This window comes from Arthrobacter sp. TJ-178 (assembly GCF_058269275.1).
In genome coordinates this window covers 169,244-284,586 of sequence record NZ_JBZCNK010000003.1, presented here as the reverse complement: position 1 = coordinate 284,586, position 115,343 = coordinate 169,244, and the positions used below count along the sequence as shown (strand labels likewise).

Annotated in this window: 102 protein-coding genes, 1 tRNA gene and 1 pseudogene (1 of these 104 cut by a window edge); 65 read left to right on the top strand and 39 right to left on the bottom strand. The window is 64.6% G+C overall.

The annotated features are described in order from the left end of the window. Together AC4D2Q_RS10820 and AC4D2Q_RS10815 are read right to left on the bottom strand one after the other, a co-directional pair. On the bottom strand, positions 1-185 hold the beginning of the coding sequence (locus tag AC4D2Q_RS10820) for a hemolysin family protein (protein ID WP_490946471.1). The gene continues 1,147 nt to the left of window position 1, outside the view; the window shows 185 of its 1,332 coding nt (coding positions 1-185); it begins with the start codon at positions 183-185; the stop codon falls past the left edge of the window. A 166-nt stretch (positions 186-351) separates the two neighbouring features. Then, positions 352-434: transfer RNA gene (locus AC4D2Q_RS10815), tRNA-Leu, on the bottom strand. A gap of 146 nt (positions 435-580) precedes the next feature. On the opposite strand from AC4D2Q_RS10815, the gene AC4D2Q_RS10810 reads away from it, so the two are divergent. Beyond that, entirely contained in the window at positions 581-1,900 is a 1,320-nt protein-coding gene (locus AC4D2Q_RS10810) for a M20/M25/M40 family metallo-hydrolase (protein ID WP_490946470.1), read from the top strand. A 35-nt stretch (positions 1,901-1,935) separates the two neighbouring features. Beyond that, positions 1,936-3,096 (top strand): acyl-CoA dehydrogenase family protein, encoded by a 1,161-nt coding sequence (locus AC4D2Q_RS10805; RefSeq protein ID WP_490946469.1) that lies wholly within the window; start codon positions 1,936-1,938, stop codon positions 3,094-3,096. 54 nt (positions 3,097-3,150) lie between these two features. On the opposite strand, the gene AC4D2Q_RS10800 is transcribed toward AC4D2Q_RS10805, so the two are convergent. After that, positions 3,151-3,384: a DUF5703 family protein gene (locus AC4D2Q_RS10800; protein WP_490925471.1), complete on the bottom strand. Its 234-nt coding sequence runs from the start codon at positions 3,382-3,384 to the stop codon at positions 3,151-3,153. Positions 3,385-3,425: 41 nt separating this feature from the next. Here AC4D2Q_RS10800 and AC4D2Q_RS10795 point away from each other — a divergent pair, with 41 nt between their 5' ends. The 3 genes from AC4D2Q_RS10795 (at position 3,426) to mshC (ending at position 5,914) form a co-directional block, all read left to right on the top strand. Continuing rightward, positions 3,426-3,710 (top strand): hypothetical protein, encoded by a 285-nt coding sequence (locus AC4D2Q_RS10795; protein WP_490946468.1) that lies wholly within the window; start codon positions 3,426-3,428, stop codon positions 3,708-3,710. Positions 3,711-3,788: 78 nt separating this feature from the next. Next, positions 3,789-4,613 (top strand): undecaprenyl-diphosphate phosphatase, encoded by an 825-nt coding sequence (locus tag AC4D2Q_RS10790; RefSeq protein ID WP_490946467.1) that lies wholly within the window; start codon positions 3,789-3,791, stop codon positions 4,611-4,613. Between the two features lie 23 nt (positions 4,614-4,636). Beyond that, positions 4,637-5,914: a cysteine--1-D-myo-inosityl 2-amino-2-deoxy-alpha-D-glucopyranoside ligase gene (mshC, locus tag AC4D2Q_RS10785; protein WP_490946466.1), complete on the top strand. Its 1,278-nt coding sequence runs from the start codon at positions 4,637-4,639 to the stop codon at positions 5,912-5,914. Here mshC and AC4D2Q_RS10780 read toward each other — a convergent pair. Further along, positions 5,911-6,789, bottom strand: a complete 879-nt coding sequence (locus AC4D2Q_RS10780) for a PAC2 family protein (RefSeq protein WP_490946465.1) — start codon at positions 6,787-6,789, stop codon at positions 5,911-5,913. The two genes, mshC and AC4D2Q_RS10780, sit on opposite strands and share 4 nt — an antisense overlap. Positions 6,790-6,891: 102 nt before the next feature. On the opposite strand from AC4D2Q_RS10780, the gene AC4D2Q_RS10775 reads away from it, so the two are divergent. The 18 genes and pseudogenes from AC4D2Q_RS10775 (at position 6,892) to AC4D2Q_RS10690 (ending at position 27,852) form a co-directional block, all read left to right on the top strand. Continuing rightward, positions 6,892-7,620, top strand: a complete 729-nt coding sequence (locus AC4D2Q_RS10775; protein WP_490946464.1) for an HAD family hydrolase — start codon at positions 6,892-6,894, stop codon at positions 7,618-7,620. After that, positions 7,617-8,786: a site-2 protease family protein gene (locus AC4D2Q_RS10770; RefSeq protein ID WP_490946463.1), complete on the top strand. Its 1,170-nt coding sequence runs from the start codon at positions 7,617-7,619 to the stop codon at positions 8,784-8,786. The genes AC4D2Q_RS10775 and AC4D2Q_RS10770 overlap by 4 nt, the downstream gene beginning before the upstream one ends. 106 nt (positions 8,787-8,892) lie before the next feature. Continuing rightward, positions 8,893-9,960 carry a tRNA (adenine-N1)-methyltransferase gene (locus tag AC4D2Q_RS10765; RefSeq protein WP_490946462.1) on the top strand — a complete coding sequence of 356 codons (1,068 nt, stop codon included), beginning with the start codon at positions 8,893-8,895 and terminating at the stop codon, positions 9,958-9,960. A 126-nt stretch (positions 9,961-10,086) separates the two neighbouring features. Next, positions 10,087-11,850 (top strand): proteasome ATPase, encoded by a 1,764-nt coding sequence (gene arc / locus AC4D2Q_RS10760; protein ID WP_490946461.1) that lies wholly within the window; start codon positions 10,087-10,089, stop codon positions 11,848-11,850. A 14-nt stretch (positions 11,851-11,864) separates the two neighbouring features. Beyond that, positions 11,865-13,457 carry a depupylase/deamidase Dop gene (dop, locus tag AC4D2Q_RS10755; protein ID WP_490946588.1) on the top strand — a complete coding sequence of 531 codons (1,593 nt, stop codon included), beginning with the start codon at positions 11,865-11,867 and terminating at the stop codon, positions 13,455-13,457. A gap of 73 nt (positions 13,458-13,530) precedes the next feature. After that, positions 13,531-13,734 (top strand): ubiquitin-like protein Pup, encoded by a 204-nt coding sequence (locus AC4D2Q_RS10750; protein ID WP_490946460.1) that lies wholly within the window; start codon positions 13,531-13,533, stop codon positions 13,732-13,734. Between the two features lie 3 nt (positions 13,735-13,737). Continuing rightward, positions 13,738-14,562, top strand: coding sequence for a proteasome subunit beta (prcB, locus tag AC4D2Q_RS10745; RefSeq protein WP_490946459.1), 825 nt, complete (start codon positions 13,738-13,740; stop codon positions 14,560-14,562). A gap of 2 nt (positions 14,563-14,564) precedes the next feature. After that, positions 14,565-15,341, top strand: coding sequence for a proteasome subunit alpha (prcA, locus tag AC4D2Q_RS10740; protein ID WP_490946458.1), 777 nt, complete (start codon positions 14,565-14,567; stop codon positions 15,339-15,341). Continuing rightward, positions 15,341-16,702: a Pup--protein ligase gene (pafA, locus tag AC4D2Q_RS10735; RefSeq protein ID WP_490946457.1), complete on the top strand. Its 1,362-nt coding sequence runs from the start codon at positions 15,341-15,343 to the stop codon at positions 16,700-16,702. Before prcA ends, pafA begins: the two co-directional genes overlap by 1 nt. Positions 16,703-16,864: 162 nt before the next feature. Then, positions 16,865-17,755 (top strand): FKBP-type peptidyl-prolyl cis-trans isomerase, encoded by an 891-nt coding sequence (locus AC4D2Q_RS10730; RefSeq protein WP_490946456.1) that lies wholly within the window; start codon positions 16,865-16,867, stop codon positions 17,753-17,755. A 32-nt stretch (positions 17,756-17,787) separates the two neighbouring features. Continuing rightward, positions 17,788-18,183 (top strand): FKBP-type peptidyl-prolyl cis-trans isomerase, encoded by a 396-nt coding sequence (locus AC4D2Q_RS10725; RefSeq protein WP_400929249.1) that lies wholly within the window; start codon positions 17,788-17,790, stop codon positions 18,181-18,183. A 156-nt stretch (positions 18,184-18,339) separates the two neighbouring features. Next, the gene (locus AC4D2Q_RS10720; RefSeq protein ID WP_490946455.1) at positions 18,340-20,376 is read left to right on the top strand and encodes a helix-turn-helix transcriptional regulator; all 2,037 of its coding nucleotides are present in this window, start codon (positions 18,340-18,342) and stop codon (positions 20,374-20,376) included. A gap of 79 nt (positions 20,377-20,455) precedes the next feature. Next, positions 20,456-20,794 (top strand): hypothetical protein, encoded by a 339-nt coding sequence (locus AC4D2Q_RS10715; protein ID WP_490946454.1) that lies wholly within the window; start codon positions 20,456-20,458, stop codon positions 20,792-20,794. 32 nt (positions 20,795-20,826) lie between these two features. Beyond that, positions 20,827-21,021 (top strand): annotated as a pseudogene (gene tatA / locus AC4D2Q_RS10710) (Sec-independent protein translocase subunit TatA); the annotation flags it as partial. 155 nt (positions 21,022-21,176) lie between these two features. Further along, positions 21,177-22,004, top strand: coding sequence for a twin-arginine translocase subunit TatC (gene tatC / locus AC4D2Q_RS10705; RefSeq protein ID WP_490925456.1), 828 nt, complete (start codon positions 21,177-21,179; stop codon positions 22,002-22,004). Between the two features lie 84 nt (positions 22,005-22,088). Beyond that, positions 22,089-24,941 (top strand): DEAD/DEAH box helicase, encoded by a 2,853-nt coding sequence (locus AC4D2Q_RS10700; protein WP_490946452.1) that lies wholly within the window; start codon positions 22,089-22,091, stop codon positions 24,939-24,941. 132 nt (positions 24,942-25,073) lie between these two features. After that, entirely contained in the window at positions 25,074-26,717 is a 1,644-nt protein-coding gene (locus tag AC4D2Q_RS10695) for an amidohydrolase (protein WP_490946451.1), read from the top strand. A 406-nt stretch (positions 26,718-27,123) separates the two neighbouring features. Beyond that, entirely contained in the window at positions 27,124-27,852 is a 729-nt protein-coding gene (locus tag AC4D2Q_RS10690; RefSeq protein WP_490946450.1) for a polyprenol monophosphomannose synthase, read from the top strand. A 123-nt stretch (positions 27,853-27,975) separates the two neighbouring features. Here the strand turns inward: AC4D2Q_RS10690 and AC4D2Q_RS10685 are convergent, their stop codons facing one another. The 4 genes from AC4D2Q_RS10685 to AC4D2Q_RS10670 form a co-directional block, all read right to left on the bottom strand. After that, on the bottom strand, positions 27,976-28,329 hold the full coding sequence (locus AC4D2Q_RS10685; RefSeq protein WP_104054264.1) for an RNA polymerase-binding protein RbpA: 354 nt from the start codon (positions 28,327-28,329) through the stop codon (positions 27,976-27,978). Between the two features lie 311 nt (positions 28,330-28,640). Continuing rightward, a complete protein-coding gene (locus AC4D2Q_RS10680; protein ID WP_490946449.1) occupies positions 28,641-29,672 on the bottom strand; it encodes an SPFH domain-containing protein in 1,032 nt (343 codons plus the stop codon). Between the two features lie 121 nt (positions 29,673-29,793). Then, positions 29,794-30,318, bottom strand: coding sequence for an NfeD family protein (locus tag AC4D2Q_RS10675; protein WP_490946448.1), 525 nt, complete (start codon positions 30,316-30,318; stop codon positions 29,794-29,796). 168 nt (positions 30,319-30,486) lie between these two features. Further along, the gene (locus AC4D2Q_RS10670; protein WP_490946447.1) at positions 30,487-31,362 is read right to left on the bottom strand and encodes a methyltransferase domain-containing protein; all 876 of its coding nucleotides are present in this window, start codon (positions 31,360-31,362) and stop codon (positions 30,487-30,489) included. A gap of 77 nt (positions 31,363-31,439) precedes the next feature. Here AC4D2Q_RS10670 and AC4D2Q_RS10665 point away from each other — a divergent pair, with 77 nt between their 5' ends. Next, a complete protein-coding gene (locus AC4D2Q_RS10665; RefSeq protein WP_490946446.1) occupies positions 31,440-33,548 on the top strand; it encodes a S9 family peptidase in 2,109 nt (702 codons plus the stop codon). Here the strand turns inward: AC4D2Q_RS10665 and AC4D2Q_RS10660 are convergent. Next, positions 33,545-34,111, bottom strand: a complete 567-nt coding sequence (locus tag AC4D2Q_RS10660) for a peptide deformylase (protein ID WP_490946587.1) — start codon at positions 34,109-34,111, stop codon at positions 33,545-33,547. The two genes, AC4D2Q_RS10665 and AC4D2Q_RS10660, sit on opposite strands and share 4 nt — an antisense overlap. 117 nt (positions 34,112-34,228) lie before the next feature. On the opposite strand from AC4D2Q_RS10660, the gene AC4D2Q_RS10655 reads away from it, so the two are divergent. Beyond that, positions 34,229-34,792: an SOUL family heme-binding protein gene (locus tag AC4D2Q_RS10655; RefSeq protein WP_490946445.1), complete on the top strand. Its 564-nt coding sequence runs from the start codon at positions 34,229-34,231 to the stop codon at positions 34,790-34,792. Positions 34,793-34,871: 79 nt separating this feature from the next. Here the strand turns inward: AC4D2Q_RS10655 and AC4D2Q_RS10650 are convergent, their stop codons facing one another. From AC4D2Q_RS10650 to AC4D2Q_RS10630, 5 genes are all read right to left on the bottom strand, one after another. After that, positions 34,872-35,177 (bottom strand): DUF4193 domain-containing protein, encoded by a 306-nt coding sequence (locus AC4D2Q_RS10650; protein WP_400929285.1) that lies wholly within the window; start codon positions 35,175-35,177, stop codon positions 34,872-34,874. Positions 35,178-36,548: 1,371 nt separating this feature from the next. Next, positions 36,549-37,475 (bottom strand): carbohydrate ABC transporter permease, encoded by a 927-nt coding sequence (locus AC4D2Q_RS10645; RefSeq protein ID WP_490946444.1) that lies wholly within the window; start codon positions 37,473-37,475, stop codon positions 36,549-36,551. Beyond that, positions 37,472-38,548, bottom strand: coding sequence for a carbohydrate ABC transporter permease (locus tag AC4D2Q_RS10640; RefSeq protein ID WP_490946443.1), 1,077 nt, complete (start codon positions 38,546-38,548; stop codon positions 37,472-37,474). Before AC4D2Q_RS10640 ends, AC4D2Q_RS10645 begins: the two co-directional genes overlap by 4 nt. A gap of 90 nt (positions 38,549-38,638) precedes the next feature. Then, the gene (locus AC4D2Q_RS10635; protein ID WP_490946442.1) at positions 38,639-39,802 is read right to left on the bottom strand and encodes an ABC transporter substrate-binding protein; all 1,164 of its coding nucleotides are present in this window, start codon (positions 39,800-39,802) and stop codon (positions 38,639-38,641) included. 201 nt (positions 39,803-40,003) lie between these two features. Further along, positions 40,004-41,635, bottom strand: a complete 1,632-nt coding sequence (locus tag AC4D2Q_RS10630; protein WP_490946441.1) for a GH39 family glycosyl hydrolase — start codon at positions 41,633-41,635, stop codon at positions 40,004-40,006. A 179-nt stretch (positions 41,636-41,814) separates the two neighbouring features. Between AC4D2Q_RS10630 and AC4D2Q_RS10625 the strand changes: the two genes are divergently transcribed. From AC4D2Q_RS10625 to AC4D2Q_RS10615, 3 genes are all read left to right on the top strand, one after another. Next, positions 41,815-42,861, top strand: coding sequence for a LacI family DNA-binding transcriptional regulator (locus AC4D2Q_RS10625; protein WP_490946440.1), 1,047 nt, complete (start codon positions 41,815-41,817; stop codon positions 42,859-42,861). 229 nt (positions 42,862-43,090) lie between these two features. Next, on the top strand, positions 43,091-44,188 hold the full coding sequence (locus tag AC4D2Q_RS10620; RefSeq protein WP_490946438.1) for a DUF8462 domain-containing protein: 1,098 nt from the start codon (positions 43,091-43,093) through the stop codon (positions 44,186-44,188). Between the two features lie 91 nt (positions 44,189-44,279). After that, complete coding sequence (locus AC4D2Q_RS10615) at positions 44,280-45,395, top strand: DNA glycosylase AlkZ-like family protein (RefSeq protein WP_490946437.1); 1,116 nt, start codon at positions 44,280-44,282, stop codon at positions 45,393-45,395. Between the two features lie 67 nt (positions 45,396-45,462). Here AC4D2Q_RS10615 and AC4D2Q_RS10610 read toward each other — a convergent pair whose 3' ends face one another. After that, complete coding sequence (locus AC4D2Q_RS10610; protein ID WP_490946586.1) at positions 45,463-46,518, bottom strand: LacI family DNA-binding transcriptional regulator; 1,056 nt, start codon at positions 46,516-46,518, stop codon at positions 45,463-45,465. 145 nt (positions 46,519-46,663) lie between these two features. On the opposite strand from AC4D2Q_RS10610, the gene AC4D2Q_RS10605 reads away from it, so the two are divergent. The 5 genes from AC4D2Q_RS10605 to AC4D2Q_RS10585 all read left to right on the top strand — a co-directional run bounded on the left by AC4D2Q_RS10605 (position 46,664) and on the right by AC4D2Q_RS10585 (position 53,037). Next, positions 46,664-47,590, top strand: a complete 927-nt coding sequence (locus AC4D2Q_RS10605) for a carbohydrate ABC transporter permease (protein WP_490946436.1) — start codon at positions 46,664-46,666, stop codon at positions 47,588-47,590. A 2-nt stretch (positions 47,591-47,592) separates the two neighbouring features. Next, a complete protein-coding gene (locus tag AC4D2Q_RS10600; RefSeq protein ID WP_490925444.1) occupies positions 47,593-48,525 on the top strand; it encodes a carbohydrate ABC transporter permease in 933 nt (310 codons plus the stop codon). A gap of 36 nt (positions 48,526-48,561) precedes the next feature. Then, positions 48,562-49,911, top strand: a complete 1,350-nt coding sequence (locus tag AC4D2Q_RS10595; RefSeq protein WP_490946435.1) for an ABC transporter substrate-binding protein — start codon at positions 48,562-48,564, stop codon at positions 49,909-49,911. A gap of 140 nt (positions 49,912-50,051) precedes the next feature. Then, positions 50,052-52,091, top strand: a complete 2,040-nt coding sequence (locus tag AC4D2Q_RS10590; protein WP_490946434.1) for a beta-galactosidase — start codon at positions 50,052-50,054, stop codon at positions 52,089-52,091. Positions 52,092-52,176: 85 nt separating this feature from the next. Further along, positions 52,177-53,037, top strand: coding sequence for a DUF3626 domain-containing protein (locus AC4D2Q_RS10585; RefSeq protein WP_490946433.1), 861 nt, complete (start codon positions 52,177-52,179; stop codon positions 53,035-53,037). Between the two features lie 144 nt (positions 53,038-53,181). Here AC4D2Q_RS10585 and AC4D2Q_RS10580 read toward each other — a convergent pair whose 3' ends face one another. The 7 genes from AC4D2Q_RS10580 to AC4D2Q_RS10550 are packed head-to-tail and all read right to left on the bottom strand — an operon-like array spanning position 53,182 to position 60,459. Beyond that, complete coding sequence (locus tag AC4D2Q_RS10580) at positions 53,182-54,270, bottom strand: Gfo/Idh/MocA family protein (protein ID WP_490946585.1); 1,089 nt, start codon at positions 54,268-54,270, stop codon at positions 53,182-53,184. 38 nt (positions 54,271-54,308) lie between these two features. Continuing rightward, entirely contained in the window at positions 54,309-55,007 is a 699-nt protein-coding gene (locus AC4D2Q_RS10575) for a ThuA domain-containing protein (protein ID WP_490946431.1), read from the bottom strand. Between the two features lie 12 nt (positions 55,008-55,019). After that, the gene (locus AC4D2Q_RS10570; RefSeq protein ID WP_490946430.1) at positions 55,020-56,024 is read right to left on the bottom strand and encodes a sugar phosphate isomerase/epimerase family protein; all 1,005 of its coding nucleotides are present in this window, start codon (positions 56,022-56,024) and stop codon (positions 55,020-55,022) included. Then, positions 56,021-57,265: a Gfo/Idh/MocA family protein gene (locus AC4D2Q_RS10565; RefSeq protein WP_490946429.1), complete on the bottom strand. Its 1,245-nt coding sequence runs from the start codon at positions 57,263-57,265 to the stop codon at positions 56,021-56,023. The genes AC4D2Q_RS10570 and AC4D2Q_RS10565 overlap by 4 nt, the downstream gene beginning before the upstream one ends. 29 nt (positions 57,266-57,294) lie before the next feature. After that, on the bottom strand, positions 57,295-58,188 hold the full coding sequence (locus AC4D2Q_RS10560; protein WP_490946428.1) for a carbohydrate ABC transporter permease: 894 nt from the start codon (positions 58,186-58,188) through the stop codon (positions 57,295-57,297). A gap of 1 nt (position 58,189) precedes the next feature. Further along, entirely contained in the window at positions 58,190-59,137 is a 948-nt protein-coding gene (locus AC4D2Q_RS10555) for a carbohydrate ABC transporter permease (protein WP_490946427.1), read from the bottom strand. Beyond that, complete coding sequence (locus AC4D2Q_RS10550; RefSeq protein ID WP_490946426.1) at positions 59,134-60,459, bottom strand: ABC transporter substrate-binding protein; 1,326 nt, start codon at positions 60,457-60,459, stop codon at positions 59,134-59,136. The genes AC4D2Q_RS10555 and AC4D2Q_RS10550 overlap by 4 nt, the downstream gene beginning before the upstream one ends. 230 nt (positions 60,460-60,689) lie before the next feature. Between AC4D2Q_RS10550 and AC4D2Q_RS10545 the strand changes: the two genes are divergently transcribed. The 5 genes from AC4D2Q_RS10545 to arfA all read left to right on the top strand — a co-directional run bounded on the left by AC4D2Q_RS10545 (position 60,690) and on the right by arfA (position 66,727). After that, entirely contained in the window at positions 60,690-61,769 is a 1,080-nt protein-coding gene (locus tag AC4D2Q_RS10545; RefSeq protein WP_490946425.1) for a LacI family DNA-binding transcriptional regulator, read from the top strand. 129 nt (positions 61,770-61,898) lie between these two features. Next, positions 61,899-63,233: an extracellular solute-binding protein gene (locus AC4D2Q_RS10540; protein WP_490946424.1), complete on the top strand. Its 1,335-nt coding sequence runs from the start codon at positions 61,899-61,901 to the stop codon at positions 63,231-63,233. 48 nt (positions 63,234-63,281) lie between these two features. Beyond that, a complete protein-coding gene (locus AC4D2Q_RS10535; RefSeq protein ID WP_490946423.1) occupies positions 63,282-64,226 on the top strand; it encodes a carbohydrate ABC transporter permease in 945 nt (314 codons plus the stop codon). A gap of 1 nt (position 64,227) precedes the next feature. Continuing rightward, positions 64,228-65,121, top strand: coding sequence for a carbohydrate ABC transporter permease (locus AC4D2Q_RS10530; RefSeq protein ID WP_490946422.1), 894 nt, complete (start codon positions 64,228-64,230; stop codon positions 65,119-65,121). A 67-nt stretch (positions 65,122-65,188) separates the two neighbouring features. Next, positions 65,189-66,727, top strand: a complete 1,539-nt coding sequence (gene arfA / locus AC4D2Q_RS10525; RefSeq protein ID WP_490946421.1) for an arabinosylfuranosidase ArfA — start codon at positions 65,189-65,191, stop codon at positions 66,725-66,727. 43 nt (positions 66,728-66,770) lie between these two features. Here arfA and AC4D2Q_RS10520 read toward each other — a convergent pair whose 3' ends face one another. The 3 genes from AC4D2Q_RS10520 to AC4D2Q_RS10510 all read right to left on the bottom strand — a co-directional run bounded on the left by AC4D2Q_RS10520 (position 66,771) and on the right by AC4D2Q_RS10510 (position 69,384). Then, complete coding sequence (locus tag AC4D2Q_RS10520; protein WP_490946420.1) at positions 66,771-68,030, bottom strand: MFS transporter; 1,260 nt, start codon at positions 68,028-68,030, stop codon at positions 66,771-66,773. Further along, positions 68,027-68,710, bottom strand: coding sequence for an ArsR/SmtB family transcription factor (locus tag AC4D2Q_RS10515; RefSeq protein WP_490946419.1), 684 nt, complete (start codon positions 68,708-68,710; stop codon positions 68,027-68,029). Before AC4D2Q_RS10515 ends, AC4D2Q_RS10520 begins: the two co-directional genes overlap by 4 nt. Positions 68,711-68,829: 119 nt before the next feature. Next, on the bottom strand, positions 68,830-69,384 hold the full coding sequence (locus tag AC4D2Q_RS10510; protein ID WP_490946418.1) for a cysteine hydrolase family protein: 555 nt from the start codon (positions 69,382-69,384) through the stop codon (positions 68,830-68,832). 188 nt (positions 69,385-69,572) lie between these two features. Between AC4D2Q_RS10510 and AC4D2Q_RS10505 the strand changes: the two genes are divergently transcribed. From AC4D2Q_RS10505 to AC4D2Q_RS10495, 3 genes are all read left to right on the top strand, one after another. Continuing rightward, the gene (locus AC4D2Q_RS10505) at positions 69,573-70,721 is read left to right on the top strand and encodes a zinc-dependent alcohol dehydrogenase (RefSeq protein WP_490946417.1); all 1,149 of its coding nucleotides are present in this window, start codon (positions 69,573-69,575) and stop codon (positions 70,719-70,721) included. A 13-nt stretch (positions 70,722-70,734) separates the two neighbouring features. After that, a complete protein-coding gene (locus tag AC4D2Q_RS10500) occupies positions 70,735-71,322 on the top strand; it encodes a hypothetical protein (RefSeq protein WP_490946416.1) in 588 nt (195 codons plus the stop codon). A gap of 69 nt (positions 71,323-71,391) precedes the next feature. Continuing rightward, positions 71,392-72,123, top strand: coding sequence for an AAA family ATPase (locus AC4D2Q_RS10495; protein ID WP_490946415.1), 732 nt, complete (start codon positions 71,392-71,394; stop codon positions 72,121-72,123). Here AC4D2Q_RS10495 and AC4D2Q_RS10490 read toward each other — a convergent pair. Further along, complete coding sequence (locus AC4D2Q_RS10490; protein WP_490946414.1) at positions 72,065-72,928, bottom strand: helix-turn-helix transcriptional regulator; 864 nt, start codon at positions 72,926-72,928, stop codon at positions 72,065-72,067. The genes AC4D2Q_RS10495 and AC4D2Q_RS10490 overlap by 59 nt on opposite strands. A 102-nt stretch (positions 72,929-73,030) precedes the next feature. On the opposite strand from AC4D2Q_RS10490, the gene AC4D2Q_RS10485 reads away from it, so the two are divergent. Next, entirely contained in the window at positions 73,031-73,825 is a 795-nt protein-coding gene (locus tag AC4D2Q_RS10485; RefSeq protein ID WP_490946413.1) for an SDR family oxidoreductase, read from the top strand. Positions 73,826-73,919: 94 nt separating this feature from the next. Continuing rightward, complete coding sequence (locus tag AC4D2Q_RS10480; protein ID WP_490946412.1) at positions 73,920-74,984, top strand: tartrate dehydrogenase; 1,065 nt, start codon at positions 73,920-73,922, stop codon at positions 74,982-74,984. Between the two features lie 28 nt (positions 74,985-75,012). Here the strand turns inward: AC4D2Q_RS10480 and AC4D2Q_RS10475 are convergent, their stop codons facing one another. Both AC4D2Q_RS10475 and AC4D2Q_RS10470 read right to left on the bottom strand, forming a co-directional pair. Further along, complete coding sequence (locus tag AC4D2Q_RS10475) at positions 75,013-76,122, bottom strand: tartrate dehydrogenase (protein WP_490946411.1); 1,110 nt, start codon at positions 76,120-76,122, stop codon at positions 75,013-75,015. A gap of 98 nt (positions 76,123-76,220) precedes the next feature. After that, complete coding sequence (locus AC4D2Q_RS10470) at positions 76,221-77,189, bottom strand: LysR family transcriptional regulator (RefSeq protein WP_490946410.1); 969 nt, start codon at positions 77,187-77,189, stop codon at positions 76,221-76,223. A gap of 179 nt (positions 77,190-77,368) precedes the next feature. Here AC4D2Q_RS10470 and AC4D2Q_RS10465 point away from each other — a divergent pair, with 179 nt between their 5' ends. Further along, on the top strand, positions 77,369-78,997 hold the full coding sequence (locus AC4D2Q_RS10465) for an SLC13 family permease (RefSeq protein ID WP_490946409.1): 1,629 nt from the start codon (positions 77,369-77,371) through the stop codon (positions 78,995-78,997). On the opposite strand, the gene AC4D2Q_RS10460 is transcribed toward AC4D2Q_RS10465, so the two are convergent. Further along, positions 78,994-79,626: an ATPase gene (locus AC4D2Q_RS10460; RefSeq protein ID WP_490946408.1), complete on the bottom strand. Its 633-nt coding sequence runs from the start codon at positions 79,624-79,626 to the stop codon at positions 78,994-78,996. The genes AC4D2Q_RS10465 and AC4D2Q_RS10460 overlap by 4 nt on opposite strands. A gap of 111 nt (positions 79,627-79,737) precedes the next feature. Between AC4D2Q_RS10460 and AC4D2Q_RS10455 the strand changes: the two genes are divergently transcribed. Beyond that, complete coding sequence (locus AC4D2Q_RS10455; protein ID WP_490946407.1) at positions 79,738-80,580, top strand: alpha/beta fold hydrolase; 843 nt, start codon at positions 79,738-79,740, stop codon at positions 80,578-80,580. A gap of 6 nt (positions 80,581-80,586) precedes the next feature. Here AC4D2Q_RS10455 and AC4D2Q_RS10450 read toward each other — a convergent pair whose 3' ends face one another. Then, entirely contained in the window at positions 80,587-81,402 is an 816-nt protein-coding gene (locus tag AC4D2Q_RS10450; RefSeq protein ID WP_490946406.1) for a lysophospholipid acyltransferase family protein, read from the bottom strand. Between the two features lie 139 nt (positions 81,403-81,541). Between AC4D2Q_RS10450 and AC4D2Q_RS10445 the strand changes: the two genes are divergently transcribed. Continuing rightward, positions 81,542-82,486, top strand: a complete 945-nt coding sequence (locus AC4D2Q_RS10445) for an alpha/beta fold hydrolase (protein ID WP_490946404.1) — start codon at positions 81,542-81,544, stop codon at positions 82,484-82,486. On the opposite strand, the gene AC4D2Q_RS10440 is transcribed toward AC4D2Q_RS10445, so the two are convergent. The 3 genes from AC4D2Q_RS10440 to aztA all read right to left on the bottom strand — a co-directional run bounded on the left by AC4D2Q_RS10440 (position 82,446) and on the right by aztA (position 85,391). Then, on the bottom strand, positions 82,446-83,204 hold the full coding sequence (locus AC4D2Q_RS10440; protein ID WP_490946403.1) for a glycosyltransferase family 2 protein: 759 nt from the start codon (positions 83,202-83,204) through the stop codon (positions 82,446-82,448). The genes AC4D2Q_RS10445 and AC4D2Q_RS10440 overlap by 41 nt on opposite strands. Before the next feature lie 68 nt (positions 83,205-83,272). Continuing rightward, the gene (nhaA, locus tag AC4D2Q_RS10435; protein WP_490946402.1) at positions 83,273-84,628 is read right to left on the bottom strand and encodes a Na+/H+ antiporter NhaA; all 1,356 of its coding nucleotides are present in this window, start codon (positions 84,626-84,628) and stop codon (positions 83,273-83,275) included. A gap of 70 nt (positions 84,629-84,698) precedes the next feature. Further along, positions 84,699-85,391: a zinc ABC transporter ATP-binding protein AztA gene (gene aztA, locus AC4D2Q_RS10430; RefSeq protein ID WP_490946400.1), complete on the bottom strand. Its 693-nt coding sequence runs from the start codon at positions 85,389-85,391 to the stop codon at positions 84,699-84,701. Between the two features lie 74 nt (positions 85,392-85,465). On the opposite strand from aztA, the gene aztB reads away from it, so the two are divergent. From aztB to aztD, 4 genes are all read left to right on the top strand, one after another. Beyond that, positions 85,466-86,407, top strand: a complete 942-nt coding sequence (gene aztB, locus AC4D2Q_RS10425; protein WP_490946399.1) for a zinc ABC transporter permease AztB — start codon at positions 85,466-85,468, stop codon at positions 86,405-86,407. 98 nt (positions 86,408-86,505) lie between these two features. Then, the gene (locus AC4D2Q_RS10420; protein ID WP_490946398.1) at positions 86,506-87,744 is read left to right on the top strand and encodes a hypothetical protein; all 1,239 of its coding nucleotides are present in this window, start codon (positions 86,506-86,508) and stop codon (positions 87,742-87,744) included. Continuing rightward, positions 87,741-88,676: a zinc ABC transporter substrate-binding protein AztC gene (aztC, locus tag AC4D2Q_RS10415; RefSeq protein WP_490946397.1), complete on the top strand. Its 936-nt coding sequence runs from the start codon at positions 87,741-87,743 to the stop codon at positions 88,674-88,676. The genes AC4D2Q_RS10420 and aztC overlap by 4 nt, the downstream gene beginning before the upstream one ends. A gap of 48 nt (positions 88,677-88,724) precedes the next feature. Further along, positions 88,725-89,945, top strand: a complete 1,221-nt coding sequence (aztD, locus tag AC4D2Q_RS10410) for a zinc metallochaperone AztD (RefSeq protein ID WP_490946396.1) — start codon at positions 88,725-88,727, stop codon at positions 89,943-89,945. An 80-nt stretch (positions 89,946-90,025) separates the two neighbouring features. Here the strand turns inward: aztD and ligD are convergent, their stop codons facing one another. Continuing rightward, on the bottom strand, positions 90,026-91,048 hold the full coding sequence (ligD, locus tag AC4D2Q_RS10405) for a non-homologous end-joining DNA ligase (RefSeq protein WP_490946395.1): 1,023 nt from the start codon (positions 91,046-91,048) through the stop codon (positions 90,026-90,028). 46 nt (positions 91,049-91,094) lie between these two features. Further along, positions 91,095-92,318 carry an MFS transporter gene (locus AC4D2Q_RS10400; RefSeq protein WP_490946394.1) on the bottom strand — a complete coding sequence of 408 codons (1,224 nt, stop codon included), beginning with the start codon at positions 92,316-92,318 and terminating at the stop codon, positions 91,095-91,097. Positions 92,319-92,618: 300 nt separating this feature from the next. On the opposite strand from AC4D2Q_RS10400, the gene AC4D2Q_RS10395 reads away from it, so the two are divergent. Next, positions 92,619-94,334 (top strand): glycoside hydrolase family 13 protein, encoded by a 1,716-nt coding sequence (locus AC4D2Q_RS10395; RefSeq protein WP_490946393.1) that lies wholly within the window; start codon positions 92,619-92,621, stop codon positions 94,332-94,334. An 11-nt stretch (positions 94,335-94,345) separates the two neighbouring features. On the opposite strand, the gene AC4D2Q_RS10390 is transcribed toward AC4D2Q_RS10395, so the two are convergent. Further along, the gene (locus tag AC4D2Q_RS10390) at positions 94,346-94,987 is read right to left on the bottom strand and encodes a response regulator (RefSeq protein ID WP_400929419.1); all 642 of its coding nucleotides are present in this window, start codon (positions 94,985-94,987) and stop codon (positions 94,346-94,348) included. Continuing rightward, the gene (locus AC4D2Q_RS10385) at positions 94,984-96,285 is read right to left on the bottom strand and encodes a sensor histidine kinase (RefSeq protein ID WP_490946391.1); all 1,302 of its coding nucleotides are present in this window, start codon (positions 96,283-96,285) and stop codon (positions 94,984-94,986) included. The genes AC4D2Q_RS10390 and AC4D2Q_RS10385 overlap by 4 nt, the downstream gene beginning before the upstream one ends. 180 nt (positions 96,286-96,465) lie before the next feature. Here AC4D2Q_RS10385 and AC4D2Q_RS10380 point away from each other — a divergent pair, with 180 nt between their 5' ends. The 8 genes from AC4D2Q_RS10380 to AC4D2Q_RS10345 all read left to right on the top strand — a co-directional run bounded on the left by AC4D2Q_RS10380 (position 96,466) and on the right by AC4D2Q_RS10345 (position 105,943). Beyond that, a complete protein-coding gene (locus AC4D2Q_RS10380; RefSeq protein ID WP_490946390.1) occupies positions 96,466-97,554 on the top strand; it encodes an ABC transporter permease in 1,089 nt (362 codons plus the stop codon). A 41-nt stretch (positions 97,555-97,595) separates the two neighbouring features. Further along, positions 97,596-98,312 (top strand): ABC transporter ATP-binding protein, encoded by a 717-nt coding sequence (locus AC4D2Q_RS10375; RefSeq protein WP_490946389.1) that lies wholly within the window; start codon positions 97,596-97,598, stop codon positions 98,310-98,312. 110 nt (positions 98,313-98,422) lie between these two features. Beyond that, complete coding sequence (locus AC4D2Q_RS10370; protein ID WP_490946388.1) at positions 98,423-99,337, top strand: aldose-1-epimerase; 915 nt, start codon at positions 98,423-98,425, stop codon at positions 99,335-99,337. Between the two features lie 62 nt (positions 99,338-99,399). Continuing rightward, positions 99,400-100,476, top strand: a complete 1,077-nt coding sequence (locus AC4D2Q_RS10365; RefSeq protein WP_490946386.1) for a LacI family DNA-binding transcriptional regulator — start codon at positions 99,400-99,402, stop codon at positions 100,474-100,476. 180 nt (positions 100,477-100,656) lie between these two features. Continuing rightward, entirely contained in the window at positions 100,657-102,378 is a 1,722-nt protein-coding gene (gene araB / locus AC4D2Q_RS10360; protein WP_490946385.1) for a ribulokinase, read from the top strand. Then, entirely contained in the window at positions 102,375-103,052 is a 678-nt protein-coding gene (locus tag AC4D2Q_RS10355) for an L-ribulose-5-phosphate 4-epimerase (RefSeq protein ID WP_490925398.1), read from the top strand. Before araB ends, AC4D2Q_RS10355 begins: the two co-directional genes overlap by 4 nt. A 54-nt stretch (positions 103,053-103,106) precedes the next feature. Further along, positions 103,107-104,618: an L-arabinose isomerase gene (gene araA / locus AC4D2Q_RS10350; RefSeq protein WP_490946384.1), complete on the top strand. Its 1,512-nt coding sequence runs from the start codon at positions 103,107-103,109 to the stop codon at positions 104,616-104,618. A 68-nt stretch (positions 104,619-104,686) separates the two neighbouring features. Further along, positions 104,687-105,943 (top strand): FAD-binding protein, encoded by a 1,257-nt coding sequence (locus AC4D2Q_RS10345; protein ID WP_490946383.1) that lies wholly within the window; start codon positions 104,687-104,689, stop codon positions 105,941-105,943. 13 nt (positions 105,944-105,956) lie between these two features. On the opposite strand, the gene AC4D2Q_RS10340 is transcribed toward AC4D2Q_RS10345, so the two are convergent. Together AC4D2Q_RS10340 and AC4D2Q_RS10335 are read right to left on the bottom strand one after the other, a co-directional pair. Then, on the bottom strand, positions 105,957-106,223 hold the full coding sequence (locus AC4D2Q_RS10340; RefSeq protein WP_490925395.1) for a GlsB/YeaQ/YmgE family stress response membrane protein: 267 nt from the start codon (positions 106,221-106,223) through the stop codon (positions 105,957-105,959). Positions 106,224-106,476: 253 nt separating this feature from the next. Beyond that, the gene (locus AC4D2Q_RS10335) at positions 106,477-108,885 is read right to left on the bottom strand and encodes a transglycosylase domain-containing protein (protein ID WP_490946382.1); all 2,409 of its coding nucleotides are present in this window, start codon (positions 108,883-108,885) and stop codon (positions 106,477-106,479) included. Positions 108,886-109,133: 248 nt separating this feature from the next. On the opposite strand from AC4D2Q_RS10335, the gene AC4D2Q_RS10330 reads away from it, so the two are divergent. From AC4D2Q_RS10330 to AC4D2Q_RS10305, 6 genes are all read left to right on the top strand, one after another. After that, a complete protein-coding gene (locus tag AC4D2Q_RS10330; protein WP_490946380.1) occupies positions 109,134-109,859 on the top strand; it encodes a TetR/AcrR family transcriptional regulator in 726 nt (241 codons plus the stop codon). Then, the gene (locus AC4D2Q_RS10325) at positions 109,856-110,605 is read left to right on the top strand and encodes an SDR family NAD(P)-dependent oxidoreductase (protein ID WP_490925392.1); all 750 of its coding nucleotides are present in this window, start codon (positions 109,856-109,858) and stop codon (positions 110,603-110,605) included. The genes AC4D2Q_RS10330 and AC4D2Q_RS10325 overlap by 4 nt, the downstream gene beginning before the upstream one ends. A 322-nt stretch (positions 110,606-110,927) precedes the next feature. Next, positions 110,928-112,661 (top strand): HNH endonuclease signature motif containing protein, encoded by a 1,734-nt coding sequence (locus AC4D2Q_RS10320; RefSeq protein ID WP_490946379.1) that lies wholly within the window; start codon positions 110,928-110,930, stop codon positions 112,659-112,661. A gap of 167 nt (positions 112,662-112,828) precedes the next feature. Continuing rightward, entirely contained in the window at positions 112,829-113,449 is a 621-nt protein-coding gene (locus AC4D2Q_RS10315; RefSeq protein ID WP_490925390.1) for an L-threonylcarbamoyladenylate synthase, read from the top strand. A gap of 87 nt (positions 113,450-113,536) precedes the next feature. Further along, the gene (locus tag AC4D2Q_RS10310) at positions 113,537-114,271 is read left to right on the top strand and encodes a DUF72 domain-containing protein (RefSeq protein WP_490946377.1); all 735 of its coding nucleotides are present in this window, start codon (positions 113,537-113,539) and stop codon (positions 114,269-114,271) included. Positions 114,272-114,595: 324 nt separating this feature from the next. Continuing rightward, on the top strand, positions 114,596-114,934 hold the full coding sequence (locus tag AC4D2Q_RS10305; RefSeq protein ID WP_490946376.1) for a hypothetical protein: 339 nt from the start codon (positions 114,596-114,598) through the stop codon (positions 114,932-114,934). The last annotated feature ends 409 nt before the right edge of the window (positions 114,935-115,343 follow it).

Genomic DNA, 115,343 nt, shown 5'->3' with positions numbered 1-115,343 from the left:
GAAAGGAAAAGGTTGGGGTTTCGGGCCAGGGCCGCAATCTTCGCTCCGCCGGTGCCGGACGCCTCAATGGAACTGATCTGACTCTCCCGCAGTGAAACCAGGGCCATTTCCGTTCCGGCGAACACTCCGCCCAGCAAAACAAAGAACACTACGAGCAACACATTGAAGAGCGTTCCGCCGTCCATAGGCCGAGGGTACCGGCGCAGCGTCTGCTCTGACAGAGACGGGGAGGCAGGGAGAAGGAGGCGGCAGGATTTGCTGTAATGAAAGTCACATATTGCGATTGCCTTCCGCGCCGGCGGCCGGGACAACAAAAAACCCCGGAATCCAATGGATTCCGGGGTTTCATTGTGCGCGGAGGGGGACTTGAACCCCCACCCTCGTTAGAGGACTAGCACCTCAAGCTAGCGCGTCTGCCATTCCGCCACCCGCGCTTGGGTGTTTGCCGCAAGCTCTTCAGTCGTTCAAAAGCTGCGGAAGCAACGGGAAAAACTCTAACACGGTTTTGGCCACAACCGTAAATCGGCGCTGGTCAGGCCTCCGGTGGCTAGGCTGTCAGCAATAACTTCGAAGGAGAAACATGTCGGATTCCACTGCCCGCGCGGTAACTGCCGAAGATGAAGTCACCCGGATCTGCCAGGAGCTCATCCGCTTTGACACCTCCAACTTCGGGGACGGCTCCGGCCCGGGGGAGCGGGCGGCTGCGGAGTACACGGCAGGACTGATCGAGGAAGCCGGCCTGCAAGCGGACCTCTTCGAGTCCGCCCCGGGCCGTGCGTCGGTTGTGACCCGGATGGAAGGCAGCGATTCCTCCCTGCCCGCCCTCGTGGTCCACGGCCATCTGGACGTGGTCCCTGCCCAGAAGCAGGACTGGTCTGTTGATCCGTTCAGCGGCGAAGAACGCGACGGCCTGATTTGGGGGCGCGGTGCCGTGGACATGAAGGACATGGATGCCATGATCCTGTCGGTCATGCGGGACATGGCCCGCTCGGGCACCAAACCCCGCCGGGACCTCATCTTTGCTTTCTTTGCCGATGAGGAGGCCGGCGGCGATTATGGTGCAAGCTGGGCGGTGGAGAACCGCCGTGACCTGTTCGACGGCGCCGCGGAGGCCATCTCGGAGGTGGGTGGATTCTCCGCCACCATCGGCGGAAAACGCACATACCTGCTGCAGACCGCTGAAAAGGGCATCTCCTGGCTGCGCCTCGCGGCCCACGGCCGCGCCGGCCACGGCTCACAGATCAACACCGACAACGCCGTCACCCGGCTGGCCCGCGCCGTCGCCACCATCGGCGAATACCCGTGGCCCATTGAACTCACCGACACCACCCGCGCGTTCCTGGACGGCGTCACGGAGCTTACCGGCGTGGAGTTTGATCCGCAGAACCCCGAGCGGCTGCTGGCGGAACTGGGCACGGTGGCCCGTTTTGTGGGCGCCACCCTGCAGAACACCTCCAATCCTTCGGTGCTCAAGGCCGGCTACAAGCACAACGTCATCCCCGGCACCGCCGAGGCGCTGATTGACGTCCGGACTCTTCCGGGGCAGGAAGAGCAGGTCCTGGCCATCATCAAGAACCTGGCCGGGCCGGGCATCGACGTCAGCTACGAGCACAAGGACGTGTCCCTGGAGGTTCCCTTCAAGGGCAACCTCGTGGATTCCATGATCGGTGCACTGCAGGCCGAGGACCCCGGTGCCCCGGTCCTGCCGTACACGCTCTCCGGCGGCACCGACAACAAGTCCCTGAGCCGCCTGGGCATCACCGGATACGGCTTTGCACCGCTGCGGCTTCCCGAGGACCTGGACTTCACCGGCATGTTCCACGGCGTGGATGAGCGGGTGCCGGTGGATTCCCTGAAGTTCGGAACCCGGGTCCTCTCCCGGCTGCTGACCGATTACTGAGCCACCAACATCCCCAGTCCGGAAAGGCACTGCGCATGAATGTTTCCGATGTCCTCACCCCCGACCTGCTGGAGCGCCTGCGCAGCCGGGCGGCCGGCTACGACCGGGACAACAGGTTCTTTGCCGAAGATCTTGAGGACCTGCGCAGCGCCGGCTACCTGGCGCTGTTCACTCCGGCGGACGCCGGCGGTGCCGGCTTCACCATCCCGCAGGTGGTCCAAAGCCAGCGCCTGCTGGCAACGGCCGCCCCCGCCACCGCTCTGGCCATCAACATGCACCAGGTGTGGTGCGGGGTGGCCCACCTGCTGGCACTGCGCGGGGATCACAGCCTGGACTTCATCCTCGACGATGCAGCCGGCGGCGAGCTGTATGCCTTCGGAATTTCAGAGCCGGGCAATCCCGCCGTCCTCTTTGATTCCCACACCACGGCGCAGCCGCAGGGGAACGGCTCCTACGCCTTCACGGGAACCAAGATCTTCACCAGCCTCTCGCCGGCGTGGACCCGGCTGGGGATCTTCGGCCGCGACGACTCCGTGCCGGACGAGCCGCGCCTGGTCTTCGGCTTCGCCCCGCGCGGAACCGCAGGCATCACCGTCAGGGATGACTGGAACACCATGGGCATGCGGGCCAGCCAGTCCTGCACCACTGTCCTGGACCATGCGGTCCTTGAGGCCGGCCAGCTGGTCCGCAACACGCCGGTGGGGCCGCACAGCGACGCCTTTGTCTTCGGCATCTACGCACTCTTCGAAACCCTGCTCTCGGCCGTGTACACCGGAATAGGGGACCGCGCCGTCGAACTCGCGGTGGAGGCGGCGCAGCAGCGCACGACGGCGGCCGGCAGCGGCGGTGCCCAGGATCCCAACATCCGGTGGAAGGTGGCGGACGCGGCTATCCGGATGGACGGGATCCATCCCCAGCTCGAAGCGATGGCCCGTGATCTGGAAGAGGGCGCTGACCACGGAAACCTGTGGTTCCCCCGGCTGTCCTCGCTGAAGTACCGGGCTACCGAAACCGCGCGTTCAGTGGTGGAAACCGCGGTCCGCGTGGCAGGGGGCAGAAGCTACTCAAAGGGAGCGGAGCTGGAGCGCCTGTACCGCGATGTCCTCGCCGGAATGTTCCATCCGTCCAGCGAAGACTCGGTGCACGCTTCGGTGGCCAATTCGTGGCTGGGGCCGCTGACAGGGCAGGACGGCTGACAGAGCAGGACGGCTAGGCCAGCCGGCCCGGGCCGGCCGGGTCCGCCCGGCTGGCTAGACGGTGCGGTGAACCCGCATGATCCGCCTGCGCAGCCAGAAGCGTCGGGCGCCGCCGCGGTAGAGACGGCTGCGGTGCAGCTCCCATTTTCCGTATTCAGCATGTTCCCTGATGATCCTGCGGGCCTCGGAGACCGGATCTCCGGGGTTCACGGACACCACCAGGTACTCGTAGTCCCGGGTGTTTTCGTCTGGCCGGCGTATCCCCGGCCGAAGAATTTGTTCGCGCATGTCCCTCCAATTTTGCTCACTTTACCGCTAACGTCTAGGGCATGAGCATAGATCCGCACGTGGCGCTCCAATCCCTGATGGCCGCACTCGAAGAGCACCTGACGGCGGCGGCGCAACGCCGCGGGGACAATGATCCGGTGGTGGAAGCGGCCTATCTGGCCGTCGCGGATGCCTTTGAGGTCTATGAAGAGGTCCTGTACGACGCCTACGGCGAGGTCACGCCGCTGGAGATCTACGAAGACGACGACGACGAGTTCGGCGACGGGTTCGAGGAACCGGCACAGGGCGCAGGGGAGCGCTCCTCCGAAGTGCAGCCCGGGCAGTAGCTGCAGACGCTGATTCCCTGCCTCCGCCCCTGCGGCGGTGCACGGTGAGTCCGGGCCCGTGGCCTAGAGTATTTCCTTGTGAATTGGTTTGAAGCACTTTTCCTCGGCCTTATTCAGGGCCTGACCGAATTTCTCCCTATCTCCTCCAGCGCCCATCTGCGTATTGTCGGTGAGCTGCTGCCCGGTGCCCAGGACCCGGGAGCGGCCTTTACCGCCATAACGCAGCTCGGCACCGAAACGGCCGTGGCCGTCTATTTCTGGAAGGACATAGTCCGAATCGTCAAGGCGTGGTTTGCGTCCCTGGCCGGACGGATTCCGCGCAATGACCCGGATGCCCGCATGGGCTGGCTGATCATTATCGGCACTCTGCCGATCGTCATTCTCGGCCTGCTCTTCCAGGACCAGATTGAAAGCACGCTGCGCAGCCTCTGGATCGTGGCGACCATGCTGATCGTCTTCGGCATCATCCTCGCTGTCGCGGACAGGGTCGGCAAGCAGCAGCGCAGCCTGGGCCAGCTCACCTACAAGCACGGCATCCTGTACGGCTTCGCCCAGGCCCTGGCGCTGATCCCCGGTGTCAGCCGCTCCGGCGGAACGATCACCGCCGGCCTGTTCATGGGGTACACCCGTGAGGCCGCGGCCCGCTACGCCTTCCTGCTGGCCATCCCCGCCGTCTTCGGCAGCGGCTTGTTCCAGCTGGTGAAGTCGCTGGATGAGCCGATGGTTTACGGCGGCCTGGAAACTGCCGGTGCCACCCTGGTTGCCTTCATTGTGGGATTCATCATCATCGGATGGTTCCTGCGGTACGTCTCCAGCCGCAGCTACAGCCTGTTTGTCTGGTACCGCATTCTTCTCGGCGTCGTGATTTACGTGCTGCTTGGCATGGGCGTGCTGGAAGCCTAGGAACGGAAAGTAGAGTTGAACCTGTGATTGCGTGGAAAAACTCCCCCCTGCCCGTCCTGCCCGGAGAATCTCCGGAATTGGTCCTCTTCGACACGGCGCTGCAGAGCACCGTTCCGGTTCGTCCCGGCGGTGAGGCGAGCCTCTATGTCTGCGGCATCACCCCGTACGACGCCACCCACATGGGCCATGCGTCCACCTACGTGGCCTTTGACCTGCTGAACCGTCAGTGGCGGGATTCCGGCAACACCGTCCGCTACGTACAGAACGTGACGGACATCGATGATCCGCTGCTCGAACGCGCCAATGCCCGGGGACTGGACTGGCGGGAACTGGCTCTGGAGCAGACCCAGCTTTTCCGCGATGACATGGAAGCCCTTAACGTTCTCGCTCCGGACAACTACATTGGCGCCGTGGAAGCCATCGAGTGGATCGTCCCCGTGGTGGAGGATCTGCTGCGCCGCGGGCTCGCGTACCGCGTCCCCGGCCAGGGCACAGAACCCGACGGCGACGTCTACTTCTCGGTGGATGCCGCCTCCCGGCTGGACCCGGAGGACCCCCACGCATGGCGGCTGGGCAGCGTCTCCGGCCTGACCGCCGACCAGATGCTTCCCGTCTTCGCCGAACGCGGCGGCGACCCCCGGCGCCCGGGCAAGCGCAACGCCCTGGACCCGCTGCTGTGGCGCGTGCAGCGCACCGGCGAGCCTTTCTGGGACGGCGCTTCCCTGGGGGCAGGCCGGCCGGGATGGCATATCGAATGTTCGGTGATTGCCCAGCGCTTCCTGCCCGCACCCTTCACCGTGCAGGCCGGTGGTTCCGACCTCGTCTTCCCGCACCACGAAATGAGCGCCGGGCACGCCTACGCCTGCTCCGGAAGCCCGCTGGCCCGGCACTATGCCCACGCCGGCATGGTGGGCCTGGACGGGGAGAAGATGAGCAAGTCCCTGGGCAACCTTGTCCTTGTGTCGGAACTGCGCAGCCGCGGCACCGATCCCGCAGCAATCCGAGCCGTCCTGCTCAGCCACCACTACCGCACCGACTGGTTCTGGACCGCCGAGCAGCTCACCGCCGCCGAGGAACGCCTCGCGCGCTGGCGCCGGGCACTTCCCCTGACGAGCCGGGCACAGGCCGAGCAGCTGCTCGCTGCCATTCGGACCGCGCTGGCCGATGACCTCGACGCACCGGCTGCCCTGGCCGCCGCTGATGCCTGGGCACTCTCGGCGACCGAACAGCCGGGCAAGGATGCCGACGGCGGCGACCTGGCTTCGGCTGCAGTGGACGCCCTGCTGGGCATCAGGCTTTAGTCGCGCCGGCGGCGTTTCAAATAACGCTCAAACTCACGGGCAATTGATTCGCCGCTGGCCTCGGGCAGTTCCGCTGTGTCCTTGGCCTCTTCAAGCTGGCGCACATAAGCGGCGATCTCCGGATCTTCGGTGGCCAGCTCATCCACGCCGCGCTCCCATGCATCGGCTTCATCGGTGAGCAGCGCGGTGTCCAGCGGAGCCTGCAGCAGCTCCTCAATCCGGTGGAGCAGGGAAAGCTGTGCCTTGGGTGAAGGGGAGTGCCCCACATAGTGCGGCACGGCTGCCCACAGGGAGACCGAAGGAATATCGGCCAGGCTGGCCATTTCGGCGAGCACACCCACAATCCCGATCGGCCCCTCATAGGTTGAGGACTCCACCCTGAGTTCCTCGCGCAGGTCACTGTCCTCGCAGGTAACCGTCACGGGAATGGGACGGGTGTGCGGAACATCCGCCAGCAGGGCGCCGGCCAGGACTATGCAATCCACGTCCAGCTCCTTGGCCAGCGCAATTAGCTCCGCGGTGTAGGCACGCCATTTATAGGACGGTTCCACTCCGGACACGAAGATCACGTCCAGGTTGCTGTTGGGGACCTCCGCCCGGGAGATCCGGGTGGTGGGCCACTTGATCCTTTTTTCACCGGTGGCCAGCCGCTCAATGACGGGTCGGGTGAACTGGAAATCGTAATACTCGTCGGCGTTGAGGCTGGCGATTTTTTCGCTTTCCCAAAACAGATCCAGGAATTTAACGGCATCGCTGGCAGCCTCACCGGCGTCGTTCCAGCCTTCAAAGGCCGCCAGCATGACAGTTGTGCGCTCTGTTGAGCCGCCAAAATAATCCTGGAGGCCCACGGGCGGGGTTTCGTCGGTATTGCTCACATCCTCACCCTATGTCCAGCACGCGGCGTTGTCAGGACTGCGCCGAGACCTACGCCAAGAGCAAAACAAACCCGGCCGCCGCCGCCCAGTAGACTGAGAGGCATGTCTTCTTCTGTCCCCAATGCCCTGCAGCTCCCTTCCGCATCCGGCCCGCTCCAAGCCGTCCTGTGGGATATGGACGGAACCATCGTTGACACCGAACCCTATTGGATCCAGGCGGAGAAGGACCTGGTCCACAGCTACGGGGGTTCCTGGACCGATTCGGATGCAGAGGCCATGGTGGGCCAGGCGCTGACCTTTGGCGCCGGCCTGCTGCAGAATGCAGGCGTACCCCTGACTGTCCGGGAAATTATTGACCGCCTCATCGGGGAAGTAACAGTGAAGGTCAGGAAACAGGTTCCCTGGCGCCCCGGTGCCCGCGAACTGCTGTCCGAACTCAAGGCACAGGGCATTCCCTGCGTCATGGTCACCATGTCCGAACCGATCCTCGCCAACGAAGTCTGCAGCCAGCTTCCCGCCGGAACGTTCTCCTTTGTTGTGACCGGGGACATGGTCAGCCGGGGCAAGCCCCACCCCGAACCCTACGAGTTGGCCTTCGACCGGCTCTCCGGGCTGGTTCCGGATCTGTCGAAGGACCGTGTGGTTGCCATTGAGGACTCCCTGCCCGGAGTCACGTCGGCCCGGGCCGCCGGGCTGGTTACCCTCGGCGTTCCGCACTTCCTCCCGCTGCCTCCGGATGACGGCCGGCATGAGTGGGACACTCTGGGCGGACGGACGGCGGCAGATCTGGCGTCCCTGGTTTCCGGCGCGACGGCCGGAGCCTCCCGTTGAGCGGTGGCCCGGGCGCCGGGGCACCGGCACCGGCCCGCGACGGGATTCCCCTGGGACGGATCGCCGGAGTACCCATCTACCTGGCGTACTCATGGTTCATCATTGCGGCCTTCATTATTGTGGTTTTCGGGCCGCTGGTACGCCGCAGCTTTCCATACCTCGGTGCAGGTGCCTATGGCGTCGCCCTGGGCTACGCTCTCCTGCTCCTGGTCTCCGTTCTGGTCCACGAACTGGCCCACGCCCTGCTGGCCAGGGCATACCGCTGGCCCACGGCAAAAATCGTGCTGACGCTCTGGGGCGGCCACACGCAATTCGGCAACGTCCAATCCACTCCGGGCCGTTCCCTGCTGGTGGCCCTGGCCGGACCGGCGGCAAACTTCGTGCTCGCCGGAGCGGGCTGGCTTTTCCTGACCGCGCTGCCGCTGAGCCCGGTGGCAACGCTGCTGGCGGAAATTTTCGTCTGGGCCAACCTGCTGGTGGCCATCTTCAACATCCTGCCCGGGCTGCCGCTTGACGGCGGCAGGATCGTGGAATCCGCCGTCTGGAAAGCCACCGGCTCCCAGGACCGGGGCACCGTAGCCGCCGGATACGCCGGACGCATCATCGCCGTCGGCCTCGCAGCGGCCGTCCTGGTGCCCCCGTACCTCAGGGGAGGTTCCCCTGAGGTGCAGACGGTGCTGCTCACCGCTGTGATCTCCGGATTCCTGTGGATGGGGGCCGGTGCGAGCATCCAAAACGCCCGCGTCCGCCTCCGGCTCCCGGAGGTCAAGGCCGGTACGCTCATGCGGCCGGCAGTCTCCGTCCCCTCCGGCTCACCGGTGTCCCGTGCCCGGGAGCAGGTGGGGACGCACGCGGACGCAGCCCTCGTCATCACCGCACCCACGGGCCAGCCGTGGGCAATAGCGGACTCGGGCGCCCTGGCTCTGGTTCCGGACCACCTTGCGGATACCACCGCAGTGGACGCCGCCGCCCGTGCGCTGGCGCCCGGAGCCTACGTCCCGGCCGAAGCTGCGGGTTCAGAATTGGTGGAGTATCTCGCTAAACTTCAGGGCAGTGAGTACGCCGTGATTGACCGCAACGGCGCCGTGGTGGGGATCCTGACCCGGGATGCTGTCCTGAACGCCATCTCTGCCAAGCCGGCCCGGCGCCGGCCGGCCGCTCCCTGACCCGCCCCTGACCCTTCCCTGACTTTCCCCACGCGCCGCGGACACCGCAGTCCGGGCGCAGGCTTCATCCACTCAGACCAGCACCACACGATCCAAAGGAATACCCATGAACTCGGAGACTCCGGGCCAGACTGCAGCTCCCACCCCCCACGGAGCCGAACACCGCCGCGGGCCGCTGCGTCCGGGAGAGCGCGTTCAGCTCACCGACGAAAAGGGCCGGCACAGCACCATCACCCTGACCGAGGGGGGCGCCTTCCACACCCACCGCGGATTCCTGCCCCATGACACGATTATCGGCATGCCCGAGGGCACGATCGTCACCAACACCACGGGCCAGCAGTATCAGGTGCTCCGTCCGCTGCTGTCCGATTTTGTGCTGTCCATGCCCCGCGGTGCGGCCGTCGTCTACCCGAAGGACGCCGGCCAGATTGTCACTATGGCGGACATCTACCCCGGCGCCCGCGTGGTCGAAGCCGGCGTCGGCTCGGGTGCGCTGAGCATCTCACTGCTGCGTGCCGTCGGAGATCAGGGCTCCCTGCATTCCTTTGAGCGCCGCGAAGAATTCGCTGACATTGCCCGCGGCAACGTAGAGACTTTCTTTGGCGGTCCGCACCCCGCTTGGAACATCAGCATCGGAGACTTCCAGGAAGAAGTGGTCCGCACCGAAGAGCCCGGCAGCGTGGACCGGGTGGTCCTGGACATGCTCGCCCCCTGGGAGTGCACCGACGCCGTCGCCACCGTCCTGGCACCGGGGGGCGTGTGGATTTCCTACGTAGCCACCGTCACCCAGCTCTCCCGCACTGCTGAAGCCATCCGTGCCGACGGCCGCTTTACGGAGCCGGACGGCTGGGAATCCATGGTCCGCGGCTGGCACCTCGAGGGCCTGGCCGTGCGCCCGGACCACCGCATGGTGGCGCACACCGGATTCCTGCTGACCGCTCGGCGTCTGGCCGAAGGCGCCACCGGACTGGTTCCCAAGCGCCGTGCATCCAAGACAAACTTCAGCGAAGAGGACCTCAACGCCTGGACGCCGGCAGCTGTGGGGGAGCGCGAAGTGTCCGCCCACAAGCTCCGCCGGGCCGCCCGCGACGCCAGTTCCAAGGTTCAGCGCGGGGCATTGGAAAACGCTGAAAAGTACAACGCGGACCGGGACGGTACGCTGGAAAACCCCTAGCCGCAATCGGGTTGGTGAATCTTTGCCGGCCCGGTAAAGACAAGAGGTTGCAACCGGTGTGTTGCCTGCGTCACTGGGTTATCGTCAAACCTAGAGACCCTGCGCAACGTGAAGGTGGCCGCAACCATGTCTGAAGCAGAGAACACCTCCAATTCCGGGGCCGAGGAGACGCGCGGATACTTCCGTGACTCCACTGCCCCGGGGGCGGATTCCCCCCAGGTAAGCGTGCTGCGTGACAAGCTGCGGAACGTGGACCGGCAGCTGGCGGCACTGACCCACAACAACGCCCGGCTGGTGGCGATGCTGGAGACGGCGAAGGCGGAGATCATCCGCCTGAAAGACGCCCTAGACAAAGAGGGCGCCACGCCTTTCAGCTTCGCCACCGTGATCTCCGTGAACCACCGGGTTCCGGCCAGCCGGGGCAGGACAACAACGGCAGCGGTCCAGGACAGCCTGGACATTATCCAGTCCGGCCGGAAGCTGCGGGTTTCCGTCAGCCCGCTGCTGGACATGCATGAGATTGTCGCGGGCCAGGAAGTGCTCCTGAACGAGTCGCTGGTGGCCGTTGCCTCACTCGGTTTCGAGCGCAGCGGCGAACTGTTCACTGTCAAGGAGCTCCTGGGCAGCGACCGCTGCCTGGTCGTCGGACGGGCCGACGACGAGCGCGTGGTCCGGCTCAACGGTCCGCTGGAATCGGAGAAGGTCCGGGTGGGCGACGCGCTCACCGTGGACACGCGCATTGGCTACGCGCTGGAAAAGATTCCGCGCAGCGAAGTGGAAAACCTCGTCCTCGAGGAAGTCCCGGACATTGCATACTCGGACATCGGCGGCCTCGGCCCCCAGATCGAGCAGATCCGGGACGCTGTGGAACTGCCCTTCCTGCACCCGGACCTGTACCGGGAACACGGGCTCAAGGCGCCCAAGGGAATCCTGTTGTACGGCCCTCCCGGCTGCGGCAAGACGCTCATCGCCAAGGCGGTGGCTCACTCGCTGGCGGCCCGCGTCATGGAGCAGACCGGTTCCCTCGGCACGCGCAGCTACTTCCTGAACATTAAGGGCCCCGAGCTGCTGGACAAGTATGTGGGGGAGACGGAGCGGCATATCCGGCTGATCTTCGCCCGCGCCCGGGAGAAGGCATCGGGCGGCAGCCCCGTGGTGGTGTTCTTCGACGAGATGGATTCCCTCTTCCGCACCCGCGGCACGGGCATCTCCTCCGACGTGGAAACCACGATTGTTCCGCAGCTGCTTTCCGAGATCGACGGCGTCGAAAAGCTGGAAAACGTCATTGTCATCGGTGCTTCCAACCGTGAGGACATGATTGACCCGGCAATCCTGCGCCCGGGCCGGCTGGACGTGAAAATCAAGATCCTGCGCCCGGATGCCGAGGGCGCGGCGGAGATCTTCGCCAAGTACCTCACCCCCGACCTGCCCCTGCACCGGGACGACCTCGCCGAAAACGGCTACGACCCGCACACGACGGTGCGGGAAATGATCCGCCGGACGGTCGAGAAGATGTACGCCGAGGACAAGTCCAACGAGTATCTGGAGGTCACCTACGCCAACGGTGACACGGAGATGCTCTATTTCAAGGATTTCAACTCCGGCGCCGTCATCCAGAACGTGGTGGACCGGGCCAAAAAGTACGCCATCAAGGATTTGCTCACCCTGCAGCAGCGGGGCCTGCGCATTGACCACCTGATGCGTGCGGTGGTGGATGAATTCCGCGAGCATGAGGACATGCCCAACACCACCAACCCGGATGATTGGGCACGCATCTCCGGCAAGAAAGGCGAGCGCATCACCTACATCCGCACCATCGTCCAGGGTAAAGCCGGACAGGAACCCGGACGCACCATCGAAACAGCCGCCAACCCCGGGCAGTATCTGTGAGCGTGCGCCGTGTCATGGGCACGGAGACCGAATACGGAGTCCTCGCGCCCGGCCTGCCCGCAGCCAACGCAACCGTCCTGTCCAGCCAAATCGTCAATGCCTATGCCGCCTCGAGGAGAAGCGGCCTGGGCAACTTCGGCGGCACCCGGTGGGATTACACGGACGAAGCCCCGCTGAATGACGCCCGGGGCTTCGCCGTGCCGCGCACGGCAGCCGATCCGACCCAGCTGACGGACGCGCCGCCGGTGCTGGATGCGGAACAGATCGCCATGGAGGGGGGAGGACCTGCCGCCCTCTACGGCGAAGAGACCACGGACAATCCGGTGCTGATGAACATGGTGCTTGCCAACGGCGCCCGGCTCTACGTGGACCACGCCCATCCCGAGTACTCCTCACCGGAAGTCACTACGCCGCGCGATGCCGTGCTGTGGGACAAAGCCGGGGACGCCGTCGTACTGGCAGCCATCCGGCACATTGCTGCGGCACCGGGCTTTTCCCCGGTAAACCTCTACAAGAACAACACCGACAGCAAGGGCTCCTCCTACGGATCCCACGAGAATTACCTGGTGCCCCGCAGCGTCCCGTTCACTGACCTGGTCCGGGGCCTCGTTCCGTTTTTCGTCAGCCGGCAGGTCATTGTGGGCTCCGGGCGGGTGGGGATCGGAACCAACAATCAGCGCCAGGGCTACCAGCTGAGCCAGCGTGCCGACTTCTTTGAAGCTGAGGTGGGGCTGGAGACAACCATCCGCCGTCCCATCATCAACACGCGCGACGAGCCCCACGCAGTGGCCGAAAAATACCGCAGGCTGCACGTCATCATCGGGGACGCGAACCTCAGCGAGGTGTCGGCCCTGCTGAAGATGGGCACCACCTCCATTGTGCTGTCCATGATCGAGGAGGGGACGGCCCCCGAGGTGGAACTGCGGGATCCCGTGGGTTCGCTGCAGGCCATCAGCCACGACCCGAGCCTGCAGCAGCTGGTGGAACTGAAGGACGGCCGCAGGGTCTCCGGGCTGGACCTGCAGGAAATCTATCTGGAAGCCGCCGCGAAACACTGCCGGAGCCGGGGATCGGATGCGGAAACGGAGGACATCCTCACCCGCTGGACCTCCCTGGTGGGGACACTCAAGCGCGACCCGCTGGAAGCAGCCGCCTCCGTGGACTGGGTTGCCAAGCTGAAGCTGATGCAGGCGTACCGGGAGCGCGATTCCCTGTCCTGGTCCGACGCCCGGCTTCACCTGGTGGACCTGCAGTATTCGGATATGCGCCCCGAGAAGGGGCTTTATTACCGGCTGGCGGCGCGGGGCCAAATGGAACGGATTTTGACTGACGCCCAGATAGCACGGGCTGTCACCGAACCTCCGGACGACACCCGCGCCTACTTCCGCGGCAAGTGCGTCAGCCGCTTCCCCCACCAGGTGGTGGGGGCGAGCTGGGATTCGATCATCTTCGAACTGCCCTCACGCCGCCGCCTGCAGCGGATTCCCACCCGTGAGCCGCTGAAGGGAACCCGGGCACTGACCGAAGAGTTATTCGCTGTATCCGAAGATGCAGAAGACTTTGTCACTCGACTCCTGTCCGGTCCCGAACATAGCGTGGCACCATAGGCACTACCAGTTCGGATCACAACCTGTCAGGACCCGTCACAGGGCCGAACGCCGGCCAAGGAAGGCAGACATCATGGCAACCCAGGACCGCAGCAATACCGGAGCCCGCAAGGAAGAAGAGGAGCCGGAGCAGACGCCTCCGCCCGAAACCGATGCCGGTGCCGGCGCCTCTGCCCAGACGGAGGGCGTGGACGACCTCCTGGATGAAATTGACGGCGTCCTGGAAAACAACGCCGAAGAATTCGTCCGGGGCTTCATCCAAAAGGGCGGACAGTAACGGATGGCCCATTCGGACCCCGCAGCAGCGGTTAACGGGGCGGCTCCGCCGTCCTTCAGCGATCATCTTGCCCGTTACCACCCCGGCCTTCTCCCTTCAGCCCGGCACCTGGGGACCGCTCCGGCGGGATCCGCCTCCGCCGCGGCCCCGCAGGCCACCACCATTGTTGCCCTCACCTACGCCGGCGGCGTCCTCATGGCCGGAGACAGGCGGGCAACCATGGGCAACATGATTGCCAGCCGCCATATCAAGAAGGTGTTCCCGGCGGACAGGTATTCCGTGGTGGGCATCGCCGGCACCGCCGGTCTGGCCCTGGACATGATCCGGCTGTTCCAGGTGGAGCTGGAGCATTACGACAAGATCGAGGGAACGCCCATGAGCTTGGACGGCAAGTCCAACCGGCTTGCCGCAATGGTGCGTTCCAACCTGCCGCTCGCCCTGCAGGGACTGGCCGTGGTGCCGCTCTTTGCCGGGTATGACACCGAACGCCACATCGGCCGTCTTTTCTCCTATGACGTGACCGGAGGCCGCTACGAGGAATACGAACACCACAGCGTCGGGTCCGGATCCGTATTTGCCCGCGGAGCGCTCAAGAAGCTCTGGACGCCGGGCCTGGACGAGGAACAGGCAGTGGCCGTTGCCGTGGAGGCGCTCTATGACGCAGCCGACGACGACTCCGCCACCGGGGGACCGGACATGGTGCGGCAGCTGTGGCCGGTGGTCTACGTGGTCAACAGTGCCGGCAACCGCGAAATCCCGGAACGAGAACTGCAGACCTTCGCCCAGGAACTGGTTAGCCGCCGTTCCGCTGCCGGACTGGAGGGCTGATTATGACGCAGCAGTTCTACGTATCTCCCGAACAGCTCATGAAGGACCGGGCGGACTTCGCCCGGAAAGGCATAGCGCGCGGACGTTCCGTGGTGGTGCTCACCTGCCGGGAGGGAATCGCGCTGGTAGCGGAAAACCCCTCGCCGTCGCTGCACAAGCTCGGCGAGATCTATGACCGGATTGGCTTCGCGGCGGTGGGGAAGTACAACGAATTCGAGAGCCTGCGCCAGGCCGGAGTCCGGTACGCCGATGTCCGCGGATATTCATACTCGCGCGAAGACGTCTCGGCCCGGGGACTGGCCAGCGTCTATGCGCAGAGCCTCGGTTCGGTATTTACCACTGAAGGAAAACCCTTTGAGGTGGAACTGGCAGTAGCCGAAGTGGGTGCAGAACCCTACGGCGACCACCTGTACCGGCTCACTTTTGACGGTTCAATCGCCGATGAAAGCAACTACGTTGTGATGGGCGGCCAGGCCGACGTGGTCAACGAAGCCCTGGCCCGGACCTGGAACCAGGACACCGGATTCCCCGACGCCATCCGCACGGCGGTTGCCGCACTCTCCGCCACCCGCACCGCGCCTGCAGGTGCCAACGGCTCCAACGGTTACGGCAATGCCGGCGATACCGTCCGGGAGGAACCGGAGCGGCTGGGAGCCGGACTGCTTGAAGTGGCAGTCCTGGACCGCAGTCCGCTGTCTTCCCGGGGCACGGTGCGCGCGTTCCGACGAATCAACACGGTGGAGCTGGACCGCTTGCTGTCCAGCCCGGAGGGAGACTGATGGACCGCAGGATCTTCGGTATCGAGACAGAATTTGGAATTGCCTACTCCGGCCCCGATTCACGGCCGCTTTCGCCCGAGGAAGTGGCCCGCTACCTGTTCCGCAAGGTTGTCAGCTGGGGGCGCTCTTCCAACGTCTTCCTGACCAACGGTTCACGTCTCTACCTCGACGTCGGTTCCCATCCGGAGTACGCCACGGCGGAATGCGACGACCTGGCCCAGCTGGTGGCCCATGACCGGGCCGGCGAACTGATCCTGGACGACCTCATCGACGAGGCCGAGGACCGGCTGCGGGCAGAGGGCTTCAACGGCAGCGTCTACCTGTTCAAGAACAACACCGACTCGGCGGGCAACTCCTACGGGAGCCATGAAAACTATCTCATTCCGCGTCGACTGGAATTCTCCCGCCTGGCGGACATCCTCATTCCGTTCCTCGTGACCCGGCAACTGCTGGTTGGTGCGGGCAAGGTGCTGAAGACCCAGTCCGGATCCCTGTACGCCTTCTCCCAGCGCGCGGACCACATCTGGGAAGGCGTCTCCTCCGCCACCACGCGTTCGCGTCCCATCATCAACACCCGCGACGAGCCGCATGCCGACGCCGAACACTACCGCCGGCTGCACGTCATCGCCGGTGACTCCAACATGTCCGAGACCACCACCATGCTCAAGGTCGGCTCCGTGGACCTGATGCTCCGCGTCATTGAAGCGGGAGTCATCCTCAGGGATCTGCGGCTGGAGAATCCCATCCGGAGCATCCGTGAGATCTCCCACGACCTCACCGGATCCATGCCGCTGAAGCTGGCCAACGGCTCCACCATGACCGCACTTGAGCTGCAGGGCGTGTACCTGGACCGGGTCAAGGCCTTTGTGTCCGCGAACGGGGCCCACAACCGCCACGTTCCGCGGGTGCTGGACCTTTGGGAACGCACACTCACCGCGATTGAGTCCCAAGACACCTCGGGCATCGACACTGAAATTGACTGGGCCATCAAGAAGAAACTGGTGGACCGCTACGCGGAGAGGAACTCACTGGACATGGCGTCTCCGCGCCTGGCGCAGCTGGATTTGACCTACCACGACATTTCCCGCCGCCGGGGACTGTTCTATCTGCTCCAGTCCCGCGGGGAAACGGCCCGGCTGGTGGAGGACAGTGATATCAAAGAGGCCGTGGATGTTCCGCCGCAGAGCACACGGGCCAAGCTCAGGGGAGACTTTGTCCGCCGGGCCAAGGCCGCCAACCGCGACTTCACTGTGGACTGGGTGCACCTGAAACTCAATGACCGTGCGCAGCAGACGGTCCTGTGCAAGGATCCCTTTGCTGCAGTGGACGAGCGGGTCGAAGCCCTTCTGGCCACCCTTTAGCGGCAGGGCCGGCGGTCCGCCGGTTCCCGGACTTTCTGCGCCCTGAACTGCGCTAAGGCGGCACACAGGCAGAAACGCTACGCTGGTATGGAACGTCCGCGCCCTAGACGGCTCCGCCGGTGGATAGCGCGGACCCGACTGTCCACCACTGAAAGAAGTAGTGTGCGAAAAGTACTAGCCATAAGTTTGTCCGCCCTGGTCTTCCTGTCGGCCTGCTCCAGCGACGCCGACAACGACAATAACGGACCTTTGTCCTCGGTCAAGATCGAACGCGGTGAGGAAGGAACTGCCCCCACCATTGAGTTCGACAAGCCGCTGACAGCGGATGAGCCCACCTTGGAGCGAATCAACGACGGCGACGGCGAAGAAGTGGCCGAGGGCCAGACCGCCTCGATCCGCCTCGCTGCAGTGGACCCGGAAAAGGGCGACACCGTCCAGGAGACGTACACCGCCGAGCAGGGCGAAGACCTCGTTGTTGATGACACCCTCAAGCAGAGCAACGAACAGATGTACAGCGCCCTGCTGGGTGCACCCGTAGGATCCGACTTCGCCTTCTACGTTCCCGCCAATGAAGAAGCCGGCACCGCCGGACAGTTCATTGTCTTCACCGTCACGGATGTGCGGGACGTTCCCACCCGCGCCTGGGGCTCCGACGTTGCCCCCGTTGAAGGTTCCCCCTCGGTGACGCTGGATGACGACGGCAAGCCGACCATCACCGTTCCGAAGACGGAGGCCCCCACTGAACTGGTGGTTCAGGACCTCAAGAAGGGTGACGGAAAGGTCGTCGAGGCCGATGACACCGTCACCGTGCAGTATGAGGGCGTCAAGTGGTCTGACGGAACCACCTTCGACTCCAGCTGGAGCCGCGGCACCGCCGCTTCCTTCGGACTGGACCAGGTCATCCCCGCGTGGACTGACGGACTGGCGGGCAAGACCGTCGGTTCCCAGGTGCTGATTGTTGCCCCGCCGGCAACCGCTTACGGCACCACTGAAGGACATGAGCTGCAGAACGAGACACTCGTATTTGTCGTCGACATTCTTGACGCAAAGTAAGATTGCACAAAGTCCACTGATTTAGGAGAACCATGTCATTTGGTAAGCGCGAATATGACCGCCAGAAGCCGGAGATCGACTTTCCGGACCACGAGGCCCCCACTGATCTCCTGATTGAAGACATCGTGGTGGGTGACGGACGCGAGGCCAAGGCCGGGGACACCGTTTCCACGCATTACGTCGGAGTTGCTTTCTCCACGGGTGAAGAGTTTGACGCATCCTGGAACCGCGGCACCCCGCTGGACTTCAAAGTCGGAGTGGGCCAGGTCATCCAGGGCTGGGACCAGGGCCTGCTGGGCATGAAGGTCGGCGGCCGCCGCCGGCTGGAGATCCCCGCTCACATGGCATACGGCGACCGCGGTGCAGGTTCCGCTGTTGCCCCCGGAGAGTCCCTCATCTTCGTGGTTGATCTGCTGGGCGTCCGCTAACCCGGATCCGCGGCAAAAGGCGGGCCGTTCAGCTGCACAGCAGCTGAACGGCCCGCCTTTTTATGCTTCTTCCGGTGCCCCGTTTTAGTGTTCCGGGAAAGAAAGAGCTTCCGCCCCGGCCGTTTTGCACCGCCGAGGCGCGGTAGATTGGCTTCCGTGCCCGCCAACAGAACCGAACGCCTCCTGAATCTCGTGATCGCGCTGCTGTCCACCCGCAGGGGTTTCACGAAGCACGAACTCTTTGAAGAAATTGAGCTCTACGGCGAGGCACCGTCAACCGCTGCCCGGGAAAAGCTCTTTGACCGGGACAAGGCCTTCCTGCGGGAACAGGGCATTCCCGTGGAGTCCTACAGCGAGGAAACCCTCTACGACCAGGACAATACGGTCCGCCGTTACCGGATCCGGGCGGATCAGTACCGGCTGCCGGGTGTCCGGTTTACGCCGGAGGAGTCCGCCGTCCTGGCGCTGGCCGCCAGCATGTGGGAGCAGGCCTCCCTCGGATCCGCAGCTGCGCGGGCTCTGCGCAAACTGCAGGCACGCGGCGTGGCAGCCGAAGACGCCGCCTCCAGTGTGCTGCAGCCGCGGATCCGGACCAATGACCCCAACTTTGAGACGGTCTGGAAAGCCACCACCACCCGCACGCCCATCTCTTTTGGCTACCGTCCGGCAGGCCGTTCAACGGGCAAAGAAACAGGCCCGGGAAAAGCGGCCCGACGGCGGCGCAGTACGGTGCGCCATCTGCAGCCGTGGGGGATGGGCAGCAGGTTTGGCCACTGGTATGTCGTCGGATGGGATGCGGACCGCGGCGCGGAGAGGTTCTTCCGGCTCTCCCGCATGACCACACCCGTCAGCCTGGACGAGGGCAGCTACGAGGTGCCCGCCGGCTTCACCATTGATGCCTCCCTCGCCTCCCTGGACCGGGTCTTCGCCCCGGTGACGGCCGTGGTCCGCGTGCGGGAAGGCGCAGCAGCGGAACTGCGGCTGCGGGCCGACGCAGCGCCGGTACCGTCCGGACAGCCTGGCTGGGAGGAATTAACGCTCACGGTTCCGGATCTGGACGCACTTGCTGCGGACACAGCCGCAATGGGCTCCCGTGCCGAGGCCGTTCACCCGCCCGAATTCCGCGCCGCCGTCGCCGACCTGCTCCGGCTGGCCCTTGCGGCACAGGACAAACCGGTGCCCGCATTCACCCTCGTTCCGCGCGGCCCCGCCCCTGCCGCCAGCTCCACCGCAGCCCAGAGCCACCTGACCCGCCTGCTGGACCTGGTGCCGTACGTGCTGGGGAACCAGGGAGCAGATCTTGAACAAACGGCCCGGCGCTTCGGGGTGACTCCCGCCCAGCTGGCCGACGACCTGAACCTGCTCTTCGTGAGCGGCCCGCGGCACTACCCCAACGGCCTGATGGACGTGAATTTTGAAAACGGCCAAATCTTCATCGACAACGCCGAGGACCTCTCCGAACCGGTGCGGCTGGGCATGGATGAGGCAGCGGCCCTAATTGTGGGGCTGGAAACCCTGTCATCCCTCCCCGGTGTGGGCACTGCACCGGGACTGGCCAGCGCCCTGGAGAAGCTCAGCGAAGCGGCAGGGGAAGCCGGACGGGTGGGCACCGCCGTCGCCGCCAGACTGGCGGAACCCACGGCCGCCGCCGGCGTCCTGGACACGCTGCAGCGTGCCATCGCCGGCCGCCGCCAGCTGAGCCTTCGGTACCTCGTGCCGAGCCGCGACGAAATAACGGACCGCACGGTGGATCCGCGCCGGATCTTTTCAGTGAACGACCTCTGGTACCTGGAAGCCTGGTGCCATCGTTCCGAGGGGGTGCGCAACTTCCGGGTGGACCGGATCCACGGCGTCGCAGATTCCGGACCCGCTTCGTGGCAGGGCCCCGATCCCGATGCCGCCTTCCCTTCCGGCCTGTTCCGCCCCGGTGATGAGGATCTTCTGGTCACGCTCATCCTTGAGCCCTCCGCCAGCTGGGTGGAAGGAGCATACGACGCCGTCCGCCGCGCTGATCTGCCGCGCGGACGCAGCGCCGTGGAACTGCGCGTGGGAAATACGCGCTGGATTCCCGGCTTCATTGCGCGGCAGGGCGGCGGCGCGGCCGTCGCCGAGCCGCAGGAGCTGCGGCGCGAAACGCAGACGTGGCTGCGGGAGGCACTGGCAAACTATCCGGCCGGGCAGACCAACCGCTGATTTCCGGCGAGGGGGTGCCTGCTCCGCGCGCGGGCGGTGCGATGCCGGTCCAAGGCGTCCCCGGCACTATGCTTGAACTATGCCTTGGTGGTCCTGGATTTTGATATGGGCGGCGCTTGTTGTCGCCGCCGCGGCGTTCTACGCCCTGATTGGCTGGCGGATTTTCCGCAAGTTCATGAGTACACTGCGTGAAGCTGAGAGCGCTGTGTCGGCGCTGGCTGTTTCCGTGCCGGCCGCGGCGGCACCCCCCGCGGCCACGCCGGACCGGGAGCTGGGGATTTTCGAGGACCCCATCCTCGTGAGGGCCCGCTACGAAGAAGGCAAAGAAGCCCGAAAGCTCCGGCGCAGAGAGCGCCGGGTGAACCGGCGCATGTCGAATAACCAGCCCCGCGCCCTGCGGGACTTCCCAGATCTCTGACATACAATGTCTGCAAACGAAAGGACACCGGCATGAATATTCAAGGCTGGCAAATCGCAATTCTGGTCATTCTGGCCCTCCTGCTCTTCGGCGCACCCAAGCTTCCCGGGCTGGCCCGCAGCGTGGGACAGTCGCTGCGCATCTTCAAGTCCGAGGTCCGCCAGATGCAGGACGAGAACAAGCCGGCAGCTTCTGCCGAAGAGCCGGTGGAAGGACGAATCGTCAACACTCCGCCCGCAGCCGGTACTCCGTCCGCCCCGGTTCCCCCCACCGCCTCCGTTCCGCCCACCGTTCCGGTTCCGCCGGCAGCACCCGGCCATGCAGCCGCTCCCGGCACGGATCAGCGCCCCGCGGGTAACCCGCCCACCAGCCTGTAACGGCCGTGGCGCTGACCCAAGGGCGCAAATCCAACCCTGAAGGGCGGATGGCCCTTAAGGAACACCTGAAAGAAGCGCGCAACCGCCTGTTCAAGGCCGGCATCGCCATGCTGCTGGGCACTGTGGCGGGCTTCTTTCTGTACACGCCTGTTTTTGCCGCGCTGACCCGCCCGGTTACCGATGTCGGCAACGAGGACGGCCGGCTGGCCACCATCAACTTCGAAGGTGTGGCAACACCCTTCGACCAAATGATCCAAGTCTCCATCTTCATTGGGCTCCTGGTGTCCTGCCCGGTATGGCTCTACCAGCTGTGGGCCTTCATTACCCCCGGATTGAAGACGAAGGAACGCCGCATCGCCCTGGGTTTCCTGGCGGCCTCCGTACCGCTGTTCCTGGGCGGCGTCGCGCTGGCCTGGATCCTGCTGCCCAGTGCCATTAAGGTCCTCACGGGCTTCACGCCCGAGGGCAGCGCCAACGTCATCACCGCCAGCGTTTACCTGGCCTTTGTGCTTCGTCTCATGCTCGCCTTTGGCATTGCCTTCCTGATCCCGGTGGTTCTGGTGGGCCTGAACATGACAGGGATCCTTCCGGGCAAGCTCATCGTCAAGTACTGGCGGATCACGCTCTTCCTGATCTGCGTTTTCGCTGCCATGGCCGCCCCCGGCGGTGACGCCCTGAGCATGTTCTACATGGCCGCCCCGCTGCTGCTGCTGTTCGGCGTAGCCGTGGGGATCTGCCTCCTCAATGACAAGCGCCGCGCACGCCGGCGGGCTGAGCGCGAAGCCGAAATCGACGAGAGCGCCAATACGGCCACACCGCTGGAAAACCTGTAAGACTTCCGGGGCCCCGGTTCAGCCCAAGGCGGAGCAGCACCTTCAAAGGCGCGTCCGGGGCCCCGCAGAGTCTAGGCTGGGAATATGACTTCCCCGTCGGAGCGGTACCTGGCCGCGAAAGAACGTGCCGAGCACTCCAAGACCCATCTGGCCGTCTTTGAGCAGCAACTGGGCTTTGACCTTGATCCCTTCCAATCCGAGGCCTGCCGTTCGGTTGAGGCCGGCAGAGGCGTCCTCGTGGCTGCCCCCACCGGTGCCGGCAAGACGGTGGTGGGGGAGTTCGCCGTCTACATGGCCCTGGAACGCGGTCTCAAGGCGTTCTACACCACCCCCATCAAAGCGCTGAGCAACCAGAAGTATCTTGAGCTTTCGGCCTCCTACGGCTCGGACCGGGTGGGGTTGCTCACCGGTGACACGAGCATCAACCCGGACGCGGACGTCGTCGTCATGACCACCGAAGTCCTGCGCAACATGCTGTACTCCAATTCCTCCACCCTGGATGACCTGGGGTACGTGGTGATGGACGAGGTGCACTATCTGGCCGACCGGTTCCGCGGAGCCGTCTGGGAAGAAGTCATCATCCACCTGCGCTCCGACGTGCAGCTGGTCTCCCTCAGCGCCACCGTTTCCAACGCGGAGGAGTTCGGCGCCTGGCTGGATACGGTGCGCGGCGACACCGACGTCGTAGTGTCCGAACACCGGCCCGTGCCGCTCTGGCAGCACGTCATGGTGGGCCGCGACATCATGGACCTTTTCGAGTCCGACGTGTCCTTCGACGAAGCGGCGGAACCTGCGCAGCCGGCCGGTGTCCAGGAACGCTACCGGGTGAACCCCGAACTGCTCGAGCTCGCCCGGGCCGAGTCCCGGATCAACCAGCGCGGCCACGGCGGTCATTGGGGCGGCTCCCGCGGATCCTCGCACAGCAGCCGGCGCGACACCTCCCGCCGCGGGCCCTCGGGACCGCCCATCAGCCGGATCCCCAAGGCATCGCGTCCGGCCGTCATTGCCCAGCTGGACAAGCGCGGCCTGCTGCCGGCCATCACCTTCATCTTCTCCCGCAACGGCTGTGAGGGGGCCGTGCGCCAATGCGTGGACTCGGGACTGTGGCTCACCAGCGAGTCCGAACGCACGGCCATTGCCCGCATTGTCGACGAAGCCAGCCAGGACATTCCCGAAGATGACCTGGAAGTGCTTGGTTTCTGGACCTGGCGCGAGGGGCTGATCCGCGGGTTTGCCGCCCACCATGCCGGCATGCTGCCCACCTTCAAGGAAGTGGTGGAACGGCTGTTCACCGCCGGCCTGGTCCGGGCCGTCTTCGCCACCGAAACCCTGGCCCTTGGCATCAACATGCCGGCCCGCACCGTGGTGCTGGAAAAGCTGGACAAGTTCAACGGAGAAGCCCACGTGGACATCACCGCGGGGGAGTACACCCAGCTCACCGGCCGTGCCGGGCGCCGCGGCATCGACGTCGAAGGCCATGCCGTGGTCCTCTGGCAGCCCGGCACGGACCCCGCCGCCGTTGCCGGCCTGGCCTCCCGCCGGACCTATCCGCTGAACTCCAGCTTCCGTCCCACGTACAACATGAGCATCAACCTGATGGCCCAGTTTGGCCGTGAGCGGTCGCGCGAAATCCTGGAGTCATCCTTTGCCCAGTTCCAGGCGGACCGCTCGGTGGTGGGACTGGCCAAGCAGGTCCGGTCCAGGGAGGAGTCCCTGGCCGGGTATGAAAAGGCCATGACCTGCCATCTGGGCGACTTCACCGAGTATGCCGCGCTGCGGCGCCAGCTGTCTGACTTGGAAGCACAGGCCTCCAAGACCCACGCACGGGACCGCCGCTCCGCCGTCGCCTCCTCTCTGGACGGACTGGTGCAGGGAGACGTGATCCTTATCCCCGGGGGCCGGAATTCCGGCTACGCCGTGGTGCTGCCGCAGGAAGCCCCGCCGGGCCGGGAGGCCCGCACCACGGTGCTGACCGAAGACAAGCAGATTCGCCGCATCACCGCCGCTGAACTGGACGGCCCGGTGGAGATGGTCTCGCATATCCGCGTTCCCAAGTCCTTCAACTCCCGGGCGGCGAAGGACCGGCGTGATCTGGCCTCCTCCGTCCGGAACGCACTGCATGACCACCGGCCTCCGCGTAAGTCCGCGGCCCGCGGCGGGGACCTGCACGTGGGCGGCAGCAACCGCCAGGAACAGGCAATCGCGGAGCTGCGCCGGAAGATGCGGGCCCATCCCTGCCACGGCTGCAGCGACCGCGAAAACCATGCACGCTGGGCAGAGCGCTGGTGGAAACTGCGCCGGGAGACGGATAATCTGGCCGCGCAGATCCGCGGCCGCACCAACACCATTGCCAAGACCTTCGACCGGGTGTGCGACGTTCTGGGCCGCTACGGTTATGTGGCGCCGGACGAAGACGGCCGGGTGGTGGTAACCCCAGCGGGTCAGAAGCTGCGCCGCATTTACGGTGAAAAGGACCTCCTGACCGCCCTGTCGCTGCAAAAGGGAGCCTTCAACGACGTCGACGCCGCCGAACTGGCAGCGCTGGCCACCGCCCTGGTGTACCAGGCCAAACGTGAAGAGCGCGGGGTGCGGCCAAAGCTGCCCAGCGTGTCCCTTGAAGTGGCCATGGACATCATCATCCGGCAGTGGTCCGAGCTCACCGACCTTGAAGAGTCCGAACGGCTTCCGCAGACCGGCGAGCCCGAGCTGGGCCTGGTCTGGCCCATGTACAAGTGGGCGAAGGGCAAGCACCTTCAACTGGCGCTGAACGGCACCGAATTGGCGGCCGGGGACTTTGTCCGCTGGACCAAGCAGGTCATCGACCTCCTGGACCAGTTGGCCAAGGTTCCCGACCTGCCCGGGGGACTGCGCCGGCGGTGCATCGAGGCCATCGGCCTGATCCGCCGCGGCGTCGTTGCCTATTCCGCCGTCGGCTAGTAACCGCGGCACCCCGAAACACCTTTGACCCGCCGGCCTGCGCGGCCGGCAAACCCCGCATGCCCGCGCTTCCCGCCGGCCTGCACCATTGAACAGCACGACCCAACAGCACTACAGAAAACAGGTGAGTCCTTGAACGCCAACCCCGCCCCGAGCAGCTCCAAGCTGACGCTTTACCGCAACGGATCCGTGTACAGCGCGGCTGATCCGTTTGCCACGGCAATGCTGGTGGACGGGGACACCATCGCGTGGGTTGGCTCCGAACATGCAGCCACGTCGCTGCAGGATAACCGGATGACTGTCGTTGACCTGCAGGGCGCGCTCATCACGCCCGGGTTTGTGGACTCGCATGCCCACATTACGGAAACCGGCGCTGCACTGTCCTCCCTGGATCTGACCGGTGCATCCTCCCTCACCGAACTTCTGGACCTGGTGGCCAAGGCCGCAGCGGGCACAGAAGGCCTGATTGCCGGTTACGGATGGGACGAGTCCTCCTGGCCGGAGCGCAGGGTGCCGACGGCTGCTGAGCTGGATGCGGCGTCGGGATCCCGTCCGGTCTACCTGGCACGGACCGACGTGCACTGCGCCGTCGTCTCCGGAACCCTCGCCGCCGGGCTGAAGCTGGCAGAATACGACGGCTGGGACAACGGCTTTGTGGTCCGGGCCGCGCACACCGTTGCGCGGACGGCATCCCGGTCCCTGGACCTGGCCCAGCGCTCCCGCTACCAGCAGGCCGCCCTGAAGCACGCAGCCGGACAGGGCATCATCGCGGTAACCGAAATGGCCGCGCCGCACATCTCCCCGGTCGAGGATCTTCGCCAGCTGATGGGCCTGGAAGGCTCCCTGGGCTCGGACCCGCTGCCGGAGGTGCTTCCCTACTGGGGGCAGCTCGCCCAGACGGAGGCCGAACTGGAAGAAATCACGGCGCCGTTTGAGGGCCGCCTGCGCGGGCTGGCCGGAGACCTGAACATGGACGGGTCCATCGGTGCCCGGACGGCCGCCCTCAGGGCACCCTACGCGGATGCCCCGGAAACGTCCGGAACCCTGTACCTGACCGCCGAGCAGGCCGGACGGCATCTGGAGCTGGCCACCCGTGCCGGACTCCAGGGCGGTTTCCACGTGATCGGCGACGCCGGCCTGGATACCGTCCTGGCGGGCCTCCGGCTCGCCGCCGAAGCCGTGGGCGAGGACCGAATCCGTGCCTCCCACCACCGGCTGGAACATGTCGAGATGGCCGACGACGCCGCCATCGCCGAGCTGGTGCGTTACGGCGCGATCGCCAGCATGCAGCCGGGATTTGACGCCGCCTGGGGCGGAACCGGTGAACTCTACGAGCAGCGACTGGGTGAACGCAGCCGCTCGATGAACCGTCTGGCATCCTTGCTTTCCGCCGGAGTCATGGTGGCCATGGGGTCCGATTCTCCCGTTCTGCCGCTGGATCCCTGGTCCGCCGTGCGGGCCGCGGTCTCGCTCTCCAACCCCGAGGAGCGCATTTCCGCCCGTGCGGCCTTCATTGGCCACACCCGGGCGGGATGGCGGGCCGCCGGCTCGGGGAACTTCATGCTGGGCCAGCTGGCACCCGGGGCGCCGGCGTCGTATGCGGTGTGGGAAGTCGAGGAACTCATGGTGCAGACGCCGGATGCCAAGGGTGCGGCCTGGAGCACCGATCCGCGAGCCGGTACTCCGCTGCTCCCCGCGCTGGACACCGCCCATCAGCCGCGCTGTCTGCTGACGGTCCACAACGGAACCGAACTCTACCGATCAGTAGGTATTTAATGGCGCTATGCCGGTCTTCAGCCCCGCCTGACCTGCACTGACGTGCAAACGTCCTAGTCAGACGCTTGTTGACACAGCAGAGACAGCACGTAGGCTAGGGGAATCGCGGAGCAGCCCGTCAAAATCCGGGCTTTCCGCGGCCGGATAAATCCCGCACTGCTTGACATGTGCACACTAGGGGCGGGTCCCATCGTCAGTAGAAAACAGTTCCGGCGGAAGCCGGTTCTGGCCCGAAGGCGAAGGGACCCGCCCCGATGTGTGCCCGGAGGCGCCCGGGGTGTGACCGGCATGGCACCTGGCGCTGCACGGGGCGGCAGCCGGCTCCCATATACTGGGAAGTCGTGTTGGGGTAACACCCCCACTGGCTGCGTTCCACGCAGCCTGTCCCCAATGAAAGGCAACCTGCGTGCGCGTCCTGACCATCATCCCGACTTACAACGAAATCGAATCCCTCCCCAAAACGCTCCAGCGGCTGCGGCTGGCGGTACCGGATTCGGACGTGCTGATCGCGGACGATAACAGCCCGGACGGCACCGGCGCCTATGCAGACGAGATCGCCGCCAAGGACCCCCAGGTCCATGTGCTGCACCGCAAGGGAAAAGAAGGACTCGGAGCGGCCTACATTGCCGGTTTCCGCTGGGGCCTGGAACGCGGCTACGACATCCTCGTGGAAATGGACGCAGACGGATCCCACAAGCCCGAGCAGCTGCCGCTGCTGCTGGAAGCTGCGGAGAACGGTGCCGATCTGGTCATCGGCTCCCGCTGGGTCCCGGGCGGCTCCGTGGTCAACTGGCCCCTGCACCGCAAGATCCTCTCCCGCGGAGGAAGCACCTACTCGCGCCTCATGCTGGGCATCGGAGTCCGTGACATCACCGCAGGGTTCCGGGCTTTCCGGCGCAGCACCCTGGAAGCGCTGGACCTCAGCGCCGTTGAATCGGTGGGCTACGGATTCCAGGTGGACATGACGTTCCGCGTTGCCCGTATGGGCCTGCGCATCCAGGAGGTGCCGATCACTTTTGTTGAGCGGGAATTTGGTGCTTCCAAGATGAGCGGGAACATTGTCTTCGAAGCCATCGCCAACGTGACGAAGTGGGGCCTGGGCGCCCGCTGGAACAAGCTGACCCACCGGAGCTAAAGACCCGGCCCGGACACCTTGGGCCCGGATACACCAAAGGGAGGGCGGCTGCCGTACGGCAGCCGCCCTCCCTTTAATGTGCTGTTCGGGCGCGAAGGCCCGGACTGCTGTTTTCCGATACTGCTACTTCGAGGCTGAAGTGCGCTCTCCGCGGCGCTCACGCAGGATGGTCAGGCGATCCTGGAGGATCGTCTCCAGTTCCTCGATGCTGCGTCGCTCCAGCAGCATGTCCCAGTGGGTACGGACCGGCTTGTCGTTGCTGGTGTCCGGCTTCTCGCCGTCGACCAGGAGCGCTTCCTTGCCGGTCTTGGATACCCATACCGGAGGAACATCGGCCTCGGCAGCGAACGTCACGAATACCCGTTCGCCGTCCTCGCAGCGGTATTCCACCCGCTGGCGGGGAGCCGGCTCAACGCCGGACTCAGTCTCCATGCTCTGCGCGCCAAGGCGCATACCCCGCAGGCTGCGATCGCTCATCTTTTCTCCCTCTTCAGTCCGAAGGATCCCGGAGGACCCGTCTGTAGTGCTGGTTGGTACCGTTCGGCCCCGGTACCCTAAAGTTTGTGCCACCCGACCGGACACGCAGTCCGCATCCGATTAACGGTTCCGTCCGGCAAGCGCCCCACAGTCTTCAACGCGGCGTCGGCGCCGAATGTTCCGGCACGGAGCTGCGTTCAGCAGGCGGGCGCCTGGGGACAGACCCCGGCAAACAACCAATTATACCGGGCGGCAGCCGGTCATGGTAACCGCGGCCCGGAGCCGCGGTTACCATGACCCGAAGCGGGCCCCTAGAGGGCTGCGTCGGGGGAGTCTGCGAGGGTCGGGGCGGCAGGTACCGAAGCCGCTGCCGCAGCACCGTCCGCAGCGGGCACCGATGCCTTGCCCGACGGGGCAGGGGAGGTACCGTTGGCAGTGCCGTTGGGGGAGAGGGCATCGGGAACAAAGTTCCCCAGTGCACTGCCCACACCCTTGAGCGCTTCGCCAAGCTCGCTCGGAATGATCCAGAGCTTGTTCGAGGTGCCCTCAGCCAGCTTGGGCAGGGTCTGCAGGTACTGGTAGGCCAGCAGTTTCTGGTCGGGGTTGCCCTTGTGGATGGCCTCGAACACCTTGGCAATGGCCTGGGATTCGCCGTCGGCCCGGAGGATGTCAGCTTTGGCATCACCCTCGGCTGCCAGGATGGCTGCCTGCCGGCGGCCTTCGGCGTTCAGGATCTGCGCCTGCTTGGTACCTTCAGCCGTCAGGATGGTGGCGCGGCGCTCACGCTCAGCACGCATCTGCTTTTCCATGGAATCCTGGATGGACAGGGGCGGCTCGATGGCCTTGAGCTCAACGCGGGAAACACGGATGCCCCAGCGGCCGGTCGCATCATCGAGCACACCGCGCAGCTGGCCGTTAATACGGTCACGCGAGGTGAGTGCTTCTTCGAGGTTCAGTCCGCCGACGACGTTGCGCAGCGTTGTGGTGGTCAACTGCTCCACCGCGTGGATGTAGTTGGCAATTTCATAGGTGGCGGCGCGCGGATCGGTGACCTGGAAGTACACGACCGTATCGATCGAGACCACCAGGCTGTCCTCGGTAATAACCTGCTGCGGCGGGAAGGAAACTACCTGCTCGCGGAGATCCAGCAGCGGCAGCAGCCGGTCCACAAACGGAATCAGGATGGTCAGGCCCGGGTTCAGGGTCCGCTGGTACTTGCCCAGGCGTTCGACGACGCCCGCTCGTGCCTGCGGAATGATCTTGACCGATTTCACCAGGATGACCAGGACAAAAATTATCAGGACAGCCAGAATGATGACGAGGCCCGTTGTTCCGGAACTCATATTCCCCCTTCAAGGTTTGGCCGGCCCGTTCCGGGCCCGCCTTTCTGTGTCCGGCGGCATCTGCCGCCGGACGGCGCTGCGGGAATCCGCGGCGCCGGTAAAGTTCAGTGCCCGCCGCACCTTACCGCTGGGAGCCCGGCTCTTCGGAAGATTCCCCTTCTGCGCCGGCCTCCGCGGAGTGGGCGCCGGCGGGAGCGGGCAGGACGACGGCGGTGGCCCCGTCAATCCGCGTCACCAGCGCGGGTGCGCCGGCCGTAAGGCTGGAGCCGTCCGCTGTCCGCGCTGTCCAAATGTCGCCGCCGATCTTGACGGTTCCGGCGGAACCGGAAACGGCTTCCATGGCCACGGCGGATGCGCCGATCAGCCGGTCAATGTTGGAGCGCTGGTCCCGCGGTCCGCGTTCCAGGTGCTTCATGGCAACCGGACGGACCAGGAAGATCATCAGCAGCGAAACGATGCAGAAAACCACCACCTGGAGGAATACCGGTGCCCCCAGGATTGCCGCCAGCATGGCGCCCAGGGCACCGACGGACAGCATGGCAAAGAAAAGGTCCAGCGTGAGTGTTTCGATGGCGGCCAGCGCCAGGAAAAGCACCAGCCAAACGGCCCAGCCGTAGTCAAGCAGCCATTGGTTTACTTCCTGCATGTCGCTCCCTTCAGCTCCGCCGCGGCTGGTCCGCGGCGGTTGGTGTACGGGCGGTGCTGCCCATTCTGCCTCAAACGGGTCCGGTTTAGTCCGGTGACACCGGTGATAGCTATAACGTTTGGGTGCCGCTTTCCGTGTCCGGTGTCATAGTGTCCGCGCCTGCGGCGCTCAGGCGGCGCGAAAAAGCTGAAGAGTGAAGGACGCGGTCACCGGGATGGTATCCGGCAGCCCGGCCAGGTTCTCCTGAAGCAAGTTGCGGTCCAGGTGCCGCGCGGACGGACCCATCAGCGCCACGTTGCGGATGTCGGCGGAGCGCAGATCCATGACGTATTCGCAGTGCCGGGTTTCTGCCGGCCGGAAATGCGCCTGGACCGCGGCGGCTACGCGGTTTTCCTTTTCAGCGCCGATGTCCAGCATGCCGGCCAGCCCCCGGATTTCCTGCAGGTGTCCGGGCTGGGGCGTTACTACGGCCAGGACTCCGCCGGGGCGCAGTACGCGGCGGAATTCCGGGACGTTGCGCGGGGCGAAGACGTTGAGCACCGCGTCGACGGCGCCGTCGGCCACCGGGAGCGGACGCCAAACGTCCCACACCAGGCAGTGTGCTGCAGGCAGCGCCCGGGCGGCACGCCGCAGGGCAAACTTGGAGATATCCAGGGCCACCGCATCCGCGGCGGGCAGCGCGTTGCTGACCACGCCAAGGTAGTAGCCGGTCCCGGCTCCGGCGTCGAGCACCATCCGCGCGTGGGGAACCGCTGACGCCACCAGGCCGGCCAGGTCATCGGCGATGCGGCGGTAATGTCCGGCGGCGAGGAAGTCCACGCGGGCCTGCACCATTTCAGCGGTGTCGGCAGCAAATTTGGTTCCGCTGCCCGTGAGCAGGTTGAAGTAGCCCTGGCGCGCGGCGTCGAACCGGTGCCCCCGCGGGCAAACGAGGCTGGCCGTCGGGGCAGCTTCGCCGGTGGGGGTTCCCGGCGGGATTCCGGGAGCCGAGAAGGGCTCGCGGCAGACAGGGCACAGCAGCAGGGACAGGGGAACGGAGGGCATCATTCCATCTTAGGCGCGCCGCTGAGGCGGGCGGGAACCACAGCAGTAGTAGGCTCGGGCGGGTGAAACCATGTGACTTGGATCTCCTGAATTCCGTTTCTGAACCTACTATCCATCCGGACGGCACCCGTGCGGTGGTGTCCGTGACGCGGCCCGATTTCGCGGCCGATGCCTACGTTGGCCAGCTCTGGTCCGTCCCGCTGTCCGGAAGCAGCGACTCCTCCGGCGACGGTTCCGTTGGCAACGCAGGCCCGCGGCGCATCACGCGGGGATTCTCCGACACCCGGCCGCGATTCTCGCCCGACGGCGAAGTCCTCGCCTTTGTGCGGTCCCTGCCCGGCGAAAAACCGCAGCTCTTCGCGGTTCCCGCCGCGGGCGGTGAACCGGTCCAGCTCACCGACTCCGCAATGGGGGTTGGCTGGTTCCGTTTCTCCCCGAACTCCGCCCAGATAGTGTTCACTTCCCGCGTTCCCGCGCCGGGACGGTACGGAATCATCGACGGCGTTGGTGCCGGCGCCGAGGACCCCCGCCTGATCAGCAGCTACAAATACCGCGCCAACGGTGCCGGCTACACCGCGGACAAGCGGGTGCAGGCCTTCCTGCTGGATCTGCCGGCCCTTGATGCTGAACCGTGGATTGAGCCGGTGGGCCGGGCCAAGGAAGCCCTGAGCAGTGCCGCGGATCAGGATGCCGGCGAAACCGCAGGCAGCGGAGCCGAAACAGGGGCCGGCGCCTTTCCCCCGGTCCGGCAGCTCACTTCCGCCGACGCCGATGCCTCCGCCCCCGTGTTTTCAGCCGACGGCAAGCGCATCCTGTTCACCGCTTCCCTTCATGAGCGGGCCGATGAGGACCTCGTCTCCGATCTCTACTCCCTGGACCTTTCCGGAGGAGAACCCGAGCGCCTGACGAACACGGAACCCGCGACCGGCTCGCTGCTGGGCGCCGATCTGCCGACTCCCAGTGACGACGGCGAATGGCTGTTTTTCCTGGCATCTGAACTTTCCGGGTCAGGTACCGATTTCGTGGCCCGCAGCACCTCGCTGTACGTTCTGCCCTCGGATGCTTCGGCGCCGCCCCGGCGACTGACCGATCCGGACACCATTGATTTGGCGGAGGGCGGCATTGTTCCGGCCGGGAACTCCACGGTTCTGGTGTTCAACCGTACCCGCGGCACAGTCGAACTGCTGAAGATCGATGCGGCGGGCGACAGTGAGGTCCTGGTCTCCGGGCCGCGCGTGGTGCAGGCTGCAGCGGCGGCCGCGGGCGCCGTCGTCGTCAGCTATGCGGACGCCGGAACCATGGGTGACGCGGCCCTGGTAGAGGCCGGCGGAATGCGTGTGCTGACGGACTTTTCAGCGGCACTTCGGCGTCAGGCGACGCCGACACCGGGCACCGAGCAGATCCATCCGTCGCGTGACGGCTACCCCGTGCACGGATGGGTGTTCCTGCCTGAGGGGCCCGGTCCGCATCCGGTGCTGCTCAATATCCACGGCGGACCTTTTGCGCAGTTCGACTGTGCCTACTTCGATGAGGCGCAGGCCTACGCCGCAGCCGGCTATGCCGTGGTGCAGTGCAATCCCCGGGGTTCGGCGGGATACGGCCAGGAGCACGGCCGCGCCATCAAGGAGGCCATGGGAACCAAGGACCTTGACGACGTCCTGTCCTTCCTCGAAGGCGTGCTGAGCACTCATCCGGAACTCGACGGCGAACGCCTGGGCGTGATGGGCGGTTCCTACGGCGGCTACCTGAGCGCGTGGACCATCGCCAACGATCACAGGTTTACAGCCGCCATCGTGGAGCGCGGCTTCCTTGATCCCCTGTCCTTCATTGGATCAGCGGACATCGGCTGGTTCTTCAGCGCCGCGTACACCGGTCAGGACCCGGACAAGGTGCTGGCCCAGAGCCCCATGGCACGGGTGGGCGACGTGCGAACCCCCACCCTGGTGGTGCATTCCGAAGAGGACCTGCGCTGCCCGGTGGAACAGGCGCAGCGCTACTACACGGCGTTGAAGCAGCGCGGGGTTTCCACTGAAATGCTGCTGTTCCCGGGCGAAAACCACGAGCTGTCCCGGGCCGGAACGCCCTGGCACCGGCGCCAGCGCTTCGAGCACATCCTGCAGTGGTGGGCCACATGGCTGCCCACGCCGGCCAACCCGGGAAAGGGTACGACCGCGGCAGGTGCCTAGAAGCCCAGGCCCCGCCGGGCCTCGTCGATGGACGGCGAGGCCCAGCGGCGCAGGTATTCGCTGTTGCTGCACAGGGACCGGGTGAGGACCTTATCCACATAGACGGTGCCGTTGAGGTGGTCCGTTTCGTGCTGCACAATCCTCGCCTGCCAGCCTTCGAAGTCGCGCTGCTGTGAGGCTCCATCGGCGTCGGTGAACTGCAGCGTCACGGAACGGAACCGCGGGACCACGCCCTGATATCCGTTGAAGGAAAGGCAGCCCTCGAAGAACTCCACCATCTCGGGGCCGGCGGGCCGGTACTCGGGGTTGATGGCGGCGAAGAACTGCAGTGGATAGCGTTCCCGAATGTCCGTCAGGTCGGGATCTTCGAAATGGTCCTCCAGTACGGCGAGCCGCAGCGGAACGCCCAGCTGCGGAGCTGCCAGGCCAACACCCGGGGCAGCATGCATGACCCGGCGCATCAGTGCAATGAAGGCAGCCAGTTCGCCGTCGTCCAGCTGCCCGTTGTAGGGGAGCGCGGGCTGTCGAAGGGCGGGGTGGCCCAATTGAACGATCGGCGGCATGTCCGCTTCCAGCAGTGGAAGGACCAGATCACGGATGTAAGCAGTTTCTGAAGGCACGGCCCCATCATAGTTGCCACTGCTTCTCCTGCCCGCGTCGGGGCGTTAGGCTCTGCCGTCATGACAGAGCAACAGCCGTACGAGGTGCTGGCAGTTCTTCCCGGATTTGAGCTGCGGAACTATCCTGCCCACGTGGTGGCCCAGGTGACTGTCCATTCGGATTTCGAGTCGGCGGGAAATACTGCCTTCCGCTACCTGTTCGGCTACATCAGCGGCAACAACAGGCGTGGCGGGCCGGCTCTCCAGGACGTGTCAGCCGATCAGGCGGAGGTCCGGTTTTCACAGCAGATTCCCATGACGGCGCCGGTGCTGCTGCAGCCTGAGGGTTCCGCAGACGTCTTCACCGTGGCCTTTGTGCTCCCCGAAGCCTTTTCCGCCGAGACGGCACCGGATCCTCAGGATCCCGCCGTCTCCATCGTGGCGGTGCCGGAAAGCAGGGCGGCTGCGGCTTCTTTTTCGGGGCGCTGGACGGCGAAGAATTATCTGGATCACGCCGGGGCGCTGGGAGAGGCGGCGAAGGCCGCCGGTTTCACGGTACTGGGCCTGCCCCGGTTTGCCCGGTTCGATCCGCCCTACACGCCGTGGTTCCTGCGCCGCAATGAGGTCATCCAGACGGTGGAATAGCTGAAAAGGGCAAAAAAATAACCGGTTTGGGTGCCACGGACATGCCGTGGACACCCAAAACCGGGGGAGAGCGGGGGAACTAGCCCTCGCAGTCCATGCAGTACTTGTCGCCGTTCTTTTCCTTGGCGATCTGCGAACGGTGGCGCACCAGGAAGCAGGACATGCAGGTGAACTCGTCAGCCTGAGCCGGCACAACCTTGATGAGCAGCTCTTCGCCGGACAGATCGGCACCGGGAAGTTCGAAACCGTCAATGGCGTCCGTTTCGTCAGCGACGTCCCGAACAGCCGTCATTGCGCCGCCGCGCTGCTGGGCCTTCAGGCCCTCGAGGGAGTCGCTGGGGCGGTCTTCTTCCTTGACGCGGGGAGCATCATAATCAGTAGCCATGTGAAGTGCTTATCTCCTGAAATTTTGGGGGGTTGAGCGTAGATCATATAGCCGGAGACCCCTTTTTTCCCAACTGGAGGCACAAGTGCAAATCTTAGACCCTGATCAGCTCTGGGGGAAGTGATCGACGTCCTATTTTTTTAGTCGTTTTCCGCTTCTTGGCCAGGGGACCAGGGCGAGGAACGGCAGGGGACCGGTACGCGCCAGTTATGTCAGGCGGCTGCGGCTGCGGTTCACTGCCGGTGAGCGTTATGACAAGCTGGCCGAGCCCGGCCGGCGGTGCCCGGGTGTTATGACAAGCTGGCCGAGCCCGGCCGGCGGTGCCCGGGTGTTATGACAAGCTGCCGTGGTCGAGTTCTTCGGGGCCGGGCGTTATGACAAGCTGGCTGGATTCGTCGGGGGCCTGGAATACGGGGCAGCACGTTATGTCAACACAGGGCGGTTGTCGAGATACGCCCGCGCACGCGCTGGGGGACGTTATGTCAACTCATCTTGACACGGGACAGAGAAGGGGGCCTTCCCGGAATTCGGTGACCTAGGTGAGCATTTCGAGCGGGGCATCAGCTGCCGGGCCCGGGTTGCCCGAAGATCACCGGACGGGACTTTGCCGGAAGCTTGGGTGCAGGAGCTTGGTGACGGCTGAAAAACAGGGGATTGACGCACATCGGCACCTGGTGGGATTTAGCCTGTGAACCCCTCTCGGGCGCCTCTATGTAAACGCCGATAATCTACATTATGTCAACTAGGCTTGAGGAGGGGGTCCCCCGTCCTGGTTTCGCCCGCCCTGCATCACCGCGCCGGGTGGTGCAGGGAGCGGTGAATCGGGATGCATGTTCCAGCTGCGGCCGAGTCCCAATCTCGTCATCGACCAGAGCGACCCGACAGTTCAGCTTGCCGGCGTTCTCGGCAGGAACCGTATTTGACGGCTGCCGAACCGTACCGTACCAGCAACGGGCGTCAAGGCCGGGGTTATTGTCCGAGGTTCATGCGAATATGGACCTGCGGCCGCTGCCCCAATCCTGAGGTGCAATTGGCTCCCCGTCCGCTGCGTGGCGAAAGTCTTCATGTGCTGCAGACAGGTTCCGCGCCGATAGGCCGGATGACCCTGCTCCCCCATCCGCCCTGATCCTTGCGCCGCCTGTACATCCCGGCCAATATTCCAGTACGCCCATGTACTTTGTGTCGACGGTGAGACGGCGAACGAGGAAGGTGGTTTGACGCCAAGTGGGTGTCTCCTCTTCAAAGGAGATGATCATGGTCTTGTGGTCCTGATGCACCGCCTTCGCATGATCTGTGGTGACGATCAGGGCGTCGCTGGAGTGGCCGCTGCCGACGAGTTCGAGCGCCTCAGCAACCTGACGCACGTGCTGGTCAGCCCTTGACGGCACCCTCCATGACACCGGCGACGAGTTGTTTGCCTGCGAGGACCAGGACCAGAAGCAGGGGTACGGCAACGAGGAACACGCCCGCCATTACCAGACCGGTGTCGGAAGTAAAGGCACCACGGAGCTGAGGCACCACGAGTGGCATCGTCAACTGTGATCGCATGACCACCGACGGCCAAAAGAAGCTGTTCCACGAACCAATGAAGGTAAACAGGGCCAGCGTTGCCGCGCCGGGGCGCGCCGCGGGCAACGCGATCGACCAAAAGATCCGGAACATGGATGCCCCATCGACACGCGCTGCTTCGATCAGCTCAAACGGCAGAGCTTCCTGAAGATACTGCGTCATCCAGAACACGCCGAAGGCACCGATGAGCCCGGGAACGGTCAACGCCAGGAGCGAGTCGATCCAACCGAACTCGTTCATCATGACGAACATGGGGATGGTCCCGATTTGAGCTGGAATCACCATGGTGCCGATGACCGCAAGATAGAGCGCCCGCCGACCGCGAAACCTGAGTTTGGAAAAGGTGAAGCCGGCCAGCGTCGCGAAGAACACCGTGGAGGCGCTCACTGAGACAGAGACGAGCAGTGAGTTTACGAAGGCTATCCAGATGTTGAATTGTTCGGTCGAGAAAACCTGCCCGAAGTTTTCGAAGAGGGTCAATGTCGGCAGCCATGTCGGCAGGGAACCGATCGACCTGGCAATCTCGGTAGTCGTAGATGAGCCATACATCGCGGCGGCATAGAGCGGGAAGGCCGAAAGGACGAACGCGACGACCAGGAAGGAGTATGTCATCCAGCCCGGCCGGCGGGCGGAGGGCTGGGTCGCGACTGACCTGGCCCTGGCCTTGCGCTTCTTTGCGTAGTTGGCGGCCCCTCGACCAGCCGTATTCTCGATGTATGCCGTATTCATCGTTGATCTCCTTCGACTGACTGATCGACATCCGCCGGCTGTGCTGCACGCGCCTTGAACGCCGCGCCAATGGGTTTTGGCATCCGCTTGACCCTGGCATTCGACGATGCGACCCTGCCTGTCAAGGCGATGTTTAGCAGCGAAAGCGTCAGGATGATGAGGGCGAAGATCCAGCCGACCGCTGCGGCTTGACCGAGCCGGTCCTGCCATTCGCCGAATCCGAGGTTGTAGAGGTACAGCACCACGGTGGTCCACTGGCTGTCGGCACCGCCGACGCCGCCGCCGGTTCCGCCGCCGTCGAACATCCGGGCCTCGTCGAAGATTTCCAGGCCTCCGATGGTCATGGTCAGGACAACAAAGACCAGTGTTGGACGGATGCTTGGAATAGTTACCGAGAAGAACTGCCGCATACGCCCCGCCCCGTCCACTGTGGCCGCCTCATAGAGGTCGCGTGGCACCGCCTGCATCGCAGCAAGGAAAATCAGCGCGTTGTATCCCGTCCAGCGGAAGACAACCATTGAGCCGATGGCCATGTGGGACAGCGTGCGGTCCTGGAAGAACGGCGAGCTGTACTCGGTCCAAAGGCCGAGCTCCTGAAGATTGGGCACGAGAAGACCGAATTGACCGAAGACCTGACCGAAGATCATCGAGGTGGCAACCGGCATCACCACGAAGGGGATGAGCACGCTCATTCGCCAGAACGTGCGGGCGCGCAGGTTCTGGTCGAGGATCGACGCAATCAACAGCGCCAGGATGAGCTGTGGAATGCCGCCCCACAGGAAGATAGAGAACGTGTTCTCGAGCGACCGCCAGAACAGCGGTTGCTGCAGCACCCACGTGAAGTTGTCAAAACCCACGAAGTCGCCCATGCCTGTGCGGCGGTGCCAGTCATGGAGCGCTACGACGACGTTAAAAACGAGCGGGAATGCACCGAAGATCGCAAAGATGATGAAGAATGGCGAGATGTAGAGATAGGGCGACACCTTGATGTCCCAGCGGGACAACCGCTGCCCCCAGCCGACACGGCGCGCAGGGTGCGGTGGTGCAGATCTAGCCAATGTATCTGTAGCCATGACTCGAGCCTTTCCTTGCTTCGAAGAGGTGGCGCTCCGCGCCGCGGTCCGGTCCCCGGAAGTCGGGGACCAGACCGCGGGAGGGACGGATTAGTCTGCAGTGTCGAAGCCGAGTGCCTCGAACTCTCCGACGACCGATTCCCAGGCCTCCTCCGGCGTAGCGCTGCCGGACTCCACCCGGGATATGCCGTTCGTGACCAGTGTCTGAATGCCGGCGAAGTTCTCGCCGCGGAAGCCGCCTGCTGCCGTGCTGCCCGCCGATGCGGCAAGGTCGCCGTAGATCTGCCCCAGCTGCTGGTTGCCGTAGAACTCGTTTTTGGTCTCTGCGATGTCGGGATTTGCAATGGCGCCGAGCTGCGAGGGGAACTGCCCGGTGGTGTGGAACCACTGCACGGCCGCCTCGGGTGACGTGAGGTAGTCGGCAAGCTTGACAGCCCACCCGGTGTTCTCGCCCGTCGCGGGGACGGAGAAGAACGAGCCACCCCAGTTGCCACCGCCGTCGGGGAAGGTGTTGGAAACACGCCATCCCTCGATGCCGTCGGCGTTTTCGGCAATGATGCCGGTCATCCAGGCGGGGGTGACCACGGTGGCCCATTCACGGTTCTGGAAGCCTGCGCCCCAGTCCGCGTGGCCGATCGGGATTCCGGCTGACACGCCATCGGCGGCCGCGTCAGCGAACGTCATGAACAGTTCCTTCACCTCGGCGTTGTCTGCGAGGTTGTACGGGTCGCCTGACTCCGGGTCCTCGAAGGCGCTGGGAAGCAGGTTGATGGCAGCTTGAAAGGCGCTGGACAGTGAATCAATGAAGTAGTCGTCGGACGTTGCGACGTACTCGCGGCCGGCGTCAAGGAAGGACTCCCAGGTGGCGGCTTCGGCACCGATGTATTTCCCGAACGCTTCAGGATCCTGAGCGACACCCGCTGCCGAGGTCATGTCCTGGTTGAAAGCGATTGCCAGCGGGCCGATATCAGTCCCGTAGCCGGTCATGACGCCATCGACGGACCCCTGCTCAACCTTCCAGTCCACCCACCGGTCGGGGACCTCGGGAAGCTCGACCCAGTCCTCCGGAGCCGCCATCATCTCGGTCCACCAGTCGAGTTCGATCAGATGGACGTCCGATAACCCGGCACCCCCGGAGGAAAGGCCATTGCGAAGTACCGTCTGGGCCGAGGCGCCGTCGGGAAATGACTCGACGGCTACCTTGATTCCGTATTCCTCTTCGAACGACGCAAGCAGCTCGGGCGGGAAGTCCATCCAAGCGGCGACTGTTAGCTGCTCCGGCTTGTTTTCCTCGGTCGCCTGCTCACCTCCTCCCCTTCCTGCATCTCCTCCGCCAGCACAGGCCGTCAGAGCAAGGGCCGTCAGCGCCGCAACTGCCGCGGCTCGTACGGATCTCTTCATTGATCTCATGATGCGGGTCCTTTCGATACTTCGTCATATGTGGATCCATCGGGGTCAAAGTGTGGCGGAGAAGATCGACATCACGGCCCAGGGTGGGAGCAGCACATCAATCGTGAGCACGCCGTGGGCGTCGACAGTGAGAGTTCTTCGGTCCAGATCGTCGGCGATCGTCATTAAGCCGGCTACGTCCCGGCGGGACAGGTTGAGCGGCTCCCCCATCCCGTGCCATGCGGATGCAACATCCCCGTGATCCTGATCAAGGATCTCGACCTGGTAGTCATTACCAGGGGGAAGTCCAGCGACGGTGTGAACAATGCGCCGGGCGGGACCTTCCCCGGCGAGGCGACGTGTCTGTACGTAGGAGTTCGCAGTGCCCACGGACCTCGCGGCCATGGAATCCGGATAGTTGAAGAACACCGCAGCGACGGCATCATCTGCCGTACGGGTGATGATGCCGTGTTCGGTTTGCAGCGCTATCCGGCCGCCGAGGCGGTTGAGCATCGCCATTGCGTGGAATGTAGGTTTATGGATGCCCTGTTCGTTGATGAAACCGAAACCGCCGTGGAAGGGCCCTATGCCGCCGCCGCCTTCCTCGAACACATCGGTGAACGTCCAGTAGGAAATCGAGTCGGCGAGGTCGTGACACTGGAGGAAAGCCCGCGCGATGTAGGTCGCGGCGAACACCGTGTCGTGCATTCGATCCCGGCTCGACGGCGACGTGGACCACTCGGTGATGTGAAGCTCGGCGTCCGGATACGGTGACTCGGCAATGATCTGCCGCATGACCGCCAGGTCATTACGTGTGGCGTCGCGCTGTCTGCTGATGGCGCGGCCTACACCCTGGGTGTCGAAGGCGAAATCCGTGGGATACAGGTGGGCGGAGAGGAAATCGACGGCAACGCTGCGTTCGGCGCAGTAAGCGATGAATTCGTTGATCCACACCGGTTTCCATGGAAGGAGTTCGGGATCGGGAGCTTCTGCCGTGGCTGCCTCAACCGACCTGTCGTGGTATTCGCCGTCGTAGCGGGCGTCCGGTACGAAGACCGACGAAGAGGGGCCACCGACTCGGAGACCGGAATCGATCGCTTTGATGGCCTTCGCGGTCTCCTCGTAAAGCTGGAAGTACTCCGTCCTGGTTCCTGTCCAGAAGTGGGGCACGAGATTTGGTTCGTTCCATACCTCGAACGGCCAGGTGCGCACTTCGTCGATTCCATAACGCTCGATCCAGTGCACGACCGTCGCGGTGACGAGGGCAACCCAGGCATCCATGTGCTTGGGAGGGCTGCAGTGTGCCTTCCACCAAAACAGCGTCTCGGTCTCCGTCGCGAGCTCACGCGGCATGAAGCCAAGTTCGACGAAGGGGCGAGCACCCGTGTCAAGGATCGCGTCGAACACCTTGTCCACGTAGGCGAAGGTGTAGACAGGTTCGGCGAGTGGTGTCGGCGGACCGAAACCACCACCGTTAGATGCGCGGTACACGAACATGTCGTCGTGGAAGAGGCCATGGAACCGCACGTAGCGCGCACCAAGCACGTCGACTGCTTCGCTGAAGTGCCGCTGCCAATCAGCACGCAGTGCCTCATTGGCCCGGCCCGCTCCGATGCATTCGCTCCAGACGTGCCGGAGCACGGCATCACTGGGAGGGTGTCCGTCGACCGATACGCTTGCCGATGGCTCGACGGACATAAAGACCTCCTTTGGTCACGAAACGGCATGAGCCGATTCATTCTGCGAAACAGTTTCGAAACGTGTATCGTTGGTTGATAGTAGATTTTGCTATTACGTCTGTCAATAGGCGCCTTGGTCGCTTTCTGGATGAGACATGACGCAGTGGCTTACCGAAATTTTTTCGAAGAGAAGGATCTATGACTCCTGATGCCCCCGGGCGACGAGCAACCCTGACGGATGTCGCCACGGCCGTGGGCGTCTCCAAGGCGACAGTCTCCAAGGCCCTCAACGGACGTAATGACATCTCGCCCAACACCCGTGAACGAGTCCTGGCCGCAGCCGCCGCGTTGGACTATCGGCCAACGACGCTTCCGGCGACCTTGGCAGCGCGTCGCGTGGTTGCCGTCGTCTTCGACCTTCCCGCCTCGCCCTATATCCTGGGCGTCCTGCAGGGTGCATTGGCGGAGGCCACCAATGCCCAGGTTGATCTTCTGACCCGCCTCGCCCCTGAGCGCACCTCGCGCACGCATCGGGCGGTGGCGCGAGATTGGATCGCCGATCAACGGAGGTCCGGGGTTGTCGGCATCATCGGCCTCACGCTTTCCGAACCCGACGGACTCATCGACGCGGCGAGGGACACAAGCCTGCCCTTCCTCATTGTCGACCCGGTCGACACACGGCACGGCCGGATGGTGAGCGTCGGATCGAGCAACTGGGCCGGCGCGCGTACCGCAGCCGAGCACCTCATCCGCCTGGGTCACCGACGCATTGCTTGGATCGGCGGCCCCGAGGCATCGGACGCGGCCCGCGACCGACGGCTCGGATATCAGGCCGCGCTCGACTCCGTCGACCAGATGATTGACCCTGCCCTCATTAAATCCGGCCCCTTCGCGGTCGCCACCGGAATCGAGCGCGCGCGCGAGCTGCTCACGTCTACACACCCGCCGACGGCGATCATGGCGGCCAACGACGAGATTGCAGTGGGGGTGCTCACCGCGGCGCACGAGCTGGGCATCTCGGTACCTGAAGGGCTCAGCGTCACGGGTTTCGACGATACCCCTCAGGCCGCATGGACGACGCCGCCGCTCACGACTGTCCACCAAAACCTCGAGGGCATGGGCGCAATGGCGGTCCAGACAATCCTCGTCATGGATGAGGGCCGGCGGCCCTCATCGCCGCATGTAGAGCTGGCGACTTCACTGACGCTGCGTTCAAGCACGGCTCCTACCCGCGCCGGCCGCTGACCACCGCAGACTCCCGGCTCACTGCTCGAAGAGGAAAATTGCTCATGCTTAACCCGTGAGAGGGGTGTCTCCCGCTGCCCCTTCTCCTTGAGGCAAATGCGGTTTGTTTTGCTGTGCGTGCATGGGCACCGGAATCCTTTAGACGCTGCCCGCCGAACTCACCTAACTCATGTAAACTCACAAGGAATCTGAAACTCACAAGACTCACAAGCACTCACAGGAGCCCTTGATGGAGAACCCCTTCCGCCCGTCAGCCGGTGCAACTCCCCCGCAAATCCTGGGCCGGGCAGGCGTGCTCGATGAGTTCGAGTACGGGCTTCGCCTCGGATCCGGAGCTCCCGGATTGCTGACCATCTTCACCGGGGCACGCGGAATCGGCAAAACGGTCATGCTCGGCGCCGCCCACGACATAGCCCGGGAAAAGGGCTGGGCGGTCATTTCCGAGACCGCCACGGCCGGCTTCATGGGCCGTATCGGAGAATCCATGCGAGGCATCGCCGAGGAGCTGGGATCAGGTCCGGTCAACCGCCGCATCACGGCCATCGCTGCCGCCGGCTTCAGCATCACCACGCAGCTGCCGCCGGAACGCCAAGTGGCATGGCGGACACTGGGCGAGGAACTTCTCAGGCTCCTGGATGAACGAGGCAACGGACTCATCATTACAGTGGATGAGATCCATGCCGCGGACCGCAGTGAACTCGCCCAGCTGGCCGCCAGTGTTCAACACTTCATCCAGGACCGCCTTCCCATCGGGTTGGTCTTCGCTGGATTGCCCGCGGCGGTTTCCGACCTGCTGAACGAGGGAGTAGCCACCTTCCTCCGACGGGCGGACAAAATTGATCTCCACGCGGCCGCCATCCGGGAAGTGGATGAGTCCTTTGCGGCCACCTTTTCCGCTGCAGGCTTCCGGGTCTCCCCCGGCCTCGTGCACCGGGCAGCCGAAGCCACCGGCGGATATCCCTTCCTCATTCAGCTGGTGGGCTACTTCCTCTGGCGTGAGGCCGAAAACAGCCAGGGCGAACTCGGCCCGGAATCCGTTGACCGCGCCATCGAGGCGGCACACCGCCGCAATGCGCGTACGGTCATCGAAGCGGCGCTTGCCGCCGCCTCCCCCAAAGATCTGGATTTCCTTTCTGCCATGGCCGAAGACGACGGCCCCTCCGTGGCCGGCGAAATAGGCCGGCGCATCGGGGCCCGGACAAATCTCGTAGCAAATTACCGTTCCAGGCTCCTGGCGGCTGGGCTCATACAGTCCGCCGGCCACGGCAGAGTCGACTTCGCGATCCCGGGCCTGCGGCAATACCTTCGCACCCGCCCCGGACGCTGAACCCGGTAAGGCTGCAAAAGATCGGTGGTTCCACCCGGTAAACGTGCCGGGTGGAATTGGCTCGACGGGACGTGCTGTCATGATGGGTCGCGTGAACATCACTGCTCAGCAGGCGCGGAGGTGGCGGCTGGGCCGGCACTGGCTTGATGCACGTGTGACTGCCCCGATTGAGGATGTGGTTGGCCGGGCAGGTGCCGTATCGGCGTGGCCGGTGGCCACACCGGAGCTGGCAGTCGCGGCGCGACGTGGTCCGGTCGATAAGGGGGCGCTGGAAGGCGCAGTCAAAGACGGCCGGTTGATAAAGGCCTATGCGTTTCGCGGAGCCGTGCACCTCATGACACCGGACAGTGCATCCCTGTACCTGACGCTGCGCGCGTCGGGCAGGCAATGGGAGCGGCGAAGCTGGCAGGCGGCATATGGGCTCGCTCCAGGGGATTGGCCCGCGTTCCGGCAGCTCATGCGCGACGCCGTGGCTGACCAGCCTCTGACCAGGCATGAGCTTAGCGAGGTGGCCGGCCGTGAACCTCGATACCGTCAGGCCGCAGCAGCTCTGGTGGACAAGACGGACACGCTGCTGAAACCGCTGATGTGGCAAGGTGACATGTGCTTCGGGGCGGCGAAGGACGGACACCCGACCCTGCAGTCCTTCGACCGGGTGCCTGGCTGGAACGGACTCACCGACGTCGATACGGCCGGCCGCCGGGGGGTGGAGATGTTCATTGGCAGCTACGGACCAACCACGGCGGACCGCGTTCACTACCACGTGGCGGCCGGACTGAGCGCCGGCCGGCGTGCCGTCGATCGCTGGCTTGAGGATCTCGGAGGCAAGATGCGCGCTGTCTCGGTCGACGGCCGGGACATGTGGATGCTTGCCGGTGACCTCGACGGTCTTCATGCACTCACAAAAGTTGAAACGACGCCGGGCATCCGGCTCATCTCGGCGGCCGACCCGTGGATCCTCGGTTCCGGAACAGCCGATCCGCTGATTGTTCCGCCGGGCCGGCGGGCGCTGCTGTCTCGAGGCGTGAATCCGGTCCTGGCCCGCGGTGAGGTAGCCGGCACCTGGGCCGTGAAGAGCAGGAAGCTTACGGTGACCTTGTTCCCGGACAGACCCGTCATGGACGACGCCGAATTGTTCGAGGAGTGCGCCCGTGCCGCGGCAGTTACGGGGGCGGCGGACTACTCTTGCTCCTTGCTGGAATTATGAAAATCTCGCCCACATGAATTCTTCTCTTTCCGCAGGGGACAAAAACGCCCTGCCCGGATTCATCCGCCTATTCCGATGGGCAGCGGTACTCGCCTTGTCCTGCCTGATGACGGTGGCCGGCAGGTGCTTTTAACGCACGCTGCTTTGGGGCTTCGGCGGTGCTGCTGCGCACCACCAGCCGTGTGGGCACCAGGTCGCAGCCGGGCTGCGTAGAGTTTTCCCTCATCTGCTTCAGCACCTTGTCGACGCACCGCCGCCCCAGTTCCGCAAAGTCCTGATGCACGGTGGTGAGGGGCGGGCTGAAGGAACTGCTGTCCGGAATATCGTCGAACCCCACAATGCTCACGTCCTGCGGCACCCGGATTCCCTTTTCGTGAAATGCCCGCAGCACACCCAGCGCCATCTGGTCGTTGGCGACAAACACCGCGGTGCAGCCGGACGAAGCAAGGGACAGCCCGGCCTCATAGCCTGAGTCCGCGGACCAATCCCCCCGCAGCAGCGGAGGTTCCTCGCAGCCCCGCGCGGCCAATGTTGTGCGCCAGGCGCTCACGCGCCGCTCGGAAGCGAAGGCAACAGAGGGTCCGGCGACGTGCCACACCGTGGAGTGCCCCAGATCCAGCAGATGCTCCACGGCCTTCCGGGTGCCGTCGGCCTGATCCGTGTCGATCACGCTGTAACCCTCGCTGGCCTCGGAATCGACCACGACGGCGTGTGTTCCCGTCGGCAGGGCAACGGTTGAGTAATCGAGCAGATGGACTTCCATGATGACGATGACCGCATCCACCGCCAGCTCATTCAACCGTGAAAAAGCACCCTGCACTCCGGCCTGGGTTGGTGCAGCTACGGGGATCAGCGTAATGGCATAGTCCTCTTCCGCAGCCCGGGCCGCGATGGCTTCGAGGGTGCGGACGTTGCCGGTGGTGGCCAGCGTAAAAAGGATGACTCCGATGGTCCGGAAACTCCCCCGCTTCAGCGCGCGCGCGGCGCTGTTGGGCCGGTAACCCAGCTCGCGCATGGCGGCGATCACCTGCTCCCGGGTAGCTTCCACCACTCCGGGACTGCCGTTCGACACGCGGGACACCGTCTGAGCCGATACCCCAGCCAGTCGGGCGACGTCCCGCATGGATACGGGTCGACGGTCCCGGGCGGAGTGTTGACGAGACGGAGGAGGCATGTGATTATCCTAACAATAAAAATGTTTACGTAAACATTTGCGTGCGTACTTACCCGTGCGGCTTAGGCCGGTATCAGTTCACAGAGGAACCACCATGACGACGGCGTCACCTCCACCCGCCCTGCTCGGCACGCAGCCGATGCCCGCCAGACGCACCCGGAAACGGTCCTGGTCCGGCTGGCTTTTCATCGGGCCCTTCATGGCTGTCTTCGCGATTGTCTTCATGGCGCCGATCGCCTACTCGATCTGGCTCAGTTTCTTCCGCAACCAGCTCGTGGGCGGCAACAGGTTTGTCGGCCTGGCCAACTACAGCCAGGCACTGCAGGATTCACAGTTCTGGTCCGCGCTGCTGCGGGTGACGCTGTTCCTGGCCGTGCAGGTGCCGGTCATGCTGCTCATCGCACTCCTGGTGGCTTTGGCGCTGGACAGCGGCAGGCTCTACGGCAAGTCCTTCTTCCGAATCTCCATTTTCCTGCCGTACGCAGTTCCCGCCGTGGTCGCCAGCCTGATGTGGGGCTTCATATACGGCACCCGGTTCGGGCTGGTCGGCAATATTAACAGTGCCCTGGGCATCAACCTGCCGAACCCGCTCTCCCCCGACCTCATCCTTGCCTCCATCGGGAACATCGTCACGTGGGAATTCATCGGTTACAACATGCTGATCTTTTACTCCGCTCTCAGCGTGATTCCGAAATCGATCTACGAGGCCGCGGAAATCGACGGCGCCAGCCAGTTCCGGCTCATCACCGCCATCAAAGTTCCCGCCATCCGCGGAGCGCTGGTGGTGGCCACCATCTTCTCGGTGATCGGAAGCTTCCAGCTTTTCAACGAGCCAAGCATCCTGCAGAGCCTGGCACCCAACTCAATCTCCACCTATTTCACTCCGAACCTCTACGCCTACTCGCTGAGCTTCTCCGGCCAGCAGTACAACTACTCCGCCACCGTGGCCATCATCATGGGCGTCATCACCATGGTCATCGCCTACGCAGTACAGCTGCGCGGAATGCGGAAGGAAAGCTGACCATGAGCGTCGCCGTCGACCCCGCCCGAGCCCGGAACCAGAAATCCCGGAGCGCCAATATCCGCATGAAGAGCAAGCGCCGCGGCGTGGACAATCCCAAGCGGAATGTGCTGCTGACCGTCCTCACCGGCATTGTCCTTATTTACAGCCTTGTCCCGCTGCTCTGGCTGGTCATCAACTCCTCCAAGACCCAGGCCGATCTCTTCAGTTCATTCGGCCTGTGGTTCAGCGGTGATTTTGCCCTGTTCAGCAACGTTGCCGACACCCTCACCTACGACGACGGCATCTTCGTCCGCTGGCTGCTCAACACCGTGCTTTACGTGGTGCTGGGCGCGGGCGGGGCCACCTTCCTCGCCGTCCTTGGCGGATATGCCCTCGCGAAGTTCAACTTCCCCGGAAAGAAGGCCGTCTTCGCCGTCATTATCGGCGCCGTCGCCGTACCCGGCACCGCCCTGGCCGTCCCGACCTTCCTGATGTTCAGCGAGATCGGCCTCACCAACACCCCGTGGGCAGTCATCATCCCGTCGCTCATCTCGCCCTTCGGCCTGTACCTGATGTGGACATTCGCCACCGAGGCCATCCCCACCGAACTGCTGGAATCGGCGCGCATGGACGGGGCGGGAGAGTTCCGCACCTTCTTCCAGATCTGCCTGCCGCTGCTGGGGCCGGGCATCGTCACGGTGCTGCTGTTCACCATGGTGGCCACCTGGAACAACTACTTCCTGCCGCTGATCATGCTCAAGAACCCCGACTGGTATCCGCTGACCCTGGGCTTGAACGCCTGGAACGGCCAGGCCTCCACAGCCGGCGGCGAGGCAATCTTCAACCTCGTCATCACCGGTTCGCTCCTCACCATCCTTCCGCTGATAGCAGCGTTCCTGCTGCTGCAGCGCTACTGGCAGTCCGGCCTCAGCGCCGGCGCCGTCAAAGAATGAAACCCTTCCGGAAACAATGACGTGAAAAGGAAAACCATGAAGAGCAAAATCTCCCTGGCAGTGCTGCGCGGCTCCGCAGTTGCCCTTACCGCTGCCCTCGCCCTCACAGCCTGCGGCGGCGGAGACAGCGGCAACACCGGCACTGCAGCTGAAGAGGTCAGCGCCGACGACGTCCAGGCTGCCCTCGAGGAGGGCGGAGACATCACCATTTGGTCCTGGGAACCCACCCTCGACGAGGTTGTCGAAGGCTTCGAAGCGGAACACCCGAACGTCAACGTGAATCTCGTGAACGCCGGCACCGGCAATGACCATTATGTGGCACTGCAGAACGCCATCGCGGCCGGTTCGGGAGTTCCTGACATCGCGCAGCTGGAGTACTTCTCCCTCCCCCAGTTTGCACTGGCAGATTCCGTCAAGGACCTCAGCGGCTACGGTGCCGCAGACCTGCAGGACACCTACAACCCGGGCCCCTGGAACTCGGTCCAGGCCAACGGAGGCATCTACGGCCTTCCCATGGACTCCGGGCCCATGGCCCTGTACTACAACAAGGAAATCTTCGACAAGTACGGTGTGGAGGTTCCCACCACCTGGGATGAGTACGTCGACGCCGCCCGAGCCCTGCACAAGGCAGATCCCAGCGTCTACATCGCCAATGACACCGGAGATGCGGGTCTTGCCACCAGCCTCATCTGGCAGGCGGGCGGCCAGCCCTACAAGGTCGACGGGACAGACGTCACCGTCAATTTCTCCGACGAGGGCTCCACCAAGTTCACCGAAACCTGGCAGCAGCTCCTGGACGAAGATCTCCTGGCACCCATCACCTCCTGGGGCGACGAGTGGTACCAGGGACTCGGAAACGGCACCATCGCCACCCTTGCGACCGGCGCCTGGATGCCGGCCACCTTCTCCTCCGGCGTTGCGGCCACGGCCGGCAAATGGCGGGTTGCTCCCCTGCCCCAGTGGGAAGAGGGAGAAACAGCAAGCGCCGAAAACGGCGGCAGCGCCCTGAGCATCACTTCAGCCAGTGAGAAGGGCGCCCTGGCGTACGCCTTCCTCGAGTACGCCAACGTAGGCGACGGCGTCCAGACCCGCGTGGACAACGGTGCGTTCCCGGCCACTGCAGCCACCCTGGAATCAGAGGAGTTCCTGTCCGACGAGTTCGAGTACTTCGGCGGCCAGAAGGCCAATGAAGTCTTTGCGGAATCTGCCAAGAACGTCCCGGAAGGCTGGTCCTACCTGCCCTTCCAGGCCTACGCCAACGGCATTTACAACGACACCGCCGGACAGGCCTACGTCTCCGACACCACGCTCAAGGACGGACTGAAGGACTGGCAGGACGCCAGCATCAAGTACGGCAACGAGCAGGGCTTCACCGTCTCGGAGTAAGCCACGAACCAACGCATCACCGGATCCGGGCCGGCCGGGGCTTCGTGTCCCCGGCCGGCCCGGACCTGCATCCCGGCGTCTGCCATTGGACGCAGGCACACCCCCACACCCGCATCCCCAACATTCCAAGGAGCTCTACCGTGCCAACACCCACCACCCACCGCTGGCTGCGCTGGCCCACCGATCCCAACCGCCGGCGCATGGCGTACGGCGCCGACTACAACCCGGAACAGTGGCCGCGGGAGACCTGGGACGAGGACGTGCGGCTCATGCGCGAGGCCGGCGTCAACGTGGTGTCACTGGCGATCTTCTCCTGGGCCCGGCTGCAGCCCGCCAGAGATACCTGGGACTTTGCCTGGCTGGACGAAGTCATCAACCTCCTTCACGAAAACGGCATTGCCGTGGACCTGGCCACCGCCACCGCCTCCCCGCCGCCGTGGCTGGCCACCGAGCACCCGGAAATCCTGCCCGTCACCGCCGACGGCGGGATCCTGTCACCCGGCGCCCGGCAGCACTGGCGTCCCACCAGCCCGGTCTTCCGGGAGCACGCGCTGAAACTCGTGACCGCCATGGCCGAGCGCTACAAGGACCACCCGGCAGTCTGTGCCTGGCACATATCCAATGAGCTTGGCTGCCACAACATTTACGACTATTCCGACGACGCCGCCCGCGCGTTCCGCGTCTGGCTCACGGACCGCTACGGCAGCATCGATGTCCTCAACGACGCCTGGGGCACGGACTTCTGGTCCCAGCGGTACACGGACTTTGAACAGATCCTGCCTCCCCGCCGGGCCGCTTCACATCCGAACCCCACCCAGCAGCTGGATTTCAAGCGGTTCTCCTCGGATGCGCTCAAGCAGTACCTGCGGGAAGAGCGCGACATCCTCAACGCCATCACTCCCGACATTCCCGTCACCACGAACTTCATGGTGATGGGTGAAACCAAGGGAATGGACTACGCGGACTGGGCTCCGGAAGTGGACTTCATCGCCAATGACCACTACTTCGTTCCCGGTCCGCAGGCGGTGGACGAGCTGTCCTTCTCGGCGAATCTCACCGGCAACATCGCCGGCGGAAAACCCTGGTTCCTGATGGAGCACTCCACCAGCGCCGTGAACTGGCAGCCGATCAACACCCCCAAAAAGCCCGGAGCGCTGCGCCGCGACTCACTCACCCATGTTGCCCACGGGGCGGACGCCGTCTGCTTCTTCCAGTGGCGGCAGTCCAAGGCCGGCGCCGAGAAATTCCATTCGGCCATGGTTCCGCACGCCGGCGAGGACAGCCCGATCTTCCGCAGCGTGGTCAGCCTGGGCCGGGAGCTGGAGTCCCTGTCCGGTGTTGTGGGTTCGCGCCGCGGCCAGGCACCGGCAGCCATCCTCTTCGACTGGAACTCGTGGTGGGCTTCGGAGCAGGACTCCCATCCCTCGGACCGCCTGCGCTACAAGCAGGAGGCCCTTGACTGGTACTCGGCGTTCCTGGCCCTGGGCCTCCGGGTTGACGTGGTTCCCTCCGCCGCTGAACTGGACGGGTACGGGCTCGTGGTTGCACCCGTCCTGCATGCTGTTCCGGCGGGCCTGAAAGCCCGCCTCGAGGAATACGTCCACGGCGGGGGGCACCTCGTCACCGGGTACTTCAGCGGCATCACGGACGAGAATGACCACATCTGGCTCGGCGGCTATCCCGGAGCCCTTGCAGATCTGCTGGGCGTGCGGATCGATGAGTTTGGCCCGCTGCTGGACGGCGAGACGGTTCAGCTGGACAACGGGACCACAGCCGCGCTCTGGGCCGACCGCGTGCATCCGTCCGCCGGCGACGTCGAAATCCTCGCCCGATACACCAGCGGGGAGCACTCCGGCGATGCCGCAGTCACGCGCCGCACCGTCGGCACCGGAAGCGCAGCCTATGTGGGCGCACGCCTCGGTGCGGCCGGGCTCGAACCGATCCTCGCTGTTCTCGCGGCGAGCGCCGGGGTGGTCAGTGAGCTGCCTGCGGAGCTGCGCGGCGCCGTCGAACTGGTTGTGCGAACCAACGGGGACGCCGACTACGTTTTCCTCATCAACCGCACCGACGCGGCGGTGGACATTACCGGCGTCGACGGCGATCCCCTCCCGGGCTGGGAATCCAAGCTGGCTCCGCGGTCGGTATCAGTGCTCACGAGAAAGGCACGCAGCGCCGCCTAGGAACTCCCTCCCATCCGCGAGCGCCGTGCCGGTGCCGGGGAGTAAGCCTCCCCGGCATCGGCACGGAGTAAGTAGGGTGTGCGCTATGGATGACAGCGCTCCCCTGTGGGCTCAGGCGGTCGACTACGTCAGCACCGGGACAACGGGTCCGCCCCTGGATCCGTCCCTTGACGTCACGGTGCACTTCCATCCCGACTCCCCCGTCTCCGGCACAACACTGCTGGCACATCTGGTCACGGATTCCGTCTACCGCTCGCAGTTTGAAACCGGAACCGGCAACGGGGGCCTCACGGCCTGGCCGGGCGGCGAGCGCTGGCGCTGGGAACAGCGGATGTTCGGCGGGGTGTACGACGGCGCCCCGGCAGCTGAGCGCCCCAAGTACGGTTCGCTGAACTACCGCCGTCTCCCCGTCGGCGGTTCCGTGCGGTTTGGCTCCTCCCACTTCCGGCTTCGCCGCGAGGAGCTTCCCCGCGTGACGTTCTGCTATCCGGACAGCAGCACGGAGCCGGAGCACTTCGGCACGGCCGAGCACATGCCCCTGGTAGACCTGGCGCTGAAACACGCACCCGCGGCCGGTCTGGACATACTGGATGACCATGTGGAAGCCCACATTCACGGCCCCTTGAGGGTCGAAAGCGACATTGCCGCGCTGGTCCTTGACCCTTCCTACCGCGGCACCGACGTTGAAGCGGCTGCCCGTGCCCTCCCGTGCCCCCTGGAATGGCACCCCGGGTTCCGCCTCACTGCGGCGGACCTGGCCCGGTACCCCGACTATCGGAGCCCCCGCGTTGTGGCGGCCGGGCAGGATATCGCCGAAGATGGGTGGCTGGACCCCCGGGTTATCGGCATCGCCGTGCGGGAACAGCGGTATGACCGGCAAACGCTCAAGCAGCTCTGGCACGGTTTGGCACGGTTTGGCTACGACTGGAGCGGCACAGGAGTCTGACGCTGACCCCTGCGGTTCGGGCTCCTGTGAACAGGCGCTCCCCAACATGAAGATCCCCTGACATAAAGATCCCCCGGGTAGCAGCACCCGGGGGATCTTCAAGGGAAATATCTGTTCGAACATACGTTCGATTTAGACCTCGATCTAGGTCAGGCTGCCTGCCTCTGCGCCCTGAGTCCGGGACAAGGCAACCGCGGCCGGACGTTCACACATACTGCGAATCGGCACTGCGGCACCGGACTCTGCAGAGGCCAGCACCGCCTGCATGACTTCCAGCACGTGGAACCCCAGTTCGCCGCTGGCCCGCGGCAGTTCCCCTGCCGGAGTGAGGGCCAAATCCTGCAGGCCTATCCCGCGTGAGGCGCCCTGGTACCCCGCGGATACCGGCAGAAGCTCCCAGTCATCGGCGTCGAGGCGCCGCACATGGACCTCCCCGTCAAAGCGGTTGGGGTCGGGAACTGCCAGCGAACCCGTTTCCCCGTGGATTTCAATGTTGGAAGACCGTGTGGCCACGGCGTCAAAGCTCATCACCAGGGTGGAGAGGGCACCGGAAGCGTGGACCAGGACCCCGGTGACGTGAGTGGGAGTGCTGACCGGAATCTCTTCCCCCGCGCGCAGGCCCGACCCGATGATCCGGGTATCCCGGGTGCTGCTGGCCGCACCGATAACACAGGCAACGGGCCCCAGCAGCGTTACCAGGGCGGAAACATAGTAGGGGCCCATATCCAGCAGGGGGCCGCCTCCCGGGACGTAGTAGAAATCGGGGTTCGGATGCCACCGTTCATGGCCCGGCGTGACCATGGTGGCCGTGGCGGAGATGGGCTTTCCGATCAGCCCGTCATCAATTGCCTTTCGTGCCGTCTGCGTGCCGGTGCCGAGCACGGTATCCGGCGCCGAGCCCAGGATGACGCCGGCAGCCGCGGCGGCTTCCAGCATCGACTGTCCTTCAGCAGTGCTGGCGGCCAGCGGCTTCTCGCCGTACACGTGCTTGCCGGCAGCAATCGCCTTCAGGGCAACCTCTGCATGGGCAGCGGGGATGGTGAGGTTCAGGACCAGGTCCACGGCGTCGTCGGACAGCAGTTCATCCACGGTCAGGGCACGGACCCCGGGGTACTCGGCAGCAACGGCACGGGCCCGGTCCATATCCAAGTCCGACACCGCGGTGAGGGTCACGGCGTCGAGCCGCGGAAATGTTTCGAGATAGGCCGCGCTAATGTTGCCGCAGCCCACCATGCCGATCCGCAGGGGGGCAGCACCGCCCGATTCGGAATTCAGCGGCTCGCCCACAGCATGCCCCTTTCAATGAGAGTCTTTACGTTCTGGTCCTGCAGGATCTGAACCGAGTGGCCGGGCGTGGCCACGAAGATCTTGCCCGCACCCCACTGCCGCGTCCAGACAGCCGGGCAGGTGACGGGGCGGTGCCAGGAATCCCATTCCCGCGCCGGAAGCGTGGTGGTGGCCAGTACGTCAATGTAGTCGTCGGTAAGGACCCAGTACTGTTCGGTGCGCAAATCAAAGTCCGCCAGCCCGGCAGTAATGGGATGGTCTGCCGCTGCCGGCAGCATCTGAACCGTGTAGTCGATGAAGTTGTCGGAGGCGTCCCCCACCCTCTCATCCGGGTGCTTGCCCGGATGACAGGCGAACTGGCCGCCGATCAGGTGCAGGTAGTCGGAGCTGTTCCGGTAGGAGTCGGCGATTCCACCGTGCCAGCCGGCCATTCCGGTACCGGCGTCAATGGCCGCCCGCAGCCCCTCGAACTCCTCTTTTTCAATGGTGTTCATGGTGTTGCACTGGACGATCAGGTCAACGGTGGCCATGTACTCGGCGTCGGCATAGATCTTCGGCGATTCCTCCACCCGGATCTCGAACCCGTTGTCCCTCAGGTGGGGCAGGAAGAGGTCTGTGGCTTCGACCGGCTGATGCCCGTCCCAGCCGCCCCGGACAACAAGGGCCTGGCGTGTGGTGCTCATAGGGTAGTTCCTTTACTTGGTAGCAAAAGCTGAGTCGAAGGCGGCTGCGGGCGGGGTGATCTGGGCCAGGGATTTCACCAGGGCCAGGGCGCCCGGCCCGCCGACCATGCGGTCCATCCCGGCGTCTTCCCATTCCACGCTGGTGGGTCCGTCATAGCCGATGGCGTTCAGCATCCGGAAGATGCGCTCCCACGGCACATCTCCGTGGCCGGCGGTGACAAAGTCCCAGCCGCGGCGCGGATCGCCCCACTGCAGGTGTGAACCGAGCCGGCCATTGCGGCCGTCCAGCTGCTTGACCGATTCCTTGACGTGCACGTGGTAGATGCGCTCGCGGAAATCGTAGAGGAAGGCCGCGGGATCAAGGTCCTGCCAGATGAAGTGGGAAGGGTCGAAATTCAGGCCGAAGCCCTCGCGGTGGCCGATCGCTTCCAGAGTCCGGTGTGCGGTCCAGTAGTCGTAGGCAATTTCGGACGGATGGACCTCCAGCGCGAACCGGACGCCCACTTCATCGAAGACGTCGATGATGGGATTCCACCGGTCGGCGAAGTCCTGGTAGCCCCGCTCAATCATGGAATCGGGAACGGGCGGAAACATGGCCACGGTCTTCCAAATGGAAGAGCCGGTGAACCCGGTCACCGTCTTCACCCCCAGCCGGGCAGCAGCCCGGGCGGTCATCTTCAGTTCTTCGGCCGCACGGGTGCGGACGCCCTCCGGATCGCCGTCGCCCCAGACGCGCGCGGAAACAATGCCCTGGTGGCGCTCGTCGATGGGGTCGTCACAGACAGCCTGTCCGTTGAGGTGGTTGGAAATGGCATAAACCGACAGATTGTTCCGCTTGAGGATGTCCAGCCGGTCCTGGAGGTACTCGTCATCCTCCACAGCCCGCCAAACGTCCAGGTGATCGCCCCAGCAGGCGATTTCAAGGCCGTCAAAGCCCCACTCTCCTGCGAGCCGGGCCACCTCCTCGAACGGAAGATCGGCCCACTGGCCGGTGAACAGTGTGATGGGGCGGGTCATCGGATTTCCTCTGCTGTAGTTTTCGGGGCGGCAGCGGCGGGCTGCGGCTGGGCATCCACCGCCGTCCAGCGGCTTTCGTCAGCCGCGCTGTCCTCGACGGCCGCGAGCACGCGCTGTACCTGCAGGGCGTCGGCGAACGACGGCGTGGGCTGGGTTCCGGCGGCGAGGGACGTCACCAGGTCCACCACCTGATGCGTGAAACCGTGCTCGTAGCCCAATCCGTGGCCGGTGGGCCACCAGTTCCCCACGTAGGGGTGCTCCGGTTCGGTGACCATGATGCGGTGGAAGCCCTGCTCACCGCTGCGGTCGGTGGAGTCGTAGAACTGCAGGAAATTCATGTCCTCAAAGTCGAAGGACAGCGAGCCCAGGGACCCGTTCACTTCGAGGCGCATGGCATTCTTGCGGCCGAGGGCGGCCCGGGTGGCTTCAAAGACGCCGATCGGTCCGCCGTCGAACCGCGCGGTAAAGATTGCGGCATCATCCACCGTGACGTCACCCATGGGCTGGTCTTCCCCGGCGGCGCCGTGGCCGCCGAGTCCCACGAAATCCCCGCCCACAGGGCGTCGGCTGGTAAAGGTCTCCAGCAGCGCCGAAACACCGGTGATCTGCTGGCCGGTGACAAACTGGGCGGCATCAATAATGTGGGCGCCGATGTCGCCCAGGGCGCCGGAGCCTGACAGTGTCCGGTCCAGCCGCCAGGTCAGGGGTGCATTTTCGTCCGACAGCCAGTCCTGCAGGTACTGGGCCCGGACCTGACGGATCTTCCCCAGCCTGCCGTCGTCGACCATTCGCTTGGCCAGCGCTAAAGCGGGCGTGCGGCGGTACGAATAACCGCACATGGCAAAGACTCCGCGGCGTGCGGCTTCGGAGGCCGCGGCCGCCATTTCCTCTGCTTCCTCCACCGAGTTGGCAAGGGGCTTTTCACACAGGACATGTTTGCCGGCGCGCAGTGCTGCAATGGCAATCTCGGCGTGGGTATTTCCGGGTGAGCAAATGTCGATCAGATCGATGTCTTCCCGTTCCACCAGCGCTTTCCAGTCCGTTTCCGTCGAGGACCAGCCCATTTGCCCGGCTGCCGCCTCAACGGCCGAAGCATTCCGGCCGGCAACGGCGGTGAGCTCGGGCCTGAGGGGAAGGTCAAAAAAACGGGGGGCGCTGCGCCACGCATGCGAATGCGCAGCGCCCATAAAGGCGTACCCGACCATTCCGATTCGAAGCGGAGCAATTTCTGCCTGCGGCATGTAGTTCCCTTTCATTTCAAGTGCAAACGCTATTTGCTGAAGCCCGCGGTCAAGCCGCTCAGCAGCTGGCGACGGCCCACGATGTACAGCACCAGGATTGGCAGCGTGGTCAGCACCACGGAGGCCAGGACCGCCGGAATATTCACGCTGTATTCCCCCTGGAAGCTCCAGAGGGCCAGCGGAAGGACACGCAGGTCAGGACTCTGCGTCAGGATGAGCGGCAGCAGGAATCCGTTCCAGACTCCCAGTGCGTTGTAGATACCCACCGTCACAATGGCCGGTTTGGTCAGCGGCAGGGCCAGCCGCCACATGGTCTGCCACTCACTGCAGCCGTCAAGGCGCATTGACTCAAACAGTTCATTTGGCACGTCCCGAATGAAGTTCGAAAGGATCAGCACCGTCAACGGAATGGAAAAAGCGATGGAGGGCAGAATCAGGGCCAAAAGGGTGTCATACAGCTGGAGCCGGATAATCATCAGATAGACCGGAATGATGGTTGCCTGCAGTGGAATGGCCAGGCCCAGCAGGAACAACCCGTTCGAGAATCTGAGGAACCTGCTGTTGCCGCGCACAATGGCGAAGGACGCCATGAAGGAGATGGCCACTGCCGGAATAACGGTGCCCAGCGTGATAATTGTGCTGTTCAGGAAGTACTTGGCGAAGTCCGCCTCCAGCACCATCCGGTAGTTCTCCAGGGTTGGAGAGGAGGGTACGGCAAGCGGGTTCTGCGAATAGTAGCCGGCTGATGTCTTCAGGCTGGTAATCACCACGTAGTACACGGGAATGATGATGATCGCCAGCCAAATCCAGCCGGAGAGACCGCCGGCGTAGTTCAGCTTGCTCCAGCGCAGCCCGCGGCGTGCAGACGAGGACGCAGCCGGAGGCGCGGAGGGTTTCGGTCGTTTGGTGGCTGTTGCCGTCATGTCAGAGACCTTCCAGTTGGCTGCCGCTGGAACCCTTGCCGCCCAGCCGCTGCAGGGCAAGCGCCAGACCCAGCCCGATCACCACCAGGATCACGGCAAGCACGCTGGCCGGTCCCATGAGGTTGGCACGGAAACCGGTGAGATACATATCCAGTGCCAGGATTCGGGTTGAATTGCCGGGACCGCCTGCCGTCAGCACGAAAATGAGGTCAAAGTAGGTCAGGGATCCCACCACCATGAGCGTGGAGGACGTGATGATGGTGTATTTCAGCTGCGGCAGGGTGATGTGGAAGAACTGCTTCACTTTGCCCGCACCGTCAATCTCCGCGGCCTCGTAGAGCGACTTGGGGATCTGGCGCACGCCGCCTTGGTAGATCAGGGTGTGGAACGGAACAAACTGCCACGCAATCACGAAGATGACCACCAGGAGGACCAGCTGCGGATGGCCGAGCCAGTCCTGCGCGAGGGCCGGCAGGTTCAGGCCTACGGCCAGGCCAAAGTTCGGATCCAGCAGCGCCTTGAAGGCAATGGCTATGGCAGCTGAGGAGAGCAGCAGCGGCAGGAAGTACAGGACTGCGAGAACTGCCCGGTACCGCTGGCTTCCGGCGGTGAAAACTCCCAGCAGGAGGCTGATCGGTGTCTGCACCAGCCAGGAGACGATCATGATGAGGAAGGTCAGCCGGAGGGCATTGTGCATCACGGGATCCCCCAGGACGGACAGCCAGTTCCCGACCCCGGCCAGGGTGATGCCGCCAATCCCGTCCCAGTTTGCAAAGCTGAGCACAAAAACACCGATCAGCGGAATGACGGCGAAGACCAGAAAGAATAACAATGCCGGAAGGACCAGCCACCACAGGCTGCCGGTCTTTCCGCGGCTGGGCCCTTCCCCCCGTCCCTTTTCCGTGCGGCCCGCGGCGGGCAGCGCCGCGGGCGGTACAGCGGCGATCATTTGCCCAGCGTCGCATTCATGTTGTTGGCGAACTCCTCGGGAGTGATGGACAGCAGGAACAGCTGGTCAATATTGCTCAGGAGCGCTTCGGCGGCGGTGGGGCTCAGGGCCTGGTCCCAGGACTGCTGGAAGTTCGGGGCATTCTTCGTCAGCTCGTAGACGAAGCTTAGGAATTCCCTGTCCTCGGACTCCTGCAGCTTGTCTTCGATGCCCTTGACGACCGGCACCGATCCGGACTTGATGTAGGCATCGACCTCTTCGTCGGTCAGCAGTCCATCCTTGAAGTACTTCTTGGCCGTTTCCTTTTCGGCGTCGCTGGCCTTGGAGGAGATGTACTCGTAGCCGCCGGGGTTACCCACGGTATTGGCCGGATCACCGGCACCTCCCGCGACAGAGGGGAAGTTGACCCAGCCGAGCTTGCCGCCCTCAACGAAGCCCGCGCCGTCGTTCTTCATGCCTCCGTAGGTCCAGCCGCCGTGCAGCATCATGGCAGCCTTGTTGGTGTACAGCAGTGCCTGGTCTGCGTTGCTGTCAGCGGTGATGGAGGTGAAGCCCTTGATGAATCCGTTGGCCTTGACCAGGTCCTGGATCATGGTGTTGGCCTTGATAGCTGCGGGGGCCGACCAAGCGTCCTCCTCACCGTTGTAGATAGCGGTGAAGACTTCCGGACCTCCCACGCGGTCGTAGAGGTACTCGAGCCACATCATGGAGGTCCAGCGCGACTGTCCGCCCAGGGACAGCGGAGCAACGCCCATGTCGTTGAACGTTTTGGTCAGGGCCATGAGATCGTCCCAGGTCTGGGGCGGTTCTGCTCCGGCCTGCTCGAACAGTTCCTTGTTGTAGTAGAAGATAATCGGCGTAACGGTCTGGGTGGGAAGGGCATAGATCTTGCCGTCAACCGTGGCCGCGCCGAACGTGGAGTCCAGCAGGCGGTCCTTGACGTCCGGATTCTCCTCGAACCAGGGGGTGAGGTCCTCGATCTGCCCGGCGTCGGCGTACGCGCGCATCGTTCCACCGCCCCAGCCCGCGATGATGGTGGGGGCCTGGCCGGCGCCGATGGCTGTCTTGATCTTGGTCTTGTAGGCGTCGTTCTGGAAGAACGTGACGTTGATTTTCTCGTCCGGATTGGCGCTGTTGAACACGTCAATTGTCTTTTGCCGGATGCCCTCATTGGGCTGCCCGCTGAGGGCCCAGATGCTGGCTCCCCCGGCGGAGGTGCCGCCGGGCCCCGAAGAGCCGCAGGCCGTCAGGCCGTAGGCGGCGATGGGTACCAGGGCGGCCAGCGACAGGAAAGACCTGCGTGACGTGAGCTTCTGTTCCATTCTTATCTCCATTGAAAAGAGCCGCGTCGCTGCGGCGGCGGATTGTTGTCCCAGCCCGGGGCCGGGAAGTATCGAAACTTTTCGCAACACCTGCTGTACTGCCATGAAAGCTACTGTGATATGCATCACTCGTCAAGGACATTTTTCGCCGCCCTTGTGGCGCGTGTTGACGCAGATGCGGGAATCCGCCAGACTTCAACGACCGAAAACTTTCGCAAAGGAGCGTTGCCTTGAACCGGGCTCACACTGCTAAGACGACGCTTGCCAGCGTCGCAGAGCTGGCCGGGGTGTCCGTTCCTACTGTTTCCAAGGTCATCAACGGGCGCGACGACGTTGCTGAGCCGACCCGGAAACGCGTACGGGCGGCATTGACCCGGCTGGACTACGAATCACCCGTCCAGCGGCGGATCCGCAGCAGCGCCCCGGCCATGGTGGACCTGGTCTTCGACGGGCTCAATACGTCCTATTCCCTTGCCATCCTGATGGGGATCACCACCCTTGCGGCCGCCGAAAATGTTGAAGTGGTACTCAGTACGGTCACTCCGGGAAAGCTCAAGAGCACCAACCATCTGGAATGGTCTTCCCGGCTGGCCGATTCGGGGCGCACGGGACTCATACTGGTAACCTCCGAGATCACGAGCGAGCAGCTGGAGGCCTTTGCCCGGCGTCATATTCCGGTGGTGGTGATCGATCCGCTGAATCCCCCGCCGTCCGGTTTCATCAGTATCGGGGCCACCAATTGGGCCGGGGGCAAGGCCGCCGTCGAGCACCTGGTTGAACTGGGACACCGGCGGATCGCCTTTGTGGGCGGGCCCGACGCCGCAGAGTGCAGCATGGCTCGGCTTCACGGGTATCTCGCAGCGCTGCGGGCGCATGGGATTGATGTCCCGGACGGCTACATTGTCAGCGGCAATTTCAACCGCGAATCCGGAGTACGCGGTGCGGCCGCGCTGCTGTCGCTCGACAACCCGCCCACCGCCATCTTTGCCGCGAGTGACCTCACCGCGCTGGGAGTTCTGGATGAAGCCCGCCGCCGCGGCATACGTGTTCCGGAAGACCTGAGCGTCGTGGGCTTTGACGGAACTGAACTTACGGAGCAATCCGTGCCGCGGTTGACCTCGGTCAGCCAGCCGCTGCAGGAAATGGGCCGTACGGCCCTGCGCAGTGTCCTCCGCCTGGCCAACGGAGAGGAACTGGAGTCTCTGCACGTGGAGCTTGCCACCACGCTGGTGGTCCGGAAATCGACCGCTCCCCCGCTGCCTGATACCGATTCGGCGCCGACGTCAACAGAGAAGGCTGGAAAGAAATAAACGTTAGCGCTAACAGTTTTCCTTGCCCTGAGGCCGTCCGGGTTCTAGGCTCGGGGCAGATCGCGCCGGCTGCGTCTGCAGCGGGCCCGATGATTGCAGCAGCAACCACCGTTCACAAGGGAGTGGCGAGTGAAAACAACACAGCAATCGGGCGGTCCGGTTTTTGACCGGCGCCAGGTCCTTCTGGGTGCCGGGGCAGTAATGGGAGGCCTGCTGACCGCCGGCTCCCTGGCCGGCTGTGAAGGACCGGCCGCCTCGGCGGCGCAAAGTCTGCGCTTCTGGCACCTGCTGTCCGGCGGCGACGGCATCAAGATGCAGGGCATGATCGACGCCGCAAATGCCAAGAACACGAATTTCCATGCCACCCCCACCGTGCTGGCATGGGGAGCGCCCTACTACACCAAGCTCGCCATGGCCTCGGCCGGCGGCAGGCCGCCGGAACTGGCCATCATGCACGCCAGCCGGGTTGTGGGCTACGCTCCCGGCGGTCTTCTGGATGAATGGGATCTGGACCTGCTGGCAGAAAACGGCGTCACCGAAGCCGACTTCGCCCCCCGCATCTGGGAGAACAGCCGGATAGACGGGAAGCTCTACAGCATCGCCCTCGATTCACACCCCTTCATCATGATGTACAACACCGACGTCGCCTCCAAAGCGGGGGTTCTGGGGGCGGATGAGCTCCTGATCCCGATTAACTCGCCGGACCAGTTCCGCGACGTTGCCCTGGAAATGCAGAAGGTTACGGGCAAGCACGGCTTGTCCTACGGCTTCCTTGGCGACGGGGCCCAGATGTGGCGCCTGTTTTACACCTTCTACCGCCAGCACGGGGCGGAGATGATCCTAAACCAGGGCGAGACCGCCGTGGTGGACCGGGATGTGGCCATCTCCAGCCTCGAGTTCATCCGGTCCCTGCTGGATGACACCATCACCACCAGCAGCGGGGATATTGGAACGGCCATTGCCGAATTTGCCAGCGGCGAATCCGGCATGCTCTTCAGCGGAGTCTGGGAGCTGCCCACCATGAAGACGGCGAAAGTACCGCTGGGGGCGGCACCCATTCCCACTCTGTTCGGCACTCCGGCGGCATATGCGGACTCGCACGCCTTCGTCCTGCCGCACCAGGCGAACCTTGACGACGCACTCCGCCGGGACTCCTACAAATTTGTGGCCGACATCCTCAAGGGGTCCCTGGCCTGGGCGGAGGCGGGGCACATTCCGTCCTACCAGCCCGTGGTCGCCTCCCCGGAATACGGCGCCCTGGCTCCCCAGGCCAACTACGCTGCTGCAGCCGACATCATCAACTACGACCCCCGGGCCTATTTCTCCGGTTCGGGGTCGGACTTCCAGACGTTCTTCGCGAACAGCGTCCAGAACGTTTTCCTTGGCCGTGACCAGCCGGCAGCGGGCTGGGACTCCTTTGTGGAACGGCTGAACATCCTCCTGGCCAAGCCCAACCCCGTCTGAGCCTGACCGGCAATCCGCACTGCAGTGAAAGCGACAAAGGAGTCCTTCATGAGTATCGCAACCGCTCCCGAGGGTGCCGACAGACGCGCGCCGGCACCCTCGCCCCCACCTGCCAATCCGCTGCGCCGGACACGGGGCAACAACCTTGCCGGCTGGGCATTCAGCGCACCCTTCCTGGTGTTCTTCCTGGCATTCCTGATCGGACCCCTCGTTTACGGGTTCTATATGAGCTTCACCGGAAAATCCCTGACCGGCGCGAATGACGAACTGCTGGGCCTGGCCAACTACACTGAAGCATTTGCTGATCCCGACATGTGGCATTCGCTCGGAAACACCCTGTACTTCACCGTCATCAGCACCGTGCCGCTGGTGATTATCGCCCTGGCACTGGCAGCACTGGTCAACATGGGCCTGCCTGCACAGTGGCTGTGGCGGCTTTCCTTCTTCTCCCCCTATCTGCTGGCCTCCACCGTTGTTTCCCTCTTCTTCTCGTGGATGTACAACCCGCAGCTGGGCCTGATCAATGACATTCTTTCCAAGGTGGGAATTCCGCCGGTTGCCTGGCTGAATGACCCCAACATCGCCATGTGGGCAATCGTTATTGCCACCGTGTGGTGGACAGTTGGATTCAACTTCCTGCTCTATCTGGCCGCCATGCAGAATATTCCGCAGCAGCACTATGAGGCGGCAGCCTTGGACGGCGCCGGCGGATGGCGTCAGTTCTTTTCCATTACCCTGCCCCAGCTTGGTCCCACCACGGTGCTCATTGTCATCCTGCAGATACTGGCCTCACTGAAGATTTTCGACCAGGTTTACCAGATGACCGCCGGCGGCCCGGCCGGTACCACCAGGACGATCGTGCAGTACATTTTCGAATCCGGATTCACGGGTTACCGGCTCGGCTACTCCGCAGCAATCTCCTACGTGTTCTTTGCCCTCATTGTCCTGGTGTCATTTGGACAGTTCTTCATCACCCGCCGAAGGAGCGTCTGACATGGCAGCACCGGCACTCACCCGAGCTCCGTCCGCACCAAAAAAGCCCGCTCCCCTGCAAAACCGCAAGCGGACTACGCCGGCACGGATTATCGCCACCGTCATCGTTTCGGTCCTGGCAGTCATCTGGCTGATCCCCTACGCGTGGGCTGCGGTCACCGCATTCAAGTCCGAGACGGAGGCCGCCGCCACACCGCTGACCTGGTTTCCCCACACGGGTTTTACCCTCGATGCATTCTCCAAAGTGCTCAGCGCCGGCAATATTCCGCTCTGGACGTGGAATTCGCTCTTCACCTCCACCGTCATCACCGTCATTACCCTGGTGATCTCCGCACTGTGCGCCTACGCCCTCTCCCGGATTGATTTCAAGGGCAAGCAAATTCTCATGGCGGTCATCATCGCCTCCATTGTGGTTCCACCGCCGGTGCTGATCATTCCGCTGTTTTACCAGATGCTCTCCATGCATTTGATTGACACCTACTGGGCCGTCATTCTTCCCCAGGTCATAGCTCCGGCCATGGTTTTTGTCCTCAAGAAGTTCTTTGACCAGATTCCGCGGGAGCTGGAGGAAGCAGCCATCATGGACGGCGCCGGACGCATGCGGGTGTTCCTGCAGATAGTGCTTCCCCTGTCGCGGCCTATTCTGGCCGCCGTCGCCATTTTCGTGTTCATCGGAGCCTGGAACAACTTCCTGTGGCCTTTCATCGCCACGAACGAATCCTCGCTGCTGACCCTTCCCGTGGGGCTGCAGACCATCAAGAGTGCCTACGGCATCCAATATGCGCAAAACATGGCCTCGGCCCTGCTCGCTGCCCTGCCGCTGATCATCGTGTTCCTCTTCTTCCAGCGGCAGATCATCAAAGGCATTTCCACCACCGGCCTTGCCGGCACCTGACCGTTCCACCCCGATTTACCCAGCACCCGGATCTCCACAGCACCAACAATCAAGGAGCAGAAAACATATGTCCCGCGCCAGGATCAGCATTGACCGCAACTTCACCATAGGCGAGGTACCCCGCCGCCTGTTCGGCTCCTTCGTGGAGCACATGGGCCGATGCGTCTACACCGGCATTTACGAACCGGGCCATCCGGAAGCCGACGAGCAGGGATACCGCCGTGATGTCCTGAAACTGGTCCAGGAACTCGGTGCCACCGTGGTCCGCTACCCCGGGGGCAACTTTGTTTCCGGCTACAACTGGGAAGACGGCGTGGGTCCGGTGGACCAGCGCCCTGTCCGCCTGGACGGAGCCTGGCACACGGTGGAGACCAACGCCTTTGGCCTGCATGAATTTGTTGACTGGTCCCGTAAGGCCGGCGTCGAAATCATGGAAGCCATCAACCTGGGCACCCGCGGAGTCGACGCCGCCCGTGAACTGGTGGAGTACGCCAACCACCCCGGCGGCACCTACCTTTCCGACCTGCGGGCCAAAAACGGACACAAGGATCCGTTCAACATCAAACTCTGGTGCCTGGGCAACGAGCTGGACGGGCCGTGGCAAACCGGCCACAAGACGGCGGATGAATACGGCAGGCTGGCCCAGGAAGCCGGCCGGGCCATGCGCTACGTGGATCCGGACCTGGAACTGGTGGCCTGCGGCAGCTCCGGTTCCGGCATGCCCACCTTCGGAGCCTGGGAGCAGACCGTTCTGGGCCACGCCTATGACGAGGTGGACTATGTCTCCCTGCACGCCTACTACCAGGAAGAAGAAGGCGACGCCGAGAGTTTCCTCGCCAGCGCCGTGGACATGGACTACTTCATTGAGTCAGTGGTTGCCACGGCCGACGCCGTGCGGGCGCGGGGCAAGCACAAGAAGTTCATCAACCTTTCCTTCGACGAATGGAACGTCTGGTACCAGCGGGGCCTGGCCACCGAGGACCAGCCCGAAGCTGTGGCCCGGGCGGGCTGGCGCGAGCACCCCCGCGTCATCGAGGACAAGTACAACGTGACGGACGCCGTCGTCGTCGGTACGCTGCTGAACTCGCTGCTGCGGCACGGTGACCGCGTCACCATCGCCAACCAGGCGCAGCTTGTGAACGTGATTGCGCCGATCATGGCCGAAGAAAACGGTCCGGCCTGGCGGCAGACCATTTTCCACCCGTTTGCACGCATGGCCGCCCTGGCCCGGGGCCAGATCCTGCGCACGGCGGTGGATTCGGACAAGTATGAAACCACCCGCTTCGGCGGCGCCGACCTAGTGGACGTCAGCGCCACCTGGGATGAGGAGAACGGCAAAGTGGCGCTCTTCCTCGCCAACCGCGGCCTGGAAGAGTCCGCGGATGTGGAGGTCGGGCTGGGAGGCTTCGAGGCCGGACGCATCCTCCGCGCCGAGGTCCTGCAGGTTCCTGCCGGCAAGGACCGGTTTGCCATCAATTCCCAGGCCGACGGCGAGCAGGTGGGCCTGACCCCGCTCCAGGACGTTAAGGCAGCCGGCAGCGAGCTCCGCCTGTCACTGCCTGCGCTGTCCTGGGCCGTGATTGAGGTGGAGGTCAGCAAGGGCTAAGAGCCTTCGCTGCGGTTGGGGGCCCGTTCCGGGATACGGGCCCTCAACCCACGGGACGGCGAGCGCCGGCGCTCCGGAACAGCGGCAGGACCGCCAGGAGGCAGATAGCTCCCATTGCGGCTATCAGCAGCCGGTAATCCACGACGCCGATCAGGGCCGCAGCGGCCATGGACGCCGCCACTTGGGGAACGTTGGTCAGGACGTGCGTTGCTGCTGCGGCCCTGCCTTGCATTCTTCCCGGCGTCTCCCGCTGCCGCAGGGTCACAAAGTCGATCACCAGCCAGGACGCACTGACTCCCAGGAGCACTGCGGCGGTAAACACCAGCGCCGGGACCGTGAGCGCTGTGAGCAGGACGGCGACCGACAGCACCACCACCGAGATGATCATCGTGGCACGGAAGCCGAACCTGCGGATAACTGCTGAGGCGCTGAGGCCCCCGAGCACTGCTGCAACCCCCTGCGTGCTGAGCAGCACGCTGAGGAACTCCGGCGGCATGCCCAGGCCCTGTTCATTGGTGGCAAAGATGGTGACGTTCAGGACGCCTGTGGCTCCCACCGCAGCGCAGAGGGTGGCCACAGCGGGTCGAAGCAGGGCGTGCCGGGCCAGGAACCGGAAGCCCGCCGTTGTGCTTTGCCAGAATGTTTCGGTGCTGTCCACGGCAAACACGGACTCCGTCAGCTTCAGTGTTCCGAGCACCCCTGCGGCAGCCACAAAGCAGCCGCACGTCAGCAGCACCACCGAGTCCATCCCCCACAGGGCCAGCATGCCCGCACCCAGCAGCGGGGAGACAATCCGCAGTCCCTGGTCAATGCTGCTCAGGATTCCGTTGGCCGGCGCCAGCAGGCGATCGGCAAGCAGGTCCCGCAGCAGACCGGACTGTGCAGCAGCCGTGACATAGGACGACGTAGCGTATCCAAACATCACTGTGTAGATCAGCCACAGCTGGTCTGCGTCCCGCACGCCAAGCAGAACGAGGACAACGACGGCGGCACACGCGTTGTTGATGATGACGACCGGCTTGCGCCGGTAGCGGTCCGCGAGCTTGCCCATGAGGGGAGACAGCAGCGCAGGCAGCCCCAGTGCGGCGAACACCATGCCCGCCGCGGCGTCGCTGCCGGTGAGTTGCTTGACCCAGATCGCCGCCGTCAGGAACAGCACGGAGTCACCGAAGTTGGAGAACACCCAGGCCAGGGCAAGCCTGCGGAAAGCGGGGATACGGAACGCCTCCCGGTTGGTGCCGACGCTGCCCGCCGGATGTTCTGTGTCAGCGGAAGCGGAGGCAATCGGATTCCCGGTGCTCACTGCCGGCCCTCTCCGGTGCCATGCTCCGGCGCCGCCGGCGTTCCGAAATCCGGATCGATGTTCAGCACAGTAAAGAGCTGGACCGGAACCGACCCATCGGGGCGCTGCTCCGGATGCTGCCAGCGGCCGTCAAAGCGGGCGGCGATATCCCAGAGGTCCGCCCGCAGCTGCCGGAGCTCCTCGTGGGTGGCGTAGAAGCTGGAGTTGGAAATGGTGGCAACATCCATATCTTCAAACGGCAGTTGCGGAGCACGGCGGAGCCAGGACTGGATACGGTCCAGTTGCCGGTTTACGTGGATGGCAGCCATGGAAGACAAGGCGTGGAGGGATCCTGGAGCATCGCGGTCGGGGATGTGCGACCTTCCCCGGGACAGCACCCGCCAGGGTTTCTCCCGTCCGGCCCGCTCCCCCTGCACGATGTAACCGTGCTTGGCCAGCATGCGCAGGTGATAGGAACAGCTGGCCACCGATTCTCCGATGCCGGCAGCACACTCGGTGGCTGTCGCTTGGTCCACGTCGTCGAGGAAATCAAGCAGCTCAAGCCGGACCGGATGTGCCAGGGCCCTGATGCGGACCGGGTCGGATATGACCTCCTCCCCGCTGCGCGGACGGTAGGCACCCGGTCGTGCGTCGGAGAGCGGGTCGCGGCTGTCTTTACCGTTGTCGGTCGAGGAATCCATGACCAGAGTCTGCATGCTAAAGATTTCTTTAGCAAGGCTTCTTTAGAATAATTCCGGGGGATGGCGCATGGGCGGATGAGGCAGGACCGGAGATACCCAGGCTTCCAGCGGTGAAAGCCCTAAACGGAGAAATCAACCGCCGACGTTTCCACGACGCTTGCCGTGCGCCCGGGTGCCGACTGGAACTGCCAGTACAGGTTTGTGTGGGCAATAACCGCCTCCGGAGCAGGTGCACCCCACTGGGCCATGTCATCCGTCGTGTGGGCGTCCCCCACCAGCGTGACGTCATATCCGCGGGCAAAAGCCCCGTGGATGGTCGAGCGGATGCATGCATCTGTTTGCGCCCCGGCAACAACAAGCCGCCCGATTCCCGCACCGGCCAGGACGCTTTCCAGGTCGGTCCCCTCAAAGGAATCACCGTAAGCCTTGTGCACCAGTGGCTCCGAGTCCAGACGCGCGAGCTCGGGGATGTACTCCCACTCTTCGCTGCCCTCCGGGAGGTCGTCGTCGTGATGCTGGATCCACACCACGGGGACCGCCGCGGACCTCGCGCTGTCCAGCAGGGCGCTGATGTTGGCTATCACCGCATCCCGTTCGTGTGCCTCCGCCACCACCCCCTTTTGCATGTCGATAATCATCAAGGCAGTGCGGGGCCGATCAGGCAGTGTGCTCATGGTTGCTCTCCAGAGGTTTGGATGGCCGTGCCCACAGCGTACTGCCCGCCGGTGCCGGATCCGATAGGGGAACGTCCGTTCGAACCGTGTCCAGACGGTTCCCCTGCCCGCACTTTCACTCTTGACGGCGCCAAAGGCAGGCGGCAGGGTAAGTAATTCATCAGCATGCTTGCTAAAAGGAGTGACGGATGCGGTCCATGACATACCGCGGGCCGTACAAGGTCCGTGTTGAGGAAAAAGACATTCCGGTCATTGAACACCCCAACGACGCAATCGTTCGGGTGACCGCCGCAGCTATTTGCGGATCTGACCTGCACCTTTACCACGGAATGATGCCCGACACCCGGGTGGGCACCACCTTCGGCCACGAGTTTGTGGGCGTGGTCCACGAGGTGGGGCCTTCGGTACAGAACCTCAAGGTGGGAGACCGGGTCATGGTCCCCTTCAACATCTACTGCGGTTCCTGCTACTTCTGCGCTCGCGGACTCTACTCCAACTGTCACAACGTCAATCCCAATGCGACGGCGGTGGGCGGCATCTACGGCTACTCCCACACCTGCGGCGGGTACGACGGCGGGCAGGCGGAGTTTGTCCGCGTCCCGTTCGCCGACGTCGGCCCCAGCATCATTCCCGACTGGCTGGACGAGGAGGACGCCGTGCTGCTCACCGATGCCCTCGCCACGGGGTACTTCGGCGCACAGCTGGGAGACATCACGGAAGGGGACACCGTCATCGTGTTCGGCGCCGGACCGGTGGGACTCTTCGCGGCCGCTTCCTCCTGGCTGATGGGCGCCGGCAGGGTCATCGTCATCGACCATCTGGATTACCGGCTCGAAAAGGCCCGCACCTTTGCCCACGCTGAGACCTTCAACTTCTCCGAGTACGGGGACATTGTGGTGGAGATGAAAAAAACCACCGATTACCTCGGCGCGGATGTAGTGATTGACGCTGCGGGAGCGGAGGCGGACGGCAGCTTCCTCCAGAACGTCAGTGCCTCCCAGCTGAAGCTGCAGGGCGGATCTCCGGTGGCCCTGAACTGGGCTATTGATTCGGTCCGGAAGGCCGGCACCGTGTCCGTGGTTGGAGCCTACGGTCCCATCTTCAGCGCCGTGAAATTTGGCGATGCCCTCAACAAGGGTCTGACACTGCGCATGAACCAGTGCCCGGCCAAGCGGCAGTGGCCGCGGTTGTTCGAACACATCGCCAACGGTTACCTCAAACCCAGCGACATCATCACCCACCGCATCCCGCTGGAACACATTGCGGAGGGCTACCACATGTTCTCGGCGAAGCTTGATGACTGCATCAAGCCGCTCATCATTCCCAGCGCGTCCTGAAGGCGAGGAAACCATGACGGAAACACCAAGCACGCCCTACGTTGCCGGCGCATCCAAACGCAAATTCTCCAATGAGGAGCTGCGGGCGCGGATTCCGGGCTGGGGCGCGGATGCGGATCCCCGGAACCGCCCCTCGGTGCCCAAGGAACGCACGGACCTGGAGACCGGCGCCCGCTGGAGCTTTCCGGAACGCCAGCCCGAGAAGCAGCCGAGGGAACGCTCGATTGAGCACGAGTTCCTCACTCCCGTTTTCGGAACCTCCGCTCCGCTGAAGGGCGTCTCCGGAGCTATCCGCCGGTATGCCTACCGGTACGGCGAAGCCCGCGCGGCGCACTGGCTCATCCTGATTGCCGCTGACCGGGTGGATGCAGGCGGGAGCCATCTGCGCTCTTTCCTGACTCTTCGCCCGGACAATCCGGTGACCGAGTCAGGCGTGCTCAGTGAGTTCACCCGGCACGGAATGTCCTCCCGGTTCGGCAGGAACAGGGCCGACCTCAAGGAGCAGGCGGTGGCCCCGCTTACCGCGGCCGGCCCGTGGATCCTGGGCGGTGCGGCCGCCGTCGTCGGTGTGCGGGCGCTGGTCCGGGCGGCCAAACACTGATCCTGCACCTCGGCACGCCGGGCAGGGAGCAGGGCGGCCCGGGTGGTACGCCCTGCCACAATGGAGAGCATGCATGAAACGCGCGGGCTCAACGATTCCCGGCTGGTCCGGGAAATCCGGGCGAAAGAGGGCGTGGACATTCCGGCCGACCGCTGGCCGGCCACCATCCCCGCCGTCGCCGCCGTCCTGTCCCGGGGACTGGACCTTCCTCCGGGCGTGACCTTCCTGGTCGGCGAGAACGGCAGCGGAAAATCCACCCTGGTGGAGGCGGTCGCGGCAGCCTACGGACTGGGTCCGGAGGGCGGGAGTGTCCATTCGGCGCACTCCACGCAGAAAACCGAATCTCCGCTGAACAACTGGCTTACGCTGGTGCGCCAGCCCGGAGCTCCCAGATGGGGGTTCTTCCTGCGGGCGGAAACCATGCACGGTTTCTACACCTTTCAGGACCAGCTTGCCGGCGGCCACGACTTCCACACCATGAGCCACGGGGAGTCCTTTCTGGCTGTTGCGGAAACCTACCTGCAGCGTCCGGGCTTTTACTGCCTGGACGAACCCGAGGCGGCACTGTCTTTCAGTTCGACTCTGGCGATGATGGGAGTGCTCAACGATCTGGTGGCCAACGGCTCCCAGATCCTGTGCGCCACGCACTCCCCCGTGCTGGCCTCCCTGCCCGGTGCCGCCATTTATGAAACCGGCGAGCACGGAATTTCGCGGCGGGAATGGGACGAGCTGGATCTGGTCACTAACTGGAAGTCCTACCTGAACGAGCCCCGCCGCTACCTTCGGCACCTTCTGGACTAGCAGCGAGGGCCCCGAGCAGGGCCAGGGCATCTGCGCTGCTCGAACCGGTTTCCGCACGGTAGACGATGAGCTCCTGGCCGGGTGCCGCCTTCACCTCGAAAGCATGCATGTGGAGGGTGAGCTCCCCAACCTCGGGGTGCCGGAACCGTTTGCTTTCCAGTCGCTTTTCCCGGGCATCATGGCGTTCCCAGAGGGCGGTGAACTCATCGCTGCCGTTCAGGAGCGTCTCCAGCACCTCGGTGACGCGCGGATCTTCCGGTGCCGTGCCGTGGAGGATGCGGAAACCGGCCACGGTGTTGGCGGCTACCTGCTGCCAGGCCGGATAGAACGTGCGTGAACCGGGATCGAGGAAGAGTTTCAGTATCAGGTTGGGGCCGTGCTGAAAGCCGTCGAAGAGGGCGTAGGCAAGCCGGTTGCCGGCAAGCACGTCGTAGGCCTTGCCCAGGACGACCGCAGGGTTGTTGGGCCACATGTCCATCAGGCTCAGCAGTTCCGGGTTCACCCTTTCCGTGGCGCCGTACGCAGGTCCGGGGATCAAGCCGGCAAGCCGGTAGAGGTGCCGGCGTGCGTCGTCGTCCAGCCGGAGGGCGGTGCCGAGCGTCTCAAGGACCTGGACGGACGGGTGACGTTCGCGTCCCTGTTCCAGCCGGGTGTAGTAGTCAATGCTCAGGGCCGCCATTGTGGCAACCTCTTCGCGCCGCAGCCCGGGCACCCGGCGCCGGCCGGAGGAAGCAAAGCCAAGCGCCTCCGGGCGCAGCAGGGCACGGCGGGCCCTGAGAAACTCACCGAGCGGATAGTTTGACACGCGTTCACTATAGGTGCCTCCGGTCCGGCCAGGCAGGGTGCGCTGCTCCTAGGGTCAGTGCGTCCTTCACGTGTCCCGGCGGAACCGGGGAGAGTGGCGGTCATGACTGCTAATTACGAGAACAGCACAAACCGTCAGAAGACCAACGCCGCAGCGGGCTCCGACGATCGGGGGACGCGGAAAATAACCCTCGTCACCGGGGCGAGCAGTGGGATCGGCGAGGCAATTGCACGGCGCCTCGCCGCCGAAGGGCACACCGTCATCCTTACCGGACGTCGCAAGGACCGTTTGGAGGCCATCGCCGCCGAACTCACCGAAGATGGCCTCTCCGCCGAGGCCCTGCCGCTGGATGTTACGGACAGGCAGGCGTTCGCGGCGCTGGCCGCCGACATCACCGCCCGGCACGGGCGTCTGGACATCCTCGTTGGAAACGCCGGCGTCATGCTGCTCTCGCGTCTGGACTCGCTGCTGGTCGATGAATGGGACCGGATGTTCGATGTCAACGTGCGCGGGCTCTACAACGGGATCGCCGCTGTGCTGCCGCACTTCCGCGAACAGGGATCGGGCCACGTCGTCACGATTGCGTCAGTCGGAGCACACGAAGTTTCTCCCACCTCCGCTGTCTATTCAGCGACCAAGTACGCCGCCCGGGCACTTACCGAGGGCCTCCGGCTGGAGTCGGACCCCTCGATCAGGGTGACCACCGTTTCCCCCGGCGTCGTGGAATCCGAGCTCGCGGAGCACATCACCGATCCGTACGCAGCGGATCTGATGATCGGTTACCGGGCGGCGCAGATCTCTCCGGACGCTGTTGCCAGCGCGGTTTTCTTTGCCGTCACCCAGCCGCCAAACGTAGACGTCAACGAAATCATCATCCGCCCCGCTGCCCAGCGCTGACACCGCACCGGGAACGCGCCGCCGTCGTCCGACCACGTACGACAACAGCGGCCACTTTTGACAACACAGGCGCGTTCCCGATGTGATGGGGCCCATGACTGACCGCTACCGCATAGCCCTCATCCCCGGCGACGGCATTGGCCACGAGGTGCTGCCGCCCGCCCGTGCCGTGCTCGACGCCGTCGCGCCCCGGCACGGCATTGAACTGACCTATGACGAATTCGACTGGTCCTGCCAGCGCTATCTGGACAAGGGCGCCATGATGCCCGAGGACGGGCTGGACCAGATCCGCGGACACGATTCCATCCTGCTCGGCGCGGTCGGCTGGCCCGGAGTGCCGGACCATGTGAGTCTGTGGGGGCTGCTGATTCCCATCCGCAGGGAGTTCCGGCAGTACGTGAATCTGCGCCCCATCCGGGTCTTGGATGGTGTTCCCAGTCCCCTGCGCGCTGAGCTGACCGAACCGGGCGTGGACTTTGTGGTGGTGCGCGAAAACAGTGAGGGTGAGTATTCGGAGATCGGCGGGCGCATGAACCGCGGACTGCCCTCTGAAATGGCCATTCAGGAATCAATCTTCACCCGCAGCGGCGTCACCCGGATTTTGGACTATGCCTTTGACCTGGCCGGACAGCGCAGGGGCATCCTGACCTCAGCCACCAAATCCAACGGCATCATCCACACCATGCCCTTCTGGGACGAGCTGCTGCAGGAACGGGCGGCGGAGTATCCCGGGGTGCAGTGGAACCAGGAACACATCGACGCCCTGGCCGCAAAGGTGGTGCTGAACCCCTCCCGCTTCGATGTCATCGTGGGATCGAACCTCTTCGGGGACATCCTCAGCGACCTGGCCGCAGCCATTGCCGGCAGCATCGGCATTGCTCCCTCGGCCAACCTCAACCCGGAGCGGGAGTACCCCTCCATGTTTGAGCCTGTCCACGGCTCCGCCCCGGACATCTACGGCCAGGGGGTCGCCAATCCCCTGGGCGCCATCTGGTCCGCGTCCATGATGCTGGATCACCTGGGCCACGCGGAGGCCGGAGCTGAGGTGCTCGAAGCAGTCTTTGGTGTGCTTGCTGAATCCCCGGTACGGACCCGGGACCTGGGCGGCACTGCCGGAACCGAGGAATTCACCCGGGAAATCCTCAACCGGATCGGCTAGTCCCGCAGGCTTATTGGGTCTGCAAGCCTCACTGTCCGGGAAAGAACTTCAGTGCCTCAACGACGGCGGCAGTGACCTCTTCCGTATCTGCGGTTCCGCCCACGTCCGCCGTGGTGCAGCCGGCCGCAGTGACGGCTTCCACCGCGCTCTCCAGCCGGCGGGCGGCAGCGGGCAGGCCCAGATGTTCCAGCATCAGCGCTCCGCTCAGAACGGCGCCAACCGGGTTGCAGATGCCGCGGCCGGCGATGTCCGGGGCGGAGCCGTGGACCGGTTCGAACATGGAGGGAAAGCGCCGCTCCGGATTGAGGTTCGCGCTCGCCGCCAGACCCAAGCTGCCGGCGAGCGCCGAGCCCAGGTCGGAGAGGATGTCCGCAAACAGGTTCGATGCCACCACCACGGACAAGTCCTCCGGATGCAGGACAAACTTGGCGCTCATGGCATCCACCAGGACGCTCTCCGACTGAACGTCCGGATATTCCGCGGCCACCCGGTGAAACACGTCGTCCCAGAGCACTGAGCCGTACTGCTGGGCATTGGACTTGGTCACACTGGAGACCCTGCGCACCCTACGGGTACGGGCCAGGTCAAAGGCGAAGCGGATGATGCGCTCGCAGCCCTTCTCCGTAAACAGTGCCGTCTGCACCGCCACTTCATTGCCCGGGCCCCGACCGGAGAGATTGCGTCCCCCCAGCCCGGCGTACTCGCCTTCGCTGTTCTCCCGGACCACCACCCAGTTCAGCGGCATCCGGTCCGCCTTGCGCAGCGGCGACTCGATGCCGGGCAGGAACGTCACCGGGCGCACGTTGGCCCATTGGTCGAAGTTCTGCGTGATGTTCAGCCGGAGCCCCCACAGGCTCACATGGTCCGGAACGTTCTCCCAGCCCACGGCACCGAAGTAGATCGCGTCGAAGTTCCGCAGCCGCTGGAGCCCGTCCGGGTCCATCATGATTCCGTGCTGCGCATAGTATTCGGATCCCCAGGGGAAGTCCGTCCACTCAAACCCGAAGTGCGGTTCGTCCCTTCCTGCTGCGGACTGCTCGGCGAGAGCGTCCAGCACGCGCCTGCCGGCGGCAATCACTTCCTTCCCCACGCCGTCGGCCGGAATAGCCGCAATCCGGTAGATCCTTTGCCCGGCCATCTCCTGCTCCCGCCTTCAGGGTCGATTGTCCCCTCCACTAGAGCGGCACGGGGCAGCGGAGTCAAAGACCGAATCCGTATCCGATCAATAGGTGTTCTCTATCCGGGGACGGCAGCGGCCTTGGGTCCCGCGGCGACCGCGAGGAAGGCCCGAGCGGCCGGGGTCAGGTCGGATGCGCGGCTGAGGGCGGAGACGTACAGGTACACGGCCGGTTCAAGGGCGGCTGTCCGCAGTCCCGCCTGCCGGGCCAGCGGAGCCCACGACGACGGCAGGACGGCGTGCCCCAGACCGGCCAGGACCAGCGGGAGGACCGAGGTCCGGTGCGCCACTTCAACGGCGATTTCCAGGTCAACGCCGTTCACCACCGCCTCATCCACCGCGCACCGCATCAGGGATCCGCGTTGTGAGACCACCATCCGCTGACCGGAGAGGTCCTCCCACGCCAGCACCGGTCTGCCGTTGCAGTCGTCGCCGTCGTCGTCGTCGTCGTCGTTGTCCTTGTTCTTGTCCAGCGCTGCGCTTTTGCCTTCGGGGAGGACGGCATGCGGATTGAGCACCAGAATCAGCGGCTGCCGGTCCAGCGGCAGCACATCGATGTCCGCCGCCCGGAAGGGCCGGTCCGAACCGAGCAGCCCAATCTCGGAACTTCCGTCGCGGACCGCCGCTACTACGTCATCGCGGGTGAAGGCCGCCTCAACGTTGACGGTGACCGTGGGATGGGTGCGTGCATAAGCCGCAATGATCGAGGTCAGCGGCTCAATCCCGGGCGAGGGCATGGCGATGACGTCCAGTCGTCCCCGGCGCATGCCCTTAAGCTCGTCGATTGCCGAGCGGGCGGCGTCGAGGTCGCGGACGACGACGCGCGCCGGGCCCACCAGTTCGCGTCCTGCCTCGCTGAGGACGACGTTGCGGCCCACCCGGTGAAAGAGCGGAACCCCCAAATCCCGTTCCAGGCTTTTGATGGTCTGCGACAGGGAGGGCTGGGCGATGAGCAGCCGCTCTGCTGCCCGTGTGAACCCCTGGTGGTCCACTACGGCCAGGAAGTACTTCAGGTGCCTGACGTCCACGAAAGCTCCCTTGCATTCGGGTGAACGGATCCCGGGCGCGGATGCCGCCGCAGAGCATTGGCTCCGTGCATTGGCCCCGACCCATTGGTTTCGCCTATGGGGAAGTAGACAACAGGTTTTGGACGCGGCACAAGGGACTGGGCCATAGTGAACGCAATTCAACGAGGAAGGACTCCGACGTGTACACACAGCAGCCGGCTCCAACCGAAGATTCGGGGGCTCCGCAGCGCACGGATGTGCGTGCGGCGCTCCTGGGCGGGACCACCTTCCGCAGCCTGAGCGAACAAACACTCTCTCCGCGGGAGGAGAAGTTTGAACGCACCAGGCAAACCATCGGACTGTTCCTGGCCCCCGTCGTCGCCGTTGTTTTTGCCCTGCTGCCGCTGAATTTGGAATCGCAGCAGCATTTGCTGGCCGCGGTTCTGCTGGGCGTCATTGTCCTGTGGATCTGCGAACCGGTGCCCATCCCCATTGGCGGGCTGATTGGAGTCGCGGCGGTTGTGGTGCTGGGAGTGGCTCCGGCCAGTGCGGTCCTGGCACCCTTTGGATCCACCACCATCTTCACGTTTATTGGCGCTTTCATCCTGGCTCAGGCCATGCTCAAACACGGGATCGCCCAGCGCCTGGCCTTTGCCGTGCTGTCCGCTCCCGGCGTCGGCAAGTCCACGTACCGGGTGGTGATTGCCTTCGGCGTGATCACCTGCCTGCTCTCCGCCTTTGTCTCCAACACCGCCACGGTGGCCATGCTGATGCCCACCGCCCTGGGCGTACTGGTGGTGATTGCCCAGTTGATGCAGGACCGCGGCACGGTGAAAGCGGACTTCGATCCGCTGCGGCTGCGCGTCGGTGCAGCCCTGCTGCTGATGCTCGCCTACGGAGCCAGCGTGGGCGGGCTGCTCACTCCGGTTGGCTCGCCGCCGAATCTGATCGGGCGGGGGCTCATTGAAGAGGCCACCGGGGTGCGGATTTCCTTTGCCCAGTGGATGGCCATCGCTGCGCCCGTCTGCCTGGCCATGTTCGTGGTGCTGGCGCTGGTTATGCTGCTGCTGAACCGGCCCGAGATCCGCCGGCTGGAGGGCGTGGAGGAGTATGTGCGCGAACAGCGCGCGGCGCAGGGAAAGATGTCCCGGGCGGAGGTCAACACGCTGATCGCCTTCGGCGTGACGGTGACCCTGTGGCTGGCCCCCGCCGTCGCAAGCCTGATCGGAGGCACCGAGTCAGAAGCGTACATTTTTCTGGACGACCGTCTGGATGAGGGAATCGTTGCCGTGATCGGCGCGTCGCTGCTGTTCATCCTGCCGGTGAACTGGAAGCAGCGGCAGGCCACGCTGACCTGGGCAGATGCAGCGAAGATCGACTGGGGAACCATTCTGCTCTTTGGCACCGGAATCATCTTCGGTGCACTGCTTGCCGAAACCGGCCTGGCCGAAACCATCGGCCAGGGCGCCTCGGAGAACCTGAACATCACCAACATTCTGGCCATTACGGCCTTCTCCGCGATCCTGGCCATCCTGATCTCCGAAACCACGTCCAACACCGCCTCCGCCGCGGTGATCGTGCCCATTGTCATCCCCCTGTGCCAGGCCATCGGCGTCGATCCCTTTGTCCCGGCGCTGGCCGCCACCTTTGCCGCGTCCTTCGGGTTCATGCTGCCGGTCTCCACACCGCAGAACGCCATCGTTTACGGAACGGGAGCCGTGCCCATCACCCGGATGATCCGGACCGGGCTGTTCTTCGACATTCTGGGAGCCATCCTGATCGTCACGATCGTGCCGGTGATGATCGCCGTCGTCGGGATCGGCGGTTAGCTTCCCTGGCCGGCCCAGCCGGTGAGGTCCAGCAGGCGGGCGGCGACGGCGGCGGCACTTGAGTTGTCGGTGTCGATCCGGTGCACCCAGCCGGGTGTGTCCCGGTCCAGGGCCGCAGCAGCGGCCCTGCTTCTCGACACGTGTTCCTGCAGCGTGCTGCCGGATTCGCGGGAGCCCAGCCGTTCGTCTGTGCACCCGTCGGAGGCGCGCAGGAGTACCGCGTGAACACGGGGGCTGTCCCCCATGGCCGCTGAGAGTTCAGCCGTTTCGCGCACAGCCACGGTGTTGGTGTAAATCAGGCGCCGGTAGCCGAGGGCCCGGTAGTTGCGCCACATGGCGGCCAGGTTCACGGCGGCCAGTCCCTGCGGCCACGGGGAGGGCTCTTTCCAGGGCGCCGGATACGCCAGGTCGAGGTTGTCCCCTTCAATGACGGCGTGCCGGATCTCATGGCGGGTGAGCAGCGCATGCAGTTCCAGGGCGGCGGCGCTCTTGCCCACGCCCGACCGTCCGCCGATGAAAAGAACCTCGGATTCCGTCTGCAGGGACATGGGGTCCAAGCTATCAGCAGCAGCGGCAAACCGTTTGCCGGGCAGCTGCACAGCAGAGGAACTCACTTTGGCCGCAGGCATCCCGGTACTCCTGTTCTGCGTTTCCAAGCGCCGGTGCCCGACATTTCTCTTGCGGAGGAGCGGTTCAGCGAGAAAGACTTTTTTCACACGTCAGCCTTGAAAGGAACCGTCATGCCCCATGTCACTGTAGGGACCGAAAACACCGGCGACATCAACCTGTACTACCAGGACCAGGGGTCCGGCCAGCCCGTGCTGCTGATCCACGGATACCCGCTGGACGGCGACTCGTGGGAACGGCAGACCCGTGCCCTGCTGGGCGGCGGCTACCGGGTGATCACTTACGACCGCCGCGGCTTCGGGCGGTCAAGCCAGCCGAACACCGGCTACGACTATGACACTTTTGCCGACGATCTTGCCGCCATCATCAACGAACTGGACCTGCAGGACGTGGTGCTCGTGGGCTTCTCCATGGGAACGGGTGAGCTCGCCCGCTATGTTGGCCGGCACGGAACCGACCGGATCAGCGGCCTGGCCTTTCTGTCCTCGCTGGAACCGTTCCTGCTGCAGACCGATGACAATCCGACCGGGGTGCCGGCGGAAGTCTTCGAAGGCATCGCCACGGCTGCACAGGACGACCGCTTTGCCTGGTTCGACAATTTCTTCTCGGACTTCTACAACCTTTCGGAGAACCTGGGTACCCGCATCAGCGAGGAGGCTGTCCGGGGCAGCTGGAACGTGGCCGCGGGAAGTGCTCCGCGGGCCGCCTACGCCGTCGTGCCGTCCTGGCTCACCGATTTCCGCGAAGACGTCGCCAAGGTCCGGGAATCAGGGCTTCCGGTGCTGATCCTGCACGGTACGGAGGACAATATCCTGCCCATCGATGCGACCGGCCGGCCGTTCTCCGCGGCGTTGCCGGACGCCCGCTACCTTGAGGTGGAGGGCGCCCCGCACGGTTTGCTGTGGACGCACGCCGATGACGTCAACGCCGCACTGCTGGACTTCCTGAACAGCTGAGCCCTGTTATCCGGTGATCTTGTACTTTTCGCGGTCCTGTTCGTCCAGGATGACCTGCTCTTCGATCGTCATGGCGCTCCCGCCGCGGCTGACGGGCATCCACCAGGCCCCGGGTTCGGGCTTCACCGGATAAGTGTCGATGCAGTGGTCCATGCCGGCCTGCAGGGTTTTCTGCAGCATCTCGGTTTCCTCGGTCACCGAGGCGTCCGGGGCAACGCGCATCATGGGGCTGACATGGATACGGACCGGGTTCTTCCACACGGACTTCAGGCTCAGGCCGTGGCCCCCGCGGGTGAGCATGCGATGGCTGCCCCACACGGAGACCGGAATGATCGGCACTCCCGCTTCGGCTGCCATGCGCACGGCACCGGTCTTGAGTTTGCGGACGCTGAAGCTGCGGCTGACACCGGCTTCGGGCAGCACCGCCAGGTATTCGCCGCGGCGCAGGGCTTCCACAGACTCGGCGTACGCGGCGGCGCCGTCGGACCGGTCAACGACGATGTGCTCGCACATCTCGCAGACAGCCTTGACGAACGGTTTGCGGGCTGCCTTCTTGGTGACCAGAAAGCGCATGTGTGCCCTGAGCTTCCTCCACACCAGGTACTCGGCGAAAGCAAAGTCCAGATAGCCGAAGTGGGTGATGGCCACGACCGCTCCCTTGCCGGGCACGGCGGTGCGCGTCAGGCCGCGGATTTCTTCATCGGTGGGAAGATTCTCCAGACCAGAGGGAATAACGGGAATCCGCAGGGCTTTGAAGGACAGGACTCCGGTCAGGACAATGCTGCGGTAGACGTACTTGTTGGGGGGAAACTTCAACGTCATCTCCTCGTCGGTAATCCGGACAGGACAATGATTCTATCCGGTCAGTGTCCGCTCCGTTGAACCGGCGGATAGCAGGTGACGGCTGCCTTTCGGCGGCCCGTGTCTGCCATCCGGGCGGCACGCACGGTTATCGTGGCGTATGGCCTGGCGAAACCTGACACGCGTGCGCGGAGGACGGAACCCTCTGCGCGCGTACCCGGTTTTCCTCGACGAAGCCCAGCGCCTCGATGCCCGGCTGGGAGAGGTCGATTGGGCTACTCCTCCGGCTGGCTCGGTTTCCCGCTCGTTCCAGGCGCCCAGCGGCTCACTGGCCATGCGGACCATGGGGGCTGAGACCGATCCGCCGGTTCTCCTGGTCCCCGGGGCGATGGGGTCCAAGGAGGACTTTGCGCTGATGATGCCGTTGCTGGCGGCCGCGGGGTACTACGTCCTCAGCTATGACCTGGCCGGGCAGTATGAGTCTTCCTCCGCCGGACCGGAGCATCTGAACCCGCCACAGAGTCATTACAGCTATGACCTCTTCGTGAACGACCTCCTGGCTGTCCTCGAGTCCCTTTCCGGTGCAGTGCATGTCCTGGGCTACTCCTTTGCCGGGATTGTGGCGCAGATTGCCCTGCAGCGCCGCCCCGACCTCTTCCGTTCACTGTGCCTGCTCAGCTGTCCCCCGGTTCCCGGCCAGAGTTTCCGCACCGTCAGCCGGGTGGGCAGGTTCAGTCCGCTGGTCAATGACAAGATGCATGCCGGGCTCATTGTCTGGGGCATTCGGCGGAACTTTGTGGGGGTGCCGGCCGCACGCATGGAGTTCATCCGCCACCGCTTCGACTACACCCGCAAGGATTCGCTTCAGGACATCGTGTCGCTGATGAAGCGGTCACCGGATCTGCGGCAAACCCTGGCTGCCGCTCCGCAGCCCAAGCTGGTGGCCGTGGGCCGGGCGGATGTGTGGCCGCTGTATCAGCACTATGCCTTTGCCCAGGCCATCGGTGCCGGTTTTGCCGTCTACGGAACCGGACACGGGCCGTGCGAGGACGCGCCGCACCAGCTCAGCCGTGATCTCCTGGCGCTCTACGAGTCGGCCCGCTAGAGGCGCGGGCACGACGGCGGGCCAGCGGCGGCTCCGCCCGAAAATCCAGGTCGAAGGTCTGCCAGGCCATGACCAGCCGGCGGCGCAGCCCGCTCCAGTCATCAAACGGCCGGGCGGAGACCCCAACGCGCAGGGTCGGGTCATACAGTACGGACATCCAGGGGCGAATCTGGTAACTCAAATCCAGATCATCGTGGACCTGGGGCAGGTCGCGGTGGACGCGCTCGCGCAGCTGCTTCCACATGGGCGCGGACAGGGCAAAGTTGGATCCGAACAGGGGCGGGTGGCCCAGGAGGAGGCCGACGACGCGGATGTAGCCGCCAATGTAAATGGTTCGCCCAATCCACCTCGTGAGGCGGTTGCCGCCGTAAAAATCCCCGGGGCCGGTAACCGCAGTCATGGGCCCCTGCGCTGCGAGGATCTTTTCCACCCCTTCCAGCCAGTCCGGCGGCGGAACCGAGTCTGCATCCAGTCTGGCCAGGATGTCCCCGGCGGCGGCGTCGAACCCGGCCGCCGTCGCCCCGGCGATTCCCGGGACGTCCAGGGGCACCCGCCGCACCCCCGCCGCGGCGCAGACGGCGTCCGTCCCGTCCGTGCTGCCGTTGTCCACCACCACAATCTCCTCCGGCTGCCGGGTCTGCCGCTGAACGGCAGCCAAACAGGCGGACAGCATCGGTGCATCGTTCCGGGACGGGATAACCACCGAGATTGTAGGCATGGTGTCAGACTGTAGCGGCCTGCGGTCCCGGCGGAAATGCTCCGTGCCGCCGCGGGTGCGGACCCGCCCTATTTAGTCCCGTGGCCCTGCTGATAGACATCGGGGATGCCGTCGCCGTCGTCGTCGGTGCTTTCTTCAGCTTCGACGGCGCGGTAATGGCGGTTGCGCGGCGTCAGGACCAGGGAGGCCAGTATCGCGGCCAAAACGGAGGCGGTGAGGATCCCGACCTTGGCGTGGTCATTGGGAATGGTGCCGGAGCCGAAGCTGAGGTCCGCCACCAGCAGGGACACGGTGAAGCCGATGCCGGCGAGCACTGCCACGCCGAACAAATCAATCCAGCTGAAGGACGAATCCAGCCGGGCCTTGGTCAGTTTTGTCAGCAGCCAGGTGGTGCCCAGGATGCCGATGGGCTTGCCCAGCACCAGGCCGGCAATGATGCCCAGGGAGATGGGGTCCGTCAGCGAGGACATAAAGCCGTCCCAACCGCCCACGGCCACTCCGGCGGAGAAGAACGCAAAGACCGGTACCGCGAATCCGGCCGAGATGGGGCGGAACCGGTGCTCGAAGATTTCAGAAAGGCCGGGACCGGCTTCGGGTCCGCCGCTGGCCTGGCTGCGGATGACGGGAACGGCGAAGCCCAGCAGAACGCCGGCAACGGTCGCGTGGATGCCGGAGGAATGCACCAGGGCCCAGACGACGACGCCGATGGGCAGCAGGATGAACCAGGCGGCGGTTGCTTTCAGCCCGAAGAAGCGGCGGTACTTCTGTGCCAGGAAGGTGTACAGGGCAAGGCCGGCAACTGCCAGGAGCAGCGGGGTGATCTTGAGTTCATCGGTGTAGAAGACAGCGATGATGGTGATGGCCAGCAGGTCATCCACCACAGCCAGGGTCAGCAGGAATATCCGCAGGGCGGAAGGCAGGTGAGAGCCGATAATGGCCAGGACGGCTACGGCGAAGGCGATGTCCGTGGCTGTGGGGACCGCCCAGCCGGTGAGGCTTTCGGGACTGCCGAGGTTGATGACGGCGTAGATGGCGGCCGGAACGGCCACGCCGCCGACGGCGGCAGCCACCGGCACGATCGCCTTGCTGATGTTGCGCAGGTCCCCTGCGACGAATTCGCGTTTAAGCTCCAGTCCCACCAGGAAGAAGAACACGGCGAGGAGCCCGTCCGCAGCCCACGCCCCCAGGCTCAGCTGCAGGTGCCACGGTTCGTAGCCGATTTCGAAGTCCCGCAGCGCGAAGTAGCTGTCCGACAGCGGTGAGTTGGCCCAGATGATGGCGATGAGCGCTGCCGCCACCAGCAGCATGCCGCCAACGGTTTCCTTGCGCAGGATTTCGCTGATGCGAAGTTTCTCGCTGTAGCTGCCGCGGCTGAACAGGCGTCCGCCTTCAGCTGCCGGCTTCGGGGAATTATTGGGCTGCACGGAAATCTCCTAAAAATGCGGTCGACAATGTTATTGCCGACCAGACTTCCCGGCGCACCTTCGGTCTACCTTACGGGAAACCGGGAGTGTGCTCCAATCCGCTGCGGCTGCCGGGAACTGCAATATCAGCCGTTTCGACGGCGGCCCTCCCGCCGGCCAGACGGATGCAGCAGTCGGCGGTGGAAGCCCGGGCGACGTCGTGAGTGGACTGCAGGACCGTGACTCCCCTGCGCACTTCAGCCCGCAGCGCCTCGTCGATCAGCCGCAGCGCCGACTGGTCCAGACCGGCATCAGGTTCGTCGAGCAGCAGCACCCCGGAGTCCTGCGCCAGCCCCTGTGCCACCAGTGCACGCTGACGCTGGCCGCCGGAGAGTTCCCCGAGCGGACTGTCCGCCAACTCCCGGATTCCCATTCGTTCCATGGCCTCCTCCACTGCCCGCCGATCCTTCGCCGTCGTTCTGCCGATCAGTCCGGAGTGTGCCCACCGCCCCATGCCCACGGCGCCCTGCACGGTGATGGGAAAGGCATCGGGCACCGCCGAGCGCTGCACCACGAGCGCAGCCCGGCCGGGAATATGTGCCTGCACCCGGCCGGCATGGGGCTTGTGTACGCCCGCCAGCAGGGACAGCAAAGTCGATTTGCCGGCCCCATTGCCCCCGACCAGGGCGGTCAGCGCGCCTCGGGGAACGGCTAGGGACAGGTCCGTGAACACTGCCCGCCCCCGGTATCCGAAGGCCACTGATTGAACGGTGAAGGCCGGCATGAATCTCCTCAGGTTTGCATGGAAATGTCTTATTGCGATTGATTCTCATTATCTATTGTAGGGTTTCTCTCGTGATGACTTGGTTGCTTGAACCGTTCGCGGTTGTTTTTGTCCAGCGGGCACTGCTGGCCGGTGTGCTGGCGGCTGTGCTTTGTGCCGTGGCAGGCACCTGGATTGTGCTGCGGGGGATGGCATTCCTGGGGGATGCCATGTCCCACGGAATGCTTCCGGGTGTTGCTGCGGCAACGCTCCTCGGGGTCAATCCGCTGCTCGGAGCGGCAGCCAGCGCCGCGCTGATGGCCGCCGGCATGAGTGCGGCTGCCCGCAGCGGACGCATGTCCCAGGACACGGCCATCGGGATGCTCTTTGCCGGCATGCTCGCCCTGGGGGTCATCATCATTTCCCGCTCGGGATCCTTTGCAGTGGATCTGACCGGCATCCTCTTTGGCGACATCCTCGCCGTCCGGCCACGGGACCTGGCCGTCCTCGCCGCCGGCCTGCTGGTCACCTGCGTGCTGGCGCTGGCTTTCCATCGTGCCTTTGCCGCGGCTGCCTTCGACCTGCGCAAGGCACAGACTCTTGGCCTCCGCCCCGGCCTGGCGCAAGGCGCCCTGATGGCTCTGATGATCATCGCGGTCTCTGTCTCGTTCCAGGTGGTCGGAACACTGCTGGTATTCGGCCTGCTCATCGCCCCGCCCGCAGCTGCGCGGCTGTGGACCACAACGATTCCGGCGATGATGCTTCTCGCCGCAGCCATCGGAGCGGCGGCCGTTGCCGCCGGGCTCCTGATCTCCTGGCACGCCTCCACTGCCGCAGGGGCAAGCATCACGGCCGTGGCAGTCCTCGCTTTTTTCCTGTCCGCGGCCCTCCGGCCGCTGCTGGCCCGCGCGTCCCGCATCTGCGGAAGGAGCGGCGCCGGCGCCGGCATCCGCGCAGATCCAGCACCAGTTCCCACTCCAGTTTCCACATCAGAAGTACTGCCCGTCCCCCGTCCAGGCACAAGGAGCCACCCATGATGCATCATTCCGCCGTCCCTTCCCCGGCCCTTTTGCCGCCGCCTGGACCTCCCCCTGGTTCCATCCGCCGCATCGCACCGGCGAGGATCAGCGGCTCAGTGTTTGCCCTAACCGCCGCGGCCCTGCTGCTGACGGGGTGCATGGCGACTGCAGGCAGCCCCGCGGAGCCCGCTTCTTCCGGTCCGCCTGCAACAGGAACACCGCACGGCTATGTTGCCGGTGCCGCGGAGGCTGCCGAACCCCAGGCGCGGCTGACCACGGTCAGCGCAGACGGGCATGTCAGCGTGACCGATCCGGCCGATGAATCGGTGACCGACCTGGGCAGGTTCCCGGGCGTGAAAGCGGCAGCCGGCACCGGCCGCTTCGTCTTCCTGTCGAACCCGGAAGACGGAACTGTCCACGTTGTGGATGCAGGGGGCTGGACCGTCAACCACGGAGACCACCGGCATTATTACTCCGCGGAGCCCCGCATCGTGGGGAGCATCACCGGCCCGGAGCCGGGGAGCATAGCGAGCAACAACGGCCGTTCCGCCGTGTTCTTCGGCGACGGCACCGTGGCCGTGCTGGACCATGAAGACCTGGGCGCCGGAACCGTTGCCGAAACCCGTTTCACCGTAGCGGCGCACCGCGGTGTGGCCGTCCCCTTTGGCGACTCCTACCTTGTCTCGGTTGCCGAGCCGGGAGCGGAACGTGCCTCCGCCGTCGGGCTCTATTCCGCCGACGGACGGCAGACCGGCATTACCGGCGCACAGTGTCCGGAACTGGAGGGACACGCAGTGACCCGCACGGGTGCTGTCTTCGGCTGTGCGGACGGAGCCCTGGTCATCACCGCCGGAAACTCTGGTGTTCCTGTGGCCCGGCACATCCCGTACCCGGCAACCGGCGACGGTCCTGCCTTGGGTGTCGAGAGGGCCCGCGCGTTTGACCACCGCCCGGGTTCCAACGAATTGGCTGCGGTGGCCGGAACCGCAGGGGCCTGGCATTTTGATGCGGCCGCTGAAACCTGGCAGCTGCTTGCCACACCCGAGCCGCTGGTGACAGCAGCGGCTGCAGGCGACGGCACCCGCGTCCTGGCGCTGGGGGCCAGCGGCACGCTCTTTGCCCTGACCACGGCCTCCGCCCCGGAGGGAAGCGCAGCGGACACCAGCCGGCACCTCCTGGCCGGCCCGATCACACCGGGCACCGTGCCTGATCTGGAGATTGACCCGGAACGCGCCTACATCAATGACGAACAGTCCGGATCCATCGTCGAGATCGACTATGCCGACGGCCTTCGGACCGCCCGCGAACTGGATCCCGGCCAGCCTGCCCGCCTGATCGTGGAGACGGGACGATGAGGGCCGGGCGACTCCTGGCCGGCGTCCTCGCCGCATGCACGGCGCTTACGGGCTGTACGGCGCTCACCGGAACAGAGGAAAAACGGGGAACGATTGTCGTCACCACGAACATCCTGGGGGATCTGGTCTCCAACATCGTCGGCACGGAGGCCGATGTCGTGGTGCTCATGCAGCCGGGGGCAGATCCGCATTCCTTCGGCATCTCCGCACAGCAGGCGGCCCAGCTGGAGTCAGCTGATCTGCTGATCTCCAACGGACTCGGGCTGGAAGAGGGGGTGCTGCGCCACGTCGGCGCCGCGGCGGACCAGGGTGTGCCCGTCCTTGCGGTCGCTGACGCCCTGGACCCGTTGCCGTTCGCGGCCGAAACCGGTGCCGGGGACGGAACTGCCGACGTGCCGGACCCGCACTTCTGGACCGATCCGCATCGCGTATCAGACGCGGTTGACCTGATTGCCGACGCCGTCACCGCCAACGTTCCGTCCGCTGATCCGGACACGGTCCGGGAAAACGCAGCGGTGTACGGCGACCGGATCGATGAACTCGATGCCCGGATGGAATCCTCCTTCTCCCGCATCCCCGCCCAGCGGCGACAGCTCGTCACCAACCACCACGTCTTTGGCTACCTCGCATCCCGGTTTGGCTTCACCGTCACCGGTGCCGTCATTCCCGGCGGCACCACCTTGGCCTCCCCCAGCTCTTCCGACCTGGATGAGCTCGCGGGGAAGATCCGGGCGGCCGCCGTGCCGGCCATCTTCATTGACTCGTCGCAGCCGGACCGCCTGGCGCAGGTGCTGGCCCAGGAGGCGGGGCTGGACATCGCCGTCGTCGGCCTCTTTACCGAATCCCTCGGCGCCCCCGGCTCCGGCGCCGAGACCTACCTGGACATGATGCGCACCAACACCGAGCGCATCACCGCCGCGCTCACCCGCTGACCCGCATATGCACCGTTCACTGTTTTGACCCAACCGAAAGAAGGAACCATGAATACCCGCACCCTTCCCCGCCTGTCAGGGCTCTGCGTTGCTGCGCTCCTGCTTGGCGGCTGCGCCGCGCAGCCGCCGCATGAAACCACAGCCGCGGACCCTTCGGAAACGCATCAGGCGGCCCCGGCCGCCGATGCATCACCGCGGCTGGTAACCACTTACGACGGCGGTATCTCCGTCCTCGACGCCGGGACGCTGGAGGTACTGGCAGAGTTCGAGATGGAAGGTTTCAACCGCGTCAATCCCGCCGGTGACGGCCGCCATGTCATTATCTCGACCGCCGATGCCTTCAAGGTTCTGGACACCGGGGCCTGGACTGAAGACGACGGCGCCCGCCATGTTGCCGAACCGGTGCTGACCGGCATTGAATTCGCTGCCAGTAAACCGGGGCACGTAGTTCACCATGCCGGCCGGACCGTTCTTTTCAGCGACGGCACGGGTGTAGTGGAATCCTTCGCAACCGCCGATCTGGCCGGAGGCAGGCCGGAAACCGAAATCCACACTGCAGCGCAGGCCCATCACGGAGTTGCTGTGGAGCTGGCAAACGGGGAGCTGGTCCTCACCCTCGGAAGCGATGAGCAGCGCCCGGGAATCGCGGTCCTCGATGCGGACCGCGGCGAAATTCTCCGCAACGAGGACTGTCCCGGAGTGCACGGGGAAGCCACTGCAGCGAATGAAGCCGTGGTGATTGGCTGCGAGACCGGCGTCCTGGTCTACGCCGACGGGGCCATCACCAAGATCTCCAGCCCGGATGCCTACGGCAGGATCGGCAACCAGGCCGGGTCGGAGGAATCACCGGTGACCCTGGGAGACTACAAATCCGATCCCGATGCCGAATTGGAACGGCCGCAGCGGATCTCACTGATCAACACCGCCACCAAGCAGCTGCAGCTCGTGGATTTGGGCACCAGTTACAGCTTCAGGTCGCTGGCGCGCGGTCCGCACGGCGAAGCCTTGGTGCTGGGCACCGACGGCGCGCTGCACAGCATCGATCCTGACAGCGGTGAGATCACGGCGAGCACCCCGGTCATTGCTGCGTGGGAAGAGCCGCTGGAATGGCAGCAGCCGCGGCCCACGCTGACCGTGGTGGACCACACAGCGTACGTCACGGATCCCGCCGGCAACACCATCTCAGCCGTGGACATTGAGTCCGGAGCTGTCACCGGAAGCGGGGTGCTGGAGCACACCCCCAATGAGCTGACCGGAGTTACCGGCTAACCGGCAACAGGTGCAGGTCCGGCCCGGCCCGGCTGTCAGGCCCGAATGGCAGGCCCGGCCGGATCCGCCTGCGTGCACGGCTACTCTGTTTTGCGTGCCCGGCTGGGCTGGACCCGCATCGGTTCGCCGGGCATTTTGGGGTAATCCGGCGGAAACGGCATCTCGCCCAGCCCGTTGTCCAGGTCCCGCTGCCACCACTGCAGCAGTACGTCGATGCTGCCGGGGTTCGCGCCCATGTCCGCCCACGGATCCCCCACGGTGCGCAGCCGTTCCGGAACAGTGAGGACGGTGAACTCGTGCGGGTCGGCGCCCTCGAGTTCCTCCCAGCGCAGCGGGGTGGACACCGGCGCGTGCGGCAGCGCCCGGGGGCTGTAGGCACCGGCAATGGTGCGGTCCCGGTTGGCCTGGTTGAAATCGACAAAGATCTTCTGTCCGCGTTCCTCTTTCCACCAGGCTGTGGTGACGTGCTCCGGCATGCGGCGCTCAAGCTCCCGTGCCGCGGCGATCACGGCGTGCCGGACGTCGAGGAACTCGTGATCCGGGGTGATGGGCGCGTACACATGCAGGCCGCGGTTTCCGGACGTCTTGATGAAGGCGTCCAGGCCGGCTTCATCAAGGACGCTGCGCAGCTCAAAGGCGGCGGGAACGGCGTCGTCGAACCCGGTGCCGGGCTGGGGGTCCAGATCGATGCGCAGCTGGTCCGGGTTGTCGGTGTTTTCGGTCCGCGAGGGCCAGGGGTGGAACACCACGGTGTTCATCTGCACCGCCCAGACGGCGGCCGCCGGCTCATCCAGGACCAGCTGCGGATGGGCCCGGGCACTCGGGTAGGTCACCGTGACGGCCCGGATAAAGTCCGGCGCCCCCTTGGGCGGATTTTTCGAGAAGAACTGTTCGCCGTCGATCCCGTCCGGAAACCGCTGCAGCGACACCGGGCGGTCGCCGTTGGCGGCGATGAATGCCTCACCGACCTCCGTCGTGTACTTGGCCAGGTCGAGCTTGGTCAGTCCCAGTTCGGGCCACAGGACACGGTCCGGACTGGAGATGCGCATTTCGCGTTCGCCGTTCGGACCAGGGACAGTCAGGGTGGTTGCTTTGCCGGCCATGGCCATAACCTACAGCACCGGACGGTCCCGGGGACCTGCGCCGCTTTTAGGCCGGGGCGTCCCCCGGAGTTTCGACGCTGCGGCGGTAGTTCTTGTGGCCGTGGACAAAGTGATAGAGGACTGTGGTGGCCAGAATACAGCCGGCCAGCAGCCAGTACATCCCGTGGAAACCGGTCACGGAGACAAGGGCGCCCAGAGCCAGCGGGCCCAGGCCCACCCCCGCGTCCATCATGATGAAGTACGTGGAGGTGGCCAGGCCAATGCGGTGCGGCGGCGCCATGGTGACGGCGATGGCCTGGGCGGTGGGAACCAGGGTGCCGAAGCCGATGCCCACAAACACTCCCGCAGCGGCGAGCACCAGGCCGTTGGGTGCCCATGCCAGCATGGCCAGGCCGACGGCGAAGGAGACCAGGGTGGGATAGATGACGGCATTGTCACCGTAGACGTCATGCAGGCGGCCCATGAACAGGCGGGAAATCAGCACCACTGCGGCATACACCAGGAAGAACGAACTGGCCGCAGTCACCAGGTTCTCCTCCTGGGCATAGGAGTTCATAAAGGTCAGGATTCCGGCATACGAAGCGCCGGCAACAAACATGATGGAGGCAATGGCCAGCGCTGCCGGGTCCAGGATGTCCGTAAAGCGAAGGTGCCACTTACGGGCCTGCTCCGCCGGCGTCGGTGTGCGCTCGGGCAGGCGAAGCATCAGGGCAACAACCAGGGACATGGCGGCGCAGGCGGCGCCGACCAGGAAGAGGAGATCGTAGGTCATGGTGTCCACGATCAGTACTGCCAGGAAAGGGCCGACGGCGGTGGCCAGTGTCGTGGAAATGCCGAAGTACCCGGTGCCTTCCCCTCGGCGGCGAACCGGAATCAGCCCCATGACGGACGCGGAAATGGACGTGCTGGCCGCGCCGAAGGCGGCTCCGTGAAGCAGCCGGACGGCCAGCAGCGCGGCAAGGCTGTCCGCCAGCGGATACAGCAGCGCCGCAGCGGTGAAGACCACGAGCCCGCCCAGCAGCAGCCGGCGGCGGCCCACGAAGTCCAGGAACTTGCCGCTGAAGACCCGGGCCACGAGCGCTCCTACGACGAAGGATCCCGAGGCAAAACCGGATGCGCTGTTTGAGGCGGAGAATTGCTCAACGGCGTACAGCGCCATGGTGGTCATCAAAAGGTAGAAGACCAGGAAGAGGAAAAAGTTGGTGATGATGGCAAGGACGAACCCCTTGGTCCATAGCTTCTGGTCGGGTGTTTCCGCGCCGTGCGTCACCGGCATTCTCCTGTTGAGTTGTTTTGCTGTCGATGGAACTGGTGCCGGTTCAGGCTGAACCAGCCAACCAACGCTACGCCTTCTGAAAATGTGATCGAAATCCGGGACGCCGGATGTGCTGCTTCTCTCACTGGCTGTCTACCCGGCCGAGCCTGTCCGTTTCCGCCGTGCGGGCCGCTGCTTGCCGCCGGTCCCTGTTGGACCGTCCACGCGCGGCCCTACACTTTTGGGGCAGGCGGCAGCACGCCGTGCGGCGGGCCCCACTGCCGCTGGGAGGGCCTGCGAAAGGATCTTCGCCCCATGAGGAACCCGTACCTGCCGGCATGGTGGACCAACGCCGTCGTCTACCAGATCTATACGCGCAGCTTCGCGGACAGCACGGGGGACGGCATCGGCGATATCACGGGTGTCATTGAGCGACTGGACTACCTCAGCGAGCTGGGGGTGGACGTCATCTGGCTCTCCCCCATCCACGAGTCTCCTCAGCATGACAACGGCTATGACATCTCCAACTACCGGCGCATCGACCACCTGTACGGCACCGAAGAGGAGTTCGACCAGCTGCTGGCCGAAGTGCACCGGCGCGGCATGAAACTGATTATGGACCTGGTGGTGAACCACACCTCCGATGAGCACTCGGCCTTTGTGGTCTCATCGTCATCACGCAGCAACGTGTCGCGGGACTCCTACTATTGGCGGGATCCGCGGCGGGGATTTTCTCCCGACGACCCGGGCGCCGAACCGAACAACTGGGGATCCATCTTTGGCGGCAGCGCGTGGGAATATGACCCCCGAACGGAGCAGTACTACCTGCACCTGTTCAGTCCCCACCAGCCGGACCTGAACTGGGAAAGCACTCGCGTCCGAGCCCGGGTCTACGAAATGATGAACTGGTGGCTGGACCGGGGCATTGACGGGTTCCGCATGGACGCCATCAACTTCATTTCCAAACGGCCCGCCCTGCCGGACAGCCCGGTGGGAAGCGGCGGGATGTACGCGAACGGGGCTCCTTTCTACGTCTCCGGTCCGAGGGTGCACGAGTTCATCCAGGAGATGATGCGGGCGGTCTTCGATTACCGGACCAGTGAGTATCTGGTGGTGGGCGAGACCGACGGCGTGACGGTGGACGAGGCGGTGCTGTTCACCGACTCCCTGCGCGGGGAGCTGGACATGGTCTTCCAGTTCGAGCACATGCGCCTGGATCACGGGCCGGGCGGCAAGTGGGACCACCTGCCCGTGAAGCTGCGCGACTTCAAGACGATCGCGAACCGGTGGCAGCGCTCGCTGGCAGACCGCGGCTGGAACAGCCTTTACCTGGGAAACCACGACCAGCCCCGGTCGGTGTCGCGTTTCGGCGATGACGCGCAGTACCGGTATGAATCAGCCACCCTGTGGGCAACGGTGATCCATCTGCAGCGCGGCACGCCGTTCATTTACCAGGGCGACGAAATCGGAATGACCAATGCCGGCTTCACGTCCCTGGACCAGTACCGGGATGTGGAATCGCTCGCCTACTATGACTACGCGGTCGCCAGGGGCATAGACGAGAAACATGTGCTGGACACTCTGGGAAGGGTCAGCCGTGACAACGCCCGAACTCCCATGCAGTGGGATGACTCCCCCAATGCGGGTTTCAGCGCAAGCAAACCCTGGATAGACGTCAACCCCAATTACCGGTCCGTTAATGCCGCGGCGGACAGGACCGCCGAAAAATCGATTTTTCGTTACTATCAGCGGCTGATCCAGCTGCGTCACGAATCCATGCTGGTATCCCTCGGGGACTTTGAAATGCTGGAACCCAACGACCCGCAGCTTTTTGCCTTCCGGCGCCGCTTGGGCACCGAGGAGCTGACCATCATATGCAACGTCTCCGCCGGTTTGCTTCCCGTGCCCGCCTATCTGCGCGGTCCGGAACTGGTGCTGGGCAACTACACCGATCCCGGCGACCCGGGCCTGCTGCGGCCGTGGGAAGCCAGAGTCCACCGCCTGACCGAAGTTCCCAGCTCCTGGGCTTAACGGCAGCTGCCCTAGCGCCGGATGATCCGCCGCTTCCGGGCTTCGTTCACGGCCGCCGTACGGTTGTCGACACCGAGTTTCTCGTAGATGTGCACCAGGTGGGTTTTGACGGTGGCTTCGGAGATAAAGAGCTTCCGGGCCATGGCACGGTTGGCCATTCCGTCAGCCAGCAGTTCCAGCAGTTCCAGTTCCCGCGGGCTCAGCGTGGATTCAGGGCTGCGCAGCTGTCCGAGCAGGCGTCCGGCAACCTGGGGGGCCAGCGCGGTCCGCCCCTGCGCAGCTGCTGCGACGGCAGCGCGGATGTCTTCCGGCGCCGCGTCCTTCAACATGTAACCGGCAGCGCCGGCATCCACGGCGGCAAGGATATCCGCGTCGCTGTCGTACGTGGTGAGTATCAGAACCGGCGGACCGCCGGCAGCACGGATCCTCCGTGTCGCCTCCGCGCCGTCCAGACCGGGTCCCATTTGAAGATCCATCAGCACCACATCGAACGGCGTACCCAAGGTTTCCTGCCGGGCCACCTCGGCGATGGCCGCAGCCCCGTCAGCTGCTTCCGCGGCCACTTCCAGTCCGTCGAAGTCACCCAGCAGCGCCCGCAGCCCGGCACGGACCACGGGATGGTCATCCACCAGCAGGACACGAATGCCGTTCATGCGCCACCTCCGGGAACCCCGGCGGCCGCGGTGGAGTCTGCGGCGGAATCCAGCGGCAGCCTCAACGCCACCACGGTTCCTTCCCCCGGCGCCGACTCCACGCTCAGGGAACCCTGCAGATCGGAAATCCGCTCGCGCAAAGAGAGCAGGCCAAACCCTGTTCCATCGGCCCGGGGGCCGGCGGGGAGCACCCCCGGATCAAAGCCGACGCCGTCGTCGAACACATCAAGTGCCACGGAATCCGGGGAGTATTCCAGCGTGAGGACCGCGCTGGACGCCCCGGCATGTGCCTCAATGTTGGCCAACAGAGACTGGGCTGCCCGCAGCAGAGTTGTCTCATAGGCAGGGTGCAGGGGAACCGGGGCACCGTCCACCCGGAACAGGCACTTCAGGTATCCGCCGGCAGCAGCGACCCGCCGCTCAGCATCCGAACACAGTGCGGCGAGGCGGGCATCGAGGGACCCCTGCTCCAGGGGTGCCGCAGCGAGGCCGCGGACAAACTGCCGGGCCTCCGCGAGGTTGTCGGCGGCGGTGCTCTGCACCAGCGCGAGGCGTTCCCTGGCGAGCACCGGGTCACCCGCATCGAGGGCGCTTCCGGCCGCTCGGGACAGCAGGACGATGCTGGAAAGGCCCTGGGCCAGGGTGTCGTGGATTTCGCGTGCCAGCCGTTCGCGCTCGGTCAGCACTCCGGCGTAGTGCTGGGATGCGGCCAGCTCGCCGCGCGTGCGGTGAAGCTCTGCGAGGGCCAGCCGCTGGTTGACGCTTTCGCGGTGGAGGGCTGAGTACGCACTGCCCATGACCACAGCGAACAGGGCGCCGATGACGGGTCCCAGGAGGGCGGCCGCACTGGGGTGTCCGGTGCGGGCCCACTGCGCCAGGACGACGGCGGCGGTGGTGATCAGGACGGCGACGAGCGCCGGCAGGGTCCGCAGCAGCTGAAGGTCCAGGAAGAACAGCGGGAAGGCCAGCCAGGAGAACTCCGGGCTGATCATCAGCAGGCACAGCCACAGCACCGTCACTGCACCGAGCCACGCGGCACCGTAGCGGCGGGGATCGGGCCCTCTTCCGGTGGAGGCGTGGCGGCTTTCAGCCACGGTGCCCGTCACGTACACCGCGGCCAGCAGTGCACTTCCGGCATAGGCGCTCACACGCACCGGCCAGGTCTGCGGCGTGATGCTCATCTGAACCACCGCCAGCACCAGCAGTCCGGCAAAAGCGGTGTGCAGGGCGATGCGCAGTGCCTGCAGCACCGCGTCCCCGGAGGAAGCGCCGTCGGCGGGGGTGTAGGGCGCACTCATATGTCCCAGCCTAGGCCGCGCCGATGCCCGGCACATCAACCGTTTGGTGGAGCGTCGGCTCAGCCCAACAGTTTGCGGGGATCGACCGCCCGTCGGATGGAATGGTGCGGGTTCCGCGGGACGGTGGAAGACAAGGACAACAGGCCGGACATTCCGGCCGGCGATCTGGAAGGAACCATCGTGTATCTCGCACTTCGTGACATTCGCTTTGCCAAGGGCCGCTTTGCCCTGATGGGCGCCGTGGTGGCACTGATCTCCCTGCTGCTGGTGCTGCTCTCCGGCCTCACTGCTGGCCTGGGCAACCAAAACACTGCCGCTGTGGCCGGGCTTGCGGACCACGGGATCAATTCCGTGGCATTCGGCGCTCCAGGGAACACCGGGGCGAAGGCCTCCTACACCGAGTCAGTGGTCACCGCCGGGCAACTGCAGGAATGGCGGAACACTGAAGGTGTGGGCCACGCTGAACCGCTTGGCATTACCCAGACCCGAGCCGTGGCAGGCTCCACCGCCAATGTTGCCGTCTTCGGCGTCGAGCCCGGATCCGCGCTGGCGCCCCAAAAGGTGACCGACGGCGGTGTCATCCTCGGTGCCTCCACCGCGGAGGACCTTGGCGTTGACGTCGGCGGCAGGGTGGACCTGGGCGGACGCAGCCTGACGGTGAGCGCCGTCTCCGAAGATTCCTGGTACAGCCACACCCCGGTGGCCTGGGCGTCGCTGAACACCTGGCAGCAGGTGGCCCACACCGATGACGCGTCCCTGTCCGAGCCGCCGGTCGCCACGGTCATCGTTGCGGACGCGGACGACGGCGCAGCGGAAACCGCTGATACCGCCGCCGGGACGGTCTCCACTGACGTCCGCGGTTCTTTCAATGCCCTGGGCTCCTACAAATCCGAAAACGGCTCGCTGCTCCTGATGCAGGCCTTCCTCTATGGAATTTCCGCACTGGTGATCGTGGCGTTCCTGACCGTTTGGACCGTACAGCGCACCCGGGACATCGCGGTGCTCAAGGCGCTGGGCGGTTCCTCGTCCTACCTGCTCCGGGATGCGCTCGCGCAAGCAGCGATTGTCCTGGTCAGCGGCGCCCTCCTGGGCGGCCTTCTGGGCGTGGGAATCGGCGCCGTTGCAGCACAGGTTGCCCCGTTCCTCACCAGCACAGCCACCACGGTGCTGCCCATCCTGGGAATCATAGTGCTCGGCCTGGCCGGGGCGGCGCTCGCGGTCCGCAATGTCACCAAAGTTGACCCGCTGACCGCCCTGGGCGGGAACTGACGATGCCCGCCTCCGCAACCCCCTCTCGAAAGGATCACCCCATGTCTGCATCTGCAGCTCTGTCCCTGACCGGCGTCACTCTGGAATACCCCGACGGCGAGGGAACGCTCAAGGCGCTGGACAATGTCAGCCTGCACGTTCCGGCCGGCCGGATTCTCTCCCTGGTGGGCCCCTCAGGCTCCGGCAAATCTTCGCTGCTGGCCGTCGCAGCCACACTGATTCGCCCTACCTCCGGGTCCGTGGTTGTCTCCGGAACGGACACCGCTTTGCTGGACGACGCCGGCCGCACCACCCTGCGGCGCGGCAAAGTCGGCTTGATCTTCCAGCAGCCCAACTTGCTGCCCTCCCTCACAGCGGCGGAGCAGCTGATCATCACCGACCGGCTGCGCGGTGTGCACGCTTCGGCGTCCGCTGCGCGGGCACTGGAATTGCTGGACCTCGTGGGCCTGGCTTCGGCGGCGAACAAGCGCCCGCACCAGCTTTCCGGCGGCCAGCGGCAGCGGGTCAACATTGCCCGCGCACTGATGGGAAGTCCGGCGCTGATGCTGGTGGATGAACCCACGGCAGCACTGGACCATGAACGCTCCGAGAGCATCGTGAAGCTGCTCGTGGAACTGACCCGGGAGTTTGGCTTCGGCACGGTCATGGTCACGCATGACACGGACTTTGTCCCGCTGACCGACGCCGTGGCGGTCATGCGCGACGGCCGCCTGAAGGCCGACGTGCTGACGAACTTCGGGCGGGTTGGTGCTGCGTAGCGGGTGCTTTTGTTAGCGCTCACAGCTAAGCTCGAACAGAGTCCGGCAGCCTGAGGGGTGCCGGCGAACCTCAACCCATACGCGATCACCCGCCCTGACAGGAGCTCCCTATGACCCGCCCAGCAGCCAGCCCGAATGGACAGATCATTACGTTGACGGCAGGCGGCTACCGGGCGGGCATCGCTGCGGTCGGGGCGGGAATCCAGAGCCTGAGCCATGACGGCGTGGATCTGGTCCTGCCCTTTGACCCGGACCGCGTACCGCATGCCTACGCCGGCAAGACGCTGGTCCCCTGGCCCAACCGGATCGACGGCGGCAGGTATGTCTTTGACGGGCAGACGTACGAGGTGCCGGTGAACGAGGCCTCCACCGGCACGGCCCTGCACGGCTTGGTGGTGTGGTCCGAGTGGGAGGTTACCGACCGATCTGCCAACGCGGTGGTCCTGGAACACGTGCTGCACGGACAGCCCGGATATCCGCACCAGCTGCTGCTGCGCGCCGAGTTCACCCTGGACGTCGAGAGCGGACTCACCGTGAAGGTCCGGGCCGCAAATGCGGGCCGGACGGCCGCACCCTACGGCGTCTCCTCGCATCCGTACCTCACCGTGGGCGGGAATTCGGTGGATAATTGCGAGGTGGCCTTCTCCGCAGCACAGGTGTTGATGACTGATGACCGGCTGCTGCCGCTGGAGCTGAAGGAAACAACCGGCACCGACTTCGACTTTTCACATCCCCGCATCCTCGGTTCGATGAGCCTGGACCATGCCTTTACCGGGTTGCCCGACGGCGGCTGGCAGGTCAGCCTGCGGGACCCCGCAACGGGCAAAGCGGCCGTCCTGTCCTCCCCCGCCGGCGCGGGGGCAACGGGGTGGCTGCAGATCTATTCCGGCGAAGAGCTCGGACGGCGCGGCATGGCAGTGGAGCCGATGACCTGCCCGCCCAACGCTTTCAACACGGGCACCGATTTAATTGTGCTGGAGCCGGGCGAGGACCACGTTTTTTCCTATTCCATCAGCGCCGGATAGCCCCGCGCCTCCTTCCCACTGCCCGCCTGCGCCGCCGCGCCGGTCCCTACCGAAAGAAGTTCATGCCCCCGTCACGCCGCAGGCCGACCGGATCCGCTCCGACCATGGAGGACGTTGCCCGCGTTGCCGGGGTCTCCCACCAAACGGTGTCACGTGTGCTGAACGGCCACCCCAACGTCAGTCCGGACACGAAGGAACGGGTTTCGGCTGCCATCTCCGAGCTCGGATACCGGCGCAACGCGGCGGCTCGGTCGCTCGTCACCCGGTCTTCCAAGGTGATTGGCGTGATCATCACCGAACTGGAGCAGTATGGGCCGGCGAGCACCCTGCTGGGCCTGCAGGAGGCGGCGTTTCGTAACGGATATTTTGTCAGCGTTGCCGGCCTGCGGGAGAAGACCCGGACGGCCATGCTGGAGTCCGTCAACCATCTGCTGAATCAGGCCCCGGACGGCATTGTGGTGGTGGCCCCCGTGCAGGCCGGCGTTGACCTCTTCCGCACCTTGGAATTGAAGATTCCGCTGGAAATTGTTGCCAGCGGCCTGGCTCCCGAGGGCAGTCAGGAACAGGCTGCCCGAACCGCAGTGGCGCACCTCGCGGACCTGGGGCACCGCTCCATTGCCCATCTGGCCGGGCCGGAGCCGTGGATGGACGCCCAGCGCCGGGCCGCCGGATGGCGGGAGGAACTGGACGCGCGCGGTCTCCCCGCGGCTGCACCCATGGTGGGCGACTGGGGTGCCGAGTCGGGGTACCGCATGGGCCTGGAATTTGATGCGGCCGCGGCCACGGCAGTCTTTGTGGCCAATGACCAGATGGCGCTGGGGTTCATGCGGGCCCTGCACGAGCGCGGGATCAGCGTCCCGGATGACGTCAGTGTGGTGGGGTTCGATGACCAGCCCGAAGCAGCCTATTTCCTGCCTCCGCTGACGACCATCCGGCAGGATTTCCGCAGCATGGGCAGTTACTGCATCGACATGCTGCTGGGTCAGGTCGCCGGTTCCGACACCGCCGGGGCGGCTCATGATGGCTACGCAGCCGGCGCTGAACCAGCGGCGTCGGCTCCCGCCTCACAGGGCAAGCCGCAGGGCATTCCCGTTCCGGAGCTTGTAGTCCGCGGCAGCACCGCTCCCCCGGCCACCTGACCAATTTCCCCGCGAGATCCCAGAAGGTGTCCTTCTGAGAGCTGAGACGGGCACTTTCTGCTATCTCGCGGTTGATGGATCGAAACCGCCTCTCTTGACAATGAGACTCAACACACATCTAATTGTTAGCGCTAACACCATCAAAGACGATTTCCGCGGTCAGCCGCGGCAGGAGGCACCATGACCAGCATCCAGCCACAGGAGCAGTACGTGATTGGGGTGGACTACGGCACTCTTTCCGGACGCGCCGTGGTGGTACGGGTTTCCGACGGCGCGGAGCTTGGCTCCGCAGTCCATGAGTACCCGCACGCCGTCGTTACCGAGACCCTGCCCGGTTCCGACACCCTGCTGCCGCCGGACTGGGCGCTGCAGGTTCCGCAGGACTACGTTGAGGTGCTGCAGAAGGCCGTCCCGGAAGCCCTGCGCACCGCGGGCATCAATCCGGCCGACGTCATCGGCCTCGCCACCGACTTCACCGCCTGCACCATGGTTCCGGTGAAGGCAGACGGAACCCCGCTCAATGAGCTCCCCGAATTCGCCTCACGGCCCCACGCCTTCGTGAAGCTCTGGCGCCACCACGCCGCCCAGGGGCAGGCCGTGCGCATCAACGCCCTCGCTGAAGAGCGGGGTGAAACCTGGCTGGGCCGCTACGGCGGACTCATTTCCTCGGAATGGGAATTTGCCAAGGGCCTGCAGATCCTCGAGGAGGACCCCGAGGTTTACGCCGCCATGGACCACTGGGTGGAAGCAGCCGACTGGATCGTCTGGCAGCTGACCGACACTTACGTGCGCAATGCCTGCACCGCCGGTTACAAGGGCATCTACCAGGACGGGGCCTACCCGTCCGAGGAATACCTCGCCGCCCTCAATCCGGACTTCGCAGGATTCGTGAGCGAGAAGCTGGACCACACCATCGGCCAGCTCGGCTCTGCTGCCGGCACGCTGTCCGCCCGTGCCGCGGACTGGACGGGCCTGCCCGCGGGGATCGCCGTTGCCGTCGGCAACGTGGACGCACACGTTACCGCCCCTGCCGCCAACGCCGTCCAGCCCGGTCAGATGGTTGCCATCATGGGCACCTCAACGTGCCACGTCATGAATGCAGAGGAACTCTCCGAGGTTCCCGGCATGTGCGGCGCGGTGCAGGGCGGCATTGTGGAGGGACTGTGGGGCTACGAAGCCGGACAGAGCGGAGTGGGAGACATCTTCGGCTGGTTCGTCAACAACTGCGTTCCGCCGCGGTACGTGGAAGCCGCAGCCGAAGCCGGCCTCGGTGTCCATGAATACCTGACCGAACTGGCTTCCGCCCAGGCCATCGGCCAGCACGGCCTGGTGGCGTTGGACTGGCACAGCGGCAACCGTTCCGTGCTCGTGGACCATGAGCTGTCCGGGGTTTTCGTGGGCCAGACTCTGGCCACCCGGCCCCAGGACATGTACCGCGCCCTGCTCGAAGCCACTGCCTTCGGCACCCGCACCATCATTGAAGCCTTCAACGCCAGCGGTGTTCCGGTTACGGAGTTCGTGGTGGCCGGCGGCCTGCTGAAGAATCCCCTGCTGATGCAGATCTATTCCGATGTCATCAACCTGCCGTTGTCCGTCATCGACTCGCAGCAGGGACCCGCCCTCGGCTCTGCCATCCATGCCGCCGTTGCCGCCGGTGCTTACCCGGACGTCCGGACCGCCGCTGCCGCCATGGGCCGGGTTCGCCGCGGGGTCTACCAGCCCATCCCCGAAAACGTTCAGGCCTATGATGCCCTCTTCACGGAGTACAAGACGCTGCATGACTACTTTGGCCGCGGCGCCAATGATGTGATGCACCGGCTCAAGGCCATCCAGCGTGCCTCATCCGCCGGGCGTTCCGCAGCGGCCGTTGAAGACACTGAAGAAATGGAACCGGCACTGTGACTCTCACTTCCGACGTCCTCGGCGCTGTCGACCAGCTCCGCCGCCAGGTCAGCGACCTGCACGCCGAACTGACCCGCAATGAACTGGTGGTGTGGACCGCCGGCAACATTTCCGCCCGCGTCCCGGGCCGGGACCTGATGGTCATCAAGCCCTCCGGCGTCTCCTATGACGACCTCACCCCCGAGAACATGGTGCTCACCGACCTGTTCGGCACCGCGGTCGACGGCGGCGGCTCGCCGTCGTCGGACACCGACGCCCACGCCTACGTCTACCGGCACATGCCCGCCGTCAACGGGGTGGTCCACACCCACTCCACCTACGCCACTGCCTGGGCAGCCCGCGGCGAAGCCATTCCCTGCGTGTTGACCATGATGGCCGACGAGTTTGGCGGAGAGATCCCCGTGGGCCCGTTCGCCCTGATCGGTGACGATTCCATTGGCCGCGGCATTGTTGAAGTCCTGGACGGGCACCGCTCCACCGCCATCCTGATGCAGAACCACGGCGTGTTCACGATCGGCAAGGACGCCCGTTCCGCCGTGAAGTCGGCCGTCCTGTGCGAAGAGGTGGCACGGACCGTGCACATCAGCCGCCAGCTCGGTGAACTGCTGCCGATCCCGCAGGCGGACATTGACCGCCTGTTCCAGCGCTACCAGAACGTCTACGGCCAGAAATAACTGCTTAGCTTCCCCGCTTTAGTTCCGCACGATCAGCCTGAAAAGGATGTACCCATGACCCTCAGCACTGCCCCCGCCCGGGAAATCTGGTTCCTCACCGGAAGCCAGGGACTCTACGGAGAAGACACCCTGGCCCAGGTCCGCGAACAGGCCGGCGACATTGCGCGGCAGCTGGACGACGCCGACGCCGTCCCGTACCGCATTGTCTTCAAGCCCGTCCTCAAGGACTCCGACGCCATCCTGGAGACCATCCTGGAGGCGAACTCCTCGGAGGCCTGCATTGGCCTCATCGCCTGGATGCACACCTTCTCCCCCGCCAAAATGTGGATCCGCGGCCTCACCAAGCTGCAGCGTCCGCTGCTGCACCTGCACACCCAGCACAACGTTGAGCTGCCGTGGGCGGACATCGACATGGACTTCATGAACCTGAACCAGGCCGCCCACGGCGACCGCGAGTTCGCGTACATGGCCTCCCGCCTGGGCATCAGCCGCAAGACCGTGGTGGGACACGTCTCCAGCCCCCGCGTTCAGGCCAAGATCGATTCCTGGGCACGCGCCGCCGCCGGCTGGCATGAAATCCGCAACCTCAAACTGGCCCGCTTCGGCGACAACATGCGCAACGTCGCCGTCACCGAGGGTGACAAGACCGAGGCTGAGGTGAAGTTCGGGGTCTCCGTCAACACCTGGTCCGTGAACGAGCTCGCCGAGGCCATGGACGCAGTGACCGAAGAGGCCATCGACGCCCTGGTTGCCGAATATGAAGAGCAGTACGACGTCGTTCCCGAACTGCGGCGCGACGGCGGACGCCACAAGTCCCTGCGCTACGGCGCCCGGCAGGAGCTGGGGCTGCGCTCCTTCCTGGAGAGCGGCAACTTCGGTGCCTTCACCACCAACTTCGAGGACCTGGGCGCCCTGCAGCAGCTCCCCGGCCTGGCCGTCCAGCGCCTGATGGCCGACGGTTACGGATTCGGCGCCGAGGGCGACTGGAAGACCGCCGTCCTGGTCCGCATTGCCAAGGTGATGGGTGAGGGCCTGCCCGGCGGAGCGTCCCTGATGGAGGACTACACCTACAACCTGGTTCCCGGGAGCGAAGTCATCCTCGGCGCCCACATGCTGGAAATCTGCCCGTCCCTGACCACCTCCAAGCCCGCGCTGGAAATCCACCCGCTGGGCATCGGCGGCAAGGATGACCCCGTTCGCCTGGTGTTCACCGCCGACCCGGGCCCCGCCGTCGTCATGTCCCTGGCGGATATGCGCGAGCGGTTCCGCCTCACCGCCAACCTGGTGGAGAACGTGGTTCCCGAGCAGGACCTGCCCAACCTGCCCGTGGCCCGCGCAGTCTGGAAGCCGGCTCCCGATTTGGAGACCTCCGCCGAGTGCTGGCTCTCCGCCGGCGGCGCGCACCACACCGTCATGTCCACGGCTCTGGGACGGGAAGTGTGGGAGGATTTCGCACAGATCGCCGATGTGGAACTGGCCATGATCGATGAGTCCACCACCACGAACGCATTCGTCAACGAATTGAAGCTGAACCAGGCGTACTATCGCCTGGCACAGGGGTTCTAGGCCTGCGGCACCATAGATAGCGGCTACATCAGCCGGGTTGCCGGCCTACACATATGAAGGGCATCAAAATGCTTGAGGAATACAACTGGGCCGGCAACCTGCGCTACTCCGCGGCGGAAATCGCGCAGCCCACCACCGTGGAGGAACTGCAGGCACTGGTGGCCGCAGCTCCTTCCGTGCGGGCCGTCGGCACCCGGCACTCGTTCAATGACATAGCGGACTCCGCCGGCCTGATGGTCAACCTGGAGAAGCTGAACGGCGCTCCGGTGCTGGATGAGGCTGCCATGACTGTGACGGTGCCCGCGGGCATCCGTTACGGAGATCTGGCCGGTTTCCTCGTCGAACGCGGCTATGCCCTGCACAACCTGGCGTCGCTGCCGCACATTTCCGTAGCAGGGGCCGTCGCGACGGCGACCCATGGATCCGGCAACCGGAACGGCAACCTTGCCACCGCGGTGGCCGCTCTGGAACTGGTGACCGCCGACGGCGAACTTCTGCGGGTGGACCGGTCAAGCCCCGATTTCAACGGCATGGTGGTCTCCCTCGGCGCACTGGGCATCGTTACCCGGATCACGCTCGATATTGAACCGGCCTACGAGGTGCGCCAGGACGTCTTCACCGACGTGCCGTGGAGCGCTGTGGAGGAGAACTTCAGCGAGATAACGTCCGCTGCCTACAGCGTGAGCATCTTCAGCTCGCTGGCCGGTCCGAACGCTTCACAGGTGTGGCTCAAGAGCCGTACGGATGCCGAGCTGCCGTACGCCGGGAAACCGGAGTTCTTCGGCGGGACTGCCGCGACGGAACCCATGCACCCGCTGCCCGGCATCAGCGCGGTGAACTGCTCCCAGCAGATGGGCGTGCCCGGTCCGTGGTCGGACCGCCTGTCACACTTCCGGCTCGCCTTCACTCCGAGCAACGGAGATGAGCTCCAGAGTGAATACCTCATGGACCGGCGCTTGGCCGTGGAGGGGATCGAAATTCTGCGGGGGATGTCTGCGGAAATCGCTCCCCTGCTGCAGGTCTGTGAAATCCGGACCATGGCCGGCGACGACCTGTGGCTGAGCACCAACTACGGACCGGACTCGGTGGGGTTCCACTTTACGTGGAAGCCGATGCAGGCGGACGTCGAAGCCCTGCTGGCCCGCATGGAGGCTGCTCTTGCTCCGCTGCGGCCGCGGCCGCACTGGGGGAAAGTGTTCACCCTTCAGCGGCCGCAGCTGCAGGAGCTCTATCCGCGCTTCGAAGATTTTTCCGACCTTGCCCGGCGGATGGATCCGCAGGGCAAGTTCGTCAATTCATTCCTGGCACGGAAGGTTCTCGGCTGAGCGGAGCCGGGTACTAGCGGCGGACCTGGCCCTTGCCGCGGCCGGACACGGATTCAGCAATGCCGATCAGCAGGACTGCCGCAACAACGGCAACAATGAATCCGAGGATGTTGAGCTCGAAGATGTCTCCGGTACCCAGGAGATTGGCAATGACGCCGCCGATGACGGAGCCAACCAGGCCGAGCAGCAGAGTGGCGATGAGGCTCAGATTCTGTTTGCCGGGCTTGATGAGGCGCGCCAACGCGCCGATGACGAGTCCTGCAACGATGAAACCGATCATGGTGAACTCCCTTGGATGGTCCGGTCCCCAGCGGGAACCGGCGTGGTGCTAAGTGTCCTTACCATCGTAGGCGTACCGCGGGTGTGGTTCGAATTCGAGGCAATGGTCAGGGGCTGGAACAAGGGAATTGGGCCCCGGGCTCCGCGCTGCGCCCGGACATGTCCAGGCAGCGCCTAATGACAAAAATGCTCCGCAGCCAGTGGCGCGGAGCATTTTTGTCGTTGGTGCGAGGTCCCCGTGGGGTCCCGGTGGATTATCCCGCTGCGCCCGGAGTGCCTGCGGCAGGAGCAGCAGGAGTCGCTGCAGGAGAAGGCGTAGGCACGGGAACCGGCGCAGGTACAGGTGCCGGTTCCGGGTTTGCTGTCGGCTGTGCAGGCGCAGGGGCCTGGGTCGGGGCCGGCTCAGCGGGCTCCGGTTCGGGCTCCGGGGCAGCCGACGACGGGGCAGGATCACTGGTGGGAACCTGGCTGGGCTCAACAGTCGGCTGGGCTTCCGGCACGGGCGCCGGATTTACCTGCTGCTGCTGTGCCTCAGGCTGCGGCACATATTGCCGCAGAGGCGCCCGCCCCGGCTTCGACACCCGGTTGGGATCCGTCAGCTCGCCTGTTGCATACAGGGGTGCAACCTTGCGCATGTAGTCGGTCCACTGCGCACCGGCAATGGTGGAGCCGTCCACATAGCTGCGGGTGACGCCGTTGATCGGCACGTCGTTCAGGGACGAGTAGGACTTCCAGTTGCCCACCCATGAAGCGGTGGAGATGCCCTTGGTGTAACCCACGGTCCAGGTCTGCTCAGACACGTCGGTGGTGCCGGTCTTTGCTGCTGCAGGCACCCCGAGCGGCCCCATGGCTCCGGGACCGCTGTTCACCAGGTTTTCAAGCGGTTCGGATACCTCTTTGGCAGTCTCCTCGGAGATCGCCCGCTCGCACTTCTGTTCCGGAACGGCGTACGCGTTGCCGCGCGAATCGGAGACCTGGGTGAGCGCTATCGGTTCGCAGTACTGGCCGCCGCTGGCAAACGTTGCGTAGGCCGCGGCCATCGTCAGCGGAGAGACCTCCTGCCCGCCCAGGACAAAGGAGGGATTATTGACTTCCAGGGGTTCGCCGTCGACGGCGCGGTGGACACCCATGCGGGTGGCGGCGTCGCGGATGTCGCAGAGGTCCATCTGGGACGCCTCGGCAACAGTGGCCGTGTTGACGGACCAGGTAAGGCCGTCGCTGACGGTCATGTCGCGCTCGTAGCCCTCCTGGGCATTCTTGAATTTCCATTCATCGAAGTATGCGTCTTCGGGCAGGCAGCTTGCCGTCCAGTCGTAACCTGCCGGGTACTCAGTGCGGGAGGCATCAATCATGTCGTCAATGCTTCCGCCGTTCTCAATCCACGCAACGGTGGTGAACGGCTTCATGGTGGAACCCGGCTGGAAGCCGTAGGACGTGCCGCCCATGTCCGAGTCGACGTTGAAATTCAGCTGGGTGTTTGCGGCGCCCTCTTCGGGCGAGTAGTCCGTGTTTTGGGCCATGGCCAGGATTTTTCCGGTGCCCGGTTCAACCGACACCATTGCTGAACCGGCTCCGGACGCGTCACCGGTGGGGACCTGTGCCTCGATCTGTTCCTGTGCCTGTTTCTGGAGCCTGGAATCCAGGGTGGTGGTGATGGTCAGTCCGCCGCGTGCCAGCAGCTTGTTGCGGGCAGTCTCATCGGCGCCGAACTCATCCGAAGCCAGAACCACCTGCTCCACATAGCTGCAGAAGTAGTCGGCCATTTCGGCACCCACGCAGCCCGAGTGTGCTGCAGGCTGCGGGTTCAGCTGCAGATCGGAGGCGACGGCGTCGTCGTGCTCCTGCTGCGTAATTTTTCCGTAGTTGAGCATGGCGTCCAGGACAACGTCACGCCGGTCGCGGGTGCCCTCGGGGTTGGTCACCGGGTTGAAGTTGTTCGGGGACTGCACCATGCCGGCCAGCATCGCCGACTGGGCAATGTTCAGGTTGGCGGCGGGGATGCCGAAGAAGTTCTGCGCTGCCGCTTCGATGCCGTAGGTGCGGCCGCTGAAGAGCACGATGTTCAGGTAGCGCTCCAGGATTTCGTCTTTGGTGAATTCCTTTTCCACGGCGAAGGACAATTTGGCCTCGCGGATCTTGTCCGTGATGTTCTTGGTTCCGCTGATCGTCAGATCATCGCCGGACTTGCCTTCGGAGACACCCTGGTCAATCAGCACGTTGTTCACGTACTGCATGGTCAGCGTGGAGGCACCCTGGGTGCTGTCCTTGGTCAAGTTGGAGGCAACGGCGCGGGCAACGCCCTTGACGTCCACTCCCCCGTGCTCGTAAAAACGGTTGTCTTCAATCGCAACGATGGCGTCCTGCATGGACGGAGAAATTTTGTCCAGCGTCACCGGGATCCGGTCTTCCGCATAGAACGTGGCGATCAGCTGACCGTCCGCCGAAAAGATCTTGGACCCTTCATCCAGCGGGCCGGTTTGGAGCTCGTCCGGCAGATCCTCAAAGGAATCCATGACGAGGTTTGCGCCGTTGGCACCGACGGCGGCTGTGGGGATGAAGATGCCGGCCACCAGTGCTCCGCAGAAGGCACTGACCACCAGGAACAACACCAGCCGGCCGGAGGTGCCGAGTCTGCCCAGCATGGAGGAGTTGTTTTTTCGCATTCGACCAAGATACAACGGGTTTCTGTGGAAGCGTGTTGACGACTGCCGAGCGGCACGGTAGAACCTTGCCGACATTTCGCTAACCTCCGGGCGTGTCCCTTGGTTCCGGGCGAACCTGCAGCTCCGAGCGAGTGAGAAGAAGATCACACTCCTGCCGCTCCCCGGAGCCTCATGACGCACCGGGACTGGCATCTGCATCACGCCGAAGATGTGTGTACAACGTAAACACACGGGTATACGCTGTATACATGATGCCGTCCCCGCCAGAACGCAGCCGTGAACCGCTTACCGCCGCAGCCATCGCCGCCTGCGGTGTGGCCCTGGCTGACCGGGATGGACTGGAAGCAGTCTCCATGCGGCACGTGGCCGACTCGCTGGGTGTCTCCGCCATGGCCTTGTACCGCCATGTGGAAAACCGGGAAACACTGCTTCTTGCCATGGCCTCCAAGGCCGGCCGGGACTTTGTTCTGCTTCCTCCGGCGCCTGCCTCCTGGCAGGAGATGCTGAGGCATCTGGCTGACGCCTTATGGGAAGCGTTTGTTGAGCACCCCTGGCTTCTGCAGATTGTTCTGGGGCCCAGCAGACTCCTGGACATGGCTGCCACCGCCGACCTTGAGTTTTTGCTCCAGACGCTGAGCGCTGCCGGACTCTCGGACGAAGAATCCTTCGACTGCGTCCTGAGCGTTCCCGCCATCGTGATCGGAACCTCCAGCCTTGCCTTCGCTGCGAATCCCGGCCCCGGACGCCACCACCCCACCCGGCCCAACGCCGTCGTACCCCTGAACGCCGACGACGCCGCTGTGCCGGGCACGCTTGCCGCCCGCCTCCGCGGCCGCGGCATCACCTACCCTGCCTCCCGCAAGTCGCTGGACTTTGCCGTGGACGGCTTCCTGCGCGGCATCGAGGACCGCATTTTGAAAAACGCCCGGATGCAGCAAGCAAAGCAGTCCGGCTTAGAGAAGGAACAACAGTGAAACTCAGCAACAAGACTGCCATTGTCACCGGCGGTGCCGGCGGAATCGGCCAGGGCATCGTTCGCCACTTCCTTTCGGAAGGCGCCAATGTTGCCGTTGTGGACATTGACCAGGAGCAGGGTGACAAGCTCGTCGCAGACCTGGGGCACCTCGGCGAACTCATCTTCATCCGCAAGGACATCTCGCTGCCCGAGAGCGCTGCTGAGATCGTGGCGGAAACCGTGGCACGTTTTGGCGGCCTGAACATCCTTGTGAACAACGCTCACGCCTCCAAGCAGGCTCCGATCCTGGAGACCACTCCGGAGATCTGGAACCTGTCCTTCGGCACCGGGACCATGGCCACCCTGTACCTGATGCAGGCGGCACACCCCGAACTGAAGAAGACCCGCGGCAGCATCATTAACTTCGGCTCCGGCGCCGGAATCAAGGGCCTTCCCAACCAGGTTGCCTATGCTGCCGCCAAGGAAGCCATCCGTGCCATCACCCGTACGGCTGCCAACGAGTGGGCCGCTGACGGCATCCGTGCCAACGTTGTCAGCCCGGTGGCGCTGACTCCGGGCATTGTCCAGTGGAGCAAGGCCTACCCCGAGGCGTACCAGGAAGTTGTTGACGGTGTTCCCCTGGGACGCTTGGGCGACCCGGAGACGGACATCGCGCCGATCGTGGCCTTCCTGGCCAGCGACGAATCCCGTTACCTGACCGGCCAGACGCTGATGGCCGACGGCGGAACCATCAAGCTCTACTAAGAGGGCTGCCCGGACACTCCGGGCGTTTTGTCGAAAACAGAGCTGCCGGCGTCGTGTGGCCTAGCTGAGATGCATTCTGCACCCGGTACGGGCCGACGACGCCGGCAGTTGCCTTTTCTGCGAATGTTCCGCGGGACTGCGCTCTGGATGGCCGGTGGTCTGTCTGGCAGGTGGTCTGTCTGGCAGGCGGTCTGTCTGGTGGTGCTGCCGTAAGGAGTGCCGAAAAAGACGGGTATTCGGCCCGTACTGACAGGGCAGGTTTTGGGTCTTTCGGAGCTGTTTTCGGGTCAGGAATGTCAGTGGTGGGTGAAATCCTGAGGACATGGATCAGCACGGATCTTCTTCAGGGAACGCACCGGCCGGCGCCCAGCAGACCGCCGGTGATATCACTGCAGGTGAGCGTCTATCAACGGCGCGGAATTTGTCCGTGTACTCCGCCGAGCCCGGCACCGTCGAGGGGATGGTTCCTTCCGGCTTGTCCTGCCGGGACGGGTTCACCGGAAGCCTGGCCTTGAAGGGTGTTGAAGTCTTCGACCAGGATGAAGCCGGTGCCGTCCTGGCCCGTTTGGACCACCTTGTCCGGTGGGCGCAGGCGCAACAGGCCAGGGTCCTGAACAGGTTGGAGGGGATCTTCCGGAACGGACCGGAAGCGGGGATGCAGAACTTCGGCCAGTTGGATCCGGGTTTGGCTTTCAGTCTCGCCGCGGAGGAAGCAGCAGCGATCCTGCACCTGCCCACCGGGACCGCGAAGATGCTCATGATGGACGCTGGAACCCTCTGTAACACCCACACGGCAACATTGCAGAGTCTTGAAGAGGGAACCCTCGGATACGGCCAGGTGCAGACCGTGCTGGAGCAGTCCCAGAACATTCCTGCCACCGACCTGCCCGGATTCGAGAAGGATCTGCTGACGGCGGCCGGACAGCATGACGGGGGTCTGACCCTGGCACAGTTCCGGGTCAAAGCCCGCCGGCTGCGCGAAACCCGCTATCCGGAGACCATTCCGGTCCGGCACAAAAACGCATTCGAAACCCGCCGGGTGTGTTTGCAGCCCGATACGGACGGAATGTCCTGGTTGTCGGCATTTCTTCCGGCTCAGAAAGCGCAGGCGATCTACACGCAGCTCAGTGTTGCGGCCCGGGGTGAGCAGGCTGCCGGGGATCCCCGTCCGGTGGATCAGTTGCGTGCCGACATCCTTGCGGACCTGCTGACCAGCGGCGGCAGAACCGGACACCCGGGCAGTAACGCTGAGGGTGACGGCGCGTGGGTCCGGGGAGGGAACGAGAACCCGGATTCTGACCCAGATTCTGGCACGGGCGAGAACTCGGATTCTGGCTCAGGCGAGAACTCGGGTACCGGTGCAGGGAAGAACACTAGTGACCAGGACCGTTCCATCAAGCACGGTTCCGGTGCCCGCACCGAGATTCTTGTCCTGATCACCGCCGAAACCCTCCTCGGAGCCGATGAGGATCCTGCGGAACTGCACGGTTACGGGCCGATCAGTGCCGAGACAGCCCGCAGGATCGCCCGGCAGGCGGCCCGATGGACTCCGGTGGAACGCGACCCGCACACCGAAGAGATCCTTCGGGTCGGCCGCCGACGTAAAGTACCGGCCGGGCTCCAGCGCTGGCTGCGGGCACGGGACGGTACCTGCCGGTTCCCGGGGTGCCGCACCAATGCCCTGATCTCCGAGATCGACCACACCAGACCCTGGTCCCATGGCGGGACAACGGATCATGACAACCTGGAACATTTGTGCCGGCGCCACCACATGTTTAAAACCCAAGGTTTTTGGAAAGCCCGTCAGCGTTCACCCGGGATTATCGAATGGGTTTCACCGGGTGGCCGGACTTACCGCACCGAACCGCATCTTCACCTTGCCTCCGGTTCGGGCACAAGTTCCGGTTCTCTCTCCACGGGGACGCCGGGTGCTGTCACGGGCGTGTCAGACGCTGCCTCAGGTACTGCTTCAGGTCCGCCGTCGTCGTCGTCGCTTTGGGGATCACCCGACGACCCCAGTCCTTACGATTACGGCGACCCTCCCCCGCCCTTCTGACATGATGTATCGCCCTGGCCTTTGAGGACCACCAAAGTCAGGACCCGCCGCAACAAGGTCACCACTGATCTGACCTGCCGTGTCACGGGCACCTTTCCCATCCAATCCGGGACGCCTCGGCTCGCCTCCCCTGAGGTTGTTTACCCTGCCGGCGGTAAGCTCGTGGCATGGCACGATACTTCGACATTCACCCTGAAAATCCGCAGCAACGCACCATCGGGCAGGTGGCTGCGATTCTCCGCTCCGGTGGTTTGATCGCTTACCCCACAGACTCCTGCTATGCCCTCGGCGCCCAGTTGAGCAATAAAGACGCCCTGGACCGGATCCGCTCCATCCGCCAGCTGAGCGACAAACACCACTTCACACTCATGTGCCGGGACTTCGCGCAGCTCGGACAGTTCGTGAAGATGGACAACGATGTTTTCCGCAGCATCAAGGCGGTAACCCCGGGCAGCTACACCTTCATTCTTCCGGCTGTCAAAGAAGTGCCGCGCTGGCTTTCCCAGCCTAAAAAGAAGACGGTCGGAGTTCGCATCCCAGACAACAAGGTGGTGCAGGCGCTGCTTGATGAACTGGGCGAGCCGCTGATCTCCAGTACCCTTCTGCTGCCCGGAGAGGAAGATCCGCTGACAGAGGGGTGGGAAATCAAGGAACGGTTGGATCACCAGGTGGAAGCCGTCCTCGACGCCGGTTTCTGTCCTCCGGATCTGACCACCGTCGTCGACTTTTCCAGCGGACAACCTGAAGTCGTTCGCCGCGGCACCGGAGATCCAACCCGCTTCGAGTAAGAACGCGCGTGAGCAAAAAGTTGAGTAAGAGCACGCAGCAGCGCATCCTCGCGAAGCCTGAACTGATCACCGTGGCAGGCTAGGCCCATGGCATTGCACATCGGAACCTCCGGCTGGAGTTACAACCACTGGAGGAATGTTCTCTACCCGCCGGGGCTGCCGAGCCGCCGCTGGCTGGAGACATACACAGCGGAATTCGACACGGTGGAGTACAACGGAAGCTTTTATCGGTGGCCGCGTGAGCCGGCATTCGCTGCGTACCGTGACCGTCTTCCCGAAAGCTACCAATTTTCCGTCAAGGCTCCGCGGGGTCTGACGCATGCACGGAAGCTTCGCGAACCGGAAGAATGGATTGGCAGGATCAGCCGGTGCTGGAAGGAACTGGGAGACAAAGCCGGAGTACTGATCGTGCAGCTGCCTCCGGATATGGAACGCGACGACGCCCGCCTGGACTATTTCCTGGCCTCGCTTCCGGACGGAATCAAAACTGCAGTGGAATTCCGGCACGCCAGCTGGGAAACCGAAGAGGTCTACCAACTGCTCGAACGGCACGGAGTAGCCTACACGGTGATGAGCGGTGCCCATTTGCCGTGCAACCTGAAAGCCACGGCACCGTTCGTCTACCTCCGGATGCACGGGCCTGACCATGAACACCTTTATGCCGGCTCCTACAGCGATGCGGACCTGGAATGGTGGGCGCAGCGGATCCGCGAATGGCAGTCCTCGGGCAGGGATGTGTACGTGTATTTCAACAACGACGGCGAAGGCCACGCCGTCCGCAATGCCCTGACGCTGCGGGCCCTTCTGGACCCGGCCAACTGATCCCAACCCTTGGCCCGACTCTGGCCCGGCCTCTGATCCCGCGATCTGCCTGGATCCGCTCCTGATCAGAGCGCGAGGGCCCGGAGGCAGAGGTTGCAACCCGGAATCCGAGACCCAAATGAATCTTTCGGAAGCCTTAGGCAACGGTGCTAACTGCGGGTAGTGTCAATGACGAAGAGTAACCGTTGAGAACACGGCGGACCGCAACTCTCCCTGTCGAGGCATTAACGCCTGCCGCTGCACAGCAGCTCCGGAAGCAAATTCCGTGCCCCTCTTCTCTGACGCCTTCCCTCAAACAGCGCGTCCAACTTTTTGATTGGTGCCATGAACTTCTCCAGCAGAATCTCGCCCCAAGATCCGTTTCCCGAACATCTTGGGGACCTCACCACAGAGGCCCTAGAAATACTGAACAGCAAAATCCACCGGCAAGCGGAGCTCGAATATCAGCGGGACGGAGAATCCGAACTGGAAACCCGGTTCCGTCTTGAATTCCTGACGGAGGAACTCGACCGCCGGGAGAACCTTCCGCTTCCAGCTTCCGCGTCGGATGCGGCGCACGACGACTCCGTGGTCGCCGGGCAGGACACCGTGCCGCTCCCGGCGACGGCTGCCCAGACGCGGACGGCTGCGCCGGTTCCGGTGCCCGCCGGTGTTCAGGCCTAGGAACTCGTACGGGCGCAGCTCTCCCCCACGCCAACGCCGGGAAGAGTGGCTAACGCCGGGGAGAGTAATGGTGCCGCCGCCGATCCACACATTGTTCCTGATGCTGATGGGGTTGGCGGCTTCCAGGTTGTCCTTCCGCGGCCCGGCTCCACCGAATGAGCGGGCGTGAGCAGCTGGACGTGGGGTCCAATCTGCACGTCATCTCCGATCGTCATGAAGCTGCATCGAGTGCAGAAATGTAATTGATGAAGGTGCGCTCCCCTGCGGTCAGGTATGTGCCGTCGTGCACGTAGAGGGACGGACGAATCTGGCTGCTCTCGCCGAGCTCACCAGCCGCCGTTCCCGCACCGAACGGTTGTCTGCGGCAACTCCTAACGCGCCCTCACTTCGGCGCTTCCGCCGATGATCA

Bases quoted from the DNA above. Each gene is read 5' to 3' on its own strand.
- AC4D2Q_RS10440 (WP_490946403.1), bottom strand. From the start codon at position 83,204: ATGCCTACAATCTCGGTGGTTATCCCGTCCCGGAACGATGCACCGATG.
- AC4D2Q_RS10610 (WP_490946586.1), bottom strand. From the start codon at position 46,518: ATGCGGGACGTCGCCCGACTGGCTGGGGTATCGGCTCAGACGGTGTCC.
- AC4D2Q_RS10795 (WP_490946468.1), top strand. From the start codon at position 3,426: ATGAGCATAGATCCGCACGTGGCGCTCCAATCCCTGATGGCCGCACTC.
- AC4D2Q_RS10455 (WP_490946407.1), top strand. From the start codon at position 79,738: ATGCCCCATGTCACTGTAGGGACCGAAAACACCGGCGACATCAACCTG.
- prcB (WP_490946459.1), top strand. From the start codon at position 13,738: ATGGCCCATTCGGACCCCGCAGCAGCGGTTAACGGGGCGGCTCCGCCG.
- AC4D2Q_RS10310 (WP_490946377.1), top strand. From the start codon at position 113,537: ATGGCATTGCACATCGGAACCTCCGGCTGGAGTTACAACCACTGGAGG.
- arc (WP_490946461.1), top strand. From the start codon at position 10,087: ATGTCTGAAGCAGAGAACACCTCCAATTCCGGGGCCGAGGAGACGCGC.
- AC4D2Q_RS10565 (WP_490946429.1), bottom strand. From the start codon at position 57,265: ATGCCGCAGGCAGAAATTGCTCCGCTTCGAATCGGAATGGTCGGGTAC.
- AC4D2Q_RS10450 (WP_490946406.1), bottom strand. From the start codon at position 81,402: ATGACGTTGAAGTTTCCCCCCAACAAGTACGTCTACCGCAGCATTGTC.
- AC4D2Q_RS10655 (WP_490946445.1), top strand. From the start codon at position 34,229: ATGACAGAGCAACAGCCGTACGAGGTGCTGGCAGTTCTTCCCGGATTT.
- AC4D2Q_RS10375 (WP_490946389.1), top strand. From the start codon at position 97,596: ATGTCTGCATCTGCAGCTCTGTCCCTGACCGGCGTCACTCTGGAATAC.
- AC4D2Q_RS10585 (WP_490946433.1), top strand. From the start codon at position 52,177: ATGGATGACAGCGCTCCCCTGTGGGCTCAGGCGGTCGACTACGTCAGC.
- AC4D2Q_RS10460 (WP_490946408.1), bottom strand. From the start codon at position 79,626: ATGCCTGCGGCCAAAGTGAGTTCCTCTGCTGTGCAGCTGCCCGGCAAA.
- AC4D2Q_RS10645 (WP_490946444.1), bottom strand. From the start codon at position 37,475: ATGAATACGGCATACATCGAGAATACGGCTGGTCGAGGGGCCGCCAAC.
- AC4D2Q_RS10505 (WP_490946417.1), top strand. From the start codon at position 69,573: ATGCGGTCCATGACATACCGCGGGCCGTACAAGGTCCGTGTTGAGGAA.
- AC4D2Q_RS10480 (WP_490946412.1), top strand. From the start codon at position 73,920: ATGACTGACCGCTACCGCATAGCCCTCATCCCCGGCGACGGCATTGGC.
- AC4D2Q_RS10330 (WP_490946380.1), top strand. From the start codon at position 109,134: ATGATGCCGTCCCCGCCAGAACGCAGCCGTGAACCGCTTACCGCCGCA.
- dop (WP_490946588.1), top strand. From the start codon at position 11,865: ATGGGCACGGAGACCGAATACGGAGTCCTCGCGCCCGGCCTGCCCGCA.
- AC4D2Q_RS10650 (WP_400929285.1), bottom strand. From the start codon at position 35,177: ATGGCTACTGATTATGATGCTCCCCGCGTCAAGGAAGAAGACCGCCCC.
- AC4D2Q_RS10675 (WP_490946448.1), bottom strand. From the start codon at position 30,318: ATGCAGGAAGTAAACCAATGGCTGCTTGACTACGGCTGGGCCGTTTGG.
- AC4D2Q_RS10370 (WP_490946388.1), top strand. From the start codon at position 98,423: ATGACCCGCCCAGCAGCCAGCCCGAATGGACAGATCATTACGTTGACG.
- AC4D2Q_RS10750 (WP_490946460.1), top strand. From the start codon at position 13,531: ATGGCAACCCAGGACCGCAGCAATACCGGAGCCCGCAAGGAAGAAGAG.
- AC4D2Q_RS10475 (WP_490946411.1), bottom strand. From the start codon at position 76,122: ATGGCCGGGCAAAGGATCTACCGGATTGCGGCTATTCCGGCCGACGGC.
- AC4D2Q_RS10660 (WP_490946587.1), bottom strand. From the start codon at position 34,111: ATGCCGCCGATCGTTCAATTGGGCCACCCCGCCCTTCGACAGCCCGCG.
- aztC (WP_490946397.1), top strand. From the start codon at position 87,741: ATGAGGGCCGGGCGACTCCTGGCCGGCGTCCTCGCCGCATGCACGGCG.
- AC4D2Q_RS10575 (WP_490946431.1), bottom strand. From the start codon at position 55,007: ATGAGCACCACACGCCAGGCCCTTGTTGTCCGGGGCGGCTGGGACGGG.
- AC4D2Q_RS10530 (WP_490946422.1), top strand. From the start codon at position 64,228: ATGGCAGCACCGGCACTCACCCGAGCTCCGTCCGCACCAAAAAAGCCC.
- AC4D2Q_RS10630 (WP_490946441.1), bottom strand. From the start codon at position 41,635: ATGTCCGTCGAGCCATCGGCAAGCGTATCGGTCGACGGACACCCTCCC.
- araB (WP_490946385.1), top strand. From the start codon at position 100,657: ATGACCAGCATCCAGCCACAGGAGCAGTACGTGATTGGGGTGGACTAC.
- AC4D2Q_RS10345 (WP_490946383.1), top strand. From the start codon at position 104,687: ATGCTTGAGGAATACAACTGGGCCGGCAACCTGCGCTACTCCGCGGCG.
- AC4D2Q_RS10725 (WP_400929249.1), top strand. From the start codon at position 17,788: ATGTCATTTGGTAAGCGCGAATATGACCGCCAGAAGCCGGAGATCGAC.
- AC4D2Q_RS10365 (WP_490946386.1), top strand. From the start codon at position 99,400: ATGCCCCCGTCACGCCGCAGGCCGACCGGATCCGCTCCGACCATGGAG.
- AC4D2Q_RS10625 (WP_490946440.1), top strand. From the start codon at position 41,815: ATGACTCCTGATGCCCCCGGGCGACGAGCAACCCTGACGGATGTCGCC.
- AC4D2Q_RS10445 (WP_490946404.1), top strand. From the start codon at position 81,542: ATGGCCTGGCGAAACCTGACACGCGTGCGCGGAGGACGGAACCCTCTG.
- AC4D2Q_RS10810 (WP_490946470.1), top strand. From the start codon at position 581: ATGTCGGATTCCACTGCCCGCGCGGTAACTGCCGAAGATGAAGTCACC.
- pafA (WP_490946457.1), top strand. From the start codon at position 15,341: ATGGACCGCAGGATCTTCGGTATCGAGACAGAATTTGGAATTGCCTAC.
- AC4D2Q_RS10595 (WP_490946435.1), top strand. From the start codon at position 48,562: ATGAAGAGCAAAATCTCCCTGGCAGTGCTGCGCGGCTCCGCAGTTGCC.
- AC4D2Q_RS10700 (WP_490946452.1), top strand. From the start codon at position 22,089: ATGACTTCCCCGTCGGAGCGGTACCTGGCCGCGAAAGAACGTGCCGAG.
- AC4D2Q_RS10550 (WP_490946426.1), bottom strand. From the start codon at position 60,459: ATGGAACAGAAGCTCACGTCACGCAGGTCTTTCCTGTCGCTGGCCGCC.
- AC4D2Q_RS10555 (WP_490946427.1), bottom strand. From the start codon at position 59,137: ATGATCGCCGCTGTACCGCCCGCGGCGCTGCCCGCCGCGGGCCGCACG.
- AC4D2Q_RS10600 (WP_490925444.1), top strand. From the start codon at position 47,593: ATGAGCGTCGCCGTCGACCCCGCCCGAGCCCGGAACCAGAAATCCCGG.
- AC4D2Q_RS10485 (WP_490946413.1), top strand. From the start codon at position 73,031: ATGACTGCTAATTACGAGAACAGCACAAACCGTCAGAAGACCAACGCC.
- AC4D2Q_RS10305 (WP_490946376.1), top strand. From the start codon at position 114,596: ATGAACTTCTCCAGCAGAATCTCGCCCCAAGATCCGTTTCCCGAACAT.
- AC4D2Q_RS10640 (WP_490946443.1), bottom strand. From the start codon at position 38,548: ATGGCTACAGATACATTGGCTAGATCTGCACCACCGCACCCTGCGCGC.
- AC4D2Q_RS10685 (WP_104054264.1), bottom strand. From the start codon at position 28,329: ATGAGCGATCGCAGCCTGCGGGGTATGCGCCTTGGCGCGCAGAGCATG.
- AC4D2Q_RS10775 (WP_490946464.1), top strand. From the start codon at position 6,892: ATGTCTTCTTCTGTCCCCAATGCCCTGCAGCTCCCTTCCGCATCCGGC.
- AC4D2Q_RS10320 (WP_490946379.1), top strand. From the start codon at position 110,928: ATGGATCAGCACGGATCTTCTTCAGGGAACGCACCGGCCGGCGCCCAG.
- AC4D2Q_RS10395 (WP_490946393.1), top strand. From the start codon at position 92,619: ATGAGGAACCCGTACCTGCCGGCATGGTGGACCAACGCCGTCGTCTAC.
- AC4D2Q_RS10535 (WP_490946423.1), top strand. From the start codon at position 63,282: ATGAGTATCGCAACCGCTCCCGAGGGTGCCGACAGACGCGCGCCGGCA.
- AC4D2Q_RS10580 (WP_490946585.1), bottom strand. From the start codon at position 54,270: ATGGTGGGCTGCGGCAACATTAGCGCGGCCTATCTCGAAACATTTCCG.
- AC4D2Q_RS10605 (WP_490946436.1), top strand. From the start codon at position 46,664: ATGACGACGGCGTCACCTCCACCCGCCCTGCTCGGCACGCAGCCGATG.
- AC4D2Q_RS10560 (WP_490946428.1), bottom strand. From the start codon at position 58,188: ATGACGGCAACAGCCACCAAACGACCGAAACCCTCCGCGCCTCCGGCT.
- prcA (WP_490946458.1), top strand. From the start codon at position 14,565: ATGACGCAGCAGTTCTACGTATCTCCCGAACAGCTCATGAAGGACCGG.
- AC4D2Q_RS10510 (WP_490946418.1), bottom strand. From the start codon at position 69,384: ATGAGCACACTGCCTGATCGGCCCCGCACTGCCTTGATGATTATCGAC.
- araA (WP_490946384.1), top strand. From the start codon at position 103,107: ATGACCCTCAGCACTGCCCCCGCCCGGGAAATCTGGTTCCTCACCGGA.
- aztB (WP_490946399.1), top strand. From the start codon at position 85,466: ATGACTTGGTTGCTTGAACCGTTCGCGGTTGTTTTTGTCCAGCGGGCA.
- AC4D2Q_RS10390 (WP_400929419.1), bottom strand. From the start codon at position 94,987: ATGAACGGCATTCGTGTCCTGCTGGTGGATGACCATCCCGTGGTCCGT.
- AC4D2Q_RS10385 (WP_490946391.1), bottom strand. From the start codon at position 96,285: ATGAGTGCGCCCTACACCCCCGCCGACGGCGCTTCCTCCGGGGACGCG.
- aztD (WP_490946396.1), top strand. From the start codon at position 88,725: ATGAATACCCGCACCCTTCCCCGCCTGTCAGGGCTCTGCGTTGCTGCG.
- AC4D2Q_RS10670 (WP_490946447.1), bottom strand. From the start codon at position 31,362: ATGCCCTCCGTTCCCCTGTCCCTGCTGCTGTGCCCTGTCTGCCGCGAG.
- AC4D2Q_RS10800 (WP_490925471.1), bottom strand. From the start codon at position 3,384: ATGCGCGAACAAATTCTTCGGCCGGGGATACGCCGGCCAGACGAAAAC.
- AC4D2Q_RS10515 (WP_490946419.1), bottom strand. From the start codon at position 68,710: ATGGATTCCTCGACCGACAACGGTAAAGACAGCCGCGACCCGCTCTCC.
- AC4D2Q_RS10765 (WP_490946462.1), top strand. From the start codon at position 8,893: ATGAACTCGGAGACTCCGGGCCAGACTGCAGCTCCCACCCCCCACGGA.
- arfA (WP_490946421.1), top strand. From the start codon at position 65,189: ATGTCCCGCGCCAGGATCAGCATTGACCGCAACTTCACCATAGGCGAG.
- aztA (WP_490946400.1), bottom strand. From the start codon at position 85,391: ATGCCGGCCTTCACCGTTCAATCAGTGGCCTTCGGATACCGGGGGCGG.
- AC4D2Q_RS10635 (WP_490946442.1), bottom strand. From the start codon at position 39,802: ATGGACTTCCCGCCCGAGCTGCTTGCGTCGTTCGAAGAGGAATACGGA.
- AC4D2Q_RS10805 (WP_490946469.1), top strand. From the start codon at position 1,936: ATGAATGTTTCCGATGTCCTCACCCCCGACCTGCTGGAGCGCCTGCGC.
- AC4D2Q_RS10315 (WP_490925390.1), top strand. From the start codon at position 112,829: ATGGCACGATACTTCGACATTCACCCTGAAAATCCGCAGCAACGCACC.
- AC4D2Q_RS10715 (WP_490946454.1), top strand. From the start codon at position 20,456: ATGCCTTGGTGGTCCTGGATTTTGATATGGGCGGCGCTTGTTGTCGCC.
- AC4D2Q_RS10680 (WP_490946449.1), bottom strand. From the start codon at position 29,672: ATGAGTTCCGGAACAACGGGCCTCGTCATCATTCTGGCTGTCCTGATA.
- AC4D2Q_RS10495 (WP_490946415.1), top strand. From the start codon at position 71,392: ATGCATGAAACGCGCGGGCTCAACGATTCCCGGCTGGTCCGGGAAATC.
- AC4D2Q_RS10335 (WP_490946382.1), bottom strand. From the start codon at position 108,885: ATGCGAAAAAACAACTCCTCCATGCTGGGCAGACTCGGCACCTCCGGC.
- AC4D2Q_RS10620 (WP_490946438.1), top strand. From the start codon at position 43,091: ATGGAGAACCCCTTCCGCCCGTCAGCCGGTGCAACTCCCCCGCAAATC.
- AC4D2Q_RS10570 (WP_490946430.1), bottom strand. From the start codon at position 56,024: ATGACCCGCCCCATCACACTGTTCACCGGCCAGTGGGCCGATCTTCCG.
- AC4D2Q_RS10340 (WP_490925395.1), bottom strand. From the start codon at position 106,223: ATGATCGGTTTCATCGTTGCAGGACTCGTCATCGGCGCGTTGGCGCGC.
- ligD (WP_490946395.1), bottom strand. From the start codon at position 91,048: ATGGCCGGCAAAGCAACCACCCTGACTGTCCCTGGTCCGAACGGCGAA.
- AC4D2Q_RS10500 (WP_490946416.1), top strand. From the start codon at position 70,735: ATGACGGAAACACCAAGCACGCCCTACGTTGCCGGCGCATCCAAACGC.